The organism is Halomonas sp. H33-56 (assembly GCF_040147035.1).
In the GTDB taxonomy this organism is placed as follows: Bacteria; Pseudomonadota; Gammaproteobacteria; order Pseudomonadales; family Halomonadaceae; genus Halomonas; species Halomonas litopenaei.
Map to the genome: position 1 here is coordinate 4,530,672 of NZ_JAMSHP010000001.1, position 115,343 is coordinate 4,646,014.

The following is a 115,343-nucleotide window of genomic DNA, read 5'->3' on the forward strand; positions in this document are numbered from 1 at the left end:
TCTGGTGATCCTGGTCATCCTCGCATCCTTCGGTGCCGCGGCCGGGTTCTACCTGCTGTACCAGGAAAAGGCGCACGCAGAATCAGCAGACACCTTCGGCGAGCATATGGCTCAGGCCAGCACCGGCGCGGTTGAAGATACGGCGCCCATCTACCTGAAACTGGAGCCCTTCACCGTCAACCTGGCCGAAGACAACGCCGGACCGCGCCTGTTGTACGCCGGCCTGACCCTCAAGCTCAGCGATGACGCTAGCCTCGAGACGCTGGAACAGCACCGTCCCCAGGTGCGTAACCAGCTGTTGTTGCTGCTGTCGGACCGCGAGGCCGAGACACTGGTCAGCGCATCGGGCAAGAAGGCCCTGGCCGAGGATATCGTCGCCACCCTGGAAGACGTGCTCGGCCCCGAGCGTCCGCGCATCCATATCGATGATGTGCTTTTCACCGAGTTCATCGTCCAATAGGTCGCCCCCATGTCTCAAGACGATCTCCTGTCCCAGGAAGAAATCGACGCACTGCTCAAGGGCGTCAGCGGCGACGACGATGCCGAGGGCGAAGACAATGCAGCTCGAGGGCGCTTGCGCCCCTTCGATCCGGCCAATCAGCAGCGCATCATCCGCGAGCGTCTGCAGGCCCTGGACATCATCAACGAGCGCTTCGCCCGTCACTTCCGCACCGGCATGTTCAACCTGCTGCGGCGCAGCGCCGACATCAGCGTCGACGCCGTGCGCTACCTCAGCTACAGCGAGTTCTCGCGCAACGTGCCGGTGCCCACCAACATCAACATCATCGCCATGAAACCGCTCAAGGGCTCGGCCCTGATCGTGTTTCCCCCGAGCCTGGTGTTCATGGTGGTGGACAACCTGTTCGGCGGTGACGGCCGCTTCGTCACCAAGTCCGAAGGGCGCGAGTTCACCAATACCGAACAGCGCATCATCCAGCGCGTGCTGAACATGGCCATCGATGGCTACAGCGAGGCCTGGAAGTCCGTCTACCCGCTGGACATCAGCTACCTGCGCTCGGAGATGCAGTCCAAGTTCGCCAACATCACCAACTCGCCCAACGAGATCGTGGTCAGTACCAGCTTTCATCTGGAGGTCGGCAACCTCTCGTCCAGCTTCCAGATCTGCATGCCCTACAGCATGATCGAACCGCTCAAGGACCTGCTGACCAACCCGTTGAGCGAGAACAGTCGCGACAAGGACGGCGCCTTCCACCGGCGTATGGCCGGCGAGCTGCGTCATCCAGAGGTAGAGCTGGTGGCCAACTTCGCCACCATCGACTCGCGCATCGCCGAGGTGATGGCGCTGAAGGTCGGTGACATCCTGCCGCTCGAACTGCCCGATACCGTCACCGCCCAGGTCGACGAGGTGCCGGTGATGGAATGCGAATACGGCAGCCAGCGCGACCAGCGCGCCCTCCGAGTCCTGCGGATGTTCGACCACGCCGCCGGTCACCAGCCCAGCAACGCCTTCGTCAAAGGCTCTCGGCCTCCTTCCAAGGAATCGCACCATGACTGACCCCAATAAACCCGACTCCCCTGTCGGCGACGACGACTGGGCCGCCGCCATGTCCGAACAACAGGACGATGCCACCAGCGATGGCGCTGGCGAGGACGACCCCTGGGCCGATGCCATGGCCGAACAGCAGGCCGCCGAGGAGAACCCGGGCGAGCAGGCCCCAGAAGATACCCCTGCCGCAGCGCGCGCCGCAGGAGACAGCGTGTTCCGCCCGCTCGGTGAAAGCACCTCCTCCAGCGCTGCCCGCGAGCTCGACATGATCATGGATATCCCGGTCAAGCTGACCGTGGAGCTTGGTCGCACCCGCCTGACCATCAAGCAGTTGCTGGAACTGGCCCAGGGCTCGGTGGTGGAACTGGAGGGGCTGGCCGGTGAGCCGATGGACATCCTGATCAACGGCTACCTGATCGCCCAGGGCGAAGTCGTGGTGGTCGAAGACCGCTACGGCATCCGTATCACCGAGATCATCACCCCCTCAGAGCGGGTGCAGAAGCTCAACCGATGAACGAGACCACCTCCAGCGCCGCCGTCGACGGACTGGCCCAGGGAGGCGACAGCCTGCTGGGACTGGCCATGCTGGGCAAGACCGCCGCCGCCCTGGCACTGATCATCGCCATTCTGCTGGGCCTTTCCGCCTGGCTGAAGCGGCGGGGCGGCGGCTTTCACGGCCAGCAGTCCCGACTCAAGGTGGTCGGCTCCACCGCCGTCGGTCAGCGCGAGCGCGTGGTGGTGGTTCAGGTCCAGGATCGCTGGCTGGTGCTCGGCGTCGGCGGCGGTCAGGTCAATCGGCTGGACAGCCTGCCCGCCCCGACCGACGAGGCGACGCCCGCCCAGCCGGACGCGCCGCAGGGTGACAGCTTTGGCGAGCGCCTGGGCCAGGCTCTCAAGGCCAACCTTGGTCGGCGAGAGCGGTGATGCGACAGTTGATACTTCTTCAGCGCAGCCTCTACTCCCGTCCCTGGACGCCACTGGTGGCCAGCCTCGGACTGGCCCTGGTTGTCTGTCTGCTGGCTGCCGGCCCGGCCCAGGCCCAGCAGATCCCGGGCCTGATCAGTGAACCCATGGCCGATGGCGGGCAGAAATGGTCGCTGTCGCTGCAGACCCTGCTGCTGCTCAGCGCCATGGCCTTTCTGCCCACGGCGCTGCTGATGATGACCAGCTTTACCCGCATCATCATCGTGCTGAGCCTGCTGCGTACCGCCATGGGCACCGCCTCGACGCCGCCCAACCAGGTGCTGCTGGGCCTCGCGCTGTTTCTGACCGCCTTCATCATGTCTCCGGTGCTCAGCGACGTTTACCAGGACGCCTGGCTGCCGCTGTCCACCGACGCCATCGATTTTGGCCAGTTCATCGAGCTCGCCCAGCAGCCCTTTCGCGAGTTCATGCTGGGCCAGACCCGAGAGCCGGACCTCGCCATGTTTGCCCGCCTGTCCGAGGTCGGCCCCCTGGCCGGTCCCGAGGACGTGCCGTTGCAGGTGCTGGTACCGGCCTTCGTCACCAGCGAACTGAAGACCGCCTTCCAGATCGGCTTCACCATCTTCATCCCCTTTCTGATCATCGACCTGGTGGTCGCCAGCGTGCTGATGTCACTGGGCATGATGATGGTCCCGCCGGTGACCATTTCGATGCCGTTCAAGCTGATGCTGTTCGTGCTGGTGGACGGCTGGCAGCTGATCATCGGCTCGATGGCGGAAAGCTTCTATTTATAGGCCCCCGACGACAGGGCCCCGGCGAAGGCCTACGGGCCCAGACAAGGCGGCGCCAGCAAGGAGACTCGTCATGCATCCCGAAACCGTCATGAGTTTGGCCTACCAGGGCATGCGCGTGACCCTGCTGCTGGGGGCGCCGCTGCTGCTTACCGCGCTGTTCACCGGCCTGCTGGTCAGCCTGTTCCAGGCCGCTACCCAGATCAACGAGATGACGCTGTCGTTCATTCCCAAGATCCTGGCCGTGTTTGCCGTGCTGGTGCTGGCCGGTCCCTGGCTGCTGCAGCTGATCATCACCTTCACCCGGGAGCTGTTTACCAGTATCCCGGCGCTGGTGTCCTGAGCCGGGCCGCCTGCGCTGAAGCCACCGGCCCTATCCCCGAGGCGCCCGCGTCCTGATGGTCGAGATCACCTTCACCCAGCTGCATGCCTGGCTCAGCCTGTTCCTGTGGCCGTTCATGCGCATCACCGCGCTGATGCTGAGCGCCCCCCTGTGGGGCCACAGCGCGGTGCCTACCCAGGCCAAGATCGGGCTGGCCGGTGCCATCAGCGTGGTCATCTCGCCGATGCTGCCACCACTGCCCGATGTCCCGGTGGCCTCCTGGGCCGGCCTCGGCCTGGTGGTCGAACAGCTGATCATCGGCGTGGCCATGGGCCTGTGCGTGCGGATCATCCTGGTGGTGGTACAGGCCACCGGTGAGTTTATCGGGCTGCAGATGGGCCTGGCCTTCGCCACCTTCTTCGACCCTTCCAGCGGCACCAACATGGTCGTGATCTCGCGCTTTCTGTACATGATCACGCTACTGATGTTCCTGGCGGTGAATGGCCACCTGATCGTGCTGGAACTGTTGATCACCAGCTTCGAGACCCTGCCCATCGGCATCCAGCGCTTCAACCCTGAAGCCTTCATCCTGCTGGCCCGCTACGGCGGCACCATCTTTGCCACCGGCCTGCTGCTGGCGCTGCCGCTGGTCGCCCCGCTGCTGACCATCAACCTGGCACTCGGCATCCTCAATCGCGCAGCACCCCAGCTGACCGTATTCAATATCGGCTTCCCCACCTCTCTCAGCGTCGGCCTGGCACTGCTGATGGTCCTGATGACCGACCTCGGTCGCTTTCTGCAGCGCCACTTCCACCAGGGTCTGGATTTCCTGCAGTCGCTGCTCGACACCCTGGCGCCCCTGGCAAGCTGACGGTGCCGGAAGCGATTGGAAGCCAGGCGCGATATCAGACTCGCGAACGACCCCGATCAAGCCGTGACTCACCGGGCTGCAGGCAGCGGCACACCCGAGACCAGGGCGGCTAGCGCCACGCTGATACGATGGACCCCCGATCATCGGCGAGATGCAGGCACGCATGGGCGCTTCACCACACACGGACGAGCAGGACAGGCAGCCCACCGCCCTGACGGCGACCTATGCTTCGACAGACAACCATGCCCCGACAGACGACCAGGCCCCGACAGACAACCAGGCCCTGACGGCGACCGATGCCCTGGCCCGGCTACCGATACTCGCCCCCTGCCTGCCGGAATTTTCCCGCATTCGGCCCTGGCGCCAGCGCCACCGTTGCCGCCCCGCCGCCGTGCTCGGCTGGGGCAACCGGGGGACCACCCGTCGCGCCAGGCGCCTGGCGACGGACAAGGGCCTGCCCTTCGTCGCCCTGGAAGACGGTTTCGTGCGCTCCTGGGGGCCCGCCGACGAAGGCTTCGCCAGCCTCTCCCTGGTGGTGGATCATAGCGGCATCCACTACGACGCCTCCCGGCCCTCCGATCTCGAGACCCTGATCAACCACGCCGACATCGACGCCACCGAGGAAGCACGGGCCAACGCCTTGATGGCGCGCCTGCGGCTCGCCCGACTGTCCAAGTACAACCACGCCCCTGACATCCGCCTGGCCGAATCATCCCGGCCCAGGGTGCTGGTGGTGGACCAGACCCGAGACGACGCCTCCATTGTCGGCGGCCGGGCCTCGGAGGCCACCTTTGTTCGTATGCTTGAACAGGCCCTGGAAAGCCATCCCGAGGCCGAAATCCTGATCAAGATCCATCCGGAGGTGATCGCCGGGCGACGCCAGGGCCACCTGCTGGGGGCCGCCGGCCGTCCCCGCTGCCGCCTGATCACCGACGACATCAATCCCTGGGCCCTGTTCGACGTGGTCGAGGCGGTCCATGTGGTCACCAGTCAACTCGGCTTCGAGGCGCTGCTGGCGGGCCTGCCGGTCACCTGTCACGGCCTGCCGTTCTATGCCGGCTGGGGCCTCACCCAGGACCGACAAGGCTGCGCGCGGCGCCAGCGACGAGCCTCCCTGGCCCGGGTATTCGCCGCCGCCTACCTGCGCTACACACGCTACGCCAACCCCTATACCGGCGAGCCAGCGACGCTGGACGACACCCTGGACCTGCTGGAGGATCAGCGCCGTCAGATACAGCGCGGCGCCGGGCACTGGCGATGCTACGGTCTGTCGCGATGGAAGCGCGGCTTCGTGACGGACTTCCTCGGCCCCCTGTCGCGAGTCGATCAGCTGCCACTGAGCTCGCTGAAATCGACCGATTCATCGTCTGAAACGTCATCCGACCCAGCACCCACGCCAGTGAATCATCTGGTGTGGGGCAGCCAATATCCCCGAAGAGACGATGTCCATCGCATGGAAGACGGTTTCCTGCGCTCGGTGGGGCTCGGCATCGATCTCACTCGGCCGCTGTCGCTGGTCATCGACGGGGCCGGCATCCACTACGACCCCACCCGTCCCAGCGAGCTCGAGCGACTGATCGAGAATGGCGAGTTCAGCCCGCGGGACCATCTGCGCGCACGCAGGCTGATCTCGCGGCTGGTACAACGGGGTCTGTCCAAGTACAACGACGGCCACGACGCCTCGCCCAAGCCCGGTTTGCCAGCGCTGCCCAGCGATCGTCCCCGGCTGCTGGTGATCGGCCAGGTGGAAAGTGACGCTTCGGTACGTCACGGTGCCTGCGAGATCCGCACCAATCGCGCCCTGCTTGCAGAGGTGCGCCGCCGCCACCCCAACGCCTTCCTGCTCTATCGTCCCCATCCAGACGTGGTCGCCGGCGTACGCCAGGGCGAGCAGGTTCCCGCCGAGGCCTACGATGTGCTGGCAGCAGAGGGCAACATCACTGCCCTGATCGATCAGGTCGACGAGGTTCACACCCTGACCTCCCTGGCGGGCTTCGAGGCGCTACTCCGCAATCGCCCGGTGATTACCTATGGCCTGCCTTTCTACGCCGGCTGGGGACTGACCCGGGATAAGGCAGCGACGCCCCCTCGGCGATGTCGGCGCGCCACCCTGGAAGTACTGGTCGCAGCGGCACTGATCCACTACCCCGGGTACGTGGACCCCGCTACCCGCCAGCCGATCAACGTCGAGACCGCGATCACCTTGCTCGAACGCCAACGCCAGCAAGGGCCAAGGCTGAGGCTGTGGCAACGCCTCTACCGACACGTCCGGCGCTATCTGTACGGGCGCTATTGAGACGGAGCGCCAGTCCTTGCCCCTTGCCCCTTGCCCCTTTGCCCCTTTGCCACCACAGGAGGACTCGACAGATGACGGCCCCCCAGCGCCTGATCCTGATTACCGGTGCCACCGGCGCCATCGGCGGCGCCTTGGCGCGCCACTACGCCAGGCCAGGGCATCATCTGGTGCTTCATGGGCGTCGCCAGGACACGCTGGCAGAGATAGGGCAGCGCTGTCGCGACCAAGGCGCCGAGGTCAGCCTGGCGAGCGGCCCCCTGGAAGACAACGACGCCCGACAGGCCTGGCTTGCGGGGCTGTCACGGACGCCGGATATCGTGATCATGTGCGCCGGCATCAACACCGGCGTGGTCGATCGCCGCGACGGCGAATCGCTTCAGGCAGGACGTCAGCTGATGGAAATCAATCTACGCGTGCCGATGGAAATGGCGCGCCAGCTTGCCCCTGCCATGCAGCGTCGAGGCCGTGGCCAGCTTGTCTTCATCAGCTCACTGGCCGCCTGGCATGGGCTGCCGGTCACCCCCAGCTACAGCGCCAGCAAGGCTGGCATCAAGGCCTACGCCGAGGCTCTGCGCGGAGGACTCGCCAGCGATGGCGTCGGCGTCACCCTGGTGATGCCAGGCTACGTGGATTCGGCCATGGCCCGGGCGATGCCCGGCCCCAAGCCATTCATGTGTTCCCCCGAAAGGGCGGCTCGGCGCATTGCCCGGGCCATCGATGCCAATCGTCCCAGGGTCAGCTTCCCGCTGCCACTGTGCCTCGCCACCCAGGGGCTGACCCTGTTGCCGCCGAGGCTGGCACAGGCCTTGATGCGATGGTTCGGCTACGGCGTGCCCTGATGTCGTCTGAGCAAGACATCAAGGCAGCAGTGGCCACATAGGCCCCTGCTGCGAACGCCCGAATTTCATCAATCACGTCGGTATTGACACCACTCTTGCCGGTAAAACGCCAACTCTCCCTCACACAAGCATTATCCGCACAGGATTTCGCACCCCAAAAGCCATGATGCTTAACAATGACCGTCACTCATTCCAAATCATGAAGTCGACGTCATCGACCACTGATCTTCATGATCGCCTCGTCAGTGTCAGGTGCTACCCCAGACAGCCTGGCAGGAAGCCGGCTTCGCCCATCAAGGATGATCCTATGCACGAGCCACAGTTCTCCCCGCCCCCCAAGACTCCCCGCCATGCCGCCTCGATGCTGCGTGCCTGGCGATCCCTGCCCCTCGCCCAGACCCTTGGCAGCGCCTCGTCGAGTGCCCTTGCACTTGACGTCGACCTCGCGCCACTCGACCAGAGCGCCACCACCTTCGTCGGCACCCTGGAAGATCGCCCCCTGACCCTGGAGTTGCTCGGCCAGCAGGCGGTGACAGGAGGAAGCCGTGTGTTCGTGCGCATCAATGACAGACCCGTCACCCTGAGGCTACCTGCGGGCAGCACCCTGGCAGAGGTCGATGGTCAGACCCCGGTGGTGCTCAGCGACGGCGAAGGCAAGGTGCTGCTCGCCGGGCGCCTCGATGCGCTCGGCCGTGATGGCACCCTCGCCCTGGCCGATGCACTGGGCCTGCTGGAACTCGACCAGACCCTGTACGGCGCCCAGAAACAGGCTATGGTCCAGAACTTTCGGCCGGTCACCCAGCGCATCGACGCCACCATGGCCCCACTCGGCGACGGTCCCTATCAGCGTCCGCCGGGGATAAGTGTCTGGAGCACCGCCGAGATCGGTGATCTCGACGGCGATACCCGAAGTTCGGACTACTCCGGCGATGGCAAGGTCGCCCTGCTGGGCATCGACTACCGCTACCACAACCTGCTGGTCGGCGTGGCCGCCGGCAAGAGCGAGATGTACCTGGACGGACAAAGTGGTGGCCACACCGACCTGGGCGGCGAGATGGTCGCGCCCTACGCCGCCATCGCCCTGCTGAACGACCGCCTGGTGCTAGACGCTACCTTGCTGTTTCAGGACCTGGACGGCAGCGCACGACGCGACTATCTGGTCGAAGGCATCGATCTCGACGGCGATCGCTGGGGAGCACGCGGCGCCGCCACCTACCACCTGCCGAGCTATCAGCTGACGAGCCAGCACCGGATCGACTCAAGCCTGACCCTGGGCGGGACCTATCTGGATGACGATGTGGATGGCGACTACCTGCAGGGGGAAACCGACTACGGCGAAGAAACCGGCGAAGTCTTTGCCGGCGTTCGACTGGGTGCCGACGTCTTCACCGGCCGCCTGTTCGCCGGCCTGCTCTACCACTACGACGTGTCCAGCGACGTGGACGACGACGCCGACTTTCTCGAAGGGAGCGATGACGATCGTACCGTGCTGGAGCTCGGTGCCACCCAGCGACTCGGCCCCGGCGTGGGTTTTACCCTCGCAGGCCAGACGACACTGGGCAGCAGCGCTACCGAATACGACGTGATCAGCGTCTCGCTGTCCTACGACTTCTAGGCCTTCCAGGACAGCCTGGCGCACAAGGCGTAGGCCCGAGTATTCAGACTAGTCCGGTCCAGGGGCGGACTCGCGCTGGGCCAGTCGCGCCAGCAGCAGCAGCGAGGCCGAATAGTAGTCGTCGCCGGGGGCCAGGCCCGCAGGCATCGCCCGGCGGTCGCGACCGGCCAGCGCGCGAATCGCCAGCACCCCGCGGGAGGCGGCGTACTCCGCCCGGGCCTCGCTGTAGACGTCGATCCAGGCCGGCGGTGGCTGGCGAGCGGGATCGTTCCACAAGGCCAGGATCGGCGAGACACCCGGCCGATCGAGCTGGTCTGCCCAGGCCAGGTAGAGCGGGATACGCACCGCATCAAAGCCGAAGCGGGGCGGCCAGCCCGGCGCCGGAGCCAGGCTGCCGTCGGCGTCAAGCCGCAGCCAGTCGGTGGGCAATCGGTAGCGACCGAAGCGGCCTTGCTCGAGCAACCTCAAGCCGTCTTCCACCAGCGTTTCCCAGCCCGCATCCGGCTCCGCCTGCGCAAACTCGAGCAACGCCGGCATCACCCAGTAGGACAGGTTGAGGTCGACGTAATCCTCGCCACGAAACCCCTGCACCCCCGGCAGCAGCACCCGGTAGCCGCCGCGCTGCACCACCAGATACTCGGCGATGGCCTCGCGGATCATCGCGGCCGCCTGGGCGTAGCGGGGTTCCTGCCAACGACTGGCGGCGCGCTGCAGCGCCCAGGCGATCAGGATGTCGCCATCACTGGCATTGTTGGGGTCCGCCACCGGTGGCACGTTGGTGGGGTCGTAGCGCCAGGAAAACAGCGCCACATCGGTCCGCGCCAGATGCAGCCGGGTCCACTGCCACAGCCGGTCGAAGGCCTCGCGATCGCCCTGGGCCTCCGCCAGCAGCATGCCGAAGCCCTGCCCCTCCGAGTGGCTAACGTCGCCGTTGCCGCTGTCGAGAATGCGACCGTCGGCGCTCATGAAGCGGCTCTTGTAACGCTCCCAGCTCTCGTCGGCCGGCGCCGCGAGGGCAAAGGTCAAGGAGGCCACGGCGACCAGCAACATCGCCGTCAATCGGCGCCAGCACAGGCCGGCTTCAGTGGCCGGCAACTTCTTCCCTTGCATAGACGAACTCCAGAGGTTTTCCCGCCTCTGCCGTCACCACCCGAAGGGGCACCGAGCTATCGCCCCCCTGGCGTTCCAGCCATACACCATAGGCCCCGGCCAGCAGCGCACTGGCGGCACGGGCGCCGCGGGCTCGCTCGGCCTCGCTGTGACCGGCAACGGGGTAGGCACCATGCTCGATGGTCAGCCGAGTTTCCCCGGCGGTCAATGACACCCAGCCCCAATCGCGCGCACGCCAAAGCTCGTTGAGGGTGCGCTCGAGCCCCTCCAGGGTCTGCTGGTCGGGCAGCGTCAGTTCACTGGCCATTCTGGCCCCGATATGGCGCAGAAAAGCGCCTGCATCCTGCTCGCCGCCGGAGACATACAGCTCTTCCAGCAGGAAGCGCAGCACATCGTTCCACTGTGACGCACAGTGGGTGCTGTCGAAGTACGCAAGCGAACGGCGCCGGGCCGCGTCAAGGTCACTCATCTGCTCCCCCAAGGGTGTAGTCCAGGTACAGCCATGCCGAGGTCTCGTCGTAGTCGCCGAAGGTGTCGTAGCCCAGGCGTCCGCCCACCTTCATGTCATTGGTCAGCTGGTAGGAGGCGTCGCCTCCCAGGGTCAGGCCAAAGCCGCTTTCGCTGGAGGCGCTGTAGCGCGACTCCACCGCCGCGTCGGCATCGGCCAGGTCATCGAGCAGCGCCTGGGATTCGCCGTCGGTGGGGAAGAAGTCCTCCGCCGCCTCGGAGTAGCTCTGGAAGCCCGGCGACACCCTGGCGGAATAGGACCAACGCCCACGCTGCTCGCTGAAGCTGACCGGGAAGGCCACGCTGATATGGTCCTGCGGGCTGAAGTAGCCCCCGTGCCCGAACGAGTAGCGACTCAGGTTGCGATCGAAGTCGAGGTAGTTGACGTGCACCCCGGCCTTGAGCTCGCGGTCACGCTCGTTGATCGGCCGCAGGTAAGCCCCCATACCCGCCTCCAGCGAGTCGTTGTCGGCCACGTTGTCACCGGTGTAGCGATAGCCGCCCAGGCTGACGTAGGCACCACTGTCGCCATTGTCGAAGCTGTAGCCCAGCGCCCCCCCGGTCTTGACCACGCCGCCCCAGTGCTCGCCGCTGACCGGATCACGGGTGCCGGCGTAGGACAACAGGCTATCCTTCACCGCGCGGCGTTCCGCGGTCAGGGTGAACTCCCCGGAATCGCCTACCTTCGGGTGCAGGCGCAGGCCCCCGACCAGCTGGGACTGGTCGAAGCCCAGCGGAGTGGTGCCGACGTCCACGTCCAGCAGATCGCTGCGAAAGCCCAGCGACAGACCCACCCCGGCGTCGCTCTGGGAATCCGCCGACACGTCCAGGCCGTCGCCCCCCACCTGCCCCAGCCGGGACAGGTAGTCGCCGGTGACCGCGGCGCTGACATCGTCATCGCTTGCCAGCTCACCGATGGCCTCGACGATCGCCATGCGGCCGAAGCGACGCTCGGCGTCGCCGGAGGGTGTACCGGCGGAACCGTAGGCCGGGGTCAGCGTCAGCTCGGCGCGGGAGCGACCAAAGACCGATGAAAAATCGCCGGAGGTGAAGGTGGTGGGCGTTTCCACCCGATCGAACTGACTCAGGCCTTCCTCGCCACTGCGCACCACCAGGGCAAGCCCGCCCTGTGCCTTGGGCGATACCGCGCGGCGCACCTCGGCCATCATCCGCTCGACCTCGTCGATCAGCGGCGAGGCCTGGGGAGCTACCCCATCGGCCGAGGTACCAGCCCCTGATCCCGTCCCTGAGCCAGCGCCAGCGGACAACGAGCCGCCAGGCAGCCAGGCGGGCCGTCCGCCACCAGCGCCACCACTGGCGTTCTCGAAGGGGTTGTCGCCGGTGGCCGAGGCCAGCGCCAGCGACTGCTGCGGATCGGCGCGCAGCTCGCTGCGCGCCTCACGCAACAGCGCCAGGGCCTGGCGGTCCTGGCCCTGGGCCCGGGCAAGCCCCGCCCGCGACAGCAGCCAGCGAGGTCGATCCTGAGCGTTGGCCGGCGGCGCCACCAAAAGCCGCGACGCTCGCACGCTATCGCCCTGGGCCAGGGCCGCATCCGCGGCCCCCAGGCGAGCGTCATCGCTCTCGGGAAAACGGCTCAGCGTGTAGTCGTAGAGCTGCCCCGCCTGACGCTGGCGCCCCCCGTCCTGATACAGCCGCGCCATCGCCAGCAGTAGCGCCTGATCCTCGGGGCGCTCGCGCAGGGCGCTGGCCAGCACATCATAGGCGCTGGCCAGCTGGCCCTGCTGGCGCAGCCGGTCTGCCTGGGCGACACGGACGCCGATCATCGCTTCGTCCAGCGCCGCACGCGCCGCCAGGCCAAAGTCGTCGCGCGCCTCGAGTCGCTGCACCAGCGCCTTGGCCTGGCGGTCGCGGCCGGCGCTCGCCAGCACCGCCACGTAGCCGGTGTAGGCTTCCACCGGCGCGTCCAGCTCGCCGGCGGTATCTGCCTCGACCAGCTCGAGGGCCCGGCTGGTCAGGCCCATCTGCTGATAGCGCTGGGCCACCTGGGCGCGGACTCCCGGATCGCTGGTGCTGGTCAGTACCTCATCGAGACGCTCCAGCGCCGAGGCGCGATCCCCCCGGTTCCAGGCCGCTTCGGCGGCCGCCAAAGCCGACTGAGCCTCGGCCTGATCGGCCAGTCGCTGGATGTCCTCGTCGCGCAGTGCCAGCGGGATCGCCGCCAGATACCGTCGGGCCTGGTCCCAGTCGCCCTGTTCACTGGCATACAGCGCCGCGGCCTGAAGCTGGGGCGCGCTGGCCTCGCTCAGGTTGAGCGGGCGAACCAGGTGGCCAGCCTCTTCGACGCGCCCCTGGCGGTCCAGCAACCGAGCCAGATCCAGGCGCACCCAGGGGTCCGCGGGCGCCAGCGCCAACGCTTCGCGAAGGGTCGCTTCCGCCTCGCTGGCGCTCTGACCGGCGGCCTGCTGCCGCAGCGCCTGGGCCCGGGCGGCGCCCAGGTCGCCAAGCTGGGCACGAGCGCTGGCCGGCAGACTGGCGGCCAGCGCCTCGGCCTCGGACCAGCGCTGCTGGCGTCGATAGACGTCGACCAGACCGAGCCGTGCCGAGGTGTCATTGCCCAGGCTGAGGTAACGTTGTTCGGCCTGATCGAGACGTCCCTGACGCTTGAGCAGATCGGCCTGCAGCAAGGTCGCCGCCCGCGCCCCGTCGCCACCACCGCGGGTCAGCGGCGTCACCAGTTCGAGCGCACGATCCAGTCGTCCCGCCCTGGCCTGGGCCCGCGCCTCCTCCAGTCGAGCATAGAAGGCCGCGCTTTCGTAGGCGGCCTGCCATTGGTCGCGTCGCTCGGGTGCCAGCCGGATCGCCTGCTGCAGCACGTCTCGCGCCTCGGCGAAACGTTGCTGGCGCAGCAGGGTCAGCCCCAGTCCGCCCTGGGCGTCAGCGTCGTCCGGGGTCTGCTCGAGCACCTGCTGGAACTGCGCCTCGGCCTGGTCCAGCCGCTGCTGCTCCAGGCTGTCGTACCCCTGAGCCCTGGCCTGGGCCGCCTCACGTTCCGGCGGCAGGGCCATCTTGTCGGCGAACAGCTCGGCGATCTGGCTATCCTCAGGGTGCGCCTGCTGATAGGCGGCATACAGGTGTTCGTCTGCGGGGGTCGCCTCGAGCCACTCCAGCGCCTGACGCCAGGCGCGATCGGCGGCCGCATCGCCGGTCGCAGCGCGCTCGGCCAGGCGCTCGATACCCTGGCGACGCGTGGCTTCACGATAGCTCAGCACCTGGCCCAGCGCGGTGGCCAACGCCGGCTCGTCGGGATGTTCACGCGCCATCGCCGCCAGGCGGTCGCGAGCCTCGCTCCAGCCATTGTCGGTGCCGGCCAGGGTCAGGTAGACCTCAGGCGCCAGCCTCGGCGGAACCGCGTCGCCCTCGAGCACCGCCCGATAACTGGCCATGGCCTCGGCGTAGTCGCCCGCCGCCGCCTGGGAGCGGGCCTCGGCCAGCCGCTGGCCGTCGGCACGCCGCAGCTTCTGTTCCTGCGCCAGCGCCTCGACCCGGTCATCCTCCGGGGCCACCTCGGCCAACCGTGCCTGCCAGCGGCTGGCCTTCTCCATATCGCCATCGGTCAGCGCATATTCCGCCAGCAGGTAGAGGGCACGCCGGTTGCCCGGGTCGGCATCGAGCACCCGCTCGAGGGACTGTTCGGCCAGATCGGCGCGCTGCCGATCCCGCCAGAAGCGAGCCTGCTCGAACAGCAGCGCCAGGGCCTGATCGGTCCCCTGGGCCTGGGCCGGACTCTGGTCCTGCGCCAGCACCGGAAGGGAAGACAGCGTCAATGACAGCAGGGAGCACGACAGCAGTCCTGCCGCACCGGCGCGGCGAGCCTTGAACAAACGCAAGTGTTTCATCGGCGTGGCGCTCCCCTGGTGTTGTCACTCTGTCCCTTGCCGTCGGCCACCGGGGTGTCGACGCGGCCTCCAGGAGCGTCGGCCTGGTCTTCAGGAGCGTCGGCCTGGCCCCCCTGCAGGCGCCGTGCAGCACGGCGAGCCAGTCCCCGGTGGCAGACCAGCCCCAGCAGTGTCACCACCACCAGCAGCAGAACCGCCATGGCCACCAGGTTCTGGCCCAGCATCCAGCGCAACCTCATGTGCCAGGGCATCTCACCGACGCCCTGACGCGGCCCTGCGCGAAAGCTCTCGGCACTGCCCTCGACAGGAATCAGCGCCAGATCGCCATACACCGAGCGGCTTACCTCATCGTCGCCCAGTCGCGCCACCAGCGACGGCAGCGCCTCGGCGTCGTCGGCGACCGCCGCGACCACGAAGCGCGAACGGTTCAAGGGTGACGGCAGGCTGACCAGCCCCTGGGACACCTCGCTGTCCTGCAGCGCCTGGGCGGCCTCTCGCCACAGCGGCCGCCAGTCACCCAACAGCCAGTAGCGCCAGCGTTCCATCCAGGGCACCTCGGCCACCGTCAGACGCCCTTCGTCGGCCCGGTAAACGCCGGCGTCGAACAGCGACGTCTGCGCCAGGCTGGCGAGGTCGGCGACCACCAGCAGATCCTTATCGACCAGATCACCGGTGAGGGAAAGCCCTCGACGCACCTCGATGCCAAGGGCGGGATAACCGGTAGCGCCGGCGATACGGCCCACGCTGGTCAACAGCGCCGACAGCTCGCTCTCGTCGGGGGCCTCGGGCACCAGCGCCACGCTGGCGCCAAGATCCGCCTGACGCGAGAACGGAAACCCCGCGCTGACGAAGGACGACAGCGACGGCATGACGCTGAAGTGCTCTGCCCGCCGCAGGTCCAGCGTGGTGGTGGGCAGGATTCGGCTGATAGCGTCCTCACCCAGCCCGGGCGCGCAGTCGACCCCGTCTGCCACCGCCAGGTGAAAGTAGAACTGCAGGCGATTGTTGCCGTAGAGCAGGTCCCTGGGCAGCAGGACCTCGGCGCTCTGCTCCCGGCCGGCGCCTACCAGGCGTTGCCACAGCCGCTCCAGCGCCTTGCCCGACTCCACCGGCAAGGCCGCGAGATATTCGCCGTTGAGGCTGACATCGAGGCTCGAGGCGATGGGGTCGAGCCAGGGCTCGTCGGGAAAACGATAGTCGACCCTCAGCCGATAGTTCTGACCGGGCCACAGAAACAGATCCGGCGGCACCCTCAGGCTCAGGGCGTGCTCCCGGGCGGACAGCCCGCGTGCCACGAAGCCCTCGGGTTCGCCCAATGTGGCCAGGCTGGCCGGGGTTTCGACATCGACCCAGCGCGGCGCGTCATAGGGCTCGCGAGGGGCTGGCGGGCTCAGTCGTTCGTCATCCAGGCGCAGCCGTTCGCCGCTCAACGTCACCGGCGCTGCGCTATCGCGACTCTCCCCGAGTCCCGACAGCGCCAGGCCGCGGGCGGCCCGGGCCACCTCGACGTCACTGTTGCCCACCACCAGCAGCAGCTTGAACAGCGGGTTGCGCGGATTGGGACGCATCAACAGGGTCGGCCCCTCGACCTGCGGCAGGGTCAAGCCCGCCAGGCGCTGTCCCGAGCGCCCGATCACCACCGCGTTGTCCAGCGGCAGGCGATCGTAAAGTGCATCGACCTGTAGCTGCCCGGCCTCGGCGTAGCGTCCGAAGTGCGAGGCAATGATGGCCGCCCCGCGCAACTGGGCCTCAGACGCATCGCGGGCCATCACCATCGCCACCCGACTGACATCCGCCGTCGCGGCATCGATGAAGGGCCTCGGCAGGCGGGCCAGCTCGTCGGGGGTCGGCAGCCGCTGCAGGGTCAAGGCCAGCCTGGATTCGGGGGCGATCTCCACCCTGCCGACGGCCTGGTCATCACCGTGGCACTGCTGGGTCGCCTGCCCCAGCAGGCGAAACTCCAGGCGATTGAAGGGCAGGATCAGGGCCGAAGGGATATCCAGGCGCTGGGTCATGCCGCCGGCGTTGAACTGGTCAAGGTCGATGGTCTGAAGCGTCTCGCCGTTGAGCAGCACCCCGAGTTGGCTGCCGGCCGGCAGGTCACTGTGTGACAACGACAGCGACAGCGACGCAGCCACCGCCACCTCATCATCGCGCAGCGAGAATGCAGTGCCCGAAAGCCGGGTGTTCGGGGTCAGGCGCAAGGTCTCGTCAGCGGCCAGCAGCGGGATCGACAACTCGCGCCGGGTCGGTTGCAACGGCTGGCTGACACTGTCCAGATCCAGCCGGCCGTCCTCGCCGAAACGCAGCGGAGGCAACGTCTCGCCCGGTACCGAGGTGTCACCCGGCACGTCACCAAAACCGCCGGCCTCGTGCGTCACGCCGATCGTCGGCGCCGGGACCTGGGCCCAGACCCGGTGCGAGACCATCAATACCCCGAGCACGATGGTGGCCACCAGCATCACCGGCGCCAGCCAACCTCGGCTAAAGCGCCCCTGGGTCAGCCCCCGCACAGGGCTACGGAAGTGCAGCCCCTTCTGCTGCCACTGGTGGAAGAACAGTCCCACCACCGAGCGCACCACATGCCACAGTGACGCCAATGGCCGGTCCTGGGGGTGCGGTGCCTCGGGAATCCAGGCGTCGGCACGCCCCATGACCACCCGCACCAGTTCTCTGCGCTGACGCAGCGGCAACTCATCAAAACGAAAGCGCAGTGAGTCATCGGCACCGGAAGCATTGACCGAACACACGGGGAACATCAGCCCCCGTCGATTGAAGGTGATCTCCAGGCACTCCACCTCGCTGCCCAGGGCCGAGCGCTTGCCCTCCACCAGGGCGCCCCCCATGGACAGGTTGGCGGTCCAGCTCTGCACCGCATGGCCACTGGCCAGGTGCAACACCACCGGAAGACGCGCCTCGACCCGCACCGAGCGCCGCAGCTGGCGCGTTTCCCGCGCCACCGCGATGGCCGCCAGCAGCACCAGAATGCTGACGGAGGCCCACATCACGTTGAACAGCATGACGCTGGTCTGGACATCGAACAGATCATTCCAGAAGACCCGCACCAGCCCCCACACCACCGCCGCCACCAACAGGCCAAGCACGAACAGATGGGGACGCACCGCCTCACCGTCGAAGTAGCCCTCCTCCAGCAGTCCGCCCTTTTCGGTGACATTGAACTTGCCCCGACGCGGGCTGAGCAGAGTCACCAGGGTCGGCTTGAGCAAGTGAAAGGCCAGCACGCTTTCGTAGATCTCGCCCCAGAAGGAGTAGCGGAAGCGCCCCACCAGCCGCGAGTTGGTGTAGATCGCGTGAAACAGATGCGGCAAAGCGTAGACGGCGATCATCTGCGGCGACGAGGCAATGACGTGCAGATCAAACAACAGGTAGGCCAGGGGTGCGGTCAGGAACACCAGGCGAGGCATGGCGAACTGGAAATGCAGCATGGCGTTGAGGTAGCAAAGCCGCTGCGGCAGGCGCAGACCACGCCCCCACAGCGGATTGTCCAGCCGGAAGATCTGGGTCATGCCCCTGGCCCAGCGGGCCCGCTGGCCGATGTGCAGAGACAGCCGCTCGGTGGCCAGGCCAGCGGCCAGGCGCACCCCCAGGAAGGCCGTGTTCCAGCCACGCCGCTGCAGCTTGAGGGCGGTATGGGCATCCTCGGTCACGGTTTCCACCGCGAAGCCGCCGATCTCTTCCAGCGCGCTACGCCGCATCAGTGCACAGGAACCGCAGAAGAAGGCCGCATTCCAGTAGTCATTGCCCTTCTGCACCGGCCCATAGAACAGCTCCCCTTCGTTGGGGATGTCCGCCCCGGCGACGAGATTGCGCTCGAACGGATCCGGGGAATAGAAGTGGTGAGGCGTCTGCAACAGCGCCAACCGCTCGTCGGCGACAAACTCCCCCACCGTAGCCTGCAGAAAGGCCCGGGTCGCCACATGGTCGCAGTCGAATACGCAGATCAGCTCGCCGTCGGTCAGCCCCATGGCGTGATTGAGGTTGCCCGCCTTGGCGTGGCTGTTGTCTTCCCGGGTGATGTAGCCGACGCCCACCGCCGCAGCGAAGGCGCCGAACTCGGGTCGCTTGCCATCGTCCAGCACATAGATGCGCATGCGATCCGCCGGGTAATCGATGTTCTGGGCGGCCAGCACCGTGTCCCGTACCACCTCGAGGCTCTCGTTATAGGTGGGGATGTAGATGTCCACCGTCGGCCAGCGCGTCGCATCCGGTGGCATCGGCCGGATCGCGCGCTCCAGCGGCCAGGCGATCTGGAAGTACCCCAGCACCAGGATCACCCAGGCGTAGCACTCGGCGGCCAGCAGACCGTAACCGAACACCGCCTCGACCTGGGTATCGAACACCAGCGTCTCGCTCAGACGCCAATACAGGTAGCGGGTAGAGACCAGCACCGACAGCAGCATCATCGCCTGTCGTACCCAGCCACCACGCAGGCGAGCCAGCACCAGCAACGCCAGCATGCCGACGCCGGCGAACACCAGCTGGCGCTCCAGGGTCAACGGCGTGGTGACAAGCAGGGCCGCCAGGGGCGCCCCCAGGATCAGCGCCAGCAGACGCGCGCCCAGTGACGCAGAGGAAGAGACGTTCATGGGCATCCTATAGCGCCGGGGCAACCACCCCATGGGACTGGAGTGAGGGGAGCAGACGACTGACGCTGCGGGCCAGGGTGTCGATATCGTGGGCCGCCGCCGAGGCTGGCGCGTAGTCGAAGATCGACTGCTCGCAGGCCAGCGCCTCGGGAATCGCCTCGTCACGATGCACGTTGCCGAGCAACGGACTGCCCAGACGATCCTGCAGGAAGTCGGCCACGTCGCTGGAAAGCCTGCGGCGTCGATCCACCTGATTGATGATGTAGTAGGGCCTGACACCAGGCCCCATGAAGTCGCCGCCTTCGATACGCGGCAACACCGACAGCGAGGCACTGTCGGCCAGCAGCACCGCCACCTGGATGGCATCGGCAGCGCCCATGGCGGTTAGGCTCGGCGACGGCCCAGGCGGTAGATCCGCCAGCACCACACAGCGTGGCTCGTTCAGCAGAGGCCCCAGACGCTGGGCCACCGCTTCGGGGTGCGCGCTGAGCCAGGACTCGAACGCCAGGCGCTGGGCGTCGCTGACCTCGCCATAGGGCAACAGCTCGATACCGCTGGCACTGGGCACCAGCAGGCGTCGCCAGTCATCGATCTCCACGGCCTGGGCGACAAAACCTCGCCCCTCGCCGAATCCCAGCCCGAAGTGCAATCGCAGAGCGTTCTGCACGTCGAAGTCGATGACCACCACCCGGTGCCCGAGGCGCTTGAGGGCGTGAGCCAGATTGGCGGTCAGCGTTGTCTTGCCGACGCCGCCCTTGGGCGACGACAGGGAAACCAGATTCATTGAGAGATTCGTTTGAGCAGAGGTTTCAGCGGCGTTTCCTTGCCGGTAGCGGCCTCGGACGACGCCTTGTCCGAGGCACTGCGAAACAGATGGCCAAAGCGCCCGGCAGGCGGCACACGTGCCTCCCCCGGAGGCGAGGCCTCGCCCACGCTCAAGGCGTTGGTGGCAGGCGCCTGGTGCTCGACCCGCCGCCCAGCGGGTGGTTCGCTACGCTCAGCGACGGTCGAGGGGGCGGGCCGGGCGGCAGGACCAGAGGCAGGCTCAGGTGCCGGGGCTGCGGGAAGCTTTTCCAGCGTCGCCCAGGCCTTCCCCTTGCGCGCAGGGGCCACCTCGGCTGCCGTTTGCAAGGGCTCTAGGCGAGCACCTGGCTCGGCGCGTGACGGCCTGTCACCAGGATCGACGTCGTGGCCCGAGAGCTGGCCAAGCAGCCCCCAGCGTGGCTGCCCCGACTCCTCATTGGTGCGACCAAACGCCTGGTAGCCTGCGGTATCGGAACCGGTCTTGCGCAGGAAATCCTGGATATCGTCCGATGCACTCATCTTCCATCTCCAACGGGCCAAGGCACGCATCTCCCATGCCTGGTCCGTCACGGCACCGGCAAGAGAGAATGCGGGAAAGATACTTCAACCAACGAAGCACATGTCGACCAAAGAGGCATATTACTACCACTTTTGTGCCGCTACCGCAGCAAGCGATCTCTCAACGCGCCTTGCGACAATTGCCTGATTCCTCGTCACTTCTCAAGCATAGCCACGCCACAGCCTGCCTGCAGACGGACCAGCGGCCGCGCAGCAAGCAAACAAAAACTCAGGAAAATGATTGAGAAACCTATGGGGCCAGGACAGCCAGGGATAGGGCGCCGCCAAGGGCCACAGCCCTCGGGACACCTGAAACCGCAGAAAGAAAACGATCGATGTGGCAAAAAAAGGCCGATCCGAGCCACGGCCCGAATCGGCATAAATTTCTAGAATTCTAGCGCTACTGTGCCAGGGCGGCAGCCAATGCCTGCTCCCAGCGCGCGTCGCGCTGGCCACACACGACAAAGAACGGATTGAGCAGCGACTCGCCACGATTGCAGCGCAGCGGCTCAAGGGTCTCTGCGTCCAGCACCTGTCCACCGGCGGCGGTAACCACCGCCTGGGCGGCGGCGGTGTCCCACTCGCAGGTCGGTGCCAGGCGCGGGTACAGATCGGCCTTGCCCTCCGCCACCAGGCACAGCTTGAGCGAGCTACCCATCGAGGTGCACTCGGTGGCCGGCAAGCGTGCACAGAAAGCCTCGAAGGCCTCGGCACCATGGCGGCGGCTACCCACCACCACCCAGGGGGCCTCGGCGGGGTCCGGCAGTTCACGCGCATGGATCGGCTGGCGCGACTCGCCCTCGGATCGCCAGGCGCCATTGTCCTGTTCACCGAACCAGGTCACCCCCAGCACCGGCGCGTGGACCACCCCGAGCACCGGGACGCCATGCTCGATCAGCGCCACATTGAGGGTGAATTCACCGTTGCGATTGACGAACTCCTTAGTGCCATCCAGCGGGTCCACCAGCCAATAGCACGACCAGCCGAGACGTGTCTCGGTGGCGATCTCCCCGGATTCCTCGGACAGCACCGGCACCTCCGGCGTCAGTCGTCCCAGCAGCGCCACCAGGGCGTGGTGGGCGGCCAGATCGGCCTCGGTCAATGGGCTATCGTCGTCCTTGTGCTCGACCTCGAAGTCGCGCTGATAGATCTCGAGCACCAGTCGACCGGCCTCTTCCACGCCGGCGACCAGGGCATCCTTGTGTTCACTGCTCAGAGAAACGGGCACGCAAGACTCCTTGATATAAGGCCCGATCGGAGTCGACACGACGGGCCGATACACAGTACCGGGAAGGCCAGGTCTTCCCGGAAATCGATGGTGCCAAGCTTAGCGTGAGTGGCGTATCGAGCGCAGGGCTGCAAGCGGATCGGCACGGGTCCGACGCAGCACCCTCAGGACGATACCAGCGGCAGCCACAACCATAGCGCCAGCAGCGCGGCCAGCAGTACCGGCGGGGTCAGCTTGAGCCCGACCTTCATGTACTGGCCCCAGCTGATGTGGGTGCCCTTTTCCGCCAGCACGTGCAACCACAGCAGGGTGGCCAGGCTACCGATGGGGGTGAACTTGGGCCCCAGGTCGTTGCCGATGACGTTGGCGTAGATCATCAGCTCCCGGGTCAGGTCGCCGACCTGGGCCTGGTCGATGGCGAGTGCCCCCACCAGGGTGGAGGGCATGTTGTTCATGATAGAGGCCAGCAGCGCCGAGGCCACACCGGTACCCAGCGTCGCCACCAGGGTGCCCTGCTGGCCCAGCCAGGTCAGCAGAGCACTGGCGTCTTCGGTCAGCCAGGCGTTGCCGAGCCCGTAGACCACCAGGTACATGCCTACCGAGAACAGCACGATCTGCCAGGGCGCGCCCTTGAACACCCGCGACAGCGAGATCACTGTGCTGCCCCCGGCCTGGTGCCAGCGGCCGGCCAGGGCGACCAGCACCAGCGCCGCGCTGCCGGTCACCAGCGCCACCGGCACACCCAGCGGCGCGGTGACGAAGAACGCCACCAGCAGCGTCGCCAGCACCGGGAAGGCGGCGCGGAACACCAACGGGTCGCGGATGGCGTGGCTCGGCGCCTCGAGGCGTTCGACGTCGTACTGCTCCGGTATATCGCTGCGAAACATCCAGTTCAGCACCAAAAGGGTCGCCGCCAGCGAGACCAGATCTACCGGCACCATCACCATGGCGTAGTGGTTGAACGAGATATCGAAGAAGTTCGCGCTGACGATATTGACCAGGTTGGAGATGATCAGCGGCAGGCTGGTGGAGTCGGCGACGAAGCCGGTGGCGATGATGAAGGCCAGCGACGACTGGGGCGAGAACTTCAGGCGCAGCAGGATCGCCATGACGATGGGGGTCAGCAGCAGCGCGGCACCGTCATTGGCGAAGAAGGCCGCGATCACCGCCCCCAGCAGCACGATCAGCGGAAACAGGCGGCGTCCGTTGCCACCGCCCCAGCGGGCCACGTGCAGCGCCGCCCAGGAGAAGAACCCGGCCTCGTCGAGGATCAAGGAGATCAGGATCAGGGCGACGAAGGTGAAGGTCGCATCCCAAACGATGTCCCACACCACCAGCACATCGGGCAATTGCACCACCCCGACGGCCAGGGCCACCGCGGCGCCCCCCAGGGCGCTGGTACCGATACCTAGGCCCTTTGGCTGCCAGATCACCAGCACCAGGGTCACGACGAAGATGGCGAATGCCAGCATGGAAAACTCCCTGTCAGAGACTGTCCTGATTGACCCGCGAAGACACCTGCTCGGCGCTTTCGACCCGCTCGGAGTAACGCTGGGTCAGGTAACCGTCACGGCCACGGTTGAGCCAGGTGAACTTCATCAGCTCCTCGCACACGTCGACCACGCGCAGATACAGCGGGGACAAGCGCATCCGCCCCGCCTCATTGAATTCGTTGAAGGCCTTGGGCACCGACGATTGATTGGGGATGGTCAACATGCGCATCCAGCGCCCCAGCTGGCGCATCTGGTTCACCGTGTTGAAGCTCTGGCTGCCACCACACACCTGCATCAGCGCCAGGGTCTTGCCCTGGGTCGGGCGAACCCCGCCGAGTGACAGCGGAATCCAGTCGATCTGGGCCTTCATCACCGCCGTCATCGCACCGTGGCGCTCGGGACTGACCCACAGCATGCCCTCGGCCCAGCTCGCCAGATCGCGCAGCTCGGCGATCTTGGGGTGGTCGGCCTCGGCGCCATCGGGCAGCGGCAGCCCCTGGGGCGAGAAGGTACGCACCTCGGCGCCGAAGGCCGCGAGCAAGCGCCCGGCTTCCTCGGCCAAGAGCCGCGAGTAGGAGCGCTCGCGCAGCGAGCCGTACAGCACCAGGATGCGAGGCGCATGGCGTGGCGCGCTGGGCGGGGCCAGCTCGTCCACGGCGATAGGCCGCCACAGCTCCGGGTCGATGTTGGGCAGGTCCTTGAGCAGGGTATCGGGGGTCATGTGCGGTTTGCCTCCAGCGTGACGGTCTCGCCGTCTTCCTTGGTGAAGCTGTCGCCCTCGATGGCCGACAGCGGCGCCTCGACCAGCGCCAGTACCCGCTCGGAGGGACGGCACAGCGCCGCGCCCCTGGTGGTCACCACGATGGGTCGGTTGATCAGGATGGGGTGAGCCATCATGGCGTCGATCAAAGCCTCGTCGTCGAGGCGGTCATCGCCGAGGCCCAGCTCGTCGTAGGGCGTGCCCTTCTGGCGCAGCAGTGCCCTGGGCGTGATGCCCATGGCCTCGATCAGCTCGCCCAGCCGCTCGCGGCTGGGCGGTGTCTTCAGGTATTCGATGACCTCGGGCGATTCGCCGGAGGCCTTGAGCATGGCCAGCACGTTGCGCGAGGTGCCGCAGGCCGGGTTGTGGTAGATCAGCGTCATGGGGTCTCCGGGAGGCGCTCTTGGCTATCGAGGCGCTCTTGGCTATCGAGGCTATCGTGGCTCAGCAGGTCCTGGTGTCGTCACCGGTGGCGGGGCCCAGCAGGTCGGCCAGGGGGTTGCACACCTCCGGCCGGCTGGCGCAGCAGTCGCGCACCAGAAAGTCGAGGGTGGCCACCATGTGCGCCAGGTCCGCCCGATAGACGATGGAGCGGCTTTCCCGGCGCTGGCTGACCAGCCCCGCCCGGCTGAGCACGCCAAGGTGGGCCGACAGGGTGTTGTGGGGCACCTCCAGGCGGCGGGCCAGCTCGCCGGCCGGCAGGCCTTCGGGCTCGTGGCGCACCAGCAGGCGAAAGGCAGCCAGCCGGGTGGGCTGAGACAGCGCGGCGAAGGTGTCGAGGGTCGGTTGCAGATCATCTTTGTCCATGTGTCCGGAATTATGGACATATTGGTGTGCGGGTCAAGTACTTCTTGATCCAGGGCATCTCGCTTGCCGTCACCCTGGCCAAGAACGGAACGACAAAGCGGCGACGTCCAGCAAGGACGCGCCGCTTTTTGGTTGAGGGGGCTGTCACACGACGACGATCGAGTCGTGCTACCTGCGCGCTATACCAGCGCTACATCGACCCTACATATAGTTGAACAGCGACAGGTCGCGAATGCCGATAAAGGCCTGCTGGGCGGCCTGCATGCCCACCTGACGCATGCTGTACTCGGAGATCGCCTGGTTGTAGTCCAGATCGACCAGGTCCGACATGGTCTGGGCGTAGTTGAGCTCGCGGTTGCCGCTGACCGAGTCGATCACGTCCAGCTCGTTGAGCCGCGCGCCGACCGAGGCCCGCTTGGTCAACACGTTGTCGAGGCTGGCGTCCAGTTCGCGCATGGCGCCGTTCATGGTGTTATGCAGCGTCGCCTGCTTTTCGGGGGTGTCGGCGGGGGCTTCCAGCACCGACAGCACCTTCTCGAAGGTGGTGAAGACGTTGGTGTTCATGGTGTCGGCGGGACCGAAGGTCACGCTGTCGCCGGTCGCAGGCGCGCCTTCAAGCTCCAGGCGCAGGCCACCCACCTCGACGCTGGTGCCTTCGGGGTCGTAGGGCTGATCTTCCAGGGCCGCACCGGCGCTGACCCAGGAGCCATCGTCTTGTTCGACCTTGACGCTGTAGGTGGGAGCGTCGTCGGTACCACCGAACTCCACCTGGTAACGCTTGCCGTAGCCGGCGTCGCTGTTGTCGACCACATCGGGGCCGGCGAAGGTCACACTGCCGCTGTTGTCACCCTGCTCGGCCACGTAGCCCGCACCGCTGGGCACGCTGGTGAAGATGTCGGCGCCGGTATCCCCCACCGACATCAGTCGCGAGGCGTCCACCTGCTGCTCGCGCACCTTGTCACCGCCCACGTACTCGATGCCGTTACCGCTGTCGGTGAAGGGCTCGGCGCCATCGGCGTAGCCACCGAACAGGTAGCGACCGTTGCCGTCGGTGGCGTTGGCCTGACCGATCAGCGTCTCGTAGACGCCGCGCAGTTCACTGGCGATGGACTGCCGGTCGGCATCGCTCAGGGTGTCGTTGGAGGCCTGGATCACCAGCGCCTTGGCGCTGGCCAGGGCGTCGCTTGCGCTGTTGAGCACGCTTTCTTCCTGGGACAGGGCGTTGCGCGCGCTGACCCGGGCATCGGTGTACTGCTGGGTCACCGCCTGGGCCTGGCTGACCGCCACCGCCCGGGACGCCGCCTGGGGGTCGTCGGAGGGATTGACCACCCGCTTGCCGCTGGCGAGCTGCTGGCTCAGGTGAAGAAACTCGGACTGCTGACGGTTGAGCGAGCTGACGCTCTGGTCGTACATGGTGACGGTGCTGATACGCATGCTCTGCTCTCCTTAGCCGCGCAGTCCGAGGATGGTGTCGACCACCGAGGTGGCGGTGTCGATGACCTTGGCGTTGGCCTGGTAGTACTGCTGATAGCGGATCAGGTTGGCCGCTTCCTCATCCAGGTTGACCCCGGACTCGGACAGCTTCACCGCGCTCAACTGCTCGGTCAGCCCCTGCTGGGCCGCCAGATTAACCTGCACCACGTTGGTACGGTTACCCACGTCTCCGACCAGCGAGGCGTAGGCCTGGCTCAGGGTGGCACTGCCGCCCACGCTCATCTCGTCCTGCAGCCCCTGCAGGGCCAGGGCGTTCTCGTTGTCGCCGCTAGCGCCGGTTTCCCCGGCGGCGGCGATCTTGTCGGGATCGCTGATGGCGGTATCGAAGCCACCCGCGGCGCGGCGCACCGGCTGCACCTCGAAGCGATCGCCGTCGGCCAGGGCGCTGGGGTCATCGATGGCGAGCGTCACGCCGCCAAAGGTCAGGGTGTTCTCGGTGGCGTCGAAGCTCGCGTCCACCGCCTCGCCGGTGTCCTTGCGGGTGACCTCGAAGGTCGGCGGCGATGCCGAAGCGTCGCTGACCTTGACCTCGTAGTCGGCCGCCTCGAGGTCTTCGATCTTGTCGATGTTGAAGCTCGCGGTGACCGTGGCGCCGCCGCCGTTGGCGTCGTTGGCAAAGACCCGCGGTTCGCCGATGTCGAACATGTCGCCACCGCTATTGCCATCCAGATCGTAGCCATCGGCGTGCTGTTTATTGAAGGCCACCGCCATGGACACCGCCAGCTGGCCGATCTGGTTCTGGGTGCGATCCAGGGTCTCGGAGCGGAACTGGATCAGCCCGCCGAGCGAGCCACCCTGCAGGCTGTCCTCGTCGAGTCGCTGCAGGCCGCCGCCGGGGTCCTGGTAGCCCACCACCACCCGCTGGGGATCGCTGGCCGAGGCCACCGCCTTCAACTGGTAGGACTCGGTGCCGGCCACCAGCGGCTGGCCGCCGGGCAGGCTGACCCGATAGGAAGAACCGTCCTGTACCGTCAGTTCCACCCCGATACGCTCGCTCATCTCGGTGACCAGCTGGTCACGCTGGTTGAGCAGCGCGTTGGGGGCCTCGCCGGTCTTGGCCTTGGCCAGGGAAATCTCGCGGTTGAGCGAGGCCAGCTGCTCGCTCTGGTTGTTGATCTGGGTGATCTCGTCGCGGATCTGGCTGTTGATGCCGTCCTGCATGTCCTGCAGGTAGCTGTCGAAGGCGCGGAACTGGGCGCTCAGGGTGTCCGCCGCGCCCAGCACGCCCTGACGGGCGGCAGGGTCCGAGGGAGCCGAGGCCAGGTCTTCCAGCGACGAGAAGAAGTTCTGCATCAGCGGCGCCAGACCGGCGTCCTGATCGGCCAGCAGGCTGTCAATCTGGTTGATCTGGGTCTGGTAGGCGTCCAGCGCCGAGCTTGAGCTCACCGCGCCATTGAGCTGGTCGGCCACGTACTGGTTGAACTGACGCTCGATGTCGTTGACCTGGACGCCCTGGGTCCCGCCGCTGCCCTCGCCCAGCACCGTGATCTCGCGGTTGTAGCCCGGGGTATAGACGTTGCTGATGTTGTTGCTGGTGGTGGTCAGGGCGTTCTGGGCGGCATTCAGGCCGCTCAAGCCGATGGAGAACATGCTCATGGTGGAATTCCTTTCGCCGATAGCCTGTTTATCGGCCGAATGGCCGCTGGCTTGAGAGCCTCGGTGCCGCAAAAACCATTAATTTTCCGGGCGACTAGGCGCTGTCCGAAAAGTCGACGAGCGAAGGTTAGACAAGGCAAAAATCGATGAGAAAGCGCAGTTTACGGGGTGTAAATGAGCATTTTGATCCGATTTTTAACGCCGTATTACCGAGCGCAGGCACTTTTCAGACAAGCCCTAGAAGACCTGGGTGGGGTTGGCGCTTATATCCGCCCTGGCCAGCCAGTCGCTGCCACGCTTGTCCGTGGTGGAAGCGGCATCCACCTTCTCGGCGGCACCGGTAGGCGATGCGCCGACATTCGCGGGTCGAGCCTCGCCGGCCGCCACGCGGGTGGCGCCTGCGCCGTCATCGATCGGGCCGAAGGTGTGCATCACCGCGATCAGCTTGGCGGCGTAGGCCGGGTCGGTGGCGTAGCCGCCCCGCTGCAGCGCGTGGGCCGCGGCCTCGGCGTCCGGCGCGGTGGTGACCTCGGCGTAGCGGGCGTTGTTGCTGATCAGCCTGGCGTAGTCGGTGAAGGCTTCCTCGAACGAGCCGTAGACCCGGAAGTCATCGCGAATACGCTGGCGCTGGCCGTCTTCCACCTCATGGGTGGTAATACGGGTGGTGGGGCCGTCCCAACTGCTGCCGGCCTTGATGCCGAACAGGTTGTGACTGTTGTTGCCGTCGGCGGTGGCGATCTCGTGGCGGCCCCAGCCGGTCTCCAGCGCCGCCTGGGCCAGGATCAATTCCGCCGGCACGCCGGAGGCGCGGCTGGCGGCCTGGGCAGGGGCGGCCAGCTTGTCGAGGAAGGCCTGGACGTGCGCCGGGGTGTCGCGTGCCTCGCGCCCGCTGATGCGCTCCTCGGCCTGGGCGGTGGTCATGCCCTGGCTGACGGCGCCCAGCTCGTCGAGGAAGTTGGTCGGCGCCTCGACCTCGCTGTCTGCCGGGGCGTCCGCTCTCAGGGCGTTGGACAGCGGACGCGGCGTGCCACGGGGGATCCCCGCGATCAGTGCCTCGACATCCTTGGCCTGGCTGGCCTCGGGGCCACGTAGCTGGGCCATGAGCTGGTCGGCAAGGCCGATGCCGCGGCTGGCCATGGTCTGGGACCACTGCTGGTCGAGCAGCGTCTGGTAGAACTGGGTCTGCTTCGAGTCGGTCAGGCCAGAAGACGGCACGGCGTCGCGCATGCTCTTCATCATCATGTTGATGAACATCGCCTCGAACTGGCGCGCCGCCTCCGCCGCCGCCGCCGGGTCCTGCTGGCGGGCGCTGGTCTTGAGTCGCGCCAGCCCCTGCATGTCCAGCGCGAAGCCGGCCTGGCCGACGCTGCCGGTGGCCCGGCTGGCGCCGGACAGGGCAGAAGCCGAGAGTCCTGTTGTGGGCCCCGAAGCCAGCCCTGTCATGGGCCCAGATGAAAGATCAGAGATAGCCATCAGATGATCTCCAGCTCGGCTCTGAGCGATCCCGCGGCCTTGAGCGCCTCGAGGATCGACATCAGGTCGTTGGGGGTCGCGCCGAGGGCGTTGAGGGCGTCCACCACGTCGAGCAGATTGGCGCCTTCGACCACCTGCAGGGTGCCCTGGCCCTCGTCGATGGTGATATCGGAGTCCGGCACCACCGTGGTCTCGCCGCCACGGCTGAAGGGCGCCGGCTGGCTGACGCCGAAGGCGGTGTCGATGACGATGGACAGGTTGCCGTGGGCCACGGCGGCGCGCTTGAGCGTCACGCTGCCGTTGAGCACGATGGAGCCGGTGCGCGAATTCAGCACCACCTTGGCCCGGGCCGGCATCGGGGTGACGTCGACGTTCTCGACACGGGCCATGAAGTTGACCCGGGAGTTGGCGTTGGTCGGACCATTCAGGGCGATGACCCCGCCGTTTCTGGCCGAGGCCACCGGGTAGTCGAAGGTGTCGTTGATCGCACGGACCACGCGCTCGGCGGTACCGAAGTCGGCCTGGTTGAGCTGCAGTTCCAGCACGCCGTCACGGCTGCCCAGCGCCAGCGGCACCGTCTGCTCGACCATGGCGCCACCGGCGATGCGCCCGGCCGCCTGGTGGCTGATCTGCACGCTGGAGCCGGCGGACTCGGCGCCGGCGCCGTTGATCAACAGGTTGCCCTGGGCCAGGGCGTAGACGTCGCCATCGGCGCCCTTCAATGGCGTCATCAACAGGGTACCGCCGCGCAGGCTGCGGGCATTACCGATGGAAGACACCACCACGTCGAGGCGCTGGCCGGGCTGGGCGAACGGAGGAAGGTCCGCGGTGACCATCACCGCCGCCACGTTGCGCAACTGCATGTTGGTGCCCGGCGGCACGGTGATGCCGAGCTGGGACAGCATGTTGTTGAGGCTCTGGCCGGTGAACGGCGCCTGCATGGTCTGGTCACCGGAGCCGTCCAGGCCCACCACCAGGCCGTAGCCCACCAGCTGGTTGTCGCGCACCCCGGCGAAGCTGGCCAGGTCGCGGACCTTCTCGGCGCGAGCCAGGTGGGAGAAGGCCGACAGCGCGATCAGCAACACCAGCATCAGGCTGCCGAGGGTCAGGGTGGGGCGACGGGAGACAGGGTTTCTCATCATGCTCGGCCTAGAAGGGGGAAACGTTCAGGAAGAACCGCTGCATCCAGCCCATGTGCTGCGCCTCGTTGATGTAGCCGTTGCCCACGTACTCGATGCGCGCATCGGCCACCGCCGTGGACGGCACGGTGTTCTGGGTGGTGATGAAACGCGGATTGACCACCCCGCCGAAGCGGATGAACTCGGTGCCCTGGTTGATCGCGATCTGCTTCTCGCCGCGCACCCTGAGGTTGCCGTTGTTCATCACCTCGATCACCGAGACGGTGATGGTGCCGGTAAAGGAGTTGTTGGCCTCGGAGCCACCGCCGCCCTCGAAATCTGTATCGCCGTCGATCTCGAAGCCGTAGTCCATCAGTTCCTCCAGGCCTTCCGGCACCTGGGAGAAGGTCAGGCTGGAGCCGCCGTCACGGTCGGCGTTGGAGCGGGAGTTCTTGCTGGCGCTGACCTCTTCGTCCAGCACGATGGTCAGGATGTCGCCGACGCTGCGCGGACGACGATCCTCGAACAGCGGCTGATAGCCCCGGGCCTTCTGGAAGATCGAGCCGTTGGCCACCGGCAGCGGTCGATCGGGGATCTCGATCTGCTCCTGCTCGCCCACCACCGAGGCGTGGGGAATCTGGGCGCAGCCGGCAAGCGTCAGCAGCACCAGGGCCAGCGCCAGTGTCGCCAGGCGCAGAACAGCATGAGCCCCACCGTGTGGCGCGCCAGATGATGAGGTCGTGTCAGGGTGCATGGCCGTCTCCAGTGCCACCGAGGGGCGTTGGCAAATTATTGTCGGGGTCGTGGCTAGAGTTGTGCCAGGCGCGCCAGCATCTCATCGCTGGTCTGCACCGCCTTGGAGTTGATCTCGTAGGCACGCTGGGTCTGGATCATGCTGACCATTTCCTCCACCACGTTGACGTTGGAGGTCTCCACATAGCCCTGCAGCAGTCGGCCGGCGCCGTTCATGCCCGGCATCAGTTCGTTGCGCGGTCCTGATGAGCTGGTCTCGAGGTACAGGTTGCCGCCGATGGACTGAAGGCCGGTGGCGTTGACGAAGGTGGAGATGGTGATCTGACCCACCTCGTCGGACTCGCTGGTGCCGGGCTGGGTTACCGAGACCACGCCGTCCTCGCCGATGTCCACCGACAGGGCGTTGTCGGGGATGATGATGGCCGGCTCCAGCGGATAGCCGTTGGCGGTGACCATCTGGCCGTTCTCGTCGAGCTGGAAGCTGCCGTCGCGGGTGAAGGCGGTGGTGCCGTCGGGCATCAGCACCTGGAAGAAGCCCTTGCCGTTGATCGCCAGATCACGCGAGTTCTCGGTGGCCTCGAGCCCACCCTGGGTGTGTAGGCGCTCGGTGGCCACCGGACGCACGCCGGAACCGATCTGCATGCCCGAGGGCAGCCGGTCCTGGACGTTGTTCTGGGCACCGGGCTGGCGCATGTTCTGGTACAGAAGGTCCTCGAACACCGCCCGGGACTGCTTGAAGCCGTTGGTCGAGACGTTGGCCAGGTTGTTGGAAATCACGTCCAGCTGGACCTGCTGGGATTCGAGTCCGGTCTTGGCCGTCCACAGCGACTTGATCATGGTTCTTCTCTCCCTCGGTCAGGAGACTCTCCTGACCGCTCAATAATTCGGCCCTGGCTGTCGGTTGAAGGGGTCAGCCGTTCAACGACAGCAGGCTGTTGGCCTTCTGGGCGTTCTCGTCGGCGGTACTGATCATCTTGGTCTGCAGCTCGTAGCGCCGCGCCACATCGATCATCGCCACCATGGACTCCACCGGATTGACGTTGCTGCCCTCCAGCGCCCCGCTGACCACCCGTACCTGATCGGAGGCCGCCAGGGCGGCAGGCTCGCCATTCTCTCCGATGGAGCGAAACAGACCGTCGCCGCCACGGGTCAGCTCGCCGGGCTGCGGCTCGACCAGCTTGAGCCGGCCGATCTCGGCCAGGGCGTCGGGATCCTGGCCCATGCCGATGGCGCTGATGGTGCCGTCGGCGCCGAGGAACAGCTCGGCCTCCAGCGGCACCTGGATCGGCCCACCCTCGCCGATCACCGGGCGCCCCACCGAGGTCAACAGGCCGTTGCCGTCCACCTGCAGGTCGCCGCGACGGGTGTAGGCCTCGCTGCCGTCGTCACTTTCCACCGCGAAGAAGCCGTCACCGTCGATGGCCACGTCCAGGGTGCGACCGGTGCGGGTGATGGCCCCCGGGGAAAAGTCCGCCCCTGGGGTCGAGGCGGCGGTGGATACCCGGGTGTCGAGACGCGCCTCGCCCTCGACCGGCACCGCACGCATGGCGTGAAGCTGGGCCCGAAAGCCGGTGGTCGAGGCGTTGGCCAGGTTGTGGCTGACCACCGACTGCTGCTCCATGGTCTGGCGTGCGCCGCTCATGGCGGTGTAGAGCATGCGATCCATCTACGACTCCCCTGGAAGGTATGAGAGGCCGCCGCCCGAGGCAGCGGCCGGCGTGGTCATCAGCGCAGGTTGATGGCGGTCTGCAGCACTTCGTCCTGGGTCTTGATGGTCTGCGAATTGGCCTGGTAGGCGCGCTGGGTGACGATCATGCTCACCAGCTCCTTGGCCATGTCGACGTTGGAGGTCTCGATGGCGCCGGACTGGATGCCGCCCAGCTGGCCGGTACCCGGGGCACCGACCAGCTCCTGGCCGGAGGCGTCGGTGGCGGCCCAGGTGTTGTCACCGGCGGGTGACAGGCCCTCGGGGTTGCGGAAGCTGGCCAGGGCGATCTGGCCGGCCGGGCGGGTCTGCTCGTTGGAGTAGCTGCGCACCACGGTGCCGTCACTGTCGATGCTGATACCGACCAGGGCGCCGGAGGTATAACCGTTCTGGTTGAGCGAGGTGGTGCTGGCGTTGTTGCCGAACTGGGTGGAGCCGGAAATATCGAAGGTCAGTGCCATGTCGTTGGCGCCGCCCAGGAAGGGGTCGTTGGGAAAGGTCAGTGCGAACTGGCCGTTACCCGGTGTCGTCAGCTGGCCGTTCTCGTTGAACGTCATGTCCATGGTCTGCGGCTCGGCAGGGGTGGCACCATCCATCAGCACCATGCCGTCCATCGCGGTGGTGGCGGTCCACTGGTTGTCGCCGGTCTTCTCGTAGTAGACGGTGACATTTCGCGGGTTACCCAGCGAGTCGTAGGCGGTGAAGTTGTTGGAGTAGTGGTAGTCGACCGGGACGCTGGCGGAGCCATCGGAGCCCGCCAGGGTGACGCTGTTGAGGTCTTCGTCGACGACCTTGCGCGAGTCCAGGTTGAAGGTGGTGGACACCTCGGTGGTGGCGCTGGCCGGCATCTCGTCGGCCTCGATCTGCAGCACCTCGGGCTGGCCGCCCACCTGGACCGCACCGGCGGCGTTGACGCCGTAACCCATGATGCGCGCGCCCTGGGCGTTCTGCAGGTAGCCGTCCGGGGTCATGGTCAGCTGGCCGTTGCGGCTGTAGACCACCTGGCCGTTCTGTTCCATGCGGAAGAAGCCGTCACCGCTGATGCCCAGATCCAGCGGCCGGTTGGTGGACTCCAGGTTGCCGCCGCTGAAGTCCTGCAGCACGGTGGAGACCTTGGTACCCAGGCCGATCTGGGAGTTGGCGAAGACGTCGGCGAACTGCGCACTACCGCTCTTGTAGCCCACGGTCTGGGAGTTGGCGATATTGTTGCCCAGCACGTCCAGGCTGTCGGCGGCGGCGTTCAGACCACTCAGCGCTTGTGAAAAACCCATGTCACTCTCCTTATACGTTGCCCTGCGTCGATGACCCGACGGTCATCCTGCGTTCGCTACAGAATCTGGCGGATATCGCTCAGCGCCACCTGCCCGTAGACGGCACCCAGATCGAGTTGCACCTGGCCGCTGTCATCCGCCGGGGACACCCCGCCGACCTGGGCGTAGTTGAGCGCGGTCACCGCAAGCTCCTCGCCCTCGACACCGGTGGCCTCGATGCTGACGTGATAGGCACCTTCGGGGGCCGCCACGCCTTCACCGGTCATGCCGTCCCACTGGAACGACTCGGTCCCGGCGGAGGCCGGGCCCAGGTTGTAGCTGTTGATGACCTCACCGGACTCGTTGGTGATGGTCACCTTGACCTCGGCGGCGGGGCTTTCCAGCTCGACGCCAAAGGGCGTGGAGACCGGCGCGCCTTCATCGTTGTGGGCCATGACGATGCGATCCCCCGGCACCAGCACGCCCTTGCCGATCAGCCCGGTGGCCTGCAGCGCCTGGCCGGCGTTGATCTGGCCGGTGATCGACGACATGGTCTCGTTGAGAGACTCGATGCCCGAAACCGTGTTGATCTGGGCCAACTGCGAGGTCATCTCGCTGTTGTCCATGGGATTGAGCGGATCCTGGTTCTGCAGCTGGGTCACCAGCATGGTCATGAAGTTGTCGCCGAGCTCGTCGGACGCCTGCTTGGAGCTGGCCTGAGCGGTGGCGGCGTTGACCGATTGGTAAACGCTTGCATCGATGGTGTTGGCCATGGGATCAGCCCTCGCCCAGGGTCAGGGTCTTGAGCATCAGCTGCTTGCTGGTGTTCATGACCTCGACGTTGGCTTGATAGGAGCGGGAGGCGGAGATCATGTTGACCATCTCGCCCACCGGGTCGACGTTGGGCATCGCCACGTAGCCGGCGTCATCGGCCAGCGGGTGCTCGGGACGATACTCCTGGCGCAGCGGCGAGGGGTCCTCGACCACCTCGCGCACACCGACACCACCGATGCCGTCACTGGCGGCACGGGACTCGAACACCGCCTGGCGGGCGCGGTAGGCCTCGCCGTCGGGGCCGGCCACGCTGTCGGCGTTGGCCATATTGCTGGCGGTGACGTTCATGCGCTGGGCCTGGGCGGACATCGCCGAGGCGGAGATATCGAAGATCGAAAACATCGACATGGGGCGCTCTCCCTGCTTGGAAACTGAGATGGACCGGGCTTACTGCTCGGGCTGCATGGCCTGCTTGAGGCCCTGGATGCGACTGTTGAGGATCGTCAGCGCGGCCTGGTAACGCACCGAGTTGTCGGTGAAGGCGGCCCGCTCGCGGTCCATGTCCACGGTGTTGCCGTCGAGGCTGGCCTGCTCCGGTACGCGGTACTTGAGCTCGCTGCCGCCAAGCGACATCGCCTGGCCATGACCCGACAGGTGGTGGCTGGACGTCCGCGCCAGGGCCAGACCAGGCTGATTCGCCCCCTTGGTCGCGGCTTCCAGGGCCTGGGAAAAGTCCATGTCGCGTGCCTTGTAGCCGGGGGTATCGGCATTGGCGATATTGCTGGCCAGGACCTTCTGGCGTTCCTGTCTAAGCGACAGGGCCTGCTGGTGAAAAGCGAGCGAGGCCTCGAGCTGATCGATCATCCCGGTGCGCTCCGTAAGCAAGGGAACAAAGAGACAAGGGGTTCGACGATGAAGAATACCCAGGCCCCTGTCTGCACAAAGCCGTGAACAGCCCCCATTACCACGCCCATTTCAGACCATGCGTCGATGCCGGCTTCTCTACACTGGTGTGCCATGGCCCTTGAATGGCCAGGAAAGCGCCCTTCAAATGGCCCCGGGCGCTAAAGATCGCACCGACCACCGGTATCCCGATGTCTCGATCCTCATCTCTTGTACAAGCCACTGCTTCCCTGTCCTGGATCATCGCCCGGGCGGCGCTGGTGCTGTGTGTCAGCACAGGCTTTGCCGCCAGTACCGCCCAGGCCAGCGGCCAGGCGGTCGATGACGGCGGTGTCGATGCGGGCACCGGCGAAGCGCTGACACGGGTGGAGAGCTTTCTGTTCGAGCAGGCCCTGGCCGACGGCGCCCGTCCGGGCGATCTGGAGATCCAGGTATTCCCGCCGGCGGCGAGCCTGGCCGACTGCCGCCAGCCCGAACCCTTCCTGCCCCGGGCGGGGAGTCGGCTGGCCGGACGCGTCTCGGTGGGGCTTCGCTGCGAGGGTGAGCGCCATCGCAGCCGCTATCTGCAGGCAGAAATCACCCGGCTGGGCGAGCGACTGGTGGCGGCGCGGGACATCGCCCCCGGCGAGCGCCTGAGCGCGGACATGCTTACCAGCGAGCGCTTCGACGTAAGCCGTCTGCCGTCCCTGGCGCTGACCGATCCACAGGCGGCCATCGGTCAGATCGCACGACGCGGGATTCGCCAGGGTCAGGCGCTGTCGGCCCATCAGCTGACATCACCCAAGCTGGTGAGACGCGGCGAGCAGGTCGCGGTGGAAGCCAGTGGCCGGGGCTTTCGCATCAGCCGCCAGGGCGAGGCGCTGGAGGCCGGCGGCCTCGGCGATATCGTGCGGGTAAGGGTGGATCGGCGCCAGATCCTCGACGCCCGGGTGGTGGAACACGGCCGGCTGGCGGTAACCTACTAGGACGTTGATGAAAAGTGCCTGCGCTCGGTAATCCGGCGTTAAAACCGGCTGGTGCGCCAGCCCGGTCAACATGCTCATTTACTGCTAGTAAACTGCGCTGTCTCTCCGATTTTTGCCTTGTCTAACCTTCGCTCGGCGACTTTTCGTAAAACGCTCAGGACATGTCCACGAAGCGGCTGCGCTCGGCAATACGGTGTTAAAAATTTGGCTGGTGCGCCAGACCTAAAGTTCTTGTTCTTGCGGCCGATGATGTACATAGACGCAGACATTCGGATCAACGGCGACAGCCAGCGCCTGGTCCCATCGCCATTCTCGTGAGGCCTTGCCCGTGAAGATCGATTCGCAACATCCTCTGACCCGCCCCGCCCAAAGCGAGGGGCCGCAGCAGAGCGACAAGCTCCAGCAAAGCGAGACACAAAAAACCGCTGGCGCCGGTGTCGAAGCCGGTGCCCAGGCCCACCTGAGCCGCCCGACGGCGGACACCAGCCAGGACATCGACAGCGCCCGGGTCGAACAGATTCGTGACGCCATCCGCGAGGGACGCCTGGAAATCCATCCCGAACGCATCGCCGACGGCCTGATCGACAGCGTCCGCGACATGCTCGGCGATGGCTCAGAGGGCTCGCAGTCGTGAGTCTTGCCCGACTGCTCGACCAGCAGCGTGAGCGACTCGCCGAGCTGCTGGCCCTGCTGGGCGAGGAACAGGAGTGCCTGGTTCAGGGCCAGGTCGACAGCGAGGCGCTGGTGGCGCTCGCCGGCCAGAAGTCCGAGATCCAGCAAAGGCTTGCCGAGACGGAAGCCCGCCGCCATCAGGTACAGTGCCGACTGGGCTACCCCGATGACCGCGAGGGCACCCTGCAAGCCGCCCGTGACGCCGGCTGCGAAGCCGCCTGGCAGACCACCATGGCACTCGCCAGGGAAGTCTCCCGCGCCAATCTGCGCTGTGGCGAACTGCTGGCCCTGCGCATGGAGCACAACCAACGCATGCTCGACCAGATCCACCGCATCGCCAACGCCAGCGTCTACCAGCCCGACGGCCGCACCCGGCTGCAGCCCTCTCGGCTCAACGTCTCGGCCTGATTTCCTGGTTCAAGGTCTTGGCTCGCAGCTTGGGCTCGCCGCTTGGACTCTCGACATCGGGCCTGACGCCTCCTCTCGGAAACACCTGCCCGGCTCTGCCACCTTGGCGGCATCAATGGCTGGCTCAGATCGCTATCGCGGGATGCGCGCCGGAGGCCGCCCAGCCCACCAGGGCCTCGCTTTCCAGCGGCGCACCGACAAGACGCCCCTGAATCCGGACAAGCCCCAGCGCCTTGATGGTATCGAGCTGTTCGGCGGTCTCGACCCCCACCGCCACCGCGACGAACTCCAGCGCCTCGAGGCAGCGCATCAGCGCCGCCACGCTCTGGCGCATGCTGGTGGAGGGATCGGCCAGGGTCTTGAGGGTCTCCGGCCCCAGCTTGCCCAGGGTCACCGGCAGCGAGGCCATGCCGAACAGGTCCACCGGGGAGCGGCCCAGCCCATCGACGCCGAGCCGCACGCCCAAAGCGACGATACGCCTTAACAGGTGGGACTGGCGGTGGCCCACCTCGAACAACCCCGCGCCATCCACCTCCAGGCACAACCAGTCGAGGCACTCGTGGCGATAGTGGCCGCCCGCCTCTTCCTGGGCACCCGCCTCCCCCTTCGCGCCAGACTCGCATAGCTGGCGCAGGTAGAGATCCAGGGCGCGGCCATCGAAGGCGGCCTGATCCAGCAGGCGGTGGTGAATGTTCACCGAGATATCCCAGTCACCCAGCTCGGAGCCGGCCTCGCGCCAGCGCCTGCGCTGGGCCACCACCTCCTTGAGCACCCAGCGATCTAGCCGGTCGACCAGCTGCATATCGGCAGCGAGCGCGACAAATTCTGCCGGCGCCACCTCGCCACGCTGGGGATGGCGCCAGCGCACCAGCGCCTCGAGCCCGCAGCAGCGCCGGGTGAGCAGATCGAACTGGGGCTGATACACCAGGAAGAACTGCTGATCGGGGAACATCAGCGCTTCCTGCAGCTCGTGACGGAAGCGCTGCTGGCGCTCCATCAGACGCTGCAGGCTGCCGTCGTAGAAGGCGAAACCTCCGGGCACGGCCTCTTCCAGCGCCTTTTCGGCGTGGGCCAGCAGCTCGCCGGTTTCCTCGCCGTCTTCCGGACACAGGACGATGCCGATACGCGGCTCGATCAGGGCGGGCTGATAGCCGGACAGGGTAAAGGGCGGTTCCAGCGCCTCGAGGCAGCGGTCAGCCACCAGTTGCAGGGTCTCCGGCGTGACGGGGTGCTCGAGCAGCACCCCCCAGCGTTCGCGATCGACTTGCACCACGCTGTCTTCCCGGCGCAGCACGTTGACCAGTCGGCGTCCGGCCCGGCGCGACACCCGCGACGCCATTTCGCCACCATGGTCCACCAGGATGCGCGACAGGCCGTGTAGCTCGACCAGCATCACGCCCAGGCGCTGGCCCAGACGGTCGGCACGATCGAAGGCGTGGGACAGGCGGTCCTCGAAGATCCAGGTACTGGCCACGTTGCCGATATCGGCATGGCGGCGATCCAGTACCGCGTCGGCGTCGGCGTCGAGATCGACGAAGGTGACCAGCCACATCAGCGGATCGGTGCCGCTGTCCAGAGACGCATCAGCGCCTCGGTCGAAGGCCACGCAGGACATCAGCCCCAGCCGGGCGCTGGCGCTGTCATCCACCGCAAGCCAGGACTGCTGCCAGTCCTCGCCGGGTGACAGGGTATGGTAGCTGCCCCGCTCGCCCAGCAGATTGACGAAGGGGCGAAACAGCTCGTTGAGATTGCGGCCCTGCAGCTCGCCACCGGTGGGACAGGCCAGCTCCGTCAGCGCGGTGTTGGCCCATACCAGGCGGTCGTTGGCATCGATCAGCGCCAACCCCACCGGGGCGCGGTCCAGCACCAGCCCCGCCACCACCGAGGGGTGATGGGCGACCTTGCCGGCGGAGGCCGCCTGCAACAGCGTCGTCGGGCCCAAACCCGCTGATCGATCCTTAGCCATGAGCCCTGCCCAGATAGAGGTAAGCGGTGCGCATTACCTAATATAACCACTATCGGCGAGGCCGGCGTACTCTTGAGGACCGACATGAACGTTTTTTACATGAACAGGGCTAGCGCGGACGCAGGCGCAGGGCGTCCATGCCACCGTCCACCGGCAGGCAGACCCCTACCGTCGAGCGATTGGCGGGATCGGCCAGATAGGCCACCGCCTGGGCCACCTCGGCGGCGGCGACCAGCCGTCCGTGGGGCTGGCGGGCCTCCAGCGCGGCACGCTCGGCCTCGGGGTCAGGCGCCTGCGCAAGCAAGCGGCCGATCCAGGGGGTATCCGCGGTGCCGGGCGAGACACAGTTGACCCGAATGCCCTGTTGCAGGTGATCGGCCGCCATGGCTCTGGTCAAGGCCAGCACGGCGCCCTTGGTCGCCGAGTACAGGGCCCTTTGCTGAATCCCCGCGGTGGCGGCGATGGACGCCATATTGACGATGGCGGCGGCGTCCGACTCGCGCAGATGAGGCAGCGCCGCCCGAGACACCCGCGCCATGCCGGCGACGTTGACCTCCCAGGCACGCGCCCACTCCTCATCCGGGTTGCCCGCGACATCGCCCTGGGCGCCGATGCCTGCGTTGTTGACCACGATATCGATACGCCCCAACGCACTGGCGACCGCCGCCACCGCACGCTCTACCTGCTCGCTGCTGGCGACATCGCACGCTTCCCAGTGGTGTTGATTGGCGGGATCTTCGCGATCCAGCACGGCGACGCGGGCGCCTTCAGCGGCCAGGCAGTCGGCGATCGCCGCGCCGATGCCCGAGGCGCCGCCGGTGACGATGGCCACCCGTCCTTCGAATCGAGCTGTCATGGATTAGCCCTCCCAGGCACGAAAGGTCTGACGCTGGCGGCCCAGGCCGTCGATCTCCACCTCGACCACGTCGCCCGGCTTGAGGTAGTCGAAGCGCCCCGAGACCGCCACCCCTTCGGGAGTACCGGTGGAGATGACGTCGCCGGGCTCGAGCTGCATGTACTGCGACAGATCGCGCACGATCTCGGCGCAGCCGAAGATCATGTCCGAGGTGCGGGAGTCCTGGCGCGGCTCGCCGTTGACCCAGGAGCGCAGGCCCACATTGGCGGGATCGAAGGCGTCGGCGGTCACGATCCAGGGGCCCAGTGGCATATAGCCCGGGCTGCACTTGCCCTTGCTCCACTGGCCGCCGGAGACCTCGAGCTGGAACTTGCGCTCCGACAGATCGTTGGCGAGCACATAGCCACCGATGTGACTGGCCGCTTCCTCCAGCGAGTCGCAGTAGCTGGCGGTGCTGCCGATCACGATGGCAAGCTCGACCTCCCAGTCGGTCTTTTCCGAACCGCGCGCGATGGTGACGGTGTCGTCGGGGCCGGCGACGGTGTTGGGCGTCTTGAAGAAGACGATGGGTTGCTTCGGCGGCTCGGCGCCGGACTCGGCGGCGTGGGCGGCGTAGTTCTGACCGATACAGATCACCGAGCCCACCGCCGCCACCGGCGAGCCGTGGCGCACCTCGTCGGCAAGCTCGACGGCGGTCAGCCGTCCGGCGTCCAGCAGCCGGCGAAGACGCGCCACGCCGTTGTCCTTCCAGAAGCCTGGCCCGAAGTCGCCCACCGGCGAGGCGTCGTAGAGTACGCCTTCGACCTCGACCAGCGGCATCTCGTTACCCATCGTTCCACGGCGCAACAGCTTCATGTGTTCTCCTTCAGCAGGCCTCGCGCCTGCAGTTCGTTCCAGAAGGCCTCGGGAATATGGCACGAGGCCAGTGCATGATTTCGCTTCACCTGCTCAGGCGAGCGCATTCCGGCCATGACGTTGACCACGGCGGGGTGGCGCCACGGGAAGGCCAGCGCCGCCGCCGGCAGGCTGACGCCGTGGGCTCGCGCCACCGCGGCGAGTTCGCGGGCACGTTCGAGCACCGCCTGCGGTGCCTGGCCGTACTCGTACCAGGCATCGGCGGGAGGCTCGTCACGCGCCAGCAGGCCCGAATTGAAGGCGCCGACGGCGACCACACCGACCTTGCGTTCCAGGCAGGCGCTCATCAGTCCTGTCTGTTCCTGCTCCAGCAGGGTGTAGCGACCGGCCAGCATGATCAGGTCAGGCCTTGCCTGATCGACGAAGCGCTTGAGCATGTCGGCGTCCTTGGAGCCCACGCCCCAGGCCGCGATCCGGCCCTGCTCGCGCAGGCGTTCGAGCTCGGGGACCGCCCCCGCCAGGGCTTCCTCGAAGCGATCCGAGGGCTCTTCCGGGTCATGGATCCAGAGGATGTCCACCGACGTCATGTCGAGGCGCGCAAGCGAGGCCTCCAGGCTCTGCCTGACGCCCTCGGCGGTGTAGTCACGCCGCCGGGTCAGGTCATCGGCCACGTGGAAGCCGTTGGCCTCGTCGCTGCCCTGCGGGGCAGGATTGGGCTCCAGCAGGCGCCCCACCTTGGTGGAGATGACGTAGTCGTCCGGCGAACGCCCCTTGAGCGCCTTGCCCAGGCGCTGCTCGGACAACCCGAGCCCGTAGTGCGGGGCCGTGTCGTAAAACCGCAGCCCCAGCTCCCAGGCGGTGTCCACGGCGGCCAGGCAGTCCTGTTCGGGGGTGACCTTGCCCATGTTGCCGAACTGCGCCGCACCGACGCCGAGGCCTTCGAAGGCACGGCGCAGCTTGGGTGGCAGACGGCTGGCGATCGGCGATGTGGTCATCGGGCATCTCTCCTGTGATAGATGTTCAAGGCGTTGTCCTCGGCAACGGCCTGGCGCTTTTCTGCGGGCACCCGCGCCAGCACCCGCTCGCACCAGTCCTTCGGGTCCTGACTGATCGGGCTGTCGCTGCCGAGCAGGCAGCGCTCGGCACCGAAGGTCTCAAGCGCCACGTCGACGATGTCTGGGGCGTGGCGCTCGAGCTCATCGGCGTCGCGGCACTCCGCCGGCAGACCGGACAACTTGCAGTGGACCCTGTCGAGCTCGGCCAGGCGCGCCAGATTGCGCTGCCAGGCCTCTCGCGCGACGCCATCACGCGGGTTCGGCTTGCCCATATGGTCGAGTACCACCGTCAGCTCCGGTACCCGCTCGAGCAACGCCAGCAGGCGCGGCAGCTCCCGGTCCCTGACGCAGGCATCGAAGGGCAGGCCCCGGTCGGCCAGACGCTTCAGGCCCTCGACCAAGGCGGTCGAATCAAACAGCTCGCGGTCCTGCAGCAGGCGTCTGACGCCGACCACCTGGGGCACCTCGGCCAGACTCGCCAGCGCCCGCTCGGCCAGGGGAAGCTCCAGCGCGACGCTCGCCACCACACCGTGGACCCGTGGGTCCTGCTGGGCCAGCGAGATCAGCCAGGCGGCTTCCTCGGCGGGGTCCGGGGCGTCGGCCTCGACCAGCACGTAGCGGCGGTCCTGGCCATCGGGAATCGGCGCCCTGGCGGGCAGGCCCGCATCGGCGAGCCAGGGAATCCGCACCGCACCGGTGTCCCAGACGTGAAGGTGGGTATCGATCATCACGGAACGCCTATCGTCAGCAGAAAGTTGGAGTAGGGGCGGCACTCGCCGGTGGCCACCACCAGGCACACCTCAGGTCCGCGGCAGGCGTCATAGAAGGCCCAGCGATCCAGGCTCGACCAGGCGATCTGCTGGCCTCCCCCATGTCGGTGGCCGGCCAGCCGCTGGCGGCACTCGACCACCGATTCCGAGGCGCCGCCCTCGGCGTCGGCCATGTAGGTGACCTCTTCCACGAACACCGCCTGGGCCAGCGTCTCCATCACCGACAGCACCGGCACCATGCCCTCGCACAGGTTGAGGTAGACCCGGCTCGCCGCTGGCGGCGCACCGGTCGAATGCGGATAGAGCGCGTCGGCCACCAGCACCCTTGCGCCGTGTCCGGCGGCGGCCAGGCCCTCGAGCAATGGCGGATTGAGCAGCGGGCCGCGGATCATGCCGGCACCGCCTGGCGCCGACGGGTCCACTCGGTGCCGTTCGGCCAGGCCCAGGCCGCCAGCGTCTCGGCCTTGATCTCGGCGGAATACCCCGGCTCACGCGGCAATGTATAGGCGCCATCTCGCACGACGCAGGGGTCGACGAAGTGTTCGTGCAGGTGATCGACGAATTCGGCCACCCGCCCGTCCACGGGCCCCGACACCGCGATGTGGTCGATCATCACCAGGTGATTGACCAGCTCGCACAGCCCCACCCCGCCAGCGTGGGGGCAGACGGGCTTGCCGAACTTCCTGGCCATTAGCAGCACCGGGATGATCTCGTTGACGCTGGCAAGACGGCAGGAGTCGATCTGCACGTAGTCGACCGCGTTGGCCTGCAGCAACTGCTTGAACAGCACCCGGTTCATGCCGTGCTCGCCGGTGGCGACGCCGATACCGAGCGGGCGCACGCCATCGCCGATGCTGCGATGCCCCAGCACGTCATCCGGGCTGGTGGGCTCCTCGATCCACAAGAGGTCGTGATGGGAAAGCGCCTCGACCCGCTCGATGGCCTCGGGCACCTCCCATATCTGGTTGGCGTCGATCATCAGCGCCACGTCGGGGCCGATCACCGAGCGAGCGATCCCCAGGCGACGCTCGTCGTCCTCGGGATTGGCGCCGACCTTGAGCTTGATATGGCGGTAGCCCTCGTCCATGGCTTCCCGGCACAGGCGGGCCAGCTTCTCGTCCGAATAGCCGAGCCACCCCGCCGAAGTGGTGTAGCAGGGGAAGCCCTGCTCGCTCAGCTCGGCGATGCGCTCCTGCTGGAAGGGCCGCTGTTCCTTGAGCATCGCCACCGCCTCCTCGGCGCTCAGCACGTCACCCAGGTAGCTGAGATCCAACTGCTCGACGAGCACCTCCGGCTCCATCTCGCAGACAAGACGCCACAGCGGCACTCCCGCATGCCGGGCCGCCAGGTCCCAGACGGCGTTCATCACCGCCGCCCGCGCCAGGTGCACCACCCCCTTGTCCGGGCCCAGCCAGCGAAGCTGTGAATCCGCGGCGAGTTCACGATAGACCGCCCCCGGAGACCGGCAGACCTCGGCCGCGTCCCGGCCGACCAGCGGCTGGGCGAGGGCCTCCATGGCCTGCAGGCAGATCTCGTTGCCGCGACCGATGGTGAAGGTGAAGCCGCACCCATAGAGCGCGCTGTCATCGGTGACCAGCCTGAGATAGGCCGCCGAGTAGTCGGCGTCCTTGTTGACCGCGTCGGAGCCGTCGCTGCTGTCCGAGGTGGGAAAACGCAGATCCACCAGTTCGATTGAGGTAATGACGGACACGTATCGTCCTCCAGATTCATCAGATGTATTAAAGTGCTGCCGAAGTTTTCGATAGAATGGCGGGATTCGATCACCCCTTCCGAGCCGGAGCCCCTGCCATGACGCCGCCGCCCCCGTCCGAAAGCGACCAACGCCGCCCCTCCCAGTACGAGGTGGTGGTGCAAGGCATCCAGGAGATGATCGTCTCCGGTGAAATCGCTTCCGGCGACCGCCTGCCCGTCGAGTCGATCCTCGCCACCCGCTTCGCTGTCTCGCGCAGCTCGCTGCGTGAAGGGGTCAGGGCGCTGGTCGCCATGGGCATCCTCGAGACCCGCCAGGGCTCCGGCACCACCGTCACCTCGCTGGACCCGGGGCTGCTGCTGAAGCCCCTGGAGTTCTGGGCCGGCATCCAGGCCGGGACCTCGTCCCGCGACCTGCACAATGTGCGCCAGGCGCTGGAAGTGGAGGCCGCGGCGGTGGCGGCGCTGCGCCGAACCGACGAGGACATCGAGCGCCTGAAGGCCGTACTGGCCGAGGCCGAGCCCGCCATCCAGGCGCTGGACCACGAAGGCGCCATGGCCGCCGACCTGGAGTTCCACCTCAGCCTGGCGAGGATTTCCCGCAACCCCGTGCTGGTCGCCCTGCTCGAGGCACTGTCGCGGCCGACCCTGCGGATGCGGCTGTGGCAATCGATCCACCTCGGCGGTCGTATCGCCATCACCCACCAGGAACACCTGGCCATCCTCAATGCCGTCGTCGCCGGCGACCCCAGGGGCGCCCATGCCGCCATGCAGACTCACCTCGCTCAGGTCGCCGTGGTGCTGCGGGACACCCCCGATTCGCGTTAAGGCGCTGCCAGTTCAAGAGACGCCAGCTCAGGCCAGATCACCCTCGTTGCTGGTCTCGGGCCGCGGATGACGCTGCACATAGACGCCGAAGGCCACGATCACCGCGAAGCACACCGCCACCACCAGGTAGCTGGTCTGGGCCGAGGTGATATCGATCAGCCAGCCCTGGGCCAGCGGCACCAGGGCGCCACCGACGATCGCCATCACCAGGCCGGCGGCGCCGTACTTGGTGTCCTGCCCCAGCCCTTCCAGCGAGATGCCGTAGATGGTGGGGAACAGCAGCGAGATACAGGCGCTCAGCAGCACCAGGGCCACCGCGCCGAGCAGGTTGCCGCTGAACACCGCCACCAGCGACAGCGCGACGCCGAGCACGCACATCCCGGTCATCAGCTTGCGCGGGTCCACCCGACCCATGACACCGACCATGACGAAGCGCGACACCAGGAAGACCAGCAGGGAAGCCTGCAGCCAGTAGCCGGCCTCTTCGCTGCCGACGCCCAGCGCCTCGGTCACGTAGTGGATGGTGAAGGTCCAGGTGCAGGTCTGGGCGGCCACGTTGAAGAACTGCGCCACCACCCCGAAGGCATAGCGACGGTTGCGCACCAGCCGGCCGAGGCGACTTCCCGACAGCGCCACCGTCTCGCTCTTGCGGTCCGCCATCAGCGCCTCGTGGCGCGGCACCCGCACCATGGCGATGGCTATCGCGATCACCACATAGACCAGTGCCAGGGTGATGTAGGGCCCCATCACCGCCTGCAATTCCGCCGACTGCATCTCGGTCAGCGCCTCCTGGGTGAGCGAGGCGCGCTGCTCGGCGGTGGCCGGATTGACGTGGGGCAGGATAAACACCGCGGCCAGCAGCACCCCCAGGTTCGACCCCACCGGGTTGAACGACTGGGCGAAATTCAACCGCCGAGTGGCGTTCTCGCGCGGGCCCATCGCCATCACGTAAGGATTGGCCGAGGTTTCGAGGATCGACAGCCCCGCCGCCAGGGTGAACAGCGCCACCAGGAACATCGAGTAGGTCATCATCTGGGAGGCCGGCATGAACAGAAGCCCCCCGGTGGCCGCCAGCAAGAGGCCGATCAGCACGCCACCCTTGTAGCCCAGGCGCGAATTGATCCAGGCCGCCGGGATCGCCAGGGCAAAATAGGCACCGTAGTAGGCGAACTGCACCAGCGACGCCTGCAGCGCGCTCATCGAGAACACCGAGCCGAACACCGACACCAGAGGATCAGTGAGGTTGCCGGCGAGCCCCCAGGCGGCAAAGCAGGTGACGATAAGCACAAAGGGCAAGGTCATGCCCCTGTGCAGAAAAGAGGACTTTTCCGGCGCCGACTGTTGCTCAGCCGCCGCGGTAGAGGATGCATCCACAAGTGACTCCTTGTATGTATTTGTATGTGGTTATCGAGACAATTGATCAGATGAATTTAGCTAGTGAGGGAGAAGCTAGTCGAGGTGCCACGTGAATACAAGAAATGAGAGATAAGACAAACGTCTTAGGGGATACGGCAGAGGTTATTGCAATGCTCTGTTTTAAATGAATTTTTTGTCGCTGCGACGTGGAGCAGAAAAAGCTCAAGACAGAGGCAGCACCAGGGGCGTCAGGCGAATGGCTTAGGCGCTGCCCACCGCCCTTTGCGAAAGATAGATACGATGAATAGGTCAGCCCGGCTGGCTATCGCTATGGGGGGGGGAAAGAGGAGAGAAACCTGAATTCAAGCAACAAGCGCAGCAGCTGCGGTATTCAGGGCTCCTGAATATTCCCCCAGGAAAACCTGTGCCGGTGTGCGATAGCCGAGACGCTTTCGGGGGCGGTCATTCAGCTTCTCGACCCCCTTGCGCAGCTTGGCATCGGTGACCTGTCGAAAGTCTGTTCCCTTGGGAAAGTACTGTTGTATCAGGCCATTGGTGTTCTCATTGGTCCCACGCTGCCCGGAGCAGTAGGGATCGCAGAAGTAAGTCGCTGCCGTTACCGCATTGGCCACGATCTCGTGATCCGCGAATTCCGAGCCTTTGTCCAGGGTGATGGTTAGGACAGCACCGCGGCGAGGTTTTAGCAGCTGAATCATGGCCTTTTGCGTCAGCTCAGCCGAAAGCTTGGGCAACCGTGCCGCCAGCAGATAGCCGCTACGGCGCTCGACCAGCGTGTCCAGGCCCGACTGCTTGTGCCCCCTGGACCACGGTGTCGCCCTCCCAGTAGCCAATGAAGCGCCGTTCATCGATCTCAGCCGCGCGATGCTCGATGCCCACGCGGTAGGGAATCTTACCAAGTCCTGCGCTCTTGGCTTGAGCCCGGTGCTTGCTGCGCCGTTTGGGCTGGCGGAGGTGCTTCCAGAGATCGCCACCGGAGGCCTTGTCATCCCAGATCAAGGAGTAGAACCACTGGGGACTGACGCCGACACCAGACAAGGGCGACATGAAACCGCTGATTTGCTCTGGACTCCATTCCTCTCGCAGCCGGTCGACGACAGCGGCAATCATGCTGGGCAAGCGCTTTGTCCTCTTCCAGGCAGTGCGTCACCGATGATCACTGCAGGATGGCGCTATCTCAGGATCGTAACCGCTGTCGATGGCGTTCCGACGCAACTCCCGGCTGACCGTGCTGTTGTCGATGCCAAGCTCTCTGGCTATCTGGCGTCGGCTCACGCCCAGGTCATAACGGACATAGATCTGGTATCGTTGGGTCTGGGTCAGTTGTCGGTATCCCATGCACTGCTTCACTTTGGACGGTGTGCCGAGATGAGTACCGGCGCTGCCTCTCCTGCCTCTACCTCGCGGGCCAAAGTGCTGCGGTTAATTTATGAATCCAGGTATTAAGTGGCGAAAAAAGTTTGTGTTAATGATAGTCAATACTATTCAATACCAAGCCAAAGCATGCAGATGGTAAGCCGACCTTTCAATATGGGGGGTATACAGCCATATCGCCTTGAGTCGGCGCCTCAGCCGAAGGGAAGAACAGGCAGAGGCAGGTAGCAATATAGAAGGAAGAAGGCGTAGAGAGCCGCCTGAGCCGATCTTGATCTATTTTTCGTCCAGCATCGCCAGCGTATGTACCTTCTGGTCGCGGACGGCGCGATCGAGGATGGCGTGAAGCTGTTCAACGTCCTCAGGCATCTCGGACGCCATCCCGGTCGCCTCAAAGCGTTCGAGGGTCTGGTGGGTATCGTCGATGACCGCTTGAAGTTCATCGATTACTTGCTGGCATTCGTCTGTTGTCATATTTGCCTCAAGCTACCCATCAAGTTCTGTCAGAATATTATGTCGAGTTGGCACTACTCATAGCCGTCCAGAAAGCGACATAGCTTCTCGCCAAGCAGGAGAAATAGCGTGATGACCACGGTGATGCCAAGACGCAAGCCAGCAACTTCATAGGCCGCACTACCAACAATCGAAGCCGCTTGTAGGGCCTGAAAGAAGAGATAGACCCCTGCCACCACACTCAGCACTGCGGCCGAACGAAAAGCATTGGCCAAGGTAAAGGGGCTGGATGTCGCGAAAGTGCCGGGCTCATCTTCCTGTGAATGAGACTCGCTTTCGTGAATTTTATCGTTTTGCATATGCTAGCTACTTCTCTATTCAACTTGAAAAAAACGACTTTCCGGAAAGGTCGGCTATCAGTCGTTTCATGTGAATCAAGCGTCCACCATCGTCAGCGTATACTTCCGCTACTGAGTCACAGCTTTTCTTAAACCTCAAGCATCTCAGTACCTATACTCGCTCCCTCGATGCGTCGAGCATGCTGAGTATCTTCGATGGCGGTTTGTAGTTTATCGATGACTTGCTAATAGTCAGTGCTGGTCATTTTTTCTCCAAAATAACTTCCCCTTCAAACACCGAGCCATCGGGTGCCGTATACTTCCCCTTTCCTTTGATAGAGTAACCGTTATAAATCAGGAAAATCAGACTGGCACTCAGGCTTAGGGCCAAAACCGCTGGGGTTAGCGTCGCTCCACCTGCTGCAATTCCCACTGCTCCGGCGGTCCACCCTACAGGGTTCCAGAAACTCACTGCCGCAAAACCGGCACCGCCCACCACTGCGACCAAAGCCACCTTTGATGCTGTTTTTATACGGACAACATTAGCGGCCAAGGACTGGTTGGTAATGATTATGTTTCTTGTCTCAGATTTTAAGGCCTGCTTCAGCTCTTCCTTGCTACTGACCAAAGCATATTCCGTCATGTTGTCACCTGAATAGCTAATAGCATAAACGGGGCCTTTCGGCCCCGTCGTTACTTACCACTTCAGCCTTGCGGCCAAGCCTTAGCTTAGCCCAGCAGGGACAGCACGGACTGCGGCACCTGGTTGGCCTGAGCCAGCACAGAGGTACCGGCCTGCTGCAGGATCTGCGCGCGGGTCATATTGGCCACTTCCACCGCGTAGTCGGCGTCTTCGATACGCGAACGGGCGGCAGACAGGTTGGTCTCGGTGGTGCTCAGATTGGTGATTGCAGACTCGAAACGATTCTGGATCGCACCCAGTTCTGAACGCTGCTCATCGACCATCTTGAGCGCACTATCTATAGTGCCAAGCGGATTCGCTGTTGAAGAAAGACCTGCTGCAACGTCATCGTCATAGGCAGTTGCCAAACTATCAAGATCCGCGGAGTCGGTCGCGTCAATGTTAGCACCGATAGCGAATGTACCAGCCGAAGCATCAAAGGCAATATCATCGGCGGCTGTGCCTGTTGCATCGAGTTTATACAAGTTACCATTATCATCTTCGATGGCATAATTTGCATAGGTCCCGGCGTCCGCATCGAAATCACCGTAGCCACGCAGCGTTAAACTTTGTCCATCCAAAGCCCCACCTGACGCGGTGAGAGCACCTAGCCCAGAGAAGTCGACAGGCGTGGTAGTCTCCACACCTCCCGCACTTGTAGAAGTGATTTCGGTGATGGGACCAGACAAAGCACTGACGTTGAACCCATCAAGCCCAAGGCTTGCACGATCAGTTTTTTCCAAGTTGACACTGATGTTCTCACCATCGTTAGCACCAACTTGGATACTGAGATTTTGCGTACTAGCAAGAACCTTTACGCCATTGAAGTCAGTTTCTTCAGAAATACGATCAATCTCATCGAGACGCTGGTTAATTTCGTCCTGAATGGATTGTTTATCTTCAGTAGAGTTTGTTCCATTCTGGGCCTGAACGGTCAGTTCACGCACACGCTGCAGGTTATCGTTAACCTGGTTGAGCGCGCCTTCAGCAGTCTGGGCAACGGAGATACCGTCGTTGGCATTGCGCTGGGCCTGGGACAGACCAGTGATCTGGGAGGACATGCGGTTGGCGATGGCCTGGCCGGCGGCGTCGTCCTTGGCGCTGTTGATGCGCAGGCCGGAGGACAGGCGCTCCATGGAGGTGGTCAGGGCGCTCTTGGACGCGTTGAGGTTCTGCTGACCAATCATGGAAGTGATATTGGTATTGATCACGGACATGGTGTCATCCTTCCTTAAAGGGTTGGGCTCCATTGGCGGACCGTCTTGGCCTGCCGCAACGGCGCCGTTGGCCGTTACCCTCTTTATCGGTGGCTCGTCGAAAAGCTTTAGCCCTGGCGGGCAAATTTCTTTGGAAGGCTCTTGCCTGGGGGCTTGCTTGACCGCCTGCTGGGCCGCCTGCGGCTGCTTTTCACCGGGTCTGCGCCGGCTCTTTACCGGGGCTGCGCCGCTTTTCATCAGGTCCGCATCAGGCCTGCACTCGCTCTTCACTCGCTCGCCCCCCTCACCGGCTCTTTATCGGCTCTTTATCGGCTCTCCATCGGGTCTTCACCCGCGCTTAATCGGGTCTGTGACTGTTCTGCATGCTTTCCTGTGCCCTCTTTGTGCCCATTCGCTGAAGCATGCCCTCTACGGTTGTCCCCCTCGCGCCCTTGCTGGACGCTGACTCTGGTAGTGGATGCTGACATCAGGGGCTAGCACTCGCGGGTGATTGAGGTATGTTGAAGACTGTTTTGGTGCCATTTCGAGCAAACGCGTCCAGGGATACCGGACCGCCCGTCCAAAGGCGCCTTTGCCTCGGGCGGTAGACGCACCACGGTGGCCGCTATCAACGCTGTCGCCTGCCATGCTGTGAGGATGGCGAGTCTTCGTCATAGCGTCGGAAGGACAAGGAAATGAGCGCCCGGAAGCAGGGTCGCCAAGGGGGTCGTGGGTAGGATGCCGTTTAGACTGCGCGATGTGGCGGAAGATGCCTGGCTGCTGATGGCCTCCAGCGGACTGCTGATGGTCGGCGCTGCGGGTCTCGCCGCCTGGTTGATCCACCCGGTGGAACAGCCGCTGCTGGTCCCCGATGTGGCGCTGGCAAGCCTCGCTGGCGGCGGCGGCGTTCTGCTGCAGGTACTGCGCAGACCGCGTGGCCGCAGCGTCTGCGGCCTGATGATGCTGCTGCTGGCGCTGTACGCCATCGTCCATGACCTGGTCGCCAGCGGCCCTGCCGACGTGCAGTCGCTGCTGACCGGCGGTCCGCGCATGACCAGCTGGGCGGGCCTGGCGATGCTGCCGGGCTGCGTGGCCCTGATGATCGGGGTGGAGCATCGCCAGGGCTCCTTCTGGTGGCGGTTGTCGGGGGGGCTGCTGCTGCTGATCGGCGCGATCTTTACCGTCTGGCTGGTGATTCCTGGCCAGGCACCCAAAGTCTGGGAGGTGACCCGCAGCACCTCGCCCATGGCGGTGTGTCTGCTCTACCTGATCGCCGGCCCGGCCTCGCTGGTGGCTGCCTCACGCCCGCCCAACCGCCCGCTGCGCCTACAACGCGCCAGCATCGCGGTGGCCTGTGCCGGGGTACTGCTCAGCAGCCTGGCCTGGCTGTCGCTCAACCATGTGCGCCAGAGCCACGTCCAGCAGGACGCCGCCAATACCCTGACCAACATCGAAGAGCGCGCACGCGGCCAGATGGCGCTACACCAGCGCTGGCTCGACCGCCTGGCCAACCGTGCCGGCGAGCAGACGACCGACGCCAATACCCTGGCCGACGTCATCACCTTCTATCTGCGAGACGTACAAAGCCTGGAGAGCCTGGCGCTGTATCGCGGCGACCAGCGGCTATGGCTGCGCTCACGGCGTGCCCAGGACAGCGTCTGCCGCTTGAGCGAGGCACTGCCCAGGCCGGCCCGCGGCGAACTACGGCTGGAGTTGCCCGACAACCCGCTGGCGACGTCGGCACGCATGGTCAGGACCCTGGCCGATGAGGATCTGCGCCTGGTCGCCTGCATCGATCTGCCCGGCACCCTGGCCCCCAGTCACCGCAGCGTTGCCGACCGCACCCTGCTGGCCGTCACCGACAGCCAGGGCGTCTGGTGGTGCGGTTTTGGCGAAGACACCTGGCAGGTCAAGGACCCGACCCTACCCAGACTGGCCGAGCAGACCCTGGAGCTGGACGGGCGCACCCTGACCCTGCGCGCGCTGCCAGGCCCCGACAGTGACTGGTGGCTGGCCGGCAGCCTGCCGGCAGTGATCACCTTGATCGGATTGATCATGTCCTACAGCCTGGCCATCAGCCTGTCGTTGATGCGCACCCTGCTGTGGCAGACCCAGAGCCTGGTGGCCGCCCAGGACCAGCTCGAAAGCTACCAGGGCATCCAGTCGATGATCGCCCGGGAGGCGCCACTGACCGAGACCCTGGAGGCCTGCTGCAGGCTGTTCGAGGGCCACCTCCCCAATGCCATCGCGACCGTGTTGACCCTGGACCCCGGCGGCGAGACCCTGAGCCTGACCGCGGGCCACAGCCTGCCATCTGAGATGGCACCACTGCTCGCCAGAACCCCGGTGGGCGGCACCTTCGGCACCTGGGCCAGCGCCGCCGCGGCGAGGGCCCCCCGGGCCAGCGACGACATCACCGAGGACCCGGCCTGCGCCGGCGTGCACCCGCGCCTGCGCGACGGCGAGTTGATGGCCTGCTGGGCCTACCCGGTCATCGCCAGCGATGAACGCCTGCTGGGGGTGGTCAGCCTGTTCTTTCGACACCCGCCGGCACAACAGGCCGAGCCCAGCAGGCGTATCGAGCGCTGCCTGGAGCTGGTCGCCCTGGCGGTGGAACGCGACCAGGACCGCCAGGCGCTGTTCCAGAGCGAACAGCGCTACCGCTCGCTGTTCACCTACAACCCCGACGCCATCTACTCCCTCGACCACGAAGGCATCTTCGTCGCCGCCAACACCACCTGCTCGACCCTTACCGGGGTGCCGCTGGGTGACATCCTGGGGCGGCACTACGAGGTCTTCGTCAAGGAAACGGATCGCTCCTGGGTGCGCGACGCGGTGCGCAAGACGCTCAAGGGCGAGGTGACCCGCTACACCCTGCCCATCACCACCCCCCTGGGCAGGCGGGTGATGGACATCACCAACCTGCCGATCATCATCGACGGCGACATCAGCGGCACCTTCGGCATCGCCAAGGACGTGACAGAGCGCCACGCCCAGGAGACCCAGCTGCGCATCCTGCAGCGCAGCGTCGAGGCCAGCATCAATGGCATCGTGATCGCCGATGCGCGCTCGCCGGAGCTGCCGATCATCTACGCCAACCCGGCCTTCATGCGCATGACCGGCTATCCCGAGGAAGAAGTGCTGGGGCGCAATTGCCGTTTCCTGCAAGGTGAGGAGAGCGATCCACAGGTGGTGGCACGCATTCGTCGCCAGCTGGCAAACCACAGCGAAGTCCGCGCCACCCTGCTCAACTATCGCAAGAACGGCGAGGCCTTCTGGAACGACCTCTACATCTCGCCGGTGATGGACAGCGAAGGTGAGGTCTCTCACTTCGTCGGCGTCCAGCACGACATCTCCGAGCACAAGGCCTACGAGGAGAGCCTGGCCTACCATGCCAGCCACGACGCCCTGACGGGCCTGGCCAATCGCGCCCTGTTCGAGGATCGCCTGCGCCACGATTTCGCCCTGGCCAAGCGCCAGTCCCACCATCTTGGCGTGCTGTTCATCGACCTGGACGAGTTCAAGCCGATCAATGACAGCCTCGGCCACGACGTCGGCGACAAGGTGTTGATCCAGGTCGCCCAGCGGCTCACCGAGGCGCTCAGGCCCGGGGATACCGTGGCCCGCTTCGGCGGCGACGAGTTCGTGGTGCTGCTGCCGGACCTCGACGAGCCCGAGCAGGCGGTGACCCTGGCCGAACGTCTGCTGCCGAAGGTGGCCCAGGCCTACCGGGTCGGCGAGCATGAGCTGCACGTTACCGCCAGCATCGGGGTGGCGGTGTCCAGCGACGTCACCATCGAACCGATGCAGTTGCTGCAGCAGTCCGACATGGCCATGTACCAGGCCAAGCACCAGGGACGCAATGCGCTGCAGCACTTCAGCCAGGACATCACCTGGGGGGTAAACGAGCGGGTGGCGATGCGCCATGATCTGCAGGCCGCCATCGACGGTGACCAGCTACGCCTGCACTACCAGCCGGTGTTCGACAACCACCGGGCGATCATCGGGGTCGAGGCGCTGCTGCGCTGGGAGCACCCGGTACGCGGCCAGGTGCCGCCCCAGGACTTTATCGCCCTGGCCGAGGAGACCGGCCAGGTCATCGCCATCAACCACTGGGTGCTGACCCGCGCCTGCAGCGACCTGCAGCTCCTCAACGAGGCCGGCCTCGAGGGCCTGGCGGTGGCGGTCAACCTGTCGCCGCTGCAGTTCCGCCGGGCCAACTTCCTCGAGACCGTACGCGACACCCTGAACCAGACCGGGATCGAGGCCCACCAGCTCACCCTCGAGCTGACCGAGGGCATCCTGATGCACGACACCCCGAACGCCATCGAGACGCTGCAGTCGCTGCGCGACATGGGTGTCGAGGTGGCCATCGACGACTTCGGCACCGGCTTCTCGAGCCTTGGCTACCTCAAGCACCTGCCGGTCAGCACGGTGAAGATCGATCGCACCTTCGTCCAGGGACTGCCGGACAACCAGGAGGATGGCGCCATCCTCCAGGGGATCATCGCCATGGCCCACCACCTGGAACTGATGGTAGTGGCCGAAGGCATCGAGCACGAGGCCCAGCACGAGTTCCTGCTGCAGCATCACTGCGACGCCTTCCAGGGCTTCCACCTGGCCCACCCCATGCCCTTCGAGCGCTTGACCCGCTTTCTCGGCGAGCATCGCCTGGCCAGCCAGCGCGATGCCATCGACCGCTCCCGGCGCAAGCGTCACTCCCAGGCCTGACAACGCTTGACCTGAGTCACCACCCACGCCGACTGTCTAGCCCGAGCACGGTTGGCAGCCTAAAGATCCGGCACATTCTGCCGATACTCCGAGACAACGTATGCCAGATGTCGTCGAGGAGTCCCGCTGGTGCCGGACCAACAAGAATTCGAGGAAGTACGCGCCCCCCAGGAAATCGCCAGGCTGCTGGACTGCTTGAGCGGCCCCCAGGGGGCCGCACTGGCGTGGGAGGAAGGCAATGGAACGCCGACACCGGTGCTGCTGATGGAGATTGCCCCGGGGGAGTCCATCACCCTGGACATCACCGCGGTGGAGGGGCTTCACCGCCAGCTTAAGCAGGGCAAGTCCTTTCGTCTGGTCGGCTACTGCGAGGGCATGATCACCCGCACTCCGGCGATCACGGCCGCCGACGGCGAGGTGACCACGGCGCCGAGCGAGGCGGCGCTGTCGCGGGAAGCCAGCCGCTCGCCCGGCCAAGGCGTTCCGCTGCGCCGGCTGTGGCGCTGCCCCTACCCGAACCAGCTGGAGCGGCTACAGCGCCGTCAGAGCTTTCGCGCGCGCCTGCGCCTGGGCATGGCCGCCGAGGCGGTGCTCAGAGACGGCGATAGCCAGGACTTGCACGGCGACCTGATCGATCTGTCGGTGGACGGCTGTCGCCTCGACCTCCCGCGCACCGCCGCTCCTGTGCTGACCAACAGAGAGCTGCCGGTGCCGCTGGAGCTGGGCTTTCCCGATGGCACCCGTCTGGCGCTCCAGGCCGTCGTGCAACATCATCGCTTCGACCCCGAACGGCGGCTGGTCGAGGCCGGCTTTCGCTTCGTCGGCGTCGGTGCCCACCAGGATCGCACCCTGTGGAAGCTGGTACGCGAGGTCGAACGCGAGGCCGCGCGCATCGCCGAAGGGGTGGATTCCAGGCGACCGCCTTCGCCGCTGTTTCAGCTACCGGCAGGGCGCCGCGGCCCGCGCCTTGGCCGTCGCGAGGCGGAAGCCTACCCCACCGTCATGACCCAGCGGCTGTCCCGCGTAGCCGGCTACCTGCACGCCCAGGCGATGGAGCTGATTCAGGGCGGCTGCATCCACGGCCCGCGCCTGTCGCGCCAGGCCGACCATCTGCTGGCCCTGTACGACGAAGACCGCGACGGCGTGCTGTTCGCGCTAAGGTTCCTGACCCGTGAGTCCTGGCCGGTACGCCACGGCCTGTCGGTGGCGATCCTGTTGATCGACCTGCTGGAAGACAGCCTGCCCGGCGAGTTGCGCAAGTCCATCGTCGCCAGCGCCATGATTCATGACCTGGGCAAGGTGCTGCTGCCCGAGCCCCTGCGCCTGACGCCGACCTTCGGCGACGCCGAACGCAATCGTCTGGTCCAGCACGTGGGCTGGCTGCGCGAGCGCCTCAGCCACTGCGCCTGGATCAACGCCTCGGTGTTCGAGGCCACCGCCTGCCAGATCAACGAGCGCCTCGACGGCAGCGGCTATCCCGCCGGCATCCGCGACGACGAGCTACGTGAGCTGGCCCGGGCCAGTGCCGTGGTCGACGCCATCGATGCCATGCGTGCCCAGCGCCCCGACCGTCCGCCCTGGCGTCTCGCGGCGATCTACCGCTACCTGCTCGACCACCCCGACAAGTTCGACACCAGCTGGGTCAAGCGCTTTATCCGGCGCTTCGGACTGTACCCGATCGGCTCGCTGGTCCGCTTTGACGACGCCTCGCTGGGCTGGGTGCTGGCGCTGGACGACCAGGACCGACCCTCGCGGGTACAGCGCATGGCCGGCAAGCCGCCCAGCCAGGTCCCACGGGAGCCGCTGATCGGCCCCGTGGTGGAAGGCGAGACACTGGCCGCGCTGGGCGAGATCCAGGCCGAGGTGATCATCGGCGCCTGAGGCTCAAGTCAAATGAGCAACCGCCGATAACCCGATATACCAAGCACAAGGGCGCCTGTTCGAGCCACTGGCCTGCCGGCGTTCTGTCACACTGCCCCCATCACACAGGAAGGACGACATGGCCTCGATCTCATCGCTCGGCATCGGTTCCGGTATCGACCTCAACGGGCTGCTCGATCAGCTCGAGGCGGCGGAGCAAAAGCAGCTGGAGCCCATCGTGGCCCAGCAGGCGAGCTATCAGGCCAAGATCTCCGCCTACGGCACCCTGGAAGGCGCGCTGAACAGCTTCCAGGAGGCGGTCGACAAGCTCGGCGACCCGGCGCTTTACCAGAGCCTGTCCAGCAGCGTCGAGGGCGAGGGGATCAGCGCCAGCGCCAGCGAACTGGCGAGCCCCGGCCGCTACGACGTCGAGGTGACCCGGCTGGCCCGAGCCCAGAGCCTGGCCAGCGACGGCTTCGACGCCAGGGACAGCGAGCTGGGCGCCGGCACCCTGAGCCTTACCGTGGGTGGCGAAGACGTCAGCATCAGCCTGAGCCAGGAAGACAGCACCCTGGAGGGACTGCGCGACGCCATCAATGACGCCGAGGCCGGCGTCAGCGCCTCGATCATCAATACCGGCGACGCCGACAACCCCTACCGTCTGGTGCTGTCGAGCGACAAGACCGGCGCCGAGGCGTCGATCAGCGCCGTGAGCTTCGTGCCGGATGACGCTGCCGATACCGAGCTGCAGGCCAAGCTGGCGTTCGACATCGCAAGCCCCGACCCCGACGACACCGGCGCCGGCATGCACCAGTCGGTGGCCGGTGAAGACGCGGCACTGACGGTCAACGGCATCGCCATCACCAGTGCCTCCAACAGCGTCGAGGGGGCCATCGAGGGCGTCGACCTGACCCTGACGGACGTCGGCGAGACCACGGTCAAGGTCGAGTACAACAACCTGGCCCTGCGTGAAGCGGTCAGCGGCTTTGTCGACAGCTACAACGAGCTCAAGGACACCATGGGCACGCTGACCAGCTTCGACGCCGAAAGCGGTGCCTCGGGCGAACTGCTTGGCGACGCCACCCTGCGCAGCATCGAATCGCGGCTGCGCGGCACCCTGTCCGGCGGCGTGGCCCAGGGTGACTTCCGCACCCTCAGCGATATCGGCATCACCCTGCAGCTCGACGGCACCCTTGAACTCGATGACGAGCGACTCGACGAGGTCATCTCCAGCGAGCGCGGCGACCTGGCCGACTTCTTTACCGGTGGCGAGGACGGGGTAGGTCTTGCCGACAGCCTCGACGACACCCTGGGCGCCATCCTCGATGACGGCGGCCTGCTCGACAATGCTACCAGCGGGCTCGAGACCCGCATGGAAAGTCTCGATCGCCAGTACGAGCGCACCGAGCAGAGCATCGATGCCACCGTGGAGCGCTACCGCAGCCAATTCGGGCAGCTGGACAGCATGATCGCCAGCATGAACCAGACCAGCAGCTACCTGACCCAGCAGTTCGATGCGCTGAACGCCCAGCTGAACCAATAGCCCTGAGCCCGCCAGACCCAGCCGAGGAGACAACCAGTGACACAAGCACAGGCCACCTATGGCCGCGGCGCCGGCGCTTACGCCCGCATGGGGGTGGAGAGCGGCGTGATGTCGGCCAGCCCCCACCAGTTGATCGTGATGCTGTTCGACGGCGCCCAGGCGTCGATTCGCGCCGCCCGCCTGCACCTGGAAGACGGTAATATTCCGGCCAAGGGCGCCGCCATCTCCAAGGCACTGGATATCGTCAACAGCGGCCTGCGCGCGGTGCTGGACGGCGAGCAGGGCGGAGAGGTGGCACTGCAGCTCGACAGCCTCTATGACTACATAGCGCGCCGCCTGCTCGACGCCAACCTGCGCAACGACGCCAGTGGCCTCGACGAAGCCGAACGCCTGATCGAGGATATCGCCTCGGCCTGGCGCGAGATCGGCACCACCACCCACTCCTGAGCGCTTGAGGTCCTAGATGCCACCGCTTGCCGAGTACCACGGCCCAGATACCCAAGGCCCAGATGTTCAAGCCCCCCTGCTGTCTCGCTATGAGGCGCTGCTGGCGCTGACCGAACAGATGCTGTCGCTGGCCGCCGACCACGCCTGGGACGAGCTGATTGCTATTGAGGGCGACTATGTCAGCCAGGTTGCCGCTCTCGACAGCGCTGCACGTGATGGAGCGACACTCGATGGCGCGGCACCGATGGCAAGCCTCGACGCCGACGAGCGCCAGCGCCTGGGCAGCCTGCTGGAGGCCATTCTGGTCAATGATCTGGCGCTGCGAGAAAAGCTGGTTCACCGCCGTGACGAACTCGGCGAACTGCTCAAGGTGTCGCGCAACCAGCAGGACCTGCACCGCGCCTACGCCGGTGGCCGGGTGGTCAACGCCGGCACCCGCTTTCGACGCGAGACGCCGTGAGCGGCATCACACCGCTGATCGATACCCTGCTCCACCAGGTGCTGGGCAAGCGTGTCGACGTGCCCCCGACCAAGGACCCCAACGCCCCGGTCCAGCCGGTAGACCCGGGACGGGGGCCAGGCGCGGTCCATAGCGACTCGCGCCTGGACGCACGGCGGCCGCAGCAAGCCGCCGCCACCACCGGCCAGCGCCCGGCAACACCGAACGCCGAGGTCCCCACCGACAGCGATCGTCCCGCCTCCACCATCACCCGCTTGAGCGCACCGGGTGCTCGCATCGCCGAGCTGCTGGCGCGTTTTCCGGCGCCGCCCTCGGCGCTGACATCGACGGGTCCCCTGCTGACGGCGAGCCCCGCCCAACAAGCGGCCCCGAGCGCGTCGCCGTCGACGCTAGGCGCCACACACGGCGCCCCGGCCACCACGGCAACCAGCGCAACGGCCGGGCTGGCCACTGGCCCGTCGGGGCCCGCCGTCACGATGCTCGCCGAGCGCCTGGGCGAGCGCGTGCGCGACAGCGGCCTGTTCTACGAGTCCCACCTCAATCGCTGGTTTCACGGCAACCTGGACCGCGCCCAGCTGGCACGGGAGCCCCAGATGTGGCGCGCCCTGGTGTTTCGGCCAATGGCCAGCGAGGCGAATGCTCAGACCTCTGGGCACTCCCCCGTTTCCGGCTCTGGTCAGCTTTCTGCCAAAGCAGACGCAACGCTCGGGCAATCGAACACTCAACCGAGCACTCGACAGAACATTGCGCCCGCCTTCCCGCTGGCGCCCTGGCGCAGCTCCCAGCCGGCCGGCTATCTGCCCAGCCTGGCGACGACGATCGCCGCCGATGCCCAGGGCGTCTCGAGCACGTCGGGCGATGCCGCCGCCGCCCGTCGCGAGGGCGCATCCCCAAGCGGCGTCCACGAGAGCCTCGCTCCGCTGGTGCGCCACCAGCTCGAGATGCTGGCCACCCCGGTGCTGCGCTGGGAAGGCGACGTCTGGAGCGGACTGTTCATGGCGCTCGCCATTCATCCCCCGCAACGGGAGCCGGATCATCAGGGCGGCGGCAAGGGCCGCGATGACAACAAGGACGAGGAACACGCCTGGCGCACCGAGCTGGAACTGGAGCTGGCCGAACATGGCTCGCTCAGGGTGTCCGCGCTGCTCGGTGAAGAGCACCTGAGCCTGCGCCTGGCGACGTCCGCCGAGGGCCTGAGGGATCGACTCGAGCAAGGGCGCGAAACACTGATACAGCGCCTTGAGGGCCATGGCTTCGCCCGGGTGGAGCTGACCATCACCGAAGGTGACAGCAGGTCTGCCGAGGAGCTTCCCAAGTGAGCGATGACCAACCCGCACCCTCACGCCGCCATGCGGTGGCGCTGAGCTATGGTGAAAATGATCAGGCACCGAGAGTGATCGCCAAGGGCTACGGTGATATCGCCGAGCGCATCATCGACGAAGCCCGCCGCCAGGGAATCCACGTCCATGATGAACCGGCGCTGGTGGGCCTGTTGATGCAGCTCGATCTGGACGAGCAGATTCCGCCTCGTCTCTACCAGGTGATCGCCGAACTGCTGGTGTGGGTAGGCGAGCTAAATGCGAGCGACTCGCGAAACAGAATGTAATAAAATGTACAGGACTAATTAAACTTGGGTTTTTTTGGCGTCGTAAATATCGGTTTTCTTTGAATATTCACTTTTCTTGATACACATCAAACGGACACCGTTGAAGCTTTTTCCTCCCTCCTGGCTTGCGCCACACTGATAGCAATCGACAATACCTCGAATGGTGGACACGGACCTGACACTTAAACGTCAAAAAGTTCCGATAGTGTCCGTCCGCACCTATTCAGGTATATCGGCAATACCTAAAGCTGGCGATGATCAGCAAAAAAAACGATCAAGGCAGGGAACCCATGAGCAATCAGTCACTGATCGACGAGATTCAGGAGTTGAATCTTGCCTATCTTCTGCTGGCCCAACGTCTGTTGGCCGAAGACCGCACCACCGCCCGTCTGCGTCTGAACATCAGCGAAGAACAGGCCGAGCTGCTGGAAAGCTTCAATGCACGCCAGCTGACCCGGCTGTCACGCACCAACCAACTGCTCTGCCAACTGGGGCTCGGCTCCACCGAGCAACTGCGTCAGGTGGTGGACAACCCGCGGGAACAGGGCCTGGCTCACCTCCACTCCTCGCTGTTGATGGCCTGCAGCGCGGCCTCTACCGGAGGCGCGCTGACATGAGCACCAAGAGCCTGGTCCAGGAGATGCATCAGGTGCAGCTCGCCATCGACCTGATCGAACTCGGTGCGCGTCTGCAGGTCCTGGAAACCGAGACCGACCTCAGTCGGGCCCGCCTGATCCGGCTGTTCAAGGAGGTCCGCGGCATGTCACCGCCCAAAGGCATGCTGCCGTTTTCCACCGACTGGTTCATCACCTGGCTGCCGAACATCCACTCGTCGCTGTTCTACGCCTTCTATCAGCGCCTGCAGGACCAGGGATGCGAGCGCATGGAGGCCTTCGTCAAGGCCTACCGGCTGTACACCGAGCAGATCGACATCGACGCCGCCGAGCCGGTGCTGGGGCTGACCCGGGCCTGGACGCTGATCCGCTTTTTTGAAAGCGACCTGCTGCAGTTGACGCCCTGCACCCGTTGTCATGGCAACTTCGTGGCCCACGCTCACTCGCCGAGCCACGACTACGTCTGCGGCATCTGCCAGCCACCGTCCCGCGCCGGCAAGACCCGCCGTCGCCAGGCGCAGAAGGACGAGGCCGCCAAGGCGGCAGAGACGCCAGCGATTGCAGGGCCGGTCAAGCATCTGGCTTGACCCCTCTTTACCACCGCAGGCCGCAGGGCGACTCCTTGTCGGGGCGCCCTGCGGCAGTCCAGTCTGCGTTTATCCGCCCTGTTTCACTCGCCCTACTCCCTTCTCGCTAGGCCCCACCCCCTCGCCCTCTCACTCTCTTACCCTCTCTTTCTCCGCTCTCTCCCTCTCTACCTCTCTACCTTCACTCTGTCTTTACTCTCTCCCCCTTCTTCCTTGGGCCCACCGATCCTGCATATTTTTTCGTTGAACGGTGATTTCACGGCTCAAGTCTGTCGCCGGCACGCCGATAACTGAAGCAGAACGTCTTCCACGTCTCTGCAAAGGATAGTCGTCGTGCTGATACCTATTGGATTCGCGGTCGTGCTGCTGTCGGTATTCGGGGGCTTTGTGCTCTCCGGCGGCAGCCTCGGCCCGCTGTTCCAGCCGACCGAACTGCTGATGATCGGTGGCGCCGGCGTTGGCGCCTTCATCGCCTCCAACCACGGCAAGGCGCTCAAGGCGACCTTCCGCATCTTTCCTCGTCTGAGGCGCTCCAAGCGCTACGACAAGGCCATGTACATGGAGCTGATGGCGCTGCTCTACCGCTTGCTGGCCAAGGTGCGCCGCGACGGCATGCTGGGCATCGAGCGCGACATCGACAACCCCGCCGAAAGTGCGCTGTTCAGCGAGTACCCCAAGGTCGTCGCCGACCCGATGATCATGAACTTCCTGACCGACTACCTGCGCCTGATGGTGGCCGGCAGCATGGACCCGATGGAAATCGACGAGCTGATGCTCCACGAGATCGAGATGTTCGAGCAGGAGGCGCATATTCCTGCCGACGCCATCGCCAAGGTCGGCGATTCCATGCCCGCCTTCGGCATCGTCGCCGCGGTGATGGGGGTGGTGAAGGCGCTGAGCGTCACCGCCGCCGATCCCGCCGAGATGGGGGTGATGATCGCCCACGCCCTGGTCGGCACCTTCCTCGGCATCCTGCTCGGCTATGGCTTCATCAGCCCGCTGGCCTACCGCATCGAACGCCAGACCGGCGAGTCGATCAAGATGCTGCAGTGCCTGAGGGTTACCCTGCTGGCCAGTCTGCACGGCTATCCGCCGCAGCTGGCGGTGGAGTTCGGCCGCAAGGCGCTGCACACCAGCGAACGCCCGAGCTTCAAGGAGCTCGAGGACCATGTGCGTGACGCCAAGGCCAGCGCGGGGGCCGCATGAGCAGCCCCAACCAGCGCCGACCGATCATCATCCGCCGCAAGAAGGTGGTGCATCGCCACCATGGCGGTAGCTGGAAGATTGCCCTGGCTGACTTCATGACGGCGCTGATGGCGCTGTTTCTGGTGATGTGGATCCTGTCTTCCGCCAGCCGCGAGACCCGCGAGGGCGTGGCCGACTACTTCAGCATGCCGCTGCTGGCCGCCATGACCAATGGCGACAGCGTGGCCATGAGCCCCCAGGTCATCCCCGGCGGTGGGCCCGACGTGACCAGCCAGCAGGGCGAGCGCATGCGCATCGACCTCAAGCGCCAGACCCGCCCCAGCGAGCAGCAACGACGCGCCTTCCGTGACCTGCAGCAGCGCATCGAGCTGGCCATCCAGCAGGACCCCAGCCTGCGTGGACTGCGTGACCAGCTGCGCTTCGACATGACCCAGGAGGGGCTGCGCATCCAGTTGCTGGACGACGAGCAGCGGCCAATGTTTGCCCTCGGCAGCGACCGCGTGGCGCCCTACCTGCGCAATCTTCTGCGCACCATGGCGCCACTGCTCAACGACCTGCCCAACGACCTGAGCATCAGTGGCCATACCGACAGCCTGGCCTACCTGAACGGCCGGGGCGGCTACAGCAACTGGGAGCTTTCCTCGGACCGCGCCAACGCCTCGCGCCGGGAGCTGCTCGATGGCGGCCTCGAGAGCGACAAGCTGCTGCGAGTGGCAGGCCTCGCCGACCAGGTGGTGATGCCTGGCACCGACGCCGATGACCCGATCAATCGACGTATCGAACTGGTGGTGCTGTTTCCCAGCGTCGCCGAGCTGATTCGCCACCCCGGCACCCTGGATCCGCGAGCCCCCAGGCCCGCTAGGGGAAGCGGTGAGGCCCAGCTCGCCGGTCCCCTCGAGGACATCGAGGCACGCTTTCACACCGCCCTGGCCAATTCCCCAGCGTCGCCGCCAGACGAGCCGCACTGAACCAGAACAAGGGTGACACAGGCATGGATATCACCGACTTCTACGACACCTTCTTCGAGGAAGCCGAAGAACTGCTGGCGGACATGGAACGCCATCTGCTGGAGCTGGACCCAGCAGCGCCGGACACCGAGCAGCTCAACGCCATCTTCCGCGCCGCCCACTCGATCAAGGGCGGCGCCGGTACGTTCGGCTTCGAGATCCTGCAGCGCACCACCCACCTGTTCGAGAACCTGCTCGACCATACCCGGCGCGGCGAGCTGCGCCTTCGCCCCGACATCGTCGACACCTTTCTGGAAACCAAGGACATGCTCAACGACCAGCTCGACGCCTACCGCAACGAACAGGCGCCGGACCAGGAGGCCTACGAGCGCATCTGTCAGACCCTGAAGACCCTGGCACTGGAGGAGATTGGCCAGGCCTTGGACGGCGGCGCCGAGCCTGCGGCACCTGCGGCGGCGGCAGCGGCTGATCCGGCCCCCGCCCCGGCGGCGACGGCTCCGCCCCCCGACTCGCCCGCGGATCAAGCCGCCACCAGTGAAGCGCCTTCACAGGACGACGGCACGGCCCTGGTGGTGGCGCTGATCGGCGTCGCCGACAAGGACCGCGAGCTGCTGGTGGAAGAGCTGGCCCAGCTCGGCGAGGTGCTGGAGCGACGCGGCGACGCCCAGCGCCATGAGGTGGTGCTGTCCACCAGCGTCAGCGCCGAGGATATCGAGGCGGTGATGTGCTTTATCGCCGAGGCCGACCAGGTCGAGATAGGTCCCTGCCAGAGTGTCGCTGACACAGCCCCCGTTACCGGCACTGACAGCGCCCCGGAAAGCGCTGGCGCCGGCGATACCGCAGAAAAAGCCCCCGCCGCCCCAGCGCCTGCGGCCGAGCCAGTCGCTGCGACGCCCGGCGCTGATGCCGGCCCCGCCGCCGCTGCTGCCACTGCCCCCGCCGCCGCCACTACCGCGGATGCCGGCTCGTCCCCGCCGCGCCAGCAGCGCAAGACCAGCGCCAAGCCGGTCAAGGAGGCCAGCTCCATCCGCGTCTCGGTGGACAAGGTCGACCAGATCATCAATCTGGTCGGTGAGCTGATCATCACCCAGTCGATGCTCGACCAGACCGTCAGCGAGCTCGACGCCGCCGCCGATCCGCGCCTGCTCAACGGCATGAGCCTGTTGCAGCGCAATGCGCGGGATCTGCAGGAGGCGGTGATGTCGGTCCGCATGGTGCCGATGGACTACATCTTCAGCCGTTACCCAAGGCTGGTCCGCGACCTGGCCTCCAAGCTCGACAAGGACGTGGAGCTGACCACCGAGGGCGAGTCCACCGAGCTCGACAAGAGCCTGACCGAGCGCATCATCGACCCCCTGACCCACCTGGTACGCAACAGCCTGGACCACGGCATCGAGTCGCCCGAGGCGCGCCTTGCCGCCGGCAAGCCGGCGACCGGGCGGCTGACCCTGTCGGCCCAGCACCAGGGCGGCAACATCCTGATCGAGGTGATCGACGACGGCGCCGGCCTGGACCGCGAGCGCATCCTGGCCAAGGCCCGCGAAAGCGGCCTGAACGTCTCCGACGCGATGAGCGATGACGAGGTGTGGCAACTGATCTTCGCCCCCGGCTTCTCCACCGCCGCCCAGGTCAGCGACGTGTCCGGCCGCGGGGTCGGCATGGACGTGGTCAAGCGCAACATCCAGGCCATGGGCGGTCACGTCGAGATCCTGTCGCGCCAGGGCCAGGGCACCACCACCCGCATCGTGCTGCCGCTGACCCTGGCGATCCTCGACGGCATGTCGATTCGGGTCGGCGAGGAGACCTTCATCCTGCCGCTGTCGGCGGTGCTGGAGTCGCTGCAGCCCTCCCGCGACAACCTCTACGCCATGGCCGGCGACGACCAGGTACTGCAGGTGCGCGACGAGTACCTGCCGGTGGTGGCGGTCCATTCGGCGCTGGACGTGGCCAACGCCCGCACCGAGATCACCGAGACCATCGCCGTCATCGTCCAGGGCGAAGGGCGCCGCTACGCCCTGCTGGTGGACGACCTGATCGGCCAGCAGCAGGTGGTCGTCAAGAACCTGGAAACCAACTACCGGCGGGTGCCGGGTGTGTCCGCCGCCACCATCCTGGGTGACGGCAGCGTGGCGCTGATCCTGGACATCGCCGATCTGCACCGCCTCGACCGCGAGAAGAAACAGCGACGCCACCACGATACTCGCGGCGCCCACCTTTTGCCTGAATCCCAGCCCCTGACGGAGGACCTTTCAGCATGAACCAGCACACCGATCTGGCAGCACAGGCGGCCACCGACCTGAGCCATCGTGAATTCCTCGTGTTCTCCCTGGGCGACGAGGAATACGCCATCGACATCCTCAAGGTCCAGGAGATCCGCGGCTACGAGAACGTCACCCGCATCGCCAACGCCCCGGCCTTCATCAAGGGCGTGACCAACCTGCGCGGCGTCATCGTTCCCATCGTCGATCTGCGCATCAAGTTCCGCCTGGAGCGGGTCGAGTACGGCGGCCAGACCGTGGTGATCGTGGTCAACGTGGGCACCCGCGTGGTGGGCATCGTGGTCGATGCGGTATCCGACGTGATGACCCTGGCCCCGGAACAGATCAAGCCGGCCCCGGAGTTCGGCGTGACCCTGTCGTCGGACTACCTGAGCGGCCTGGGCAGCCTCGAGGACCGCATGCTGGTGCTGGTGGACATCGACAAGCTGTTGACCAGCGACGAAATGGCCCTGGTCGAACACGCCGGTGACGGCGCCTGACGCCCTCTGCTCCCGATCTATCCGGTCCCTGGACCCTTGAAACGACGCCCGTACAGGAAAGGCACGTGAAGCGACTCAATGACATGACGGTAAGGCTGAGCTGGACGCTGGTCCTGGGCACCTTCGCCCTGCTGGTGGCGCTGCTCAGCGCCCTCGGCCTCTATATCACCTCGCTCAGCGAAGACTCGATCCAGCGCCTGAACGAGGTCAACGTCGACCAGCAATCCGCCCTCAACCGGGCCAACTCCCAACAGCTGTTCCTGCAGCTCGAACTGCGCGACATCCAGGCCGGACTGCTCGACGCGGTGTGGCCCGAGGAGCGTGAACCGCTGATCGAGGCGGCGGCTGCCCTCGACGACGACCTGGCCACCCTGGAGGCCACCTTCGCCGAGTTCATGGCACTGCCGAGCCGCCCCGAACAGGCCGAGCGCATCGCCGCGGTGGAAGCGGCCTTCCGCGCCCTGGTCGACCAGGGGCTGATCCCGCAGCGGGCGGCGCTGGCAGAGGGCGACACCGACGCCTTCACCCAGAATCGTGAAGGCCTGATCGCGCTCAGCGACGCCTTCTACCAGGCAGCCGTGGACTTCTTCGTCGCCGCCGAGAGCAACGGCGCCGCGCTCTACGACACCTTCCTCGAGAACATGGGGCTGCTGCAGTGGGCCATCGTCGCCGTGCTGATTATCGCCGCCCTGACCATCGGTTGCGTGCTGTGGGGTGTCACGGTCAACGTGATTCGTCCGCTGGGGCGGCTGGTCGGCTACTTCGAGGCGGTGGAGTCCGGTCGCCTGGACCAGCAGATTCCCGAGCGCGGCAACAACGAGATCGGCCGTCTCTACGCCTCGCTGGCCAAGATGCAGGCGGGGCTGGCCGGCACCGTGGGCGCGGTACGCGACAGCGGCAACCTGATCTACCAGGGTGCCCAGCATATCGCCGGCGGCAACAACGACCTGTCCGCGCGCACCGAACAGCAGGCCGCGTCGCTGGAGGAGACCGCCTCGAGCATGGAGGAGCTGTCCTCCACCGTCAGCCAGAACGCCGACAACGCCCGCCAGGCCAGTCAACTGGCCAACGAAGCGAGCAGCGCCGCCGGCCGCGGCGGCGAGGTGATGCAAAGCGTGGTCACCACCATGCACGACATTCGCTCGGGCTCTCATCGGGTCGCCGACATCGTCGGCACCATCGACGCCATCGCCTTCCAGACCAACATCCTGGCGCTGAACGCCTCGGTGGAGGCGGCGCGTGCCGGCGAGCACGGCCGCGGCTTTGCGGTGGTCGCCGAGGAGGTGCGCAAGCTGGCCAGCCGCTCGTCGGAGGCGGCACGGGAGATTCGCGAGCTGATTGATGCCTCGCTGAACCAGGTCGGCTCGGGCACCGAACTGGTGGATGAGGCCGGCCAGGTGATGCAGGAACTGGTCACCTCGGTCACTCGCGTCAGCGACATCATGGACGAGATCGCCTCGGCCACCAGCGAGCAGAGCCACGGCATCGGCCAGGTCAACGACGCCATCAACCAGATGGAACAGGTGACCCAGCAGAACGCCCAGATGGTGCAGCAGGCCGCCTCGGCCTCCAACCAGCTCGAGGCCGAGGCCAGCCGTCTGGCCGCCACCATGAGCCGCTTCCAGCTGGCCGACAGCGGGGCCGATGCCGACCACAGCCAGGACGAACTGGCCCGCTGGATGCCGGCACTGCGATCGAGCCAGCGCGACGCCGAGGCCAGCCGCCACGCCGGGCAAAGACCCGGAGCCGGCCAGACCAACAGCAACACCAGTACCAGCACCAGCCAGCACGACAGCAGCAGCGACGACGAGTGGGAGTCGTTCTGACGACCTCACTCAGGGCTGCCCGGGGACACCCCTAATGACCTCGGGCAGCACCCGCGACAACGACACAAGAAAACGACCATGCAGGGGGCAAGATGCGAAACAATCAACCGACCACCCAGCGGGAATTCGTGCTCGATGACGATCATTTCCTGATCTCCCGCACCGACCTCCAGGGCCGGATCACCTACGCCAACCCGGCCTTCGTCGAGGTCAGCGGCTTTGCCCGCGACGAACTGATCGGCGAACACCATAACGTGGTGCGCCACCCCGAGATGCCGCCGGCCGCCTTCGCCGACCTGTGGAAGTGCCTGCAGGCCGGCAGGACCTGGCAGGGGCTGGTCAAGAACCGCCGCAAGAACGGCGACTACTACTGGGTCAGGGCCAGCGTCTCGCCGCTGGAAGAAGGCGGCGAGGTGGTCGGCTACGCCTCGGTGCGGGTCAAGGCATCTAGCGACGAGATCGCCCTGGCCGAGCGCGCCTACGCCGACTACCGCGCCGGCAAGCGCCGCCCCCGCTACGCCCTGCGCCAGGGCCAGCTGCGCCGGCGCGGGCTTTTCGGTGCCCTGGGACGACTGAACCTCAAGAGCATGAAGGCGCGTCTGATCGGGCTGATCGGGGTGGCGGCGGTGCTGCTGGCGGCCAGCGGTGCGATCGGGCTCTACGCCGAGCGTCAGTCGGTGGGCTATCTGGCGTCCATCCACCAGGACGGCCTGCAGGACGTGGCCAGCCTGCAGCGCATGGATCAACTGATCACCCAGGGGTATTCGTCGCTGGTGGGCAAGGAGCGCATGGCGCTGATGGACAAGCGTGAGGAGCACGCCGCCGAGCTTTCGGTGATCCAGCAGAGCCTCGGCGGACTGTGGGAGCGCTATCGCGAACGCGAGGTCAACCAGACCGCCCTGGCCGACATCTTCGAGCGCCAGCTCAATGAGTACCTGGAGAACTCCCTGGGCAAGTCGATCGATATCCTCACGGGTGAAGACAGCTATGAGGTGTTCGTCGCCCTGCCCAACCACATCGGCGTGGTAGAGGCCGAGGGCAAGGCGCTGTCCGATCGGGTCACCACCTTGATCCAGGACAAGCAGGCCGCCGCCAACGCCCTGGCGGCAAAAGCCAGTCAGATGCAGCAGACCATGCTGATGGTGCTTGCCGGGGTGCTCGGTGCGGGCCTTTTGCTGCTGGTGTTGATCGGTGGCCTGACCCTGCGTGCCATGCTCAAGCCGCTGCGCGAAGTGGAGCGTTTCAGCCTGCAGATCGCCTCGGGCAACCTGGGCGCCGAGGTGCCCAGCGCCCGGCGCGACGAGATGGGCCGCGTGATCGCCGGCCTCGACGTGATGCGCAAGAGCCTCGGCAGCATCATCGGCGACGTCAACAAGGCCATCGGCCAGGTCACCCCGGCGGTAGCCGATATCGCCAGGGGCAACGAGGACCTGTCGGCGCGTACCGAGCAGCAGGCGTCGTCGCTGCAGCAGACCGCCGCCAGCATGGAAGAGATGACCACCACCGTCGCCCACAACAGCGACAACGCGCGTCAGGCCAGTGGTCTTGCCTCGGACAACGCCGAGCGCACCCAGGCCACCAGCGAGCTGATGCAGCGCCTGGTGGGCAACATGGGCGAGATCACCGAGGGCTCGCGCAAGATGGCGGAGATCATCTCCACCATCGATGCCATCGCCTTCCAGACCAATATCCTGGCGCTGAATGCCTCGGTGGAAGCCGCCCGGGCCGGCGAGCAGGGTCGTGGCTTTGCGGTGGTGGCCGGCGAGGTACGCAAGCTGGCCGGCCGCAGCGCCGATGCCGCCAGCGAGATCCGTGGGCTGATCGACGACGCCAACCAGCGGGTCGACGGCGGCGCCGAACTGGTGCGCCAGGCCGAAGCCTCCATGACCGAGGTCATGGAAGCCACCACCCGGGTCAATGACATCATGGCGGAGATCACCGCCGCCTCCAACGAGCAGAGCAACGGCATCGTCCAGATCAACCAGGCGGTGACCGAGATGGACCAGGTGACCCAGCAGAACGCCGCCCGTGTCCAGACCTCCGCCGCCGCCGCCTACCAGCTGCGTGCCCACAGCGAGGCACTGGCCTTCGCCATTCGCGCCTTCCGCCTGAAGGGCTCGGCCCAGGAAACGGTGAGCGAGAAGCGCGAGCGTCAGGACCCACGGACCGACGACAGTGCGCCGCGACGCGAGCCGGCGCCCGCCGCCCAGACACACCATGAGGAGTGGGAAGCCTTTTGAACGAGCCCCTGGCACCACCAGGCAGCTGGAGCACGAGCGAGGGGATCCCCTCGCTCGAGCGTGACCTGCTGCTGACCGAGCGCGACTTCAGCCGCATTCGTCAGCTGATCCATGAGCGGGCCGGCATCGTGCTGGCCGAGCACAAGCGCGAGATGGTCTACAGCCGTCTGGCCAAGCGCCTGCGCCATCATGGTCTGACCCGCTTCAGCGACTATCTGGAAAGACTCGAACGACGTCCGGATGCCAGGGAATGGGAGGCGTTCACCAATGCCTTGACCACCAATCTGACGGCCTTCTTCCGTGAGGCCCACCACTTTCCGCTGCTGGCCGAGCACGCCAGTGGCCGTACCGGCGGTTACCGAGTGTGGTGTGCCGCCGCCTCCACCGGCGAGGAGCCCTACTCCATCGCCATGACGTTGAGCGATGTCTTCAGCGGCAATACCGGCAAGTTCGAGGTCATCGCCACCGATATCGACACCGACGCCCTGGCCCGGGCCCGCGCCGGGGTCTACAGCATCGAGCAGCTCGCGCGGCTGGACGAGGGCCTCAAGCGGCGCCACTTCCTGCGTGGCAAGGGCCGCCACGAGGGCATGGCGCGGATTCATCCCGACGTCAGCCAACGTGTTGCGTTCCAATCGCTCAACCTGCTCGCCCCGAGCTGGGGCCTGGAAGGCAAGTTTGACGCGATCTTCTGCCGTAACGTGATGATCTACTTCGACAAGCCGACCCAGACGCGGATCCTCGAACGCTTTGCACCGCTGCTCAAGCCCGACGGCCTGCTGTTCGCCGGCCATTCAGAGAACTTCTCCCAGATCAGCGACGCCTTCCGTCTGCGTGGCCAGACCGTCTATCGACTGGCCGGGCGCTGAACGACGCCTAAAGATCCCTCCCCGGCAGCCGATAACACAGATACTGGCCCATCCCCCTAGGAGAGCTGCTTGAGCGCCCCCAAGATCAAGGTGTTGTGCGTCGATGACTCGGCCCTGATTCGCAACCTGTTGAAGGAAATCATCCAGTCCCAGGCGGACATGGAGGTCGTGGCGGTGGCGCCCGATCCGCTGGTGGCGCGGGATCTGATCAAGCGCCATAACCCGGACGTGCTGACCCTGGACGTGGAAATGCCGCGCATGGATGGCCTCGACTTTCTCGAGCGGTTGATGCGGCTGCGCCCGATGCCGGTACTGATGGTGTCGTCGCTGACCCAGGCCGGCTCCGACATCACCCTGCGCGCGCTGGAGCTGGGTGCGGTGGACTTTGTCGCCAAGCCGACCCTGGGCATCCGCGACGGCATGCTCGACTACGCCAATGACATCGCCGCCAAGATCCGCGCCGCGGCACGCTCGCGCCCCCGCCAGACGCGACCGAACCAGGAGCCGCCCAGGCGCCTGTCGGCACCCATCATCGGCAGCGAGAAGCTGGTCGCCATCGGCGCCTCCACCGGCGGTACCGAGGCCATCCGCCAGGTGCTCGAGCCGCTGCCGGCGGCGAGCCCCGCCATCATCATCACCCAGCATATGCCCGGCGGCTTTACCCGCTCCTTCGCCGAGCGCCTGGACCGGCTGTGCCAGATCTCGGTCAAGGAGGCCAGCGACGGCGAGCGCCTGCTGCCCGGCCACGCCTACATCGCCCCGGGTGACATGCACCTGGAGCTGGCCCGCAGTGGCGCCAACTACATCGCCCGGCTGCACGACGGACCGCCGGTCAATCGCCACCGCCCCTCGGTAGACGTGATGTTCGACTCGGTGGCACGCCTGGCGGGCGCCAACGCGGTGGGCGTACTGCTCACCGGCATGGGCAAGGACGGCGCCGCCGGCCTTGTGAAGATGCGCCAGGCCGGCGCTTCCACCCTGGCCCAGGACGAGGCCAGCTGCGTGGTGTTCGGCATGCCGCGGGAAGCCATCGCCCTGGGAGGGGCGGACGAAACCGTCGCCTTGCCTGAAGTGGCGCCGAGGATTCTCGCGCTGGTCGCCGCCGCTGGCCGTGCCCAGCGCGTCTGATGGTCGCCCAGGGAAGGGCGTATTCGCTCAAGGAGTTCACCGTGTCACTACTACGCAATATTCGCCTGCACACCCTGATGATCGTGATGCTGGCCAGCCTGCTGGTCGCCTCGGTCATCGGCCTGGGGATCGGCATGCTGAGCAGTCACAAGGCTGCCGACACCCTGTCGCTGCTCAACCGCATCAACGTCGAGCAGCTCAACGCGGTCAATCGCGGTGACGCCCTGCTCAACGAGGCACTGCTGGAGATCGAGGTCGCCGCCACCAGCCAGCAACTGGATCGGCTGGACAAAGCCCAGGAGCTGATCGTCAGTGCCGAGTCCCACTTCGACCGTTTCGCTGCCGTCCCCCGCACCTCCCAGGGTGAGGCCGTCGGCGGACGCATCGAGGACCGCTACCCGGTGGTCATGGACGGCGCCGTCAAACTGATCGAGGCACTGCGCGATGGCGACAGCGAAGGCTTCGAGGCCGGTAGCCTGGCGCTCGCCCCCGAACTTGCTGAGCTCAACCAGGCACTCGATGAATTCAGCAGCTACGCCGACGCCCGCGGCAACACCATCGTCAGCGACTTCGAGCGTCAGTCACGCCTGGACCGCGGGCTGGAGCTGGCGGCCCTGGCGATGATCCTGCTGGCCATCGCCGGCGCCTACCTGCTGTTGAAAAGCCTGGTGATCAAGCCGCTGGCACGGGCGGTAGAGAGCCTGGACGCCATCGCCCACGCCGACCTGTCGCGACCGATCCAGGTGCGGGGCGACAACGAGATCAGCCAGCTATTTCGTGCCATGCAGGAAATGCAGCTCAAGCTTGGCCAGACCGTCAGCGAGGTTCGCCGGGGCGGCACCCGCATGGCCAGCGGCAGCCACGAGATCGCCTCGGGCAATGTCGATCTGGCGACCCGCACCGAACAGCAGGCGGCCTCCATCGAACAGACCGCCGCCAGCATGGAGCAGCTCACCACCACGGTGTCCCAGAACGCCGACAACGCCGGCCAGGCACGCCATCTGGCAAGCCAGGCTTCAACCACCGCCGAGCAGGGTGGCCAGGTGGTCAGCCAGGTGGTGGAGACCATGGAAACCATCAGCCAGGACTCGCGCCAGATCAGCGAGATCACCGGGATGATCGATGCCATCGCCTTTCAGACCAACATCCTGGCGCTCAACGCCTCGGTGGAGGCGGCACGGGCCGGCGAACAGGGCCGCGGCTTCGCGGTGGTCGCCGGCGAGGTCCGCAGCCTGGCCAGTCGCAGCGCCGAGGCCGCCGGTCGCATCAAGTCGTTGATCGAGACCTCCACCAGCCGTGTCGACGGTGGTACCCGACTCGCCCGCCAGGCCGGCGAGACCATGGCAGAGGTGGTCAGCTCGGTGCGCCGGGTGCTCGACATCGTCGACGAGATCGCCGTGGCCTCCCGCGAGCAGAGCGACGGCATCGGACAGATCGGCCAGGCGGTAGTACAGATGGACCAGACCACCCAGCAGAACGCCTCGCTGGTGCAGCAGGTGTCACGCGCCGCCGAAGACCTGGCACTGCAGGCGCGCCAGCTGGCCGCCGAGGTGGAAGTGTTCCGCCTGCCAGCAGGGCTCGAGACAGATGGCCCTGACATGCCGTCAAGCGCGCCGGGGCAGCCGCTGACCGCGAGAACTGGCAGCGGCCCTGACGACCTCGATGACGATGGCCGCAGCACAGACAGCAGCGATGGTCGCCGCGAGCCCGAGGCCCGCGCGAGCCAGCGACACGACGAAACCGAATGGGAGGCCTTCTAGGCCTCCACCCCAAGCGATAACGACGACGAGGACCCGTATCAATGGCCGACAAGAACATGCGCATCCTGGTGGTGGATGACTTTCCCACCATGCGCCGCATCGTGCGCAGCCTGCTCAAGGAGCTGGGCTTCACCAATGTGGAAGAGGCCGAGGACGGCCAGGACGGCCTGACAAAACTGCGTGAAGGCGGTTTCGACTTCGTGGTCTCCGACTGGAACATGCCCAACCTGGACGGCCTGGAGATGCTCAAGGCCATCCGTGGTGACGATGCCCTGAAGTCGCTGCCGGTCCTGATGGTGACCGCCGAGGCCAAGAAGGAAAACATCATCGCCGCGGCGCAAGCCGGCGCCAACGGTTACGTGGTCAAGCCGTTCACCGCTGCCACCCTCGAAGAAAAACTCAACAAGATCTTCGAAAAGCTCGGTATGTGACGCCCTGGCGCCACGAGGAGACAACGATGACACAACAGCAGATCGCCAGCGCCGCCCCCGGGCCCAACGCCCAGGGCGACGACCTGGTCCAGCGCATCGGCCAGCTGACCCGCATGCTGCGTGAAAGCATGCGCGAGCTGGGCCTGGACAAGGAGATCGAAAAGGCCGCAGAGGCCATCCCCGACGCCCGTGACCGCCTCAGCTACGTCGCCACCATGACCGAACAGGCGGCAGAACGCTCGCTCAACGCCATCGACCGCGCCCAGCCGCTACAGGATAGTCTGAGCGAACACGCCAAGGCGCTGGACGATCGCTGGCAGCAGTGGTTCGACGCCCCCAAGGAGCTCGACGAGGCCCGCGACCTGGTCAGCGACACCCGTGCCTACCTGACGATGGTGCCGGAGAACACCCAGGCCACCCAGAAGGAGCTTTTGGAGATCCTGATGGCCCAGGACTTCCAGGACCTGACCGGCCAGGTGATCAAGCGCATGATGGACGTCATCCGCGAGATCGAGGACCAGCTGGTGCAGGTGCTGATCGACAGCGTGCCCGAGAGCGAAGCCCGTGACAGCCTGCGCCGGCGCAACGAGGATTCGTTGCTCAACGGCCCCCAGGTCAAGCCTGAGAGCAACGACGTGGTGGCGAGCCAGGACCAGGTCGACGACCTGCTCGACGAACTGGGTTTCTAGCCGCCTCGCCAAGGGCCGCGCGCCTACCATCCCTTCCCGGGATCACACAGGGCTTCCCCCATCAGGGGGTAAGCCCTCTTTCTCGTCACCTTTTCGGGCCTTTGAACTGGCCTGCCCAAGGGACAATGGGCCATACCAGAACTTGTGCCCGTTGATCCCCCATGGCCGACAGCTCCAGCGATCAGGAAAAGACCGAAGAGGCCACCCCGCGACGCCTTGAGAAGGCGCGCGAGGAAGGCCAGGTAGCGCGTTCGCGGGAACTCGCCACCTTCATGCTGCTGCTCGGCGGCGTGGTCGGGCTGTGGTCCATGGGTGCCATGCTCTACGGCCAGCTGGGCAGCGTGATGGAGCAGGCCTTCCTGTTCGAGCGCCGCGAGGCCATGGAGACCATGCCGATGCTGTCCCAGGCGCTGGACCTGGGCAGTCGCACCCTGCTTAGCCTGATTCCGCTGTTTCTGCTGCTGACCCTGATCGCGCTGGTGGCGCCGGCGCTGCTCGGCGGCTGGCTGGTGTCGGCCAAGGCGCTCAAGCCCCAGGCGTCGAAGCTGAACCCGGTCAAGGGCCTCAAGCGCATGTTCTCCACCCAGGCCCTGGCGGAGCTGGGCAAGGCCATCGCCAAGTCGGTGCTGGTGGGCGGGGTCGGCCTGGGCTTCGTCTACCTGCATCGGGGTGAGGCGCTGAGCCTGATGGAATTGCCCATCGCCGCGGCGCTGGCGGCATCGATGAAGCTGGCCGCCGAGGCCAGCGCGCTGATGGTGCTGACCCTGGTGGTGGTGATCCTGATCGACGTGCCCTACCAGCTATGGAGCCACGCCAAGAAGCTGCGCATGAGCAAGGAAGAGATCAAGCAGGAGCACAAGGAGTCCGAGGGCGACCCCCAGGTCAAGGGCCGCATCCGCCAGCAGCAGCAGGCCATGGCCCGAGGCCGCATGATGAGCCAGGTGCCCGACGCCGACGTGGTGGTCACCAACCCCACCCACTACGCGGTGGCGCTGAGCTACCGCGAAGGCAGCATGGGCGCACCACGGGTCGTCGCCAAGGGCGCCGACGCGGTGGCCGCGCGCATCCGCGAGCTGGCCGGTGAGGCCGGCGTGCCACTGCTCGAGGCGCCGCCCCTGGCGCGCACCCTGTACCGCCACGTGGACCTGGATCGCGAGATTCCCATGGAGCTCTACACCGCGGTGGCCGAGGTGCTGGCCTGGGCCTTCGGCCTCAAACGCGCCGCCAGCGAAGGCGAGACGCCGCCGCCCGCCCCAGAATCCATCCAGGTGCCGGCAGAGCTTGCCGTGGCCGCCTCCACGCCAGAGCGCAATGTGACAGCAGACGAGAGACAACCATGACCCCAGCGCCTGACCACAGCGCCATCGCCAGCCCGGCGGGAGACCACGGATGAAGCCGTTGTCCCAGTACCTGACCCGCCGCGACTGGATGGCCGAGATCCCGATGAAGGTGCTGGCCGGCCCGCTGTTGATCATCATGATCCTGGCGATGATGATCCTGCCGCTGCCGCCCTTCGCCCTGGATGTGCTGTTCACCTTCAACATCGCCCTGGCGGTGATGGTGCTGCTGGTCAGCATGTTCACCGAAAAGCCGCTGGACTTCGCCGCCTTCCCTGCGGTGCTGCTGTTCACCACCCTTCTGCGGCTATCGCTCAACGTGGCCTCCACCCGGGTGGTGCTGATGAATGGCCACGAAGGCGGCGACGCCGCCGGCAAGGTCATCGAGGCCTTCGGCCAGTTTCTGGTCGGCGGCAACTTCGCGGTGGGTCTGGTGGTGTTCTTGATCCTGGTGATCATCAACTTCATGGTCATCACCAAGGGCGCCGGGCGCATCGCCGAAGTGGGCGCACGCTTCATGCTCGACGCCATGCCGGGCAAGCAGATGGCCATCGACGCCGACCTCAACGCCGGTCTTATCGGCGAGGAAGACGCCAAGCGACGGCGCGCCGAGGTGGCCCAGGAGGCCGACTTCTACGGTTCCATGGACGGCGCCAGCAAGTTCGTGCGCGGCGACGCCATGGCCGGCCTGATCATCATGGTGGTCAACGTGCTGGGCGGGCTGATGATCGGCCTGATGCAGTACGACATGGCCTTCTCCGACGCCGCCCGCACCTACATCCTGCTGACCATCGGCGACGGCCTGGTGGCCCAGATCCCGGCGCTGGTGATCTCTACCGCCGCCGGCGTCACGGTGTCCCGGGTCAACACCGACCAGGACGTCGGCCAGCAGATGATCAGCCAGCTGTTCGTCAATCCCAAGGTGCTGATCCTGGCGGCCGGGGTGATGGGTCTGCTGGGCCTGGTGCCGGGCATGCCCAACCTGGTGTTCCTGTTGTTTACCGGGTTGCTTGCGACCCTGGCCTGGTGGCTGACCCGCCAGTCCGAGAAGCGCCTGGTCGAAGAGCAGGAAAGCGCCGCCCCGCCGCCACCCCCGGAAGCCCCGGAGGCGAGCTGGGACGACGTCCAGCTGGTCGATACCCTGGGCCTGGAGGTCGGCCACCGGCTGATTCCGCTGGTCGACGCGCGCCAGCAGGGCGAACTGCTTGGCCGGATCAAGAGCGTGCGCAAGAAGTTCGCCCAGGAGGTCGGCTTCCTGCCACCGGTGGTGCATATCCGCGACAACCTGGAGCTGGACGCCTCCACCTACCGGGTCACCCTGAAGGGCGCCGAGATCGGCCGCGCCGAGGCCTGGCCCGGGCGCTGGCTGGCCATCGACCCCGGCCAGGTGTCCGGCGAGCTGGACGGCACCCCGACCCAGGACCCGGCCTTCGGCCTGCCGGCGGTGTGGATCGACGCCGGCCAGCGCGAACGCGCCCAGGTCTACGGCTACACCGTGGTCGACGCCAGCACCGTGGTCGCCACCCACCTGAACCACCTGCTGCACCGCCACGCCTCCGAGATGCTGGGGCGCCAGGAGGTGCAGAAGCTGCTCGACAAGCTCAGCGCAGAGCAGAAGTCGCTGGTCGAGGAGGTGGTGCCCAAGGCGCTGTCGCTGACTGCCTTCACCCGAGTACTGCAGCAGTTGCTGGACGAGGACGTGTCGATCCGCGATCTGCGCACCATCCTCGATACCCTGGCCGAGCACGCACCCCATCAGCAGGACCCCAGCGAGCTGACCGCCCTGGTGCGCATCGCGCTCGGCCGCGCCATCACCCAGCAGTGGTTCGCCGGACAGGAATCGCTCAACGTCATCGGCCTCGAGCCCCAGCTCGAACAGGTGCTGCACCAGGCCATGAACGGCAACGGCGCCCTGGAGCCGGGTCTGGCCCAGACCCTGATGGACCAGACCGAGGCGGCGCTGGGCCGCCACGAGGCCACCGGCGAGCCGCCGGTGCTGGTGGTCACCCCGAGCCTGCGCCCGGTGCTGGCACGCTTCCTGCGCCGTCGACTGCGCCACCTGGTGGTGATGTCCCAGGCCGAGATCCCCGACGACCGCATGCTGCGCGTCACCCATCAGGTCGGGGGAATGTGACCATGCTCCCAACCTTGATCCTTGCCCGGAGAACCCAGTGTGCGCCGAGGCGCCTGGCGACACTCGCCCTGCTGGCACTGTGGCTGATCGCCAGCGGCGCCCAGGCCTTCCCCGGTGCCTGGACCGCCAACGCCCCGCGCATGACCGTCGCCTCGAGCCAGCTCGACCAGTCGTCGCGACCGCTGACGCCGCCCTCCGCCAGCGTCGAGGGTGTGATCGAACGGGTGGTGTGGCGCTACCACGCAGCGCCTGGCGCCCGCCTGCAGGGTCGCCTGTGCCATGGACAGCGCTGCCTTCGCCTTAAGGCCGCCCACGGCAGCACCGAACACTTCGCCGGCCTCGACGCCGCCGGCCCCTTCGTCTTTCGTTTTCGTCTCCTGGATGGTGAGTCGCCGCTCGTTGTCGACGGCATGAGCGTGATCGTCAACCACCGTTGAGGCTGTCCCAGAGGAAAGTGCCATGTACACCGCACAAGGCAGAATGGAGCATCAGTCCCAGCTCGAAGCCTACCTCCCCATGGTGCGTCGCCAGGCCCTGGCGCTGCAGGTCAAGCTGCCCGCCGGGGTCGACCTGGATGACCTGATCCAGGCCGGCATCGTTGGCCTGCTGGAGGCGCTGGGGCGCTTCGATGCAAGCCAGGGCGCCCAGTTCACGACCTTCGCCAGCCAGCGGGTGCGCGGCGCCATGCTCGACGAACTGCGCAGCCGCGACTGGCTGCCGCGCAGCGTACGCCGCCAGGCCCGGGCACTGGACGAGGCCACCCGCGAGCTGCAGCAGCGCCTCGGCCGCCCCCCGGAGGAACACGAGATCGCCGAGGCGCTGGACATGGACCTGGTCAGCTACCGACGCCTGTTGAGCGACGTCAACAATGGCCAGCTGATGCCCTTCGAGGAATTGCTCGCCGAAGGCAACGAGCATCGCTTCAGCGACCAGATCGGCATGGCGCCGCTGGCCGAACTGCTCGACGGCGAACGCCGCGAGGCGCTGGTCGCCGCCATCGCCGAGCTGCCCGAGCGGGAAAAACTGCTGATGGCGCTCTACTACCAGGAGGAGCTCAACCTCAAGGAGATCGGCGCCGTGCTGGGAGTCAGCGAGTCCCGGGTGTGCCAGATCCATAGCCAGGCGGTGAGCCGACTGCGCGCGCGATTAAGCGAGCACTGAGCCGCTCCGACAACTCAGCGAAGAAAGCGAAAGAAGAAAGCGAAAGAAGAAAACCACCGGCAAAACGGCAGGTTAGAAAGAGCGGCCGACTAGAGGGAACAGCCACCCCATAGCCATCTCTTATCAGGATTATCGGACCATTCAATTTATCCAATTGCTCGTTTCTGCGTAAGGTGAGCCCTGTCTTCAGACAACACACCCATCGCTCAAAGGAGACGGGAATGTCCCTGATCAACACCGAAGTCAAGCCGTTCAAGGCCACCGCTTACCACAACGGCGAGTTCGTCGACGTCTCTAGCGACGACATGAAAGGCCAGTGGAGCATCGTCTTCTTCTACCCGGCCGACTTCACCTTCGTCTGCCCGACCGAGCTTGGTGACCTGGCGGACAACTACGAAGAATTCAAGAAGCTGGGCGTCGAGATCTACAGCGTCTCCACCGACACCCACTTCACCCACAAGGCCTGGCACGACAGCTCCGAGACCATCGGCAAGCTGCAGTTCCCGATGATCGCCGACCCGACCCTGACCATCTCACGCAACTTCGAGGTGCTGATCGAGGAAGACGGCCTGGCCGAGCGTGGCACCTTCGTCATCGATCCCGAGGGCAAGATCCAGATCGTCGAGATCAACGCCGGCAACATCGGCCGCAACGCCGAAGAGCTGCTGCGCAAGGTCAAGGCTGCCCAGTACGTCGCCGCCCACCCCAACGAGGTGTGCCCGGCCAAGTGGAAGGAAGGCGAAGAGACCCTGGCGCCGTCCCTGGACCTCGTCGGCAAGATCTAAGCCTTGTCCGCAAGATCTGACACTTGACCGAAAGTGTCTTGAGCAAGATGTGACTGCGCCAAGGCTGGCTGACTCAGCCTTAGTGTCCCTTGTCGCAGTCACGGCGCCTCGCCAGAGGCGCCCGTCACCCCTGAGGTGACACCCTTTTCCCCACCGGGTCGTTCGTCTCGGTCGTCCTACCAGTCGCTTATGCGAGATCGGGTCCTTCGGCCCGGTGGGGATTCTGCGGCCCAATGATCGGCCAGTTCGCCGATACCGGCACTACGCCCCCGCCGCAGACCACCATTTTCCGATTTTTATCAGGATTGCCGCTGTCATGTTGGACGACTCTCTCAAGCAACAGCTGAAAGCCTATCTCGAACGTGTCACCCGCCCCTTCGAGCTTGTCGCCACCCTCGATGACGGCGACAAGTCCAGGGAACTCCACGGCCTGCTCAGCGACATCGCCGCGCTCAGCGACCACATCAGCCTGTCCACCGAAGGCACGGACGCACGCACACCGTCGTTCGCCCTTTATCGTGATGGCGCCCCCACCGGGGTGGTGTTCGCCGGCATCCCCATGGGCCACGAGTTCACCTCGCTGGTGCTGGCACTTCTGCAGGTCGGCGGGCATCCGCCCAAGGCCAGCGACGAGGTGATCGAACAGATCCAGGCGCTGGACGCGGACATGCACTTCGAGACCTACTTCTCGCTGTCCTGCCAGAACTGCCCGGACGTGGTCCAGGCGCTGAACCTGATGGCCATTCTCAATGCGCGGATCTCCCACGACGCCATCGACGGCGCCCTGTTCCAGGACGAGGTCGAGGCCCGCGAGATCATGTCGGTGCCGAGTGTCTACCTCAACGGCGAACCCTTCGACCAGGGCCGCATGACCCTCGAGCAGATCCTGGCCAAGGTCGACACCGGCGCCGAGCAGCGTGAAGCCGAGAAGATCAGCGCCAAGGAGTCCTTCGACGTGCTGACCATCGGCGGCGGTCCCGCCGGCGCAGCCGCCTCCATCTATGCCGCGCGCAAGGGTATCCGCACCGGCGTCGCCGCCGAGCGCTTCGGTGGCCAGGTGCTCGACACCATGGCCATCGAGAACTTCATCTCGGTGCAGGAGACCGAAGGGCCCAAGCTTGCCACCGCGCTTGAAGAGCACGTCAAGCAGTACGACGTCGACATCATGAACCTGCAGCGTGCAGAAGCTCTGGTGCCGTCAAGCGAGCCGGGCGGCGAGCACGAGGTGCGCTTCGCCTCCGGCGCCAGCCTGCGCGCCAAGACGCTGATCCTGGCCACCGGCGCCCGCTGGCGCGAGATGAACGTGCCCGGCGAGGCCGAGTACCGCAACCGCGGCGTGGCCTACTGCCCGCACTGCGACGGCCCGCTGTTCAAGGGCAAGCGCGTCGCGGTCATCGGCGGCGGCAACTCCGGCGTCGAGGCGGCCATCGACCTGGCCGGCATCGTCGCCCACGTGACCCTGTTCGAGTTCATGGACGAGCTGCGTGCCGACGCCGTGCTGCAGAAGAAGCTGCGCAGTCTGCCCAACGTCGAGATCATCTCCGGTGCCCGCACCACCGAGATCAACGGCGACGGCAACCGCGTCACCGGCCTGAGCTATGAAGAGCGCGCCAGCGGCGAGCTCAAGCAGGTCGAGCTGGAAGGTGTGTTCGTGCAGATCGGCCTGGTGCCCAACACCGAATGGCTCAAGGACTCGCCGATCGAGCTCTCCGAACGCGGCGAGATCGTCACCGACGCCCACGGCATGACCTCGGTCCCCGGCATCTTCGCCGCCGGCGACGTCACCACCGTGCCCTACAAGCAGATCGTCATCGCCGTGGGGGCAGGTGCCACCGCCGCCCTCGGCGCCTTCGACTACCTGATTCGTCAGTAAGGTCGAGCCCTCGACCACGACAAAGCTGTGTTCCCTGAAGACACCGTCTGGCTTCCCTGGCCGCGGTGTCCACGACCAGGAAGGTCGTGATTGGTGCCCTGTATCCGGAGATGGCTGCTGAAGCCTGACGGCGCCGTGAGCCGCTATGCTGCGTTGCCGCTTCTCGCCGTAGAACCACTACGGCTCGTCGCGGCGCCTTGCCTGACGACCCACTGCACTCGACATCACTTCAGCGCATCCCCGACACAGGACACATGCCGCCCCCCTTCGGGGCGGTTTTTTTTGGTCTATTGATCGCCGTCCACCAGTACGCCGTAGCACTCCGGTCGCCGGTGCAGGCAGAAGTTGAAGATGTGCTCTCGTATCTCCCGGGTGCGGTCCAGGTCGCATTCGTGGACGATCAGCTCATCCTCCAGGGTGCTGGCCATGGCGACGATCTCGCCGGTGGGGGCGATGATGCAGCTCTGCCCCAGCAGGTCGCAGCCTTCTTCGCGGCCCGCCTTGGCGACGCCCACCACCCACATGCCGTTCTGATAGGCCCCGGCCTGCATGCACAGATGATTGTGGAAGCCCTGCAGGTGGTCATGCTCCGGCACCGGCGGATAGTGGATCGGGGTGTTGTAACCCAGCATCAACAGCTCGACCCCCTTGAGCGCGCTGACCCGGTAGGTCTCCGGCCAGCGGCGATCATTGCACAGCGCCATGCCCATCTTGCCGCCGAAGGCCTCCCAGCAGCCAAAGCCGTCCTCGCCAGGTTCGAAGTAGCGCTTCTCCAGATGCTGGAAGGGCCGCCAGGGTTCGTGCTCATGATGGCCCGGCAGATGCACCTTGCGATACTTGCCCACCAGCTCACCGGCCTGATCGACCAGGATCGAGGTGTTGTAACGGTGCACCCGGCCACCCGACTCGATGCGTTCGGCGTAGCCCAGGTAGAAGCCGATACCCAGTTGCCTAGCCGCCTCGAACAAGGGCCTGGTGGCCTCACCCGGCATCTCGCCTTCGTAGAAACCATCGAGTTCGTCGGCATCGTCGAAAAACCAGCGGGGAAAGAAGGTGGTCAACGCAAGTTCGGGAAACACCAGCAGGGTCACGCCACGCCGGTGCGCCTTGTGCAGCAGCGCCAGCATCCGCTCGATCACCCGGGAACGGGACTCACTGCGTGCGATGGGACCCAGCTGGGCCGCGCCTACCACGATTTGTCGACTCATGGATTCTCTCTCGGGACGTCAGGGGACTGGCACAGCTCGAGCAGCACCTGCAGCAGCACGTTGGCTCCCGCGGCGACATCCTCGGGCGCGGTGTACTCCTCGATGTTGTGACTGATGCCGCCCACGCTCGGCACAAAGATCATCGCCGTTGGACAGACCCGCGCCAGCATCTGGGCGTCGTGGCCGGCGCCGCTGGGCATGCGACGCACGCTGTAGCCCAGGCGGCGCGCGGTGGTCTCGACCAGCCCCACCACTTCAGGATCGAAGTCCACTGGCTCGAAGCGGGCCAGGGAGCGTCGCTCGAACGCCAGCCCCTCCTCTTCGGCGACCTGCCGGGCGAAGCGCTCCACGTCCTCTTCGACCTGGCGCAGCACGCTATCGTCGGTATTGCGAAGATCCACCGTCATGTTGGCGCTCAAGGGGACCACGTTGATCAGATCCGGGGTGAACGCCATGCGTCCCACGGTGCCCACCTGATGGCCGCCGGCCTGCTCGACGCGTTGCCGGACGTAGGCGGCGGTGGCCACCGCCCCATGGGCAGCGTCATGTCGCAGCGACATCGGCGTGGTGCCGGCGTGATTGGAGCAGCCGTCGAAGCGATACTCCGACCAGGAAATGCCTTGAACCTGCTCCACCGCGCCGATGGTGATGCCCTGCTGTTCAAGCACCGGCCCCTGTTCCACGTGCAGCTCGACAAAGGCGTGCGCCTCGGGGCGGCCCACCGGCCGCTCGCCCACGGCACCGATACGCGTCAGGCAATCGGCCAAGCTCTCGCCGTCGATCCCGCGGGTGGACAGCGCCTGCTCCAGTGGCATGCCGCCCACATAGACCAGGCTGCCCATCATGTCCGGCGCGAAACGCGCGCCTTCCTCATTGGTAAAGAAGGCCACGCACAGCGGCCGGCGCGTCTCGATACCGGCCTGATTGAGGGTCTGGACCACCTCGAGACCGGCCAGCACCCCAAGATTGCCGTCATAGAGACCTCCCGTGCGCACGGTGTCGATATGCGACCCGGTCATCACCGGTGGGCCGGGCTGCTGCCCCGGACGCAGACCAAACACATTGCCGATGGCGTCCTGGTGAATCTCGAGGCCGAGCTCCTGCATCCAGCCCATCACCCGCTCACGGCCGAGGCGATCTTCCTCGCTCAACGCCAGGCGGCAGACCCCGCCCCCCGCCAACGCGCCGATCTCGCCCAGTTCGTTCAGTCGCTGCCACAGGCGTTCGCCGTCGATTCGCAGATCATTCCACATGGTTGGCCCTCCCGCGTGCGATGACGTCCTCGGCACTGGCGCCGACCAGTTCACGATAGACCTCGGCGTCGGTGGCACCTTCACTGCCGATCAGCAGCACTCGGCTATTGCCTTCGAGGCCCAGCCGGGCGCCCAGCTCCGGCTCTTGACTAGCCAGCAACAGCCCCACCAGACCGGCAACCGCGCTTTCCCCGGCGACCAGCGCCGGATCGCCGCCAACGCCCTCGGCTAGCAGCTTCATCGCCTCCACAGCTGCTTCATCACTGACCGCCAGATAGTCGTCGATGCCTTCATCGAGCACCTCCCAGGCCAGCAGCGACACCTCGCCACAGGCAAGCCCCGCCATCAGGGTGTCGAGGTCGCCATCGACCGCCACCGGCTCGCCGCTGCGGGCGCTCTCGAGCAGACAGGCAGCGCGCTCCGGCTCGACCACGATCACGCGCGGGCGATTCACCCCATAGGCCTCCCACAGCTGGGCCAGGGTCGCGGCGGCGAGTCCCCCCACACCGCCCTGGACGAAGCAGTGGGTGGGCGGCTGATCGAGCTGATCCACCGCCTCGTCGACCATCACGCTGTAGCCCTGCATCACATCCCGTGGCACCTCCATGTAGCCGGGATACGAGGTGTCCGACACCACGAACCAGCCGTATTCGGCCGCGTCGCTGGCGGCCTGACGGACCGAATCGTCGTAGTTGCCGGCGACCCGGCGGATCTCGGCGCCGAAGTCGGCGATGGCCTGCTCCCGCCCCTGGGAGACGGTGGCGTGCAGATAGATCACGCAGCGCACGCCGAACTGACGAGCACCCCAGGCCACCGAGCGACCATGGTTGCCGTCGGTGGCACAGCACACGGTCAAACCGTCCAGCGCGTCGCGATACTCGCCGGCCATCAGCGCCTCGCTGGTGACCTGCTCGCCGAGCCGACGCTTGATCAACCGCAGCACCGCGTAGGCGCCGCCGAGGGCCTTGAAGCTTTTCAACGAGAAGCGCTCCGACTCGTCCTTGTAGTGGATCGCCGCCACCCCCGCCGCCGCCGCCAGGCCGTCGAGGCGCACCAGCGGGGTCGCTGCGTAGCCGGGCCAGCGGCGTATCTCGTCCCGCGCCTGCTCGAGCGCTGCCTGATGGAGGATCGCGCGCTGACGCTCGCCGATGGGCGCACCGGGCGTCACGCGTGGGTTGGCGACGTGGCGCCAGCGGGAATGTTCGATCAGCGCGGTCATGGGGTCTCCTGGAGTCGGTGGGAAGCGGTCGTCGAGCCCCTGGGCGGGGTGGCGGGCAAACCGAGGGCGGTGGGGCCCTGGCCTGGCAAAGGTCACCTGGCCTGAATATCTCACCTCAATCTGAAACCATATTTTCACTTTGTCAATTATTGAAAATACATTTTCACATCGCTTTACCACGTGCCATACTGCTTTCATGACCGACACGACCCACGCCGACATGACCCACGAACAGAGCCTCAGCCACGAACAGAGCCTCGAAGCCAGGCTGCGCGCCCACCACCAGGACCTGCCTCCGGCGGAGCGCCGACTGGCCGAGCTGCTGCTGAACTTTCCCGGTGACATCTCGCGCTACAGCGCGGGAGAACTGGCCGAGGCCGCCGGTACCTCTCGAGCGGCGGCGTCACGCCTGTTTCGCCGGCTCGGCTACCGCGACTTCAACGAGGCCAGACAGCAGGTGCGTGACGCCCAGCGCTGGGGCTCGCCTCTGTACCTGTCCAGCGCCACCGAGGCCCGTCGACCGGCTCCTGGCGACAACCGTGCGACAGGCCAGAACGCCACCGGCCATGACAGCGGTGCGCTTGAGCAGGGTACCGGCCTGGAAAGTGCCGCCCAGGGAGGAGCTGACCAGAGCGGCAGCTCGCGCCAGCCGTCGGCACGCGGGACGGAGGGCCAAGCGCTGTCAGGGAGCCAGGGTGCACTGGGTGGGCTTGATGCGGATAGCGCACTCGGGATGCACCTGGCGCAGGAACAGGACAACCTGGCGCGCAGCTTCGCCGAGCTGGACCAGGCGGCGCTAGGCGAGGCCATCTCGGCCCTGGGCAAGGCGCCCCGGGTACACCTGGCGGGGTTTCGCAACAGCCAGATGCTGGCGAGCTTCTTTCATCGTCAATTGCAGTTGCTCAGGCCCGATGTCCAGCTGCTGCCCCGGCCAGGCCAGACCCTCGGCGAGGACCTGGTCGACGTAGGAGCGGATGATCTGGTGATACTGATCGCGCTGAGGCGACGCACCGGCCAGGAAACCAGCCTGCTCGACTGCTGCCGTCAGCAGGGAGCCAAGACCCTGCTGCTGGTCGATCCGACCTGCCCGACCACCCTGGCAGGCGACTGGCGCCTGGAAGCACGGGTGGCCTCGGCTTCACCCTTCGACAGCTACGCCTCCTGTCTCAGCATGATCCAGGCGATCTGCACCATTTTTTACCGTCAGAATATCGATACCTGTCAGCAGCGCCTGAGGGAAGTCGAAGCGCTTCATGACAGCCTGGATGAGCTCTCCAGGCTGTAACAATATCTTCTGTAGTGATGAATATACGGGGACATTAATGTGCCAAAAAGCCGTTAACCCAGTGACTACTTATCTCATGACGGAAAATTTCTAGAAACCATATATTCTGATAAACCGACACATTCACCACAAGGGTTCAAGCGCGAAAGCCAGTCTGCACCAAGGTGAACACCCGCTTGCACCATTTATTATCACCTCGAGCTTTATCGGGTCGAAAAAGGAAACATTGAACACAGCAATATACTGAAAAAACAAGAGAAACCCGACTCTGGCACCAAAGATGTAAAGAACAAACACAAGACACGACGGGAGCCAATCACCATGTCACGAACCCTTGACCTGGCGGCACGACTGAGCCACACCCTGGACCAATGGGTGGAGCGTTGCTGCGTCATTCTGCTCGCCGTTCTGGTCGTCACCGTCTGGACCGGCATCCTCGCCCGCTATGTCCTTCCCTGGAACCTTACCTTTACCGAAGAGATGGCCCGTTATCTGATGATCTGGGTCGCGCTGCTGGCGATCTCCATGGGGATATGTCGGCGCCAGCATGTCGGCATGCTGGTACTCTTCGACCGACTTCCGGCGCTTCTCCAGCGTGTTCTTGCGCTGTCCTTCGACCTTATCGGCATCGCCTTTTTCGCGGTCATGTTCTTCTACAGCCTGACCTACGTCGAACGCGGCTTCAGTCAGTCCACCATGATCTTCGGGGTTCCCAAGGGTTACCCCTACCTGATCCTCCCCATCGCCTCCGGAGTGGCGTGCCTGCAGCTCGCTCTGTCTGCGCTGAAGGACATGAAGCGTACGTCCCCCCAACCGGCGCTCGAGCGCACCTGAACAGGAGTCGCCCTCATGGTGCTAGTCGCCTCTGCCTTCTTTCTGCTGCTGGTCATCGGCATGCCGGTGGGTATCGTGCTCGGCGTCGCCGGGCTGCTGGGACTCGTCGACATGGGCGGTGGCAGTTTTCTCGCCATGGTCCCTGACAAGTTCTTTTCTGGGCTGAACCTGTTCCCGTTCCTGGCGATGCCGTTCTTCATCCTCGCCGGCGAGATCATGAACCGTTCCGGGCTGACCTTGAACCTGGTCAACTTCGCCCAGTCACTGGTGGGCTGGCTGCGCGGCGGCATGGCCCACTCCAACATGCTGGCGTCGGTGATGTTCGCCGGGCTCACCGGCTCGGCCACCGCCGACGCCGCCGCCTTCGGCAATACCCTGGTGCCGGCAATGAAGAAGGCCGGCTACAGCGGTCCCTACGCCTGCGCCGTCACGGCGGCCGGCTCCATCATCGGTCCGATCATCCCCCCATCCACCCTGGCCATCATCTACGGCTCGCTGATGGGAGTGTCGATCGCCGGGCTGTTCGCCGCCGGGATCATCCCCGGGCTGCTGCTGTGTCTGGTGTGCATGTGCCTGATCGCGGCCACCGCCCGCCGCCTCAACCTGCCCAAGGATGAACAGGGCACCAGCCTTGCTCGTATTCTCAAGGAATTTCGCCTGAGCCTGCTGGCGCTGATCCTGCCGGTCTTCATCCTCGGCGCCATCCTCACCGGCATCACCACGCCCACCGAAGCCGCTGCGCTGGCGGTGTTCTACGCCCTCTTTGTCGGCTGCGTGTGCTATCGCAACATCGGCTGGCGTGATCTCTACGAGATGCTGGCGAGGACCGCGCTGATCACCGGGGTCATCTTCCTGATCATCGCCTCGGCCTCGATCCTCGGCTGGTGGATGACCTTCAATCAGATCCCCCAGCTGATCGCCGACGCCTTCCTGTCGGTGTCGCAGTCACCCGTGGTGGTGGTCACGATGATCGTCGCCCTGCTGCTGTTCATCGGCCTGTTCATGGATATCAACGCTGCGTTGATCATCCTGGCGCCGGTGCTCGCCCCCCTGGCCGCGACCATCGGGCTTGAGCCGGTACACGCAGGCATGATCATCATCCTGTCGCTGACCATCTCGCTGATGACACCACCGGTCGGCGCCTGCCTGTTCGTGCTGGCGTCGGTGACCGGCGAGCGCATCGAATCGATCACTCGCTCGCTGTGGCCCTTCATCGTGGTCGAGCTGCTGGTGCTGCTGGCCACCGCCTACTGGGAACCCATCAGTCTGGCCATCCCGCGCATGCTGGGACTGGCGGGCTAATCTATTGCGGCGCCAGGCGCCGCTTGTCCTCGACGCAGTGCAACACCCAAGGCGCCTGGCTCGCTCGGCGGGCGCCAACAACAACGCAAGGAGTGAACCATGTCTCGACTGCCCCTCCCCGTCGCCCCGCGTACTGCCCTGGTGGGCGCCGCTCTCGCCGCCGCCCTGGTCGCCAGCGCCTCGACCCAGGCCGCGACCACCATGCGCATCGCCCACCTCAATCCGCCGGACCCCACCGCCAGCAACTCCGGCGCGATGACCGCCGTGTTCAAGCAGCTGGTGGAGACCGCCACCAACGGCGAGATTCAGATCGAGATCTTCCCCGCCGGGCAGCTGGGCGAGGATGCCAACGTCATCAATCAGGTCGGCCAGGGCATCGTGCAGTCCACCATTTCCTCCGCCGGTGGCGTCGCGGAACACTATCCGCGTATCGGCATCTTCGATATTCCCTTCGCCTTCCCCAACATCGCGGTGGCCACCGAGGTCATCGACCTGGACAGCGACTTCGGCAAGGCCCTGGCCGAGGACCTCGAAGCCGAGACCGACGGCCTCAAGGTGCTGGGGCTGCTCGACAGCGGCGGCTTCTTCCAGTTCACCAACTCCCAGCGTCCGATCGAGACCACCGACGACATGGACGGACTGCGCATTCGCACCATGACGCTGCCCACCCACGAAGCGATGATCAATGCCCTGGGGGCCGAGGCCACGCCACTGGCCTGGTCCGAGGTGTATACCGCGCTGCAGACCGGTGTGGCCGACGGCCAGATGAACCCGATCCAGCAGACGTCCTTCGCCAACTTCGACGAGGTGCAGTCCTACCTGACCGTCAGCAACCACCTGATCACGCCCTACATCTGGCTGATCAACGAGGACTTCTACAACGGGCTCGACCCCGAGCAGCAGAAGGTCATCGACTGGGCCGCCGATGTGGCGGTGGACGCCGGCCGCTCGATGTCGCGGATCATCGAGGCCTCCGACAACGGCCTGCCGAAGCTGGCCGACGGCATGGAAGTCAACGCCATCACCCCCGAGGCCCGTCAGGCCTTTATCGACAAGGCCCAGCCAGCGGTGCGCGAGGTGATCAGCGAGCGCTACGGCAGTGAAGGCGAAGCCCTGCTGGCGAGCATGCTCGACGCCATCGATGCAGCCGACGCACCCTGATGTCGCCTCGCCCGCGATAGCATTTCCCAAGCGCCCAAAAACGATCAGGCCGCTCCCCGTGGGGAGCGGCCTGATCGTTGGTCACTGTTGCAACTTCAGTTCGACGGTGTCAGCCGGTTTTCGACCATGGCACTTGCTCCGCTGATGTCCGGAAGGCACTCGCCCTGGGCGAGTCGCTCGAGGATGCGTTCTTCCTGGCGCTGCAGTTCCAGGGTGTGGTCGATCACCGCGTCGACCTCCGACGGCGGCAGTACCACCACGCCATTCTCGTCGGCCAGCACCACGTCGCCGGCGGATACCACCACTCCACCGACGCTGACCGGCAGGTTCATGGCACCGCCCTGGTCGGCGAGCTTGGTGGTCAGCGACGAGACGCCGCGGCTCCACACCGGGAAGCGCTTTGCGCGCAGGGTAGCCAGGTCAGTGGCGGTGCCGTCGATGATCACCCCGGCCAGTCCCAGGCGCGAGCCGACCTCGGTCAGCACCCCGCCCCAGCAGGCGTGACGACGATCGCCCTGGCGATCGATCACCAGTACATCGCCGGGACGTAACAGGCGCATGGCGTGGTTGAGCAGGGTGCCATCTCCCGGCGGCAGCGACAGGGTCACGGCAACCCCGGCCACCCGCACCTCGTCGAGCTGGCAGCGGATCTCGGGGTCGATAAAGCCCTCTTCGCGGAAGTGACCGATGGTGGCGGTCTCGCACTCGAGCAGGCGCTGATGGCGGGCGGGGTCCAGCGGGGCGGGCAGGTCGGCGATGGTGTACACAGCGTTTTTCCTTATATCAGGCTCGGCAGCCAGGTGATCAGTCCCGGCACCCAGTACAGCATCAGCATGCCGAACAGGAAGCACAGCACGATCGGCCAGGCGGCGGCGTAGATGGTCGGCATCGACACCGAGGGTGCCCCGCCCTTGACCGCGAACAGGTTGTAGCCGAACGGCGGGGTCAGGCTGCCCACCGCCAGGTTGATCAGAAACAGCGTCCAGAACCACACCGGGTCGAACCCGTAGGCCTTGACCAGCGGGGCGTAGATCGGGATGACCACCATCATGAAGGCGATCTGGTCGATGAACATGCAGGCGATAAGCGGGATCAGCATCAACAGCAGCAGCATCAGGCCGGTGTCCAGGTCCATGGCGGTGGCGGCGGCCACCAGCCCGGAGGTGGCCCCGGTAAAGGACAGAAGCTGACTGAACAGCTTGGAGCAAGCCAGGATGGTGATGATCATGGCGCTGATCGACAGCGACGACAGCAGCGCCTGTCCGGCCATCTTGAGGCTGAACTTGCGGTAGTAGAAGGCCACCAGAATGGCCCCGAGCACGCCGGTGGCGGCGGACTCAGACGGCGTCGCCACCCCCAGCATCATCAGCCCCAGCACCGAGAAGATGATGATCGAGAACGGCGCCATGTTGGCCAGCGCCCGACCGCGCTGGCGCCAGTTGCCGCCGCCCGAGTCGTCCACCGCCGGTGCCCGCGACGGGTCCAGCATCATGCGCACCACCACGTAGGTCACGAACAACCCGGCCAGGAGCATGCCCGGAATGATGCCTGCGATCAAAAGGCGAGCGATGGAGACGTCGACCATGGAGCCGATGATGATCACCAGAAGGCTCGGCGGGATGATCGGTGCAAGGCCGGCGCCGCCGAGGATCAGGCCGATCGACAGGCGGTCGTCGTAGCCACGCTGCTGCATCGTCGGTAGCGCCGAACGGCTGAGCATGGCGGTCACCGCCAGGGCCGAGCCGGACAGCGCGCCGAACAGCGTCGACAGGGCCACCACGAAGAAGTACAAGCGGCCCTTGATGCGTCCCATCAGGGTGTCGAGGGAGTCGAAGATGACGTCGATGGAGCCCGAGCGGAACAGCAGCTCGCCCATCAGCACGAACAGCGCGATGGTGGTCAGCGTCTCCGAGGTGACGGTGTCATAGACGCTGTTGGCGAACAGGCCGAAGCCGGCGCTGCCCATCAGCCAGAAGGTGCCGGCCACGTTGATCGCCAGAAAGGCCACGAACACCGGCACGCCGAGGGCGAACAGCCCCATCAGCAGGGCGACGGCCAGGCCCAGGGTGACATACCACTCCATCGTCTACGCCTCCTGCCGTGGACTGTCGCTGGGCCACTCGACGGTGGCGGGCAGCAGCGCGCGCCGCAGAAAGTGCAGCGCGGTATTGGAAAAGCCGTAGCCGATAAAGCTCGACACCCACACCTTGGGGATATCGAGCCCCATAGCGGTGGTGGTGCCGCTGGCCAACTGGCGAAGGCTCTCGCTGATCAGCATCCAGGCTGCCAGCGCACACACCGCCGCGGTCAGCAGCGAGGTGAAGCGCTCGAAGCCCTGTCGACGGGCGGCGGGCAGGCTGTCCTGCAGCACGCTGATGGCGATGTGCCCACGGGTCCGGGCGAGTTCCGGCATGGCCAGGCTGGCCGACAGGCACAGACAGTAGGCGACGATGGAGCTCGACCACAGGGTCGGGGCGTTGAAGAAGTAGCGGGCCACCACTTCGATCCAGAAACACACGACGATGCCACACAGGGTGGCACCGCCGAGGTAGAAGCCGAATCGCGTGAGGCCATCGTGCCAACGGGCAATGGTAGCCAGCATGGGAGCGATCCGATCAGGGGGTCATGTCGTTGCTTTCGGCGATCTCGCGCATCTTGGCCACCGCCTCCGGCGACTTGTCGAGGCCGAGCTGCCAGATGCCTTCGGTCACCAGCTCGTCGAGACGCTCGGCGTCTTCCGGGGCGAACTCGGTTTCGTGCATGCCGAGCTCCCGCAGGCGCGCCCATTCCTCGACCGCCAGTTCGTCGAGCACCCCGGCGATCTCGCTTTCCAGCGCCTCGCCCTGGGCCAGCAGCACCGACTGCTGCTGCTCGTCGAGGCCATTGAAGGTGTCGAGGTTCATCAGCAGGTAGGTGTAGGTCTGGCCGAAGGTGGGCTTGGAGAAGTAGCCCGCCACCTCGTGCCAGCCAAGATCCTCGACGCCGTTGAGGCCCCAGGCAGCGCCGTCGATGACGTTACGATCCAGTGAGGAGTAGACGTCGCCGCTGGACATCAGCACCGGCGTGCCACCCAGGCCCTGGGTCACGTTGGTGTAGGTGGGGCTGCCGCGCAGACGACGTCCCTCGAGGCCCGGCGAGCCTTCGATGGGCTCCTTGAGCACGTACTGGAAACCGCTGGAGCCGAGCGGCGGAATCGCCAGCAGCTTCAGGCCGAGCTCGTTGTAGTGGCTGTCGATGAAGTCCCACAGGCCGGACTCGCGGGTCTTGGCAGGATCGACGAAGACCCCGTCCATGGCCGCGCCGACACCGGTGGTGTTGGTGTGGTAGGCGCCGTGGGTGTAGAGCAGGTCGAACACCCCTACCGAGACCGGCTGCAGCTGTTCGAACGGCGGCACCACGTCGGGGCCATTGAGGCTGATGGAGACCTCGCCGTCGCTGGCGCCCTGGACCTTGTCGATGTAGCGCTGGGCGACTTCGCGGGTGTAGGCCGAGGTCAGGTCGTAGCTCGACAGCATGCGCAGATCGGTGGCCTGGGCATCGGGTGACAGCGCCGACAGTGACAGGGCAGACAGCGACAGCGCGGACACGGTCAGGATGGAGCGGGAGAGTCGGGACAGGGAGCGATTCATGGTCTTCCTCGCGTTTATGGTTGTTATCATCCGTGGCCGAGGCGGGATGCGTCCGGCAGAAGGATCTTCGATACCACTTCAATCTAGTCAGGCCGACACACCGGGGTCAATGGAAAGGCACCGATCGAGTTTTTCGATTTTTAATATGTAGAATTTACAGAATTTATACAACAAAATGAAAATATAAAAACCAGAAAAATAAAGAGCACTATCTTGTGAAAAATCTCGTATTAAAGGGCTATTATCTCGAAGTATTTTACGCCAAACATGATGAGACAAAACGCCAATAACGCCTGATAAACCAAATAATACAACGACTTATATAAAACACCCTCTTTCGCACAGACGCCCGCCCAGCTCCATCGTCGTTATTGCCACAGGCGACAATTTCGACACCCTATCGGCCACCTTTCAGCAGAAGAAAAACTATTTCCAGCAAGAAGGGATCGACTCGCCTGGCCGGTTACCCTCGACCAGGCCGAAGCTGGCAGGAGGTAACCCATGCCCGACAACGGCCGACGGTGTATTCTCTGACAACAGCTTGGCCAACCATACACAGGCCAACATCAGGGCGCCTTCGGCGAGGACAGATCGTCCCCACGAGCGCCTCTTGCTGACAGAAATGAAAGGAGCCGGTGATGCGGCCGATTCACGACACCCTGGACTGGAACCTGCTGCGGACCTTTATCGTCATCGTGCAGGAAGAGAGCGTGAGCAAGGCGGCGGTGCGCCTGTACCTGTCTCAGCCGGCGGTGAGTCTGTCGCTGAAACGGCTGGAAGAACGGCTGGGCCAGAAGCTGATCGAGCGCGACAGCCATCGCTTTCGGGTGACCCAGGCGGGTCAACTGGTGTACCGCGAGGCGGTGGATATCTACGCCAATGTGGCACGCCTGGCGGCCTCGGTGGGGGAGTCGGACCCGGAGGTGGCCGGCCACGTCTCGCTGGCCTTTATCACCGGTATCCAGTGTCGCTTTCTCGACAGCGTGCTGGCGGCCTTCCATCGTCGCTATCCGCAGATCACCTTCGAAATCGAGGACATGTCGAGTCAGGAGGTGCAGCACGCCCTGTCACAACGCCAGAGCGCGCTGGGTATCTGTCTGGCCCAGAGTTGCCCGGACAACCTCGACAGCCAGGTGCTGGCGCGCCAGCGCTATCGGCTGTACTGCGGGCGCAGCCACCGCCTGTTCGGCCGCGACAGCCTGCCCATGGAAGAACTCAAGCAGGAGGCCTACGTGTCCTTTGGCAGCGAGCAGCTCGACGGGGTGCTGTCGCCGCTGGCGGTGTTCCGCGCCCAGCACGGCCTCAAGGGCCCGGTGGTGGGGCAGTCCAGTCGCCTGCAGGAGATCCAGCGCATGGTCATGGCAGGCTGGGGCATCGGCTGCCTGCCGGAGCACCTGGTGGCTCGGCAGGTGGCGGACGGCGAGCTATGGCCGCTGCCGCCTTACGACGGCGTGGCCGATATCGACCTGCACCTGATGTGGCACCGCGAAGGCCGCGCCAGCGTGGCGGAGACAACCTTTATCGAGTTCTTCCTCACCAGCATGGCCAAGGTGCCCATGGAGCACCGCCTGACCACCGGTATCGACGTGGCCGACGCCGCCCAGGCGCCCCTCGCTTTTGACGATACGCCATAGGGCAGCCTGTTCAACGCGCCAGGGCAGCCTCGCGGATGGCACTCAGCCGCTTGCCCGGGGCGATGCCGTCGGCCTCGTAGCGCAGTTCGATCAGCGCCGGACGGCGTTCGCGCTCGGCGAAGGCCAGGGCGCGCTCGAAGGCGGCGTCGAAGTCCTCGTCCCGCTCGACGATCTCGCCCAGGCCGCCGTAGGACTCGACCAGGGTGGTGAAGGCCGGGTTGGTGAAGGTCAGGGCGATCTCGCGGCCGGGGAAGTCGTTTTCCTGGTGGGCACGGATGGTACCCCACATGCCGTTGTTGAACAGAAGGATCACCAGGCCGACATCGTACTGCAGCGCCACGCCCAGCTCCTGCAGGTTCATCTGGAAGCAGCCGTCACCGGCGAAGCACACCGCCGGGCGGTCGGGGTGCTCGAGCTTGAACGAGATCGCCGCCGGCAGGCCGTAGCCCATGGAGCCCACCGTCGGCGCCAGCGAGCTGCCAAGCCCGGCGAAGCGCACGTAACGGTGGGCGTACAGCGCATAGTTGCCGGCCCCCACGCTGATGCAGCCCTGGCCATCCAGGCGACGATCGACGCTGGCGGCGACCTTGTCGAGACTCAGCGGCCCCGGGGCCGGCTGGGGCTCAAGCGTCGCCAGGTAGTCGGCGCGCGCGGCGCGGGTCTGGTCGGCCCAACGCGGTGAGGTGTCCGGCGCCAGCCCGTCCAGGGCGGCGGCGAAGCCCACCACGTCGGCGTTGATGGCAAGCTCGGCATGATAGACCCGGCCCAGCTCTTCGGGATCCGGGTAGACGTGCACCAGCGTCTGGCGCGGGGTCGGCGACTGGATCCACGAGTAGCCTTCGCTGGTGGCCTCGCCCATGCGGGTGCCGACGGCGATCAGCAGGTCGCTGTGCTCAAGCCGCTCGCGCAGGGCGTCGTCCATGGCGAAGCCGACGTGGCCGACAAAGCGCGGATCGCGCTGGTCGAAGCACTCGAGCCGGCGCCAGGCCACCCCCACCGGCAGATCGAAACGCTCGGCGAAGGCCGCCATCTGGGCCTGAGCCTGTGCCGTCCAGCCGCTGCCACCGATCAGCAGGAAGGGCCGCTCGGCCTCGGCCAGACGCGCCTTGAGCGCCTCGAGCTGAGCCGCGCCGGGGTGGGAATGCAGCTTGGCCATGGGCTGGGCGTCGGCCACCTCGGCCTCGCCCCACAAGGTGTCTTCCGGCAACGCCAGCACCACCGGACCGGGACGCCCGCTGGTGGCGACGCGATAGGCCCGGGCGATGTACTCGGGGATACGATCGGTGGCATCGATCTGGGCGACCCACTTGGCCATGGGGCCGAACATGCGACGGTAGTCGATCTCCTGGAAGGCCTCGCGCTCGACGAAGTCGTTCCCTACCTGGCCGATGAACAGGATCATCGGGGTCGAGTCCTGAAAGGCGGTATGCACCCCGATGGAGGCGTTGGTGGCCCCCGGGCCACGGGTCACGAAGCAGATGCCCGGCTCGTTGGTCAGCTTACCGTAGGCCTCGGCCATGTAGGCGGCGCCGCTTTCCTGACGACAGACGATGGGCTCGATGGCGCCCCGATGCTCGTTGAGGGCGTCGATGCAGGGCAGGTAGCTTTCCCCCGGCACCAGGAAGACCCGGCGGGCGCCGTGGGCGCGCAGCTGGTCCATCAGGATCTGGCCGCCATTGCGGCGCGCAAGGGACGTGGTTGGCGAAAGCGTGGAGGCTGGCAGGCTCATGTCAGGGTTCTCGATATCGTTGTTGGTAAAGACGGTTCAGGCGTCTGTCAGGGCGCGGTGCAGCGGGGCGATCTGTTCGGGCAGCACCACGCAGCGGGCACGAAAGCCCCGCGCCATGGCCCACTCGAGGTCTTGCTCGAAGCCCTCTCGGCAAGTCCAGGGGCCGTCGATGGCCAGACACTCGGCCTTGGCGCAGGCGTCGACGAAGCGCTGGCGCCAGGGCGCCAGGACGCTGGCCCGCTCGCCTGGCTCGGCGTCGGCGGCAACGCCCAGATCACGCGACAGATCGCCACTGCCGAGAAGCGCCGCGCTCACCCTTGGGCTTGCCTTGAGGATCTCCGCTGCGGCGCCCACACCGACGGCGCTCTCCAGCGTCGGTATCAGCGCGGTACAGCCCTGTTCGAGGCCGACGCGACGCTCTTCGCGGGCCAGTGCCAGGGCCAGCAGCACGATGTCCATGGAGGACTCGACCTGGGGCAGGAAGATGGCCGCTGGTCGTGCCCGCATCAGCGCCGCCAGCTCGCCCTTGCCGCCCTGGGTCAGCGGGTTGATGCGCGCCATGGGCAGCCGCTGGTGCTGCCGGCAGCGCTCGGCGAAGGCGACAAAGTCGTCGCAGGCCTGGCGGCGATCGGCGGCCGGGGTGAACTCCTCCAGGTCGACGATGATGGCCTCGGCGCCGCTATCCAGCGCCTGATCCAGGCGTGCCGGGTCATGCCCCGGCACGAACAGCCAGCTGCGACACTGGGTCAGGGACAAAGGAGTCGGAATCAAGGACGCCATGGGTCACTCCATCAGGTTCGGCAGGAACAGCACGATGTCGGGCACGAAGGTGATCAGCAGCAGTACCGCGATCATCGCCCCGAGCATCAGTCCCAGGTAGCGCAACGACTCCATCACGCTGATTCCGGCGATGCGGCAGGCGGCCATCAGGTCGACCCCCAGCGGCGGCGTATTGGCGCCGATCGCCAGGTTCACCGTCAGCAGCACCCCGAAGTGCACCGGGTCGATGCCGTACTGCACCAGCAGCGGCATGACGATGGGGGTGACGATGATGATGATGGCGATGCTTTCCATGAAGGAGCCGAGCACCAGCAACACCACGGTCAGCAGCAGCAGTACGCCATAGCGGCTGTCGGTGATCTCGCCGATCAGTGTGGCGATGGCCTGGGGCACCTGTTCGTAGGTCAGGCCCCAGGCGAACATGCCGGCGGCACCGATGATGACCAGGATGGCGCCGGAGGTCTCCGCGGTGGCGATGACGCTGTCGACGATGTCCCGAAGGCTCAGGCTGCGATAGACCAGGGTGCCGACGATCAGCGCATAGACGATGGCCGAGGCGGCGGCTTCGGTGGGGGTGAAGACGCCGAAGCGAATGCCTCCGATGATCAGCACCGGCACCAGCAGCGCCGGCAGGGCAGCGATAAAGGCACGCTTGCGCTCGCCGGGCTCGGGCCGGGTACCACCGGACCAGCCGTTGCGGCGTGACACATAGATGGCCACCCCCACCAGCGCCAGGGTCAGCAGCAGGCCGGGGATCACGCCGCCCATGAACAGCTTGCCCACCGAGGTGTTGGAGGTGGTGCCGTAGACGATCATCACGATGCTCGGCGGGATCACCGTGCCGATGGAGCTGGCGGTGCCCACCAGGGCGCTGCTGAAGCCGCGGTGATAGCCGCTGCGCTGCATCGCCGGCAGCAGCATGCTGCCGATGGCGATGACGTCGGCCACGCCGGAGCCTGACAGTGCCCCGAACATCATGCAGGCCAGCACCGCGACCACCGCCAGGCCGCCACGGATGTCGCCCACCAGCGCCATGCACAGACGCACCAGACGCTGGGTCAGTCCGGCGTGATTCATCAACTGGGCGGCCATCACGAACAGCGGGATGGCCAGCAGAGTGAAGCTCTCCATGCCCGCTACGAACTGCTGGGCGGAGACCATCATCGGCGCCGCACCAAACATCAGCAGATAGGACAGCACCGCCAGGATCAGGCCGAAGGCGATGGGAATATCGATCAGGATCGCCAGGGCGAAGACGCCCACCAGGGTCAAGGCACCAAGGGTCATGAGGCGTCCTCCTGTGACAGCGGATCGCTCGCCAGCAGATGGTCACACTGCGCCAGCGCCATGCCGGCGCAGCACACCGGCACCGACAGATACACCAGCCCCGCAGGTAGCTGCAGCGCCGTGGTGGTCTGGCTCATGGTCAACCAGGCCAGGTCCCAGCCGGCCTTGGCCAGCAGCAGTAGCATCACCAGCAGTAGCAGGTCGGTGGCCCGGGTGATCAGCCGGCGAATGGCAGGGGAGCCGACCAGCAGCGGCATCAGTCCGGCGCTCAGGTGGCTGCGCTTGTAGGTGCAGGCCACGCCGGCCAGCAGCGCGGTCCACACCAGCACCAGCTGGGGCAGCTCTTCGGCCCAGTGGGGCGGCGCCCCCACCACCCAGCGCATGAACACCGAGTAGGCGACCAGCGCCGCCAGCAGGGCGGCGCCGATGCCGGCCAGCGCCAGGCACAGGCGCGAGACGAGACGCGCCACGGGATGCAGCAGGCCGTGCACGGTCATCGCGCTCACTGCCCTTCGCGGTAGCGCTTCACCAGCGCCATCAGGTCGCTGCCGAAGACGTCTTCGTAGTCGGCCCAGACGCCCTGGACGGCGGCATTGAACGGCGTGGTATCGACCTCGTTGACGCTCATGCCTTCGGCCTCGAGCTCGGCCACCAGGCGCGAGTCGTCCTCCTGGGTCATCCGGCGCTGTTCGTCACGCCAGGCGTCGGCCAGCTGCTGGACCGCCGCCTGGTCGTCCTCGGACAGGCGCTGCCAGACGTTGTTGGCGACGGTCAGGCAGGCCGGTGCCCAGACGTGCCCAGTCAGCGAAACGTAGTCCTGGACCTCGAAGAAGGACGAGGAGTGGATGATCGACAGCGGGTTTTCCTGGGCGTCAAACACCCCCTGCTGCAGCGCCGAGTAGAGCTCGCCGAAGGACAGCGGAGCCGGGCTTGCGCCAAGCGCGGTGAAGGTATCCAGTCGCATCTTGTCCGGGGTTACCCGGATCTTCAGACCGGCCAGGTCCTCGGGGGTCTCGACCGGGCCCTGGTTGTTGGTGACGTGGCGGAAGCCGTTCTCCCACCAGGACAGGATCTTCATGTTGTAGTCGGAGGCGATGGCTTCCAGCGCCTCGCCCAGCTCACCGTCGTAGGCGGCGTAGGCGTCCTGGCGGTCCGCCCAGGAGTAGGGCAGCTCGACGATGCCGAAGCGGGCGTCCAGCGGCTGGAAGGAGCCGCAGCCGATCACCCCGGCGGGCACGCTGCCGATCTGCATGCCTTCGACCATGGTCTTTTCGTTGCCGAGCTGGCCGCTGGGGAAGACCTGGAAGTTGACGCGACCCTCGGTGGCCTCGCGCACTTCGTCGGCGAAGCCTTCAGCGGCGATATGCCAGCTATGGGTAGGGGCCAGCACGTGGCCGAGCTTGATGTCGAGGGCCTGGGCCGAGGTGGAAAGACCGGCGAAGGCGCCAAGCGCCAGCAGGGGGAGCATCCTGGAGGTCATGGGGGTACCCGTTGAGTCGTTGTGATTGTGATCTGGGCCCGCCACCGCTTTGTTGACGGCAAGACAGGCGTCACTTGAGACTCGGCCAGGTAGGCGTATTAGACAATTTTCAAGATTTTATGCTTTGCATAAGCCTGATTTATGCAAAGCCATTGGACAGTGGTCAGGGTGGCCCTTCGACAGGCCTCGGGCGGCAACCACAAGTGCTTGCAGACACTTCTTTAACGCACTGTTCAAGAACCATTTTTCTGGCGCAAATGGGGACATTTGCGGTTGTGATTGGCGCCGTTGACGGCTCCACGGCGATAGTCAATCCAGCGTGGTGGTCAGCGTCGAGGCTGGCGCCAGCGCAGGATGAGAACCACCGCCCTGTCGGCCAAGAATTACAAGGAGCCCCTATGCAACTGCCCTCTCTGATCGAGATCCCCAACGGTGAAAAGGTCACCCCCACCTTCAGCGACGCCGAGATGCAGGGCCGCCTAGCCCGTCTGCGCCAGCACATGGCCGAGCAGCAGGTCGACGCCGTGGTCCTGACCTCCTATCACAACATCAATTACTTCAGTGACTTCGTCTATTGTCGCTTTGGCCGCGACTATGGACTGGTGGTGACCCAGGAAGGCTTTACTACCGTCACCGCCAACATCGACGGCGGCCAACCGTATCGGCGCAACCGTCTGGGCGACAACATCGTCTACACCGACTGGCAGAAGGACAACTTCTTCAAGGCCATCATGCGGCTATGCGAAGGCAAACGACGCATCGGGGTGGAGTTCGACCATCTGACCCTGGCCAACCGCGACAAGCTGGAAAGCGCCCTTGGCGAGGTGGAGCTGGTCGACATCGGCGTACCCACCATGCAGATGCGCATGATCAAGTCCGCCGAAGAGATCGCACTGATCCGTCAGGGCGCGCGTATCGCCGACGTGGGCGGTGTCGCGGTACGCGACGCCATCGCCGCCGGGGTGCCCGAGTACGAAGTGGCGCTGGCCGGCCAGAGCGCCATGGTGCGCGAGATCGCCAAGACCTACCCGCAGAGCGAGCTGATGGACACCTGGGTGTGGTTCCAGTCCGGCATCAACACCGACGGCGCCCACAATCCGGTCACCAGCCGTCGCGTGCGTCCCGGCGACATCCTGAGCCTGAACACCTTCCCGATGATCTCGGGCTATTACACGGCGCTGGAGCGCACTCTGTTCTGCGAGCACGCAAGCGATGCCCATCTGCGGCTGTGGGAGATCAACTGCGAGGTCCATGAGCGCGGACAGCAGCTGATTCGCCCCGGCGCCCGCTGCAGCGACATCGCCCACGAGCTCAACGAGATCTTCGCCAGACACGACGTCCTCAAGTACCGCACCTTTGGCTACGGGCACTCCTTCGGCACCCTGAGCCACTACTACGGCCGCGAGGCGGGTCTTGAACTACGCGAGGACATCGACACCGTACTGGAGCCCAACATGGTGGTGTCGATGGAGCCCATGCTGATGATTCCCGAAGGCCAGCCCGGCGCCGGTGGCTACCGCGAGCACGACATCCTGGTGGTCAAGGAAGACGGCGCCGACAATATCACCGGCTTCCCCTACGGGCCGGCGCATAACATCGTGGGTTGAACCGATCCGGCGATCACCGGCCGGGACGTGACATGGGGGGCCGCTCGCCCCCCATGTCGGCGAGCCCGGCCCTGAGGTAGTCCAGCACGTGGTGCGCCGCCACGGACAGCTCGCCGGTCTGGTAGTGCAGGCCGAAGGTGACGCGCCCAAGCTCGGGCAGCCGATCCGCCCCATCCACGCAGTGCAAGTGGTCGGGGCTGACGCTGCGCGCCAGGGCGGTCACGCCCAGGCCCTCCTCCACCGCGGTGAAGATACCGAGCAGGCTGGTACTGGCGTAGCTCACCCGATAGGGCATCGCCCTGGCCCTCAACGCCGCTTCCGCCGCAGAGCGGTACAGGCACCCTAGGGGATAGGTGACCAGAGGCAGCGGCGCTTCACCCTCCAGCAATGCCGTGTCGCCGACCACCCAGACCAGGTCATCTACCCGGATATCCCGAGCATCGCGATCATCGTCGACCCTTTCCGGCTCCATCACCAGGGCGATATCGTAGTGGTGCCTGTGAAAACGCTGGAGTATGACCCTGCTGATCTCACAGTCGACCTCGACCTCGATATTGGGGTAGACCCGCGCCAGATTCCTCAGCACTCGCGGCACAAATGCCAGCTCGAAATCGTTGGGAATACCTAGCCTTACCTTGCCACTGACGCCCCCTCCGCAAAGCTTCTCCACCAGCCGGTCATTGATCGCCAGCATGGCCCTGGCTTCCTGGTAGAGATAGTCACCATCCTGGGTCATTTCCAGCTGACTTCCGCGCAGAAACAGGCGAGTACCCAGCATCTCCTCGAGCTTCTTCATCTGCAGGCTGATGGCGGGCTGGGAACGCCCCAGGCGCTCTCCTGCCGCGGTAAAGCCTCCCAGCTCATTGATGGTCACGAAGGTACGCAATAACTCACTCGGTATCGTCTTCAACCTGGGGCCTCATTGGCATAGATCATGCATCGATTTGTCGTTCTTATTGGTCGCATCAGCGGCAAGAAAATACCTTGAATCTGTCGATGGAAATCGACGCTACCTCTCGACGACTGCCGATTGTCGACGTCCAACAACAAACAATAGAGGCTTCTTCATGAACTCCTGGGTATTGACCACCTTTGCCATTCTAACGCTCTCCATGCTGATTCACACCGGTGCAGCCTACCTGCGTCGAGAACTCAAGGCCCGCCAACCGAGGTGACGCACATGGACTCCTTTACCCTGTTCAATTGGGCGCTTCTGCTGATGACCTTCGGCCTGATGCTCTATCTGGGCTACCTGTCCTCGCGGCGCATGCGCAAGGATGACGCCGCCGGCTTCCTGGTCGCCGGGCGCTCGCTGGGGGCCTTCGTCGGTGCCGGTACCATCGTTGCCACCGGATTCAGCGGCTGGGGCTTCATGGGCTCGCCCGGGGTCACCTACCAGTTTGGTGCCATCGAGGTGCTGGGCAACTTCTTCTTTGCACCAGCGATGGTCATCGCGGTGCTCTACTTCGCCCGCTTCATGCAGCGCAAGGCGATCGATATGGGCAGCAACACCATCCCCGAGTACATCGGCCAGTCCCACGGCGGCGGCGCCATGGGGCGAGTGCTGCAGGCGGTATCGGCGATCATCACCGTGGTGCTGCTGCTGGTCTTCCTGACCAGTCAGATCAAGGCGGTGGGGCTTCTGGGTGCCAGCTGGCTGGGCATCGAACTCGATCAAAGCGCCATGCTGATGGTCGGGGTGATCATCCTCTACACCATGCTCGGGGGGCTGGCCGCGGTGGCCTGGACCGACACCATCATGGTCTGGGGCATGGCCCTGGCGGCGGTCATCATCGTCATCCAGATGCTGACCACCATTGACGTGAACGAGTGGGAAAGCGGCTTGAACGCCATCGACCCGGAGCTGTTGAACCCGACCAACGGGGCCCACTACGGCGCCTCCCGAGGCAACGTCTTCCTGGTCCTGCCCTACGCCTTTCTGTTCGCGGCGGTGCTGCCGTTCATGGCGATCCGCTTCCTGGCCTTCAAGCCCGAGGTCAAGCTGCACAAGGTCGGCATCTACGTCGCGGTGCTCGGCGGCCTGCTCAGTCTGATTCCGCTGGTCGGGCTCTACGTCAGGGTCAAGCTGCCGGGACTGGCGGATCCCGACAGCGCCATGCCGGTCTATCTCGAGCAGTTCATGCATCCGGCGATCCAGGGCGTCATCACCTTGTTCATCATCTTCGCCATGAAGTCTACCGCCAACTCCCTGTTGCACACCGTGGCCTCCAGCGTCTCCCATGACCTGCGCCTGGCGATCTTTGCCGAACGACAGCCTTCGGCACGGCGCGTCCTGGGCCTGAACCGGGCCGCGGTGCTAGTGCTCGGCGTGCTGGCACTGCTGATGATGCTCTACGCACCGCCCTTCATGCTGTCCTGGCTCGGCATCCTCGGCACCGGCACCCTGCTCGCCAGCCTGATCGGCCCGGTGTTCATCTCGACCTTCTGGCAGGGCTCGGCCTGGGGGGCGCTGGCGGCCATGCTCGGCGGCTTCTTCACCAGCGGCTACATGATGCTGTTCGCCGATGTGGGCTGGTTGATCGGTCCGCTGACCGGCTGCGTGGTGTCGTCGGCTCTGTATATCGGCGTGACCCTCGTCGGTCGCAGCCATCGCGCCCATGCCCGCCATCCGAACGCATCCCTCCCTGACCACCCTGCTTGACCGAAGCCCCCCCGACTCGCCTTCAGGATCAGGGTTCTGAGGTTTAGGCAAAAAGACAGGCCGCCTTCCGGGGCGGCCATTCTCGTGAAACCTCCGTCACCCAGCGAATAGTCGCAGTCGAACCTGAGCATCATGGCCGAGAACCGGCTGCTCTCATGATCCAGATCATTGGTGCGAAGCGCTTTAGCATATTCCTCTCAACTTGACGCTTTCATGGGTCGATAACCCTGGCATCGCTGCTAATCGGAGGCAGTCTGAGCGATGAGCAAGCCAGGAAATGACTTCGCTCAACCCATGACTGCCGGTTGGCCCCTCCCAGCATGAGCCCTCTGCCAATGACATCACTCCTTGATCGCCTGACCATGGGAAGAAAGTTCTTCCTGGTGCTTTTCTTTCCGCTGCTTTCCATCCTGTGGATGACGCTCTCCACAGTGCTGGAACGCCAGGCGGTCGTCACCCGGATGGATAGCCTTCAAGAGGTGGCGATCCTCGGGCGTCATTCGGCCAACCTGGTGCACGAACTTCAGCGCGAACGGGGGATGACGGCCGCCTTTCTCAGCAGCCAGGGCCGCAACTATCACGCAGAGCTACCGGTGCAACGTGAGGCGACCAATATCGAGGTTGAAGCGTTCGCCCGCTACATCGCTGACATCGACTTTTCCCGTCAAGACCCTCGAATCGAAGCACAGGTCGATCTGGCAAAGCGTCTGCTTGAGGAGAAGGATGGCCTACGGCGCAAGGTCGATGGTCTCGACATATCTGCCGAAGCATCGACGGACGCTTATACCAACATCAACGAGGCGCTGATCGATATCGTCGCCAAGCTGACCTTTGGCGTCGATCAGGGAGAGGTCGCCCGTCAGCTGACGGCCTATTACGACCTTTTGAACATCAAGGAGCTGGCCGGCATAGAACGGGCGGTACTGGCGGCATCTTTCAGCGCCGACGCGATATCGCCAGTAATGTTCAGGAAGCTGCTTTCGTTGATCGTGAAGTCCGATGTGCACAAGAAGAACTTCTTCGAGCTTTCATCACCGAGGGTTCAGGAGGAGCTCAAGACGCTGACCGACAGCGCACTTGGCGAGCGTTTGAATGCCATGCGCAGCGTGGTCCTCGACAAGGCCTCAAGCGGCGGCTTCGGTATCGATCACCAGGAGTGGTTCGAGGCCCAGACCGAGTATATCGATGGCATTCAGCAGATCTCCCGGTCGGCGGATCAGTACCTCCTGGCACGTATTGACGACTTGCAGAAAGCGTCCTTCAGCTACCTGCTCAAGCACGCCCTGGTCATGCTTGCCGTCCTGCTCGTCACCCTTGCCTTTTCGATCATCACCGCCCGCAGCGTGGTTCGCCCCCTCAAGGCGGCCCTGGCAGATATCCACGAGCAGAAGGATGACCTGACCAAGCGACTGGCGGTCCCCGGCAAGGACGAGCTGTCGCAGCTTTACCGCGCCTTCAACGACTCGCTGAGCAATATTGCCAGCCTGGTGGTCAACCTCAAGAAAAGCGCCAACGCCGTCGAGGCGGTCAGTGGAGAAATCACCCGGGGCAACCAGGACCTGGCGAGCAGAACGGAGCAGCAGGCGGCCTCACTGATCCAGACCGCTTCCAGCATGGAGCAGATCACCGCCACCGTGAAGCAGACCTCTGATTCCGCTCGCCAGGCGCAGGAAATGACCCGTGAAGTCGCCTGCCGCGCCAACGACCTGAGCCAGAACGCCGCCCAGACCCGAACGGCCATGGAACAGATTCGCGACGCCAACCAGGAAGTCACCAGGATCGTCGAGGCCATCGACGACATCGCCTTCCAGACCAATATTCTGGCCCTGAACGCTTCGGTGGAGGCGGCGCGCGCCGGCGACCAGGGTCGAGGGTTTTCGGTGGTGGCCTCGGAGGTGCAGAAACTCGCCAGCCGCTGCGCAGAGGAAGCCACCCTGATCCGCCGGTTGATCACCACCAGTACGCAGCGGGTCGACAAGGGCGAGCGCCTGGTGACCTCCACCAGCGAGGCGCTGGTCACCATCTCCGAGCATGCCCAGCAGACGGCGACCCTGGTGTCGGAGATTTCCACCGCGGCGACCGAGCAGTCGCTGGGTATCGAACAGATCACTCAGGCACTGGCGCAACTCGAGGACGTCACCCAGCGCAACACCGGCCTGGTCGAACGCGTTGCCACCGCCAGCGAGTCCCTCGACAAGCGGGCTCGCGACATGGCCTCGCTGGTGGGCCGCTTCAAGGTCGATGTGCCAACGGCCCTTCACGCCACGTCGGAAGACGGGCCGCTTATCGGCTCACCCCAGGCCACCCTTGTCGACTGCCACGCATAGGCCCTACAGGTTCCCCGCCTTGCCGCCCTTCCGGGCGGCTTTTTTTATCAGGCATGGAACCCACACAAACAAAACCTCGTTTTATTTTTGATGAATCATCTTTGACAATATTGAAACGCAATTCTAGCCTTGCTGATGCCACCCCAGCACAACAAGGAACAACGCCGTGCTCGAACACGACCATCTCAGCCGTTTTCTCTCCCACCGCCATTCCCTTTGCCAGCCCCTTTACCAGTCCCTTCGACACCCCCTTCGCAAGCCCCTGATCGTCGCGCTGTCGGCCCTGGCCGTCTCCTCCTTCGGTGTATCCTCCATGGCCGCCGACGAGGGTACGCCTCCGGCGCAAGTCTTCGACCTCACGACCTGGAAGTTGACCCTGCCCATGGACGCCGACGGCGACGACGACGTCGACGAGATATCGGTCGGCGAGCTTCAGTCCTATCAACATCCGGACTACTACTATCTGAACGACAACAATAATCTGGTCTTCGTGACCCCCAACAGCGCCTTCACCACCCCCAATTCCAGCAATGCACGCACCGAACTGCGCCAGATGCTGGCCGGCGCCGACGACGCCTTCGGCCCCAAGGCACCTGAGCAGAACTTTGCCCTCGCCTCTCACCCCGAGGCTGACCGCTACGCCCAGATCGGCGGCTACCTCGATGCTACGCTGCGGGTCGATCACGTCGCCGAGCGCACCGACAAGCCCGACCGGGCAGCGGCCTATTCGGTGGTCATCGGCCAGATCCACGCCGGCAAGGACGAAGCGGTGCTGGCCCAGGACAATGGCTTCGGCCACGGCAACGAACCGCTGAAGATCTACTACAAGAAGTTTCCCGACCACGAGACCGGCTCGGTGTTCTGGAACTACGAACGCAACCTCGAGAAGGATGACCCCGAGCGCATCGATATCAGCCACGCGGTGTGGGGCAACGACTGGAGCGGCAGCGAGGATCCGGGCGAGGCGGGCATCGCCCTGGGCGAGAGCTTCCGCTATCGGGTCGAGGTCAAGGACGACGTCATGCACCTGACCTTCGCGTCAGACGGCCACCCCACCCGCACCTTCGAGCAGAACCTGGCCGACAACGTCGGTCCCGACGGTGAGGTCGACGAGGCCGACCATCCGCAGGGATACGCCGGTGACTGGATGTACTTCAAGGCGGGTTCCTATAACCAGTGCAACACCAAGCCGGAATCTGGCGCCTGCCTGGGTACCGGGGTGTGGGAAACCGACCAGCAACACGGCGACTACGCCCAGGTCGTGTTCAGCGAGCTGGATAGCGGCCCGGTCGAGTAAGCGTCCAGCGAGCGCCCGGTAACGTCCACGCCAGAGAAGAGAAACGTCCACGCCAGAGAAGCGTAACGTTCACGCCAGGGGCGAAGCTGCCGCTCGCTCCTGGCCAACGGCGCTCGGCAACAAAGGCCGACTTGATCCAGATCAGCAAAGGCGCTTTCGCCTCAAGGGCGAACTTTGGCAGAAAACCGTGCACTTTCAAGCATGTGCTCGTGCAGCAATGGGCAAATTCAACGGCAGTGAATGGCCCGATTCGAGCGCTCGATGCCCCCCTGCCGACCTACCCTCCAGACATGAAAAAGGGCCTACGACAGCGTCGTAAGCCCTTGAATTCTATGGCGCGCCCTAAAGGATTCGAACCTTTGACCTTTGCCTCCGGAGGGCAACGCTCTATCCAGCTGAGCTAAGGGCGCGCGGTGCCGCCTGAACCTGTCACGCGGCGAGCCATATCCTACCTTGCGCACCCGCCGGTGTCCACCCAAGGGCATGCCCAAGCCCCGCAGCGCCACCTTCCCGGCGACGGGCGACATTTTCCCGTCTCGAGCGATCTCGCTATACTGCCGGCACAGCGTGACGCCCGGCGATAGGGACGATGGCCGTGCTCGGCGCCACCAACAATAACTTCCATCAAGCGACCGTTACAGAGGTGGTGAGAGTGAAATCCAGCAAGCTGATCATGGGGTGTCTGATCACCCTGGGCCTGGGCTCCGGCCAGGCGATGGCACAGGACGATGCCGAGCGTGACGCCATGGCCGAGCGCCTGGCCCCGGTAGGTTCTGTGTGCCTCGAAGGCCAGGAATGTGGCAGCGCCATGGCCGCCGCGTCAGGCGGCGGTGACGCCGCGGCGTCGGGCGGTGGCGTCGATGGCGAAGCCGTCTACGGCGGCATCTGCATGGCCTGCCACGATACCGGCGTCGCCGGCGCACCCAAGCGCGGCGACGAAGCGGCCTGGGCCGAACGCACCACCAAGGGCTTCGACACCCTGCTGGATCACGCTCTTAACGGCTTCAATGCGATGCCGGCCCGTGGCGGCAACCCGAACCTGTCCGATGAAGAAGTCCATGCGGCGGTGGCCTACCTGGTCGAGCCGGTGATGGAAGTGCCGTCAAGCGACGCAGGCGCCAGCGAGGCGGCCCCTGCCGAAGAGACAGCATCAGACGACAGCGCCGCCGCTGCCAGCAACGAAGCAGCAGGTGAGGACGCTGCCGCCACCGATGCGGCTGGCGGCGACGACGCCGCTGCAACCGATGCAGGCTCTGCCGAGGTCGACCCGGCGGTGGCGGCCATCGATGGTGAAGCGGTCTATGGCGGCATCTGCATGGCGTGCCATGAAGCCGGTGTCGCCGGCGCCCCGGTTCGCGGTGACGCCGCCGCCTGGGAACCGCGCCTGGCCAAGGGCATGGACACCCTCTATGACCACGCCATCAACGGCTTCAACGCGATGCCGCCCAAGGGTGGCAACCCGAGTCTGTCCGATGACGAGATCAAGGCGGCCGTCATTTACATGACCCAGTAAATCGACTCACGCGATATAGCAGCGGGGCGCCCATGGGCGCCCCGCTTGCGTTGGTCTGCTGGCGAGGCCTGGTCCTGCACTCGGGTCGTGCCAAGCCTTGATGCCATCGGGCTTATCCACAGCCTGTGGCGATCCAGCGGCTGTGGATGGATTCAGTCCAGCAGCGAGCGCAGCCCGGCGATGGCGCTCTTGCCCCGCTCCTGCTTGCGCTCGGGGTCTTCCCGATCGGCGCGTCCTTCCCACTCCAGATCATCCGGCGGCAACTCGTCGAGGAAGCGGCTGGGGGCGCAGTCCATCAACTCGCCGTAGGCCTTGCGCTGGCGCGCCAGCGTCATGGTCAGGGTACGCCGGGCACGGGTGATGCCAACGTAGGCCAGGCGGCGCTCCTCCTCCACGGTGCCGGCCTCGATGGAGTTGCGGTGAGGCAACAGCTCTTCCTCGAGACCCATCAGGTAGACGTGGGGGAACTCGAGGCCCTTGGAGGCGTGCATGGTCAGCAATTGCACACGATCCGAGTCATCTTCTTCCGCTTGTTGCTCGAGGATATCGCGCAATACCAGGCGCGAGATCGCCGATTCCACGTCGTCGGTTTCGGTATCGGTGCTGGCGGTGTTCTCTTCCGGATCGGCCTGCATCGACTTCTCGAGCTGGTCGATCAGGATCCACACGTTGGCCATGCGCCGCTCGGCGATGGTGGGGGCGCTGGCGTTCTGGTAGAGCCAGGCCTCGTAGTCCATCTCGCGCATCATCTCGCGGATCGCGGCGATGGCGTCGCCCTGGTCCATGCGGCGGCGCACCCCATCGATAAAGTGGGTGAACCGCGTAAGCCGCTCCACCGCGCGGGCCGGCAGCTGCTCGGCCAGCCCCAGCTCGTGACAGGCGGCGAACAACGAGACGCCGCGCTCGGTGGCGTAGTTGGCGAGCTTCTCCAGGGTGGTCGGGCCGATCTCGCGACGCGGCACGTTGACGATACGCAGGAAGGCGTTGTCGTCGGCCGGATTGATCAACAGCCGCAGGTAGGCCATGGCGTCCTTGATCTCGCCCCGGGAGAAGAACGAGGTGCCGCCGGACAGCTTGTAGGGAATCTGGTAGTGCTGCAGCTTCAATTCCAGCAGGCGCGCCTGGAAGTTGCCACGGTAGAGCACCGCGAAGTCACGCCATTCGGCGCGCTCCTTGATCCGGCGGGTCAGGATCTCGCTGGCGACCCGCTCGGTCTCTGCCTCCTCGTGGCGCGTGACCACCACCCGGATCGGATCGCCCTGGCCCATGTCCGACCACAGGGTCTTGTCGTAGACGTGGGGGTTGTTGGCGATCAGGGTGTTGGCGGCGCGCAGGATGGTGCCGGTGGAGCGGTAGTTCTGCTCCAGCTTGATCACCTTGAGCCGCGGAAAGTCTTCGCCCAGGGTCACCAGGTTCTCCGGCCGGGCACCGCGCCAGGCGTAGATCGACTGGTCATCGTCGCCGACCACGGTGAAGGTCTGGCGCTCGGCCATCAGCATGCGGACCAGCATGTACTGGCTGACGTTGGTGTCCTGATACTCGTCCACCAGCATGTAGTGGATCTTGCGACGCCAGCGGGCCAGCGCCTCGGGGTCGTCGCGCAGCAGTACCACCGGCAGCAGGATCAGGTCATCGAAGTCCACCGCGTTGTAGGCCTTGAGGTGGCGAACGTAGGCCTCGTAGACCCGGGCGGCGTACTGCTCGTCTTCGGTGGCGGCGTGGGACAGCGCCTGGCCGGGCAGGATCAGGTCGTTCTTCCAGTTGGAGATCACTCCCTGGACCTGATTGATCTGGTCGGCGTCGACCTGGGCGTCCTTGTTCATCAGATCGCGCAGCAGCGCCTTGGCGTCTTCCGGATCGAACAGTGAAAAGCCCGGCTTGTAGCCCAGCGCCTTGAGCTCGCCGCGGATGATGTTGAGGCCGAGCGTGTGGAAGGTCGAGACCGTCAGGCCGTGGCCTTCACGCCCCTGCAGCATCGAGCTGACCCGCTCCTTCATCTCGCGGGCGGCCTTGTTGGTAAAGGTCACCGCAGCGATGCGCCGGGCGCTCATGCCGCATTCCTGGATCAGGTAGGCGATCTTGGTGGTGATCACGCTGGTCTTGCCGGAGCCGGCCCCGGCCAGCACCAGGCAGGGACCGTCGATGAAGTGCACGGCCTCGCGCTGACGCGGGTTGAGGCCGCGGATGCGTTCGCGGATCGTCTTCACAGGTGCGTTCATGCGTCGTCCTGGGCGCCGGGCTGGACATCGAGTCGCGCCGCGCCGTCGAAATCGAGTTGTCGCCAGGCCTCGAACACCAGCACCGCACAGGCGTTGGACAGGTTCAGGCTGCGGCTGTCCGGCAGCATCGGGATGCGCAGGCGCTGCTCCGGCGGCAGTGCATCGAGCATCGCCTGGGGCAGGCCTCGGGTCTCGGGGCCGAATACCAGGGCGTCGCCGGAACGATAGTCGGGCTCATGGTAACCACGCCGCCCACGGGTCGAGACGGCGAAGACCCGAGAGGGCGAAACCTCGTCGATGAACGTCTGCCAGTCGGCGTGGACCCGGACCCGCGCCCACTCATGGTAGTCCAGCCCCGCGCGCCTGAGGCGCTTATCGTCTAGGGTAAAGCCTAACGGCTCAATAAGGTGCAGGCGAAATCCGGTATTGGCGCACAGGCG

At 65.7% G+C, this 115,343-nt stretch carries 99 protein-coding genes, 1 tRNA gene and 1 pseudogene (2 of these 101 cut by a window edge); 50 read left to right on the plus strand and 51 right to left on the minus strand.

The genetic code is table 11. From position 1 onward, the window contains the following. From fliL to NFH98_RS19465, 10 genes are all read left to right on the plus strand, one after another. Positions 1-460, plus strand: partial view of a flagellar basal body-associated protein FliL gene (gene fliL / locus NFH98_RS19420; RefSeq protein WP_045992438.1) — the 3' portion only. Its footprint begins 29 nt before the window's first position; the window shows 460 of its 489 coding nt (coding positions 30-489); its start codon lies off the left edge, out of view; its stop codon occupies positions 458-460. A gap of 9 nt (positions 461-469) precedes the next feature. After that, a complete protein-coding gene (gene fliM, locus NFH98_RS19425; protein ID WP_045992439.1) occupies positions 470-1,516 on the plus strand; it encodes a flagellar motor switch protein FliM in 1,047 nt (348 codons plus the stop codon). After that, positions 1,509-2,021 carry a flagellar motor switch protein FliN gene (gene fliN / locus NFH98_RS19430; protein WP_348827252.1) on the plus strand — a complete coding sequence of 171 codons (513 nt, stop codon included), beginning with the start codon at positions 1,509-1,511 and terminating at the stop codon, positions 2,019-2,021. The genes fliM and fliN overlap by 8 nt, the downstream gene beginning before the upstream one ends. Next, positions 2,018-2,431 carry a flagellar biosynthetic protein FliO gene (gene fliO, locus NFH98_RS19435; protein ID WP_045992441.1) on the plus strand — a complete coding sequence of 138 codons (414 nt, stop codon included), beginning with the start codon at positions 2,018-2,020 and terminating at the stop codon, positions 2,429-2,431. Before fliN ends, fliO begins: the two co-directional genes overlap by 4 nt. Then, the gene (fliP, locus tag NFH98_RS19440; protein ID WP_045992442.1) at positions 2,431-3,225 is read left to right on the plus strand and encodes a flagellar type III secretion system pore protein FliP; all 795 of its coding nucleotides are present in this window, start codon (positions 2,431-2,433) and stop codon (positions 3,223-3,225) included. The genes fliO and fliP overlap by 1 nt, the downstream gene beginning before the upstream one ends. A gap of 70 nt (positions 3,226-3,295) precedes the next feature. Beyond that, positions 3,296-3,565, plus strand: a complete 270-nt coding sequence (fliQ, locus tag NFH98_RS19445) for a flagellar biosynthesis protein FliQ (protein WP_045992443.1) — start codon at positions 3,296-3,298, stop codon at positions 3,563-3,565. Between the two features lie 55 nt (positions 3,566-3,620). Then, the gene (gene fliR, locus NFH98_RS19450; RefSeq protein ID WP_108448597.1) at positions 3,621-4,415 is read left to right on the plus strand and encodes a flagellar biosynthetic protein FliR; all 795 of its coding nucleotides are present in this window, start codon (positions 3,621-3,623) and stop codon (positions 4,413-4,415) included. A gap of 163 nt (positions 4,416-4,578) precedes the next feature. After that, complete coding sequence (locus NFH98_RS19455; RefSeq protein WP_349623055.1) at positions 4,579-6,711, plus strand: capsule polysaccharide biogenesis protein; 2,133 nt, start codon at positions 4,579-4,581, stop codon at positions 6,709-6,711. Positions 6,712-6,782: 71 nt separating this feature from the next. After that, the gene (locus NFH98_RS19460; protein WP_222568679.1) at positions 6,783-7,550 is read left to right on the plus strand and encodes an SDR family NAD(P)-dependent oxidoreductase; all 768 of its coding nucleotides are present in this window, start codon (positions 6,783-6,785) and stop codon (positions 7,548-7,550) included. A 307-nt stretch (positions 7,551-7,857) separates the two neighbouring features. Next, positions 7,858-9,165: an autotransporter outer membrane beta-barrel domain-containing protein gene (locus NFH98_RS19465; protein ID WP_349623056.1), complete on the plus strand. Its 1,308-nt coding sequence runs from the start codon at positions 7,858-7,860 to the stop codon at positions 9,163-9,165. A 48-nt stretch (positions 9,166-9,213) separates the two neighbouring features. Here the strand turns inward: NFH98_RS19465 and NFH98_RS19470 are convergent, their stop codons facing one another. From NFH98_RS19470 to flgB, 22 genes are all read right to left on the minus strand, one after another. After that, the gene (locus NFH98_RS19470; protein ID WP_349623057.1) at positions 9,214-10,275 is read right to left on the minus strand and encodes a family 8 glycosyl hydrolase; all 1,062 of its coding nucleotides are present in this window, start codon (positions 10,273-10,275) and stop codon (positions 9,214-9,216) included. Then, on the minus strand, positions 10,247-10,744 hold the full coding sequence (gene bcsD, locus NFH98_RS19475) for a cellulose biosynthesis protein BcsD (protein WP_108132064.1): 498 nt from the start codon (positions 10,742-10,744) through the stop codon (positions 10,247-10,249). Before bcsD ends, NFH98_RS19470 begins: the two co-directional genes overlap by 29 nt. Beyond that, a complete protein-coding gene (locus tag NFH98_RS19480; protein ID WP_349623058.1) occupies positions 10,737-14,639 on the minus strand; it encodes a cellulose biosynthesis protein BcsC in 3,903 nt (1,300 codons plus the stop codon). The genes bcsD and NFH98_RS19480 overlap by 8 nt, the downstream gene beginning before the upstream one ends. Next, a complete protein-coding gene (bcsA, locus tag NFH98_RS19485; RefSeq protein WP_348815038.1) occupies positions 14,636-19,246 on the minus strand; it encodes a UDP-forming cellulose synthase catalytic subunit in 4,611 nt (1,536 codons plus the stop codon). Before bcsA ends, NFH98_RS19480 begins: the two co-directional genes overlap by 4 nt. Before the next feature lie 7 nt (positions 19,247-19,253). Then, positions 19,254-20,030 (minus strand): cellulose biosynthesis protein BcsQ, encoded by a 777-nt coding sequence (gene bcsQ, locus NFH98_RS19490; protein ID WP_045994298.1) that lies wholly within the window; start codon positions 20,028-20,030, stop codon positions 19,254-19,256. Continuing rightward, positions 20,027-20,569 (minus strand): cellulose biosynthesis protein BcsO, encoded by a 543-nt coding sequence (gene bcsO / locus NFH98_RS19495; RefSeq protein ID WP_349623059.1) that lies wholly within the window; start codon positions 20,567-20,569, stop codon positions 20,027-20,029. Before bcsO ends, bcsQ begins: the two co-directional genes overlap by 4 nt. 439 nt (positions 20,570-21,008) lie before the next feature. Beyond that, a complete protein-coding gene (gene cysQ / locus NFH98_RS19500; protein WP_349623060.1) occupies positions 21,009-21,836 on the minus strand; it encodes a 3'(2'),5'-bisphosphate nucleotidase CysQ in 828 nt (275 codons plus the stop codon). A gap of 164 nt (positions 21,837-22,000) precedes the next feature. Then, complete coding sequence (locus tag NFH98_RS19505; protein ID WP_349623061.1) at positions 22,001-23,308, minus strand: arsenic transporter; 1,308 nt, start codon at positions 23,306-23,308, stop codon at positions 22,001-22,003. A gap of 13 nt (positions 23,309-23,321) precedes the next feature. Further along, on the minus strand, positions 23,322-24,050 hold the full coding sequence (gene arsH / locus NFH98_RS19510; RefSeq protein WP_213230228.1) for an arsenical resistance protein ArsH: 729 nt from the start codon (positions 24,048-24,050) through the stop codon (positions 23,322-23,324). Continuing rightward, positions 24,047-24,472 carry an arsenate reductase (glutaredoxin) gene (gene arsC / locus NFH98_RS19515; RefSeq protein ID WP_348815042.1) on the minus strand — a complete coding sequence of 142 codons (426 nt, stop codon included), beginning with the start codon at positions 24,470-24,472 and terminating at the stop codon, positions 24,047-24,049. The genes arsH and arsC overlap by 4 nt, the downstream gene beginning before the upstream one ends. Before the next feature lie 61 nt (positions 24,473-24,533). Beyond that, positions 24,534-24,896, minus strand: a complete 363-nt coding sequence (locus NFH98_RS19520; RefSeq protein ID WP_348827264.1) for an ArsR/SmtB family transcription factor — start codon at positions 24,894-24,896, stop codon at positions 24,534-24,536. Between the two features lie 201 nt (positions 24,897-25,097). Beyond that, positions 25,098-26,330, minus strand: a complete 1,233-nt coding sequence (gene flgL, locus NFH98_RS19525) for a flagellar hook-associated protein FlgL (RefSeq protein ID WP_222516315.1) — start codon at positions 26,328-26,330, stop codon at positions 25,098-25,100. 12 nt (positions 26,331-26,342) lie between these two features. Then, positions 26,343-27,986 (minus strand): flagellar hook-associated protein FlgK, encoded by a 1,644-nt coding sequence (gene flgK / locus NFH98_RS19530; RefSeq protein WP_222516314.1) that lies wholly within the window; start codon positions 27,984-27,986, stop codon positions 26,343-26,345. A gap of 237 nt (positions 27,987-28,223) precedes the next feature. After that, positions 28,224-29,324, minus strand: coding sequence for a flagellar assembly peptidoglycan hydrolase FlgJ (flgJ, locus tag NFH98_RS19535; protein ID WP_349623123.1), 1,101 nt, complete (start codon positions 29,322-29,324; stop codon positions 28,224-28,226). A gap of 134 nt (positions 29,325-29,458) precedes the next feature. Further along, complete coding sequence (locus tag NFH98_RS19540; protein WP_274601887.1) at positions 29,459-30,550, minus strand: flagellar basal body P-ring protein FlgI; 1,092 nt, start codon at positions 30,548-30,550, stop codon at positions 29,459-29,461. A gap of 58 nt (positions 30,551-30,608) precedes the next feature. After that, positions 30,609-31,331, minus strand: coding sequence for a flagellar basal body L-ring protein FlgH (locus tag NFH98_RS19545; protein WP_045992589.1), 723 nt, complete (start codon positions 31,329-31,331; stop codon positions 30,609-30,611). A 53-nt stretch (positions 31,332-31,384) separates the two neighbouring features. Further along, positions 31,385-32,167, minus strand: coding sequence for a flagellar basal-body rod protein FlgG (gene flgG / locus NFH98_RS19550; protein ID WP_045992588.1), 783 nt, complete (start codon positions 32,165-32,167; stop codon positions 31,385-31,387). Between the two features lie 73 nt (positions 32,168-32,240). Further along, a complete protein-coding gene (gene flgF / locus NFH98_RS19555) occupies positions 32,241-32,996 on the minus strand; it encodes a flagellar basal-body rod protein FlgF (RefSeq protein ID WP_045992587.1) in 756 nt (251 codons plus the stop codon). Positions 32,997-33,055: 59 nt separating this feature from the next. Then, positions 33,056-34,306 (minus strand): flagellar hook protein FlgE, encoded by a 1,251-nt coding sequence (gene flgE, locus NFH98_RS19560; protein ID WP_349623062.1) that lies wholly within the window; start codon positions 34,304-34,306, stop codon positions 33,056-33,058. Between the two features lie 56 nt (positions 34,307-34,362). Beyond that, positions 34,363-35,058, minus strand: a complete 696-nt coding sequence (gene flgD, locus NFH98_RS19565) for a flagellar hook assembly protein FlgD (protein ID WP_045992585.1) — start codon at positions 35,056-35,058, stop codon at positions 34,363-34,365. 4 nt (positions 35,059-35,062) lie between these two features. After that, a complete protein-coding gene (gene flgC / locus NFH98_RS19570) occupies positions 35,063-35,467 on the minus strand; it encodes a flagellar basal body rod protein FlgC (RefSeq protein WP_045992584.1) in 405 nt (134 codons plus the stop codon). 39 nt (positions 35,468-35,506) lie between these two features. Continuing rightward, entirely contained in the window at positions 35,507-35,923 is a 417-nt protein-coding gene (gene flgB / locus NFH98_RS19575; protein ID WP_108132049.1) for a flagellar basal body rod protein FlgB, read from the minus strand. A 230-nt stretch (positions 35,924-36,153) separates the two neighbouring features. Here flgB and flgA point away from each other — a divergent pair, with 230 nt between their 5' ends. From flgA to flgN, 3 genes are all read left to right on the plus strand, one after another. Beyond that, entirely contained in the window at positions 36,154-36,927 is a 774-nt protein-coding gene (gene flgA / locus NFH98_RS19580) for a flagellar basal body P-ring formation chaperone FlgA (RefSeq protein ID WP_349623063.1), read from the plus strand. A gap of 328 nt (positions 36,928-37,255) precedes the next feature. After that, the gene (flgM, locus tag NFH98_RS19585) at positions 37,256-37,561 is read left to right on the plus strand and encodes a flagellar biosynthesis anti-sigma factor FlgM (RefSeq protein WP_349623064.1); all 306 of its coding nucleotides are present in this window, start codon (positions 37,256-37,258) and stop codon (positions 37,559-37,561) included. Next, positions 37,558-38,007: a flagellar protein FlgN gene (flgN, locus tag NFH98_RS19590; protein WP_287163782.1), complete on the plus strand. Its 450-nt coding sequence runs from the start codon at positions 37,558-37,560 to the stop codon at positions 38,005-38,007. Before flgM ends, flgN begins: the two co-directional genes overlap by 4 nt. Positions 38,008-38,131: 124 nt before the next feature. On the opposite strand, the gene NFH98_RS19595 is transcribed toward flgN, so the two are convergent. From NFH98_RS19595 to NFH98_RS19625, 7 genes are all read right to left on the minus strand, one after another. Further along, on the minus strand, positions 38,132-39,949 hold the full coding sequence (locus NFH98_RS19595; RefSeq protein WP_349623065.1) for an EAL domain-containing protein: 1,818 nt from the start codon (positions 39,947-39,949) through the stop codon (positions 38,132-38,134). 133 nt (positions 39,950-40,082) lie between these two features. Then, on the minus strand, positions 40,083-40,829 hold the full coding sequence (locus NFH98_RS19600) for an SDR family NAD(P)-dependent oxidoreductase (RefSeq protein WP_108132045.1): 747 nt from the start codon (positions 40,827-40,829) through the stop codon (positions 40,083-40,085). A gap of 3 nt (positions 40,830-40,832) precedes the next feature. Further along, positions 40,833-41,684: a fumarylacetoacetate hydrolase family protein gene (locus NFH98_RS19605; protein WP_108132044.1), complete on the minus strand. Its 852-nt coding sequence runs from the start codon at positions 41,682-41,684 to the stop codon at positions 40,833-40,835. Continuing rightward, positions 41,681-42,679: an aldo/keto reductase gene (locus NFH98_RS19610; protein ID WP_222568667.1), complete on the minus strand. Its 999-nt coding sequence runs from the start codon at positions 42,677-42,679 to the stop codon at positions 41,681-41,683. The genes NFH98_RS19605 and NFH98_RS19610 overlap by 4 nt, the downstream gene beginning before the upstream one ends. Further along, positions 42,676-43,467 carry an amidohydrolase family protein gene (locus NFH98_RS19615; RefSeq protein WP_349623066.1) on the minus strand — a complete coding sequence of 264 codons (792 nt, stop codon included), beginning with the start codon at positions 43,465-43,467 and terminating at the stop codon, positions 42,676-42,678. Before NFH98_RS19615 ends, NFH98_RS19610 begins: the two co-directional genes overlap by 4 nt. Continuing rightward, positions 43,467-43,901, minus strand: coding sequence for an RbsD/FucU domain-containing protein (locus NFH98_RS19620; protein ID WP_222568665.1), 435 nt, complete (start codon positions 43,899-43,901; stop codon positions 43,467-43,469). Before NFH98_RS19620 ends, NFH98_RS19615 begins: the two co-directional genes overlap by 1 nt. Continuing rightward, the gene (locus NFH98_RS19625; RefSeq protein ID WP_222568664.1) at positions 43,898-45,220 is read right to left on the minus strand and encodes an L-fuconate dehydratase; all 1,323 of its coding nucleotides are present in this window, start codon (positions 45,218-45,220) and stop codon (positions 43,898-43,900) included. The genes NFH98_RS19620 and NFH98_RS19625 overlap by 4 nt, the downstream gene beginning before the upstream one ends. Before the next feature lie 98 nt (positions 45,221-45,318). On the opposite strand from NFH98_RS19625, the gene NFH98_RS19630 reads away from it, so the two are divergent. Next, complete coding sequence (locus NFH98_RS19630) at positions 45,319-46,047, plus strand: FadR/GntR family transcriptional regulator (RefSeq protein WP_222568663.1); 729 nt, start codon at positions 45,319-45,321, stop codon at positions 46,045-46,047. A gap of 27 nt (positions 46,048-46,074) precedes the next feature. Here NFH98_RS19630 and fucP read toward each other — a convergent pair whose 3' ends face one another. The 6 genes and pseudogenes from fucP to NFH98_RS19660 all read right to left on the minus strand — a co-directional run bounded on the left by fucP (position 46,075) and on the right by NFH98_RS19660 (position 51,485). After that, positions 46,075-47,421 carry an L-fucose:H+ symporter permease gene (gene fucP, locus NFH98_RS19635; RefSeq protein WP_222568662.1) on the minus strand — a complete coding sequence of 449 codons (1,347 nt, stop codon included), beginning with the start codon at positions 47,419-47,421 and terminating at the stop codon, positions 46,075-46,077. A 344-nt stretch (positions 47,422-47,765) separates the two neighbouring features. Next, positions 47,766-48,759: pseudogene (locus tag NFH98_RS21035) on the minus strand (IS30 family transposase). 312 nt (positions 48,760-49,071) lie between these two features. Continuing rightward, a complete protein-coding gene (locus NFH98_RS19645; protein ID WP_222568659.1) occupies positions 49,072-49,269 on the minus strand; it encodes a hypothetical protein in 198 nt (65 codons plus the stop codon). A gap of 53 nt (positions 49,270-49,322) precedes the next feature. Then, entirely contained in the window at positions 49,323-49,607 is a 285-nt protein-coding gene (locus NFH98_RS19650; protein WP_222568658.1) for a hypothetical protein, read from the minus strand. A 241-nt stretch (positions 49,608-49,848) separates the two neighbouring features. After that, entirely contained in the window at positions 49,849-50,229 is a 381-nt protein-coding gene (locus tag NFH98_RS19655; protein ID WP_222568657.1) for a PM1101 family membrane protein, read from the minus strand. 86 nt (positions 50,230-50,315) lie between these two features. Then, entirely contained in the window at positions 50,316-51,485 is a 1,170-nt protein-coding gene (locus NFH98_RS19660; RefSeq protein ID WP_222568656.1) for a FliC/FljB family flagellin, read from the minus strand. A 717-nt stretch (positions 51,486-52,202) separates the two neighbouring features. Between NFH98_RS19660 and NFH98_RS19665 the strand changes: the two genes are divergently transcribed. The 26 genes from NFH98_RS19665 to ahpF all read left to right on the plus strand — a co-directional run bounded on the left by NFH98_RS19665 (position 52,203) and on the right by ahpF (position 84,477). After that, positions 52,203-56,195, plus strand: a complete 3,993-nt coding sequence (locus NFH98_RS19665) for a sensor domain-containing phosphodiesterase (RefSeq protein WP_348827275.1) — start codon at positions 52,203-52,205, stop codon at positions 56,193-56,195. Between the two features lie 129 nt (positions 56,196-56,324). After that, positions 56,325-58,076: a PilZ domain-containing protein gene (locus NFH98_RS19670; protein ID WP_348827276.1), complete on the plus strand. Its 1,752-nt coding sequence runs from the start codon at positions 56,325-56,327 to the stop codon at positions 58,074-58,076. Positions 58,077-58,194: 118 nt separating this feature from the next. Continuing rightward, positions 58,195-59,598 carry a flagellar filament capping protein FliD gene (gene fliD, locus NFH98_RS19675; protein WP_348827277.1) on the plus strand — a complete coding sequence of 468 codons (1,404 nt, stop codon included), beginning with the start codon at positions 58,195-58,197 and terminating at the stop codon, positions 59,596-59,598. Between the two features lie 36 nt (positions 59,599-59,634). Then, positions 59,635-60,045: a flagellar export chaperone FliS gene (fliS, locus tag NFH98_RS19680; protein WP_045994764.1), complete on the plus strand. Its 411-nt coding sequence runs from the start codon at positions 59,635-59,637 to the stop codon at positions 60,043-60,045. 16 nt (positions 60,046-60,061) lie between these two features. Continuing rightward, positions 60,062-60,505: a flagellar protein FliT gene (fliT, locus tag NFH98_RS19685; RefSeq protein WP_349623067.1), complete on the plus strand. Its 444-nt coding sequence runs from the start codon at positions 60,062-60,064 to the stop codon at positions 60,503-60,505. Continuing rightward, a complete protein-coding gene (gene fliK, locus NFH98_RS19690) occupies positions 60,502-61,824 on the plus strand; it encodes a flagellar hook-length control protein FliK (protein WP_348827279.1) in 1,323 nt (440 codons plus the stop codon). Before fliT ends, fliK begins: the two co-directional genes overlap by 4 nt. Next, positions 61,821-62,111 carry an EscU/YscU/HrcU family type III secretion system export apparatus switch protein gene (locus tag NFH98_RS19695; protein ID WP_045994767.1) on the plus strand — a complete coding sequence of 97 codons (291 nt, stop codon included), beginning with the start codon at positions 61,821-61,823 and terminating at the stop codon, positions 62,109-62,111. The genes fliK and NFH98_RS19695 overlap by 4 nt, the downstream gene beginning before the upstream one ends. Positions 62,112-62,401: 290 nt before the next feature. Further along, positions 62,402-62,728, plus strand: coding sequence for a flagellar transcriptional regulator FlhD (locus NFH98_RS19700; protein ID WP_045994768.1), 327 nt, complete (start codon positions 62,402-62,404; stop codon positions 62,726-62,728). Continuing rightward, on the plus strand, positions 62,725-63,312 hold the full coding sequence (gene flhC / locus NFH98_RS19705) for a flagellar transcriptional regulator FlhC (RefSeq protein WP_045994769.1): 588 nt from the start codon (positions 62,725-62,727) through the stop codon (positions 63,310-63,312). Before NFH98_RS19700 ends, flhC begins: the two co-directional genes overlap by 4 nt. Before the next feature lie 333 nt (positions 63,313-63,645). Further along, a complete protein-coding gene (gene motA, locus NFH98_RS19710; RefSeq protein ID WP_045994770.1) occupies positions 63,646-64,518 on the plus strand; it encodes a flagellar motor stator protein MotA in 873 nt (290 codons plus the stop codon). Next, a complete protein-coding gene (gene motB, locus NFH98_RS19715) occupies positions 64,515-65,486 on the plus strand; it encodes a flagellar motor protein MotB (protein WP_348827280.1) in 972 nt (323 codons plus the stop codon). The genes motA and motB overlap by 4 nt, the downstream gene beginning before the upstream one ends. Before the next feature lie 23 nt (positions 65,487-65,509). Then, positions 65,510-67,744: a chemotaxis protein CheA gene (gene cheA, locus NFH98_RS19720; RefSeq protein WP_349623068.1), complete on the plus strand. Its 2,235-nt coding sequence runs from the start codon at positions 65,510-65,512 to the stop codon at positions 67,742-67,744. Beyond that, positions 67,741-68,244, plus strand: coding sequence for a chemotaxis protein CheW (locus NFH98_RS19725; protein WP_045992359.1), 504 nt, complete (start codon positions 67,741-67,743; stop codon positions 68,242-68,244). Before cheA ends, NFH98_RS19725 begins: the two co-directional genes overlap by 4 nt. A gap of 65 nt (positions 68,245-68,309) precedes the next feature. Beyond that, the gene (locus NFH98_RS19730) at positions 68,310-70,070 is read left to right on the plus strand and encodes a methyl-accepting chemotaxis protein (RefSeq protein ID WP_348827282.1); all 1,761 of its coding nucleotides are present in this window, start codon (positions 68,310-68,312) and stop codon (positions 70,068-70,070) included. Positions 70,071-70,162: 92 nt separating this feature from the next. After that, positions 70,163-72,310, plus strand: a complete 2,148-nt coding sequence (locus tag NFH98_RS19735; protein ID WP_348827283.1) for a methyl-accepting chemotaxis protein — start codon at positions 70,163-70,165, stop codon at positions 72,308-72,310. Beyond that, the gene (locus tag NFH98_RS19740; RefSeq protein WP_222516297.1) at positions 72,307-73,179 is read left to right on the plus strand and encodes a CheR family methyltransferase; all 873 of its coding nucleotides are present in this window, start codon (positions 72,307-72,309) and stop codon (positions 73,177-73,179) included. The genes NFH98_RS19735 and NFH98_RS19740 overlap by 4 nt, the downstream gene beginning before the upstream one ends. A gap of 69 nt (positions 73,180-73,248) precedes the next feature. After that, positions 73,249-74,307 (plus strand): protein-glutamate methylesterase/protein-glutamine glutaminase, encoded by a 1,059-nt coding sequence (locus NFH98_RS19745; protein ID WP_045992355.1) that lies wholly within the window; start codon positions 73,249-73,251, stop codon positions 74,305-74,307. 41 nt (positions 74,308-74,348) lie between these two features. Continuing rightward, positions 74,349-76,067, plus strand: a complete 1,719-nt coding sequence (locus tag NFH98_RS19750) for a methyl-accepting chemotaxis protein (RefSeq protein ID WP_348827284.1) — start codon at positions 74,349-74,351, stop codon at positions 76,065-76,067. A 41-nt stretch (positions 76,068-76,108) separates the two neighbouring features. Then, entirely contained in the window at positions 76,109-76,498 is a 390-nt protein-coding gene (cheY, locus tag NFH98_RS19755; protein ID WP_213231736.1) for a chemotaxis response regulator CheY, read from the plus strand. A gap of 26 nt (positions 76,499-76,524) precedes the next feature. Beyond that, complete coding sequence (cheZ, locus tag NFH98_RS19760) at positions 76,525-77,187, plus strand: protein phosphatase CheZ (RefSeq protein ID WP_213231734.1); 663 nt, start codon at positions 76,525-76,527, stop codon at positions 77,185-77,187. 161 nt (positions 77,188-77,348) lie between these two features. Continuing rightward, on the plus strand, positions 77,349-78,527 hold the full coding sequence (gene flhB, locus NFH98_RS19765) for a flagellar biosynthesis protein FlhB (protein WP_045992351.1): 1,179 nt from the start codon (positions 77,349-77,351) through the stop codon (positions 78,525-78,527). Positions 78,528-78,576: 49 nt separating this feature from the next. Then, positions 78,577-80,658, plus strand: a complete 2,082-nt coding sequence (gene flhA / locus NFH98_RS19770; RefSeq protein ID WP_348827285.1) for a flagellar biosynthesis protein FlhA — start codon at positions 78,577-78,579, stop codon at positions 80,656-80,658. 2 nt (positions 80,659-80,660) lie between these two features. Continuing rightward, positions 80,661-81,095, plus strand: coding sequence for a flagellar protein FlhE (locus NFH98_RS19775; protein ID WP_213231728.1), 435 nt, complete (start codon positions 80,661-80,663; stop codon positions 81,093-81,095). Positions 81,096-81,117: 22 nt separating this feature from the next. Continuing rightward, a complete protein-coding gene (locus NFH98_RS19780) occupies positions 81,118-81,819 on the plus strand; it encodes an RNA polymerase sigma factor FliA (protein WP_108132021.1) in 702 nt (233 codons plus the stop codon). A 221-nt stretch (positions 81,820-82,040) separates the two neighbouring features. Further along, the gene (gene ahpC, locus NFH98_RS19785; protein WP_045992348.1) at positions 82,041-82,604 is read left to right on the plus strand and encodes an alkyl hydroperoxide reductase subunit C; all 564 of its coding nucleotides are present in this window, start codon (positions 82,041-82,043) and stop codon (positions 82,602-82,604) included. A 316-nt stretch (positions 82,605-82,920) separates the two neighbouring features. Then, positions 82,921-84,477, plus strand: coding sequence for an alkyl hydroperoxide reductase subunit F (gene ahpF / locus NFH98_RS19790; RefSeq protein WP_348827286.1), 1,557 nt, complete (start codon positions 82,921-82,923; stop codon positions 84,475-84,477). A 287-nt stretch (positions 84,478-84,764) separates the two neighbouring features. Here ahpF and NFH98_RS19795 read toward each other — a convergent pair whose 3' ends face one another. The 3 genes from NFH98_RS19795 to NFH98_RS19805 are packed head-to-tail and all read right to left on the minus strand — an operon-like array spanning position 84,765 to position 88,157. Next, entirely contained in the window at positions 84,765-85,685 is a 921-nt protein-coding gene (locus tag NFH98_RS19795; RefSeq protein WP_348827287.1) for an N-carbamoyl-D-amino-acid hydrolase, read from the minus strand. After that, positions 85,682-86,938 carry a Zn-dependent hydrolase gene (locus NFH98_RS19800; protein ID WP_348827288.1) on the minus strand — a complete coding sequence of 419 codons (1,257 nt, stop codon included), beginning with the start codon at positions 86,936-86,938 and terminating at the stop codon, positions 85,682-85,684. The genes NFH98_RS19795 and NFH98_RS19800 overlap by 4 nt, the downstream gene beginning before the upstream one ends. Further along, a complete protein-coding gene (locus tag NFH98_RS19805) occupies positions 86,928-88,157 on the minus strand; it encodes a diaminopropionate ammonia-lyase (RefSeq protein WP_348827289.1) in 1,230 nt (409 codons plus the stop codon). The genes NFH98_RS19800 and NFH98_RS19805 overlap by 11 nt, the downstream gene beginning before the upstream one ends. Before the next feature lie 196 nt (positions 88,158-88,353). On the opposite strand from NFH98_RS19805, the gene NFH98_RS19810 reads away from it, so the two are divergent. From NFH98_RS19810 to NFH98_RS19825, 4 genes are all read left to right on the plus strand, one after another. Further along, the gene (locus NFH98_RS19810; RefSeq protein WP_348827290.1) at positions 88,354-89,442 is read left to right on the plus strand and encodes a MurR/RpiR family transcriptional regulator; all 1,089 of its coding nucleotides are present in this window, start codon (positions 88,354-88,356) and stop codon (positions 89,440-89,442) included. A 321-nt stretch (positions 89,443-89,763) separates the two neighbouring features. After that, entirely contained in the window at positions 89,764-90,276 is a 513-nt protein-coding gene (locus NFH98_RS19815; RefSeq protein WP_108132015.1) for a TRAP transporter small permease, read from the plus strand. 15 nt (positions 90,277-90,291) lie between these two features. Beyond that, on the plus strand, positions 90,292-91,578 hold the full coding sequence (locus tag NFH98_RS19820; protein ID WP_181248614.1) for a TRAP transporter large permease: 1,287 nt from the start codon (positions 90,292-90,294) through the stop codon (positions 91,576-91,578). 99 nt (positions 91,579-91,677) lie between these two features. Further along, positions 91,678-92,739 carry a TRAP transporter substrate-binding protein gene (locus tag NFH98_RS19825; protein WP_108132014.1) on the plus strand — a complete coding sequence of 354 codons (1,062 nt, stop codon included), beginning with the start codon at positions 91,678-91,680 and terminating at the stop codon, positions 92,737-92,739. 95 nt (positions 92,740-92,834) lie between these two features. Here the strand turns inward: NFH98_RS19825 and NFH98_RS19830 are convergent, their stop codons facing one another. From NFH98_RS19830 to dctP, 4 genes are read right to left on the minus strand one after another with little or no spacing between them, the layout of a single operon-like run. Beyond that, positions 92,835-93,506 carry an RraA family protein gene (locus tag NFH98_RS19830; protein ID WP_108132013.1) on the minus strand — a complete coding sequence of 224 codons (672 nt, stop codon included), beginning with the start codon at positions 93,504-93,506 and terminating at the stop codon, positions 92,835-92,837. Between the two features lie 11 nt (positions 93,507-93,517). Further along, a complete protein-coding gene (locus tag NFH98_RS19835) occupies positions 93,518-94,822 on the minus strand; it encodes a TRAP transporter large permease (protein WP_108132012.1) in 1,305 nt (434 codons plus the stop codon). 3 nt (positions 94,823-94,825) lie between these two features. Then, positions 94,826-95,341 carry a TRAP transporter small permease gene (locus NFH98_RS19840; protein WP_108132011.1) on the minus strand — a complete coding sequence of 172 codons (516 nt, stop codon included), beginning with the start codon at positions 95,339-95,341 and terminating at the stop codon, positions 94,826-94,828. Positions 95,342-95,354: 13 nt separating this feature from the next. Further along, complete coding sequence (gene dctP, locus NFH98_RS19845) at positions 95,355-96,368, minus strand: TRAP transporter substrate-binding protein DctP (RefSeq protein WP_162816416.1); 1,014 nt, start codon at positions 96,366-96,368, stop codon at positions 95,355-95,357. 638 nt (positions 96,369-97,006) lie between these two features. On the opposite strand from dctP, the gene NFH98_RS19850 reads away from it, so the two are divergent. Then, a complete protein-coding gene (locus NFH98_RS19850; RefSeq protein ID WP_045992342.1) occupies positions 97,007-98,002 on the plus strand; it encodes a LysR family transcriptional regulator in 996 nt (331 codons plus the stop codon). Positions 98,003-98,012: 10 nt separating this feature from the next. Here the strand turns inward: NFH98_RS19850 and NFH98_RS19855 are convergent, their stop codons facing one another. Genes NFH98_RS19855 through NFH98_RS19875 form a run of 5 tightly spaced genes read right to left on the minus strand, consistent with a single transcriptional unit; the run spans position 98,013 to position 103,278 of the window. Further along, positions 98,013-99,731, minus strand: coding sequence for a thiamine pyrophosphate-binding protein (locus tag NFH98_RS19855; protein WP_108132008.1), 1,719 nt, complete (start codon positions 99,729-99,731; stop codon positions 98,013-98,015). 36 nt (positions 99,732-99,767) lie between these two features. Then, complete coding sequence (locus tag NFH98_RS19860; protein WP_222516292.1) at positions 99,768-100,511, minus strand: HpcH/HpaI aldolase/citrate lyase family protein; 744 nt, start codon at positions 100,509-100,511, stop codon at positions 99,768-99,770. Positions 100,512-100,514: 3 nt separating this feature from the next. Continuing rightward, a complete protein-coding gene (locus NFH98_RS19865) occupies positions 100,515-101,798 on the minus strand; it encodes a TRAP transporter large permease (protein WP_108132006.1) in 1,284 nt (427 codons plus the stop codon). Beyond that, on the minus strand, positions 101,795-102,295 hold the full coding sequence (locus NFH98_RS19870; protein ID WP_261395367.1) for a TRAP transporter small permease: 501 nt from the start codon (positions 102,293-102,295) through the stop codon (positions 101,795-101,797). The genes NFH98_RS19865 and NFH98_RS19870 overlap by 4 nt, the downstream gene beginning before the upstream one ends. A gap of 5 nt (positions 102,296-102,300) precedes the next feature. Next, positions 102,301-103,278: a TRAP transporter substrate-binding protein gene (locus NFH98_RS19875; RefSeq protein WP_222516291.1), complete on the minus strand. Its 978-nt coding sequence runs from the start codon at positions 103,276-103,278 to the stop codon at positions 102,301-102,303. Between the two features lie 398 nt (positions 103,279-103,676). Between NFH98_RS19875 and NFH98_RS19880 the strand changes: the two genes are divergently transcribed. Then, positions 103,677-104,885, plus strand: a complete 1,209-nt coding sequence (locus NFH98_RS19880; RefSeq protein WP_045992100.1) for a M24 family metallopeptidase — start codon at positions 103,677-103,679, stop codon at positions 104,883-104,885. A gap of 13 nt (positions 104,886-104,898) precedes the next feature. Here the strand turns inward: NFH98_RS19880 and NFH98_RS19885 are convergent, their stop codons facing one another. Further along, a complete protein-coding gene (locus tag NFH98_RS19885; protein WP_222516290.1) occupies positions 104,899-105,795 on the minus strand; it encodes a LysR family transcriptional regulator in 897 nt (298 codons plus the stop codon). 270 nt (positions 105,796-106,065) lie between these two features. On the opposite strand from NFH98_RS19885, the gene NFH98_RS19890 reads away from it, so the two are divergent. From NFH98_RS19890 to NFH98_RS19900, 3 genes are all read left to right on the plus strand, one after another. Further along, positions 106,066-107,547: a sodium:solute symporter family protein gene (locus tag NFH98_RS19890; protein ID WP_348827291.1), complete on the plus strand. Its 1,482-nt coding sequence runs from the start codon at positions 106,066-106,068 to the stop codon at positions 107,545-107,547. A 335-nt stretch (positions 107,548-107,882) separates the two neighbouring features. Then, positions 107,883-109,874, plus strand: coding sequence for a methyl-accepting chemotaxis protein (locus NFH98_RS19895; RefSeq protein ID WP_348827292.1), 1,992 nt, complete (start codon positions 107,883-107,885; stop codon positions 109,872-109,874). A 166-nt stretch (positions 109,875-110,040) separates the two neighbouring features. Next, complete coding sequence (locus NFH98_RS19900; protein WP_348827293.1) at positions 110,041-111,171, plus strand: polysaccharide lyase family 7 protein; 1,131 nt, start codon at positions 110,041-110,043, stop codon at positions 111,169-111,171. A 333-nt stretch (positions 111,172-111,504) separates the two neighbouring features. On the opposite strand, the gene NFH98_RS19905 is transcribed toward NFH98_RS19900, so the two are convergent. Continuing rightward, positions 111,505-111,581: transfer RNA gene (locus NFH98_RS19905), tRNA-Arg, on the minus strand. Positions 111,582-111,823: 242 nt separating this feature from the next. On the opposite strand from NFH98_RS19905, the gene NFH98_RS19910 reads away from it, so the two are divergent. Next, positions 111,824-112,684: a c-type cytochrome gene (locus NFH98_RS19910; RefSeq protein ID WP_231498572.1), complete on the plus strand. Its 861-nt coding sequence runs from the start codon at positions 111,824-111,826 to the stop codon at positions 112,682-112,684. A 152-nt stretch (positions 112,685-112,836) separates the two neighbouring features. Here the strand turns inward: NFH98_RS19910 and rep are convergent, their stop codons facing one another. Next, positions 112,837-114,903 (minus strand): DNA helicase Rep, encoded by a 2,067-nt coding sequence (gene rep / locus NFH98_RS19915; protein WP_108132000.1) that lies wholly within the window; start codon positions 114,901-114,903, stop codon positions 112,837-112,839. After that, positions 114,900-115,343, minus strand: the 3' portion of a protein-coding gene (gene trmL, locus NFH98_RS19920) for a tRNA (uridine(34)/cytosine(34)/5-carboxymethylaminomethyluridine(34)-2'-O)-methyltransferase TrmL (RefSeq protein ID WP_108131999.1). The gene runs 57 nt beyond the window's last position; only the last 444 of its 501 coding nucleotides appear in the window; its start codon lies off the right edge, out of view — the gene reads right to left on this strand; its stop codon occupies positions 114,900-114,902. The genes rep and trmL overlap by 4 nt, the downstream gene beginning before the upstream one ends.

Excerpts from the sequence above, each read along its gene's own strand:
- NFH98_RS19800 (WP_348827288.1), bottom strand. The coding sequence starts at position 86,938 with ATGTGGAATGATCTGCGAATCGACGGCGAACGCCTGTGGCAGCGACTG.
- NFH98_RS19865 (WP_108132006.1), bottom strand. The coding sequence starts at position 101,798 with ATGACCCTTGGTGCCTTGACCCTGGTGGGCGTCTTCGCCCTGGCGATC.
- NFH98_RS19610 (WP_222568667.1), bottom strand. The coding sequence starts at position 42,679 with ATGACCACATCGCCGATCGCCAGCCGTCTGCCACCCAAGCTGCGCCGT.
- cheY (WP_213231736.1), top strand. The coding sequence starts at position 76,109 with ATGGCCGACAAGAACATGCGCATCCTGGTGGTGGATGACTTTCCCACC.
- NFH98_RS19455 (WP_349623055.1), top strand. The coding sequence starts at position 4,579 with ATGGGCGCTTCACCACACACGGACGAGCAGGACAGGCAGCCCACCGCC.
- flgC (WP_045992584.1), bottom strand. The coding sequence starts at position 35,467 with ATGTCGATGTTTTCGATCTTCGATATCTCCGCCTCGGCGATGTCCGCC.
- NFH98_RS19655 (WP_222568657.1), bottom strand. The coding sequence starts at position 50,229 with ATGACGGAATATGCTTTGGTCAGTAGCAAGGAAGAGCTGAAGCAGGCC.
- bcsO (WP_349623059.1), bottom strand. The coding sequence starts at position 20,569 with ATGAGTGCATCGGACGATATCCAGGATTTCCTGCGCAAGACCGGTTCC.
- flgE (WP_349623062.1), bottom strand. The coding sequence starts at position 34,306 with ATGGGTTTTTCACAAGCGCTGAGTGGTCTGAACGCCGCCGCCGACAGC.
- NFH98_RS19835 (WP_108132012.1), bottom strand. The coding sequence starts at position 94,822 with ATGGAGTGGTATGTCACCCTGGGCCTGGCCGTCGCCCTGCTGATGGGG.
- NFH98_RS19795 (WP_348827287.1), bottom strand. The coding sequence starts at position 85,685 with ATGAGTCGACAAATCGTGGTAGGCGCGGCCCAGCTGGGTCCCATCGCA.
- flgJ (WP_349623123.1), bottom strand. The coding sequence starts at position 29,324 with ATGCAGGGGCTGGCGCGACTCAAGACCAGCGCCCGCCAGCAGGACCCG.
- NFH98_RS19545 (WP_045992589.1), bottom strand. The coding sequence starts at position 31,331 with ATGCACCCTGACACGACCTCATCATCTGGCGCGCCACACGGTGGGGCT.
- cheA (WP_349623068.1), top strand. The coding sequence starts at position 65,510 with ATGGATATCACCGACTTCTACGACACCTTCTTCGAGGAAGCCGAAGAA.
- ahpC (WP_045992348.1), top strand. The coding sequence starts at position 82,041 with ATGTCCCTGATCAACACCGAAGTCAAGCCGTTCAAGGCCACCGCTTAC.
- flgF (WP_045992587.1), bottom strand. The coding sequence starts at position 32,996 with ATGGATCGCATGCTCTACACCGCCATGAGCGGCGCACGCCAGACCATG.
- fliM (WP_045992439.1), top strand. The coding sequence starts at position 470 with ATGTCTCAAGACGATCTCCTGTCCCAGGAAGAAATCGACGCACTGCTC.
- ahpF (WP_348827286.1), top strand. The coding sequence starts at position 82,921 with ATGTTGGACGACTCTCTCAAGCAACAGCTGAAAGCCTATCTCGAACGT.
- NFH98_RS19825 (WP_108132014.1), top strand. The coding sequence starts at position 91,678 with ATGTCTCGACTGCCCCTCCCCGTCGCCCCGCGTACTGCCCTGGTGGGC.
- NFH98_RS19665 (WP_348827275.1), top strand. The coding sequence starts at position 52,203 with ATGCCGTTTAGACTGCGCGATGTGGCGGAAGATGCCTGGCTGCTGATG.
- NFH98_RS19460 (WP_222568679.1), top strand. The coding sequence starts at position 6,783 with ATGACGGCCCCCCAGCGCCTGATCCTGATTACCGGTGCCACCGGCGCC.
- NFH98_RS19815 (WP_108132015.1), top strand. The coding sequence starts at position 89,764 with ATGTCACGAACCCTTGACCTGGCGGCACGACTGAGCCACACCCTGGAC.
- NFH98_RS19520 (WP_348827264.1), bottom strand. The coding sequence starts at position 24,896 with ATGGACAAAGATGATCTGCAACCGACCCTCGACACCTTCGCCGCGCTG.
- flgB (WP_108132049.1), bottom strand. The coding sequence starts at position 35,923 with ATGATCGATCAGCTCGAGGCCTCGCTCGCTTTTCACCAGCAGGCCCTG.
- NFH98_RS19895 (WP_348827292.1), top strand. The coding sequence starts at position 107,883 with ATGACATCACTCCTTGATCGCCTGACCATGGGAAGAAAGTTCTTCCTG.
- NFH98_RS19890 (WP_348827291.1), top strand. The coding sequence starts at position 106,066 with ATGGACTCCTTTACCCTGTTCAATTGGGCGCTTCTGCTGATGACCTTC.
- fliN (WP_348827252.1), top strand. The coding sequence starts at position 1,509 with ATGACTGACCCCAATAAACCCGACTCCCCTGTCGGCGACGACGACTGG.
- NFH98_RS19465 (WP_349623056.1), top strand. The coding sequence starts at position 7,858 with ATGCACGAGCCACAGTTCTCCCCGCCCCCCAAGACTCCCCGCCATGCC.
- NFH98_RS19660 (WP_222568656.1), bottom strand. The coding sequence starts at position 51,485 with ATGTCCGTGATCAATACCAATATCACTTCCATGATTGGTCAGCAGAAC.
- flgL (WP_222516315.1), bottom strand. The coding sequence starts at position 26,330 with ATGCGTATCAGCACCGTCACCATGTACGACCAGAGCGTCAGCTCGCTC.
- NFH98_RS19620 (WP_222568665.1), bottom strand. The coding sequence starts at position 43,901 with ATGATCCGCGGCCCGCTGCTCAATCCGCCATTGCTCGAGGGCCTGGCC.
- rep (WP_108132000.1), bottom strand. The coding sequence starts at position 114,903 with ATGAACGCACCTGTGAAGACGATCCGCGAACGCATCCGCGGCCTCAAC.
- flhB (WP_045992351.1), top strand. The coding sequence starts at position 77,349 with ATGGCCGACAGCTCCAGCGATCAGGAAAAGACCGAAGAGGCCACCCCG.
- flhA (WP_348827285.1), top strand. The coding sequence starts at position 78,577 with ATGAAGCCGTTGTCCCAGTACCTGACCCGCCGCGACTGGATGGCCGAG.
- fliO (WP_045992441.1), top strand. The coding sequence starts at position 2,018 with ATGAACGAGACCACCTCCAGCGCCGCCGTCGACGGACTGGCCCAGGGA.
- NFH98_RS19725 (WP_045992359.1), top strand. The coding sequence starts at position 67,741 with ATGAACCAGCACACCGATCTGGCAGCACAGGCGGCCACCGACCTGAGC.
- NFH98_RS19805 (WP_348827289.1), bottom strand. The coding sequence starts at position 88,157 with ATGACCGCGCTGATCGAACATTCCCGCTGGCGCCACGTCGCCAACCCA.
- NFH98_RS19810 (WP_348827290.1), top strand. The coding sequence starts at position 88,354 with ATGACCGACACGACCCACGCCGACATGACCCACGAACAGAGCCTCAGC.
- NFH98_RS19615 (WP_349623066.1), bottom strand. The coding sequence starts at position 43,467 with ATGATCGATACCCACCTTCACGTCTGGGACACCGGTGCGGTGCGGATT.
- NFH98_RS19605 (WP_108132044.1), bottom strand. The coding sequence starts at position 41,684 with ATGAAGCTGTTGCGCCGTGGAACGATGGGTAACGAGATGCCGCTGGTC.
- fliP (WP_045992442.1), top strand. The coding sequence starts at position 2,431 with ATGCGACAGTTGATACTTCTTCAGCGCAGCCTCTACTCCCGTCCCTGG.
- NFH98_RS19840 (WP_108132011.1), bottom strand. The coding sequence starts at position 95,341 with ATGCTGGCTACCATTGCCCGTTGGCACGATGGCCTCACGCGATTCGGC.
- fliD (WP_348827277.1), top strand. The coding sequence starts at position 58,195 with ATGGCCTCGATCTCATCGCTCGGCATCGGTTCCGGTATCGACCTCAAC.
- fliQ (WP_045992443.1), top strand. The coding sequence starts at position 3,296 with ATGCATCCCGAAACCGTCATGAGTTTGGCCTACCAGGGCATGCGCGTG.
- NFH98_RS19820 (WP_181248614.1), top strand. The coding sequence starts at position 90,292 with ATGGTGCTAGTCGCCTCTGCCTTCTTTCTGCTGCTGGTCATCGGCATG.
- NFH98_RS19700 (WP_045994768.1), top strand. The coding sequence starts at position 62,402 with ATGAGCAATCAGTCACTGATCGACGAGATTCAGGAGTTGAATCTTGCC.
- NFH98_RS19630 (WP_222568663.1), top strand. The coding sequence starts at position 45,319 with ATGACGCCGCCGCCCCCGTCCGAAAGCGACCAACGCCGCCCCTCCCAG.
- flgD (WP_045992585.1), bottom strand. The coding sequence starts at position 35,058 with ATGGCCAACACCATCGATGCAAGCGTTTACCAATCGGTCAACGCCGCC.
- NFH98_RS19860 (WP_222516292.1), bottom strand. The coding sequence starts at position 100,511 with ATGGCGTCCTTGATTCCGACTCCTTTGTCCCTGACCCAGTGTCGCAGC.
- NFH98_RS19855 (WP_108132008.1), bottom strand. The coding sequence starts at position 99,731 with ATGAGCCTGCCAGCCTCCACGCTTTCGCCAACCACGTCCCTTGCGCGC.
- NFH98_RS19880 (WP_045992100.1), top strand. The coding sequence starts at position 103,677 with ATGCAACTGCCCTCTCTGATCGAGATCCCCAACGGTGAAAAGGTCACC.
- motB (WP_348827280.1), top strand. The coding sequence starts at position 64,515 with ATGAGCAGCCCCAACCAGCGCCGACCGATCATCATCCGCCGCAAGAAG.
- arsC (WP_348815042.1), bottom strand. The coding sequence starts at position 24,472 with ATGACGCTGATCTACCACAACCCGGCCTGCGGCACCTCGCGCAACGTG.
- flgG (WP_045992588.1), bottom strand. The coding sequence starts at position 32,167 with ATGATCAAGTCGCTGTGGACGGCCAAGACCGGACTCGAATCCCAGCAG.
- flgK (WP_222516314.1), bottom strand. The coding sequence starts at position 27,986 with ATGAGCATGTTCTCCATCGGCTTGAGCGGCCTGAATGCCGCCCAGAAC.
- NFH98_RS19600 (WP_108132045.1), bottom strand. The coding sequence starts at position 40,829 with ATGACAGCTCGATTCGAAGGACGGGTGGCCATCGTCACCGGCGGCGCC.
- flhC (WP_045994769.1), top strand. The coding sequence starts at position 62,725 with ATGAGCACCAAGAGCCTGGTCCAGGAGATGCATCAGGTGCAGCTCGCC.
- fliR (WP_108448597.1), top strand. The coding sequence starts at position 3,621 with ATGGTCGAGATCACCTTCACCCAGCTGCATGCCTGGCTCAGCCTGTTC.
- bcsD (WP_108132064.1), bottom strand. The coding sequence starts at position 10,744 with ATGAGTGACCTTGACGCGGCCCGGCGCCGTTCGCTTGCGTACTTCGAC.
- NFH98_RS19735 (WP_348827283.1), top strand. The coding sequence starts at position 70,163 with ATGCGAAACAATCAACCGACCACCCAGCGGGAATTCGTGCTCGATGAC.
- arsH (WP_213230228.1), bottom strand. The coding sequence starts at position 24,050 with ATGACCCCCGATACCCTGCTCAAGGACCTGCCCAACATCGACCCGGAG.
- NFH98_RS19870 (WP_261395367.1), bottom strand. The coding sequence starts at position 102,295 with ATGACCGTGCACGGCCTGCTGCATCCCGTGGCGCGTCTCGTCTCGCGC.
- NFH98_RS19645 (WP_222568659.1), bottom strand. The coding sequence starts at position 49,269 with ATGACAACAGACGAATGCCAGCAAGTAATCGATGAACTTCAAGCGGTC.
- NFH98_RS19780 (WP_108132021.1), top strand. The coding sequence starts at position 81,118 with ATGTACACCGCACAAGGCAGAATGGAGCATCAGTCCCAGCTCGAAGCC.
- NFH98_RS19850 (WP_045992342.1), top strand. The coding sequence starts at position 97,007 with ATGCGGCCGATTCACGACACCCTGGACTGGAACCTGCTGCGGACCTTT.
- NFH98_RS19875 (WP_222516291.1), bottom strand. The coding sequence starts at position 103,278 with ATGACCTCCAGGATGCTCCCCCTGCTGGCGCTTGGCGCCTTCGCCGGT.
- NFH98_RS19650 (WP_222568658.1), bottom strand. The coding sequence starts at position 49,607 with ATGCAAAACGATAAAATTCACGAAAGCGAGTCTCATTCACAGGAAGAT.
- NFH98_RS19505 (WP_349623061.1), bottom strand. The coding sequence starts at position 23,308 with ATGCTGGCATTCGCCATCTTCGTCGTGACCCTGGTGCTGGTGATCTGG.
- NFH98_RS19480 (WP_349623058.1), bottom strand. The coding sequence starts at position 14,639 with ATGAAACACTTGCGTTTGTTCAAGGCTCGCCGCGCCGGTGCGGCAGGA.
- flgA (WP_349623063.1), top strand. The coding sequence starts at position 36,154 with ATGTCTCGATCCTCATCTCTTGTACAAGCCACTGCTTCCCTGTCCTGG.
- NFH98_RS19470 (WP_349623057.1), bottom strand. The coding sequence starts at position 10,275 with ATGCAAGGGAAGAAGTTGCCGGCCACTGAAGCCGGCCTGTGCTGGCGC.
- cheZ (WP_213231734.1), top strand. The coding sequence starts at position 76,525 with ATGACACAACAGCAGATCGCCAGCGCCGCCCCCGGGCCCAACGCCCAG.
- bcsQ (WP_045994298.1), bottom strand. The coding sequence starts at position 20,030 with ATGAATCTGGTTTCCCTGTCGTCGCCCAAGGGCGGCGTCGGCAAGACA.
- bcsA (WP_348815038.1), bottom strand. The coding sequence starts at position 19,246 with ATGAACGTCTCTTCCTCTGCGTCACTGGGCGCGCGTCTGCTGGCGCTG.
- NFH98_RS19775 (WP_213231728.1), top strand. The coding sequence starts at position 80,661 with ATGCTCCCAACCTTGATCCTTGCCCGGAGAACCCAGTGTGCGCCGAGG.
- NFH98_RS19540 (WP_274601887.1), bottom strand. The coding sequence starts at position 30,550 with ATGCTGGTGTTGCTGATCGCGCTGTCGGCCTTCTCCCACCTGGCTCGC.
- fliT (WP_349623067.1), top strand. The coding sequence starts at position 60,062 with ATGCCACCGCTTGCCGAGTACCACGGCCCAGATACCCAAGGCCCAGAT.
- dctP (WP_162816416.1), bottom strand. The coding sequence starts at position 96,368 with ATGAATCGCTCCCTGTCCCGACTCTCCCGCTCCATCCTGACCGTGTCC.